The organism is Klebsiella ornithinolytica NBRC 105727 = ATCC 31898 (genome assembly GCF_001598295.1).
Taxonomy (GTDB): Bacteria; Pseudomonadota; Gammaproteobacteria; order Enterobacterales; family Enterobacteriaceae; genus Klebsiella; species Klebsiella ornithinolytica.
In genome coordinates this window covers 1-113565 of sequence record NZ_BCYR01000007.1, presented here as the reverse complement: position 1 = coordinate 113565, position 113565 = coordinate 1, and the positions used below count along the sequence as shown (strand labels likewise).

The following is a 113565-nucleotide window of genomic DNA, read 5'->3' as shown; positions in this document are numbered from 1 at the left end:
TTGTCGCGCCACATGGAATAGCCCGTAAGTGCTCAGGGTACGGCAGCCAGTCATTACCCTGCTCACGAAGCTCGCGCCTCAACTGGCAAAAATCTTCACGCTCTTTACGCAGCGTCAGCAGCATCTGCCTCAGCTCTTTATCCATAATCCCCCCGTAAATATGAATAAATCTGTATACCTCATGGGGTAAGTCCGTCTACGCAATTATCCGCTTCCCTTGCTGGAACCTTATCAATCCTTATCACCTCAAGGGGTAAGGCATCTGCGCGGTTTGCAGCATTCACGGCATTGGACGCACAGCTTACCATGGGGAAACAGCCTAAAGAAAAGGGATATAGCTCGACCAGAACCTTAAGAAACAGAGCCTACTTGTCAGAAAACCGGGAAATGAATTTCCGAAATCATTAGGAAATCTTAGGGGGTCAGGTTGACACTTTTCCTCAAATACCTGGCATTTCTAAGCATCAGGTTGACACTTTCGCAATGAGGTAAAAATCGAGCAAATCCAGTAACGGCGGTGCTTGCAGCAACATTCACTGAGGCAAGTGTGAAGCTATCGGTTTCGTGTCTGACGGTTTTTCGATAAAAGTGTCAACCTGTCGGGTTTCGTTTCCCGGTTTTGTTCGTTGCTAGTTGACACTTTACAGCTATCACTTCCGCCAAAGAGACAGTGCCTTTATCCCTTCGGGACTCCAATCGGCTATCTCATCAGGGCATTCGGTAGCGGTATAGAAAAGTTCGCGCCTTAACGTCAGCAGTAGTTGTTCGGCATTCTCCTTAAGATCATAACGTTGGAAGTAAAATTCCGCATCCTGTGTATCAAGGAAAATACCGCCTTCTTCGAGAAACTCTACATCATATCCCAACTCATCAGCCGCGGCAGAAACGGCTTCCATTAGGTCATCATCATTATCTGGGGCAGGAAATTTACCGTCCCCCGATGTTATTTCGTTCCAGCATTCCGACCAAGTTAGCTCCCGTGTTCGATGCGGCCATGGGTCTGTAATGGGCGCCTCGTTTTTGGGGACTGAGTGCTGTTGCTGCTGGCATTCCGTCGCGTCTACATCGATTTTAGTACCCGACAACACAACCTCACCTTTCGCCACCCAGTCATATACAGTCTGACGGCTTACCCCGCGATGACGCGCATACTCGGCTTTACTCATTAACATAGATATCTCCATAAGGCCGCTGGTGGGCTTTAATTGAAAGGTTAAAATCGAGCACTCAGCACCGGGAAAAATGTCACTACTACCGGGCACCAAGCTGGGCTGCTGCCACTATCGCATTACCACCTGTATTGTTGTAAATCTGGATAACTGCGCTCTCTGTCACCCTGTTGCCGGCACCTTCTTTAGACGCCATCGCCGAAATAAGTTTTGCCAGTACTTTCGGGTCGTTAAGGTTAAGCTGCTGATGTTCATTAAACCCGGAGGTTCTTACGACATGACGAATATATTCCTGCGTGTCGTTCTCCTTTGACGGAGCCCAGCGCCTAGAAATTTCATCAATCGTATTGATGCCGCGGGCACCATAAATCTGAAGCTGCTTAGTCGCCGCTAACACACCCTCATCCAGCGTAGGGAACACGGCAAACTTACCGCTTTTGGTGTTATGGGTATCGTACCCATAAGCCGAGCGCAAATTACCGGGATTATTGAAACGATCGGCGATAGTGCGAGACTTATCAGAGATGTCGGCAGGAGCTGAAAAAATGGGGTTTAATTGTCCAGAAACAAACACCGATTTAATCGTGCTCCATGACGGAGCTAAGAACTCTTTCATCGCTGGGCCAACACTTCTCGGATCAAATCCAGTCTTATCCTTTACCCATTCGGCAGCGGAGTTTGCACTATCCTCCGATTTATTCATCCAGTCATTAAAGGTTTCACCCTTAAGAAACTTAATGACGTTATCGACAGTTACGCCCATTTCCTTGATATTTGTCATAAACTGGTTAACATCGTTAGTGAAATCCGGGGATGCGAGATAATTACTGAACTTCTCAATACCACCAGCAAGCCCATCAATCCACTTCCCGAGATCCGGTGACCTAAGAACAGTATCGATCGCGCCGGATAACGCATCTGACAATTTACTCAGTTGCGGCGCCATAGGACCAAGGCCGATTACGAATGTCCTGTTAATGCTTCTTTCGCTTAGCTCAATCTGATTAATGAACTCCGTCCATTTTCTGTTTTGCTCATCAGTGATGTTTAATCTTTCAGCATCCTTCTTCGCCCTTCGCTCCATCGCATCAATTTCTTCATTGCTCATATTTTTGAAGCGATTAAGGTCTTCAAGACTGAAGAAATTGGTCAGGCCATGCGCCTGCGCACCCTGCAGCGTGCTGCCGTTCTGCACGAAGATATCGCGCGCATTACGGATCATCTGCGGGAGCAGTTTTGCCGGGTCCTGGTCGGGATTGTTAATCCCCATCGCCTGAAACGTCCAGCGCTTCGACAGGTCCATCTGGGAATCGCGAATAGCGCCCAGCGTACCTGCAGGATTTCCAATTGCCCTCCTGTAGTTGGCTTCTATAGCACTCAGTCTCCCTGCCGACGTACCGATCCCCAGGGACATAAATCTCTGCTGAGCTGCCCCCGCCCCCAGAGTATTGATACCAAACAGACTACCTACGCCGAGAGCGCCGGTAAACAAGCCAACAATGCTACCCCATGACAGGAGACTGGCTGTCGCTTCACTGATGTGCCCTGCCAGTGATTTAGCGTCTTTCGTCGCATCGCTGATGAAGCCCTTAGCAGAGCGGGCGCTTTTGTTGAATTCGTCCTGCTTTTTCTTCGAGTCTTCCAGGTTGGTATTGAGCCGATCGATACCGCTGTTGATGGTCAGAATGGCCTCGGCCACGGCATTAAACTCCGCTCCTAACTCCTTCGCCTCACCTTTGGCTTTTTCGGTCTGCTTGCTGCTTTCACCAATACCAACGGCAGCCACTCGCCAGGCTTCCGGTAAATCATCCAGCGCGCTCTGGTACTCGCGAAACCTTTCCATAAACGCGACAAACTTGTCGTCATTTACGTCAATGTCGACGATCGACTTAGCTCCCATTAAATTCACCTCAATTCAGTAATGAGAAAGATTAAGAACAAACGCCGCCAGGCATGCACCCATCAGAAAGGGACGCTAGTGCTTTATCCACCAGCCCCCTTGCGATTTCATGGATAGTTGGCGCAACGCCGATACCTGATTGCTCGCCCTGTTTTTCCTGAATTTTTCTGATTGCCTGAATCTGTGCCTCACTGAGCAAGACAGGTTTGACAGACTGTTTCGACATGGCCACCCCCTGATATTTATACAGCCATTATAATTTCACATAATGAAATGATCACTTATTATATTGCAATTAATGAAAGAATAATTTCGATCGTTAGCAGAAGGAGAATTGATTGTTTTATAGACTATCGATGAGTGTTTGCGAAGATTGCGTAATGACTTGCTGTTGCTGAGCCTGAACCTGGAGCTTATCTCAATAGGACTTTATCCCAGATGATTTCAGTACCCGACGAAAGCGATTCATCCAGCTATGAGTCCTATCGACGACCTAACGATGGGATTTGAAACCCTTGTGTCCCTCATTACGGGAGTGGATATATTGCTCGACGCGGCGACTAAACCGGCCTGCTTCGTAATCTTTTTCCGGGCAGAGTCTGAGTTTTTGTCCTGTATGACCCGTCCGGAGGGTTTTGAATGTATCCGCAACCAGTTTGATGTCATGCGTGTTCGCTGCGGCGACGACCAGCGACAGAGGAAGCCCGTTGGCATCTGTAATCAAACTGCGCTTTAGTTACCCTTATACATAAGTAACTATTTATGAAAAAGTTACTAATGAAGGGATAGGGAGCGCAGTGAATTCATTAGTATTTTTTTTGGAAAAAGTTACTAATGATGCGTTAGTCCCATTAGTAACTTTTCTTAGAGAAGTTACTAATGGGACTAAAAGCCTATCCCAACAAGATTTTATTCCAGACAATAATTGCTGCAGAAAACTTTGATGCCAATCCGTCCGACCTCATCTACTGGCCTAATGAATGGTTCCAGGATTAAGACATGCTTCATGTTGATTTGACGCCTAAAGAAATCGCCGGATACCTTATGGCAAGATCTGGCCGGCTTCTAAACGATACGCCATAAATCGAGTTCAAATACCCGATTCCGTCAAATTCTACAAGCTAAAGCCATGGACCGCTAAGTCCAACTTATTGACTTTTACTCAACGCTGGAATTTGCCCTGAAAGCCATGCTAAACCACCTGATAGAAAAGAAGAAGTACTGTGCACTGCCGTACCATACTGCCAGGCTGCAAAGGCTAGAAAAGCGACGCTAACGATGATAATAACGCGCAAAATCTTTCGGTCAGAATGTAGCAGTATTGCTGCTAAAGTCAGGAGCAGAATCAAGGATACTGGCCAGCAGGAAACGACCGCAACATAAGTCATAAACAGGTAGCCCATTATCATGGCTTCACCTCATCTATATAAATGTTGCCATCGGTTCACTGAGTATAAAGTGGGCTTCCCCGGGCAAAACATTACTGATAAAGATGTGGAAGTCCCACGTCGTATCAAGCGTTAATGTGATGCCAGGTAGGTTAACTAGCCCAAACTGGTTAATAACAAGATTAAACGTCTTTTTAGTGGCTTTGAAAATACGATCGATTCTGATTTACACATTTGTCATCAAACCGAAGCGCTATCTTCACGTCTCTGAGTTTATAACAACTTACAATGCTGGCTGCCTTTCCAGGTCTCGCCGGCGTTCTGTCTCCTCTGCAGACCTATAACAAAGCACAGCCTCTGAGGATAATTAACAAAAGGTACAGGTATTTAGAGGCAGAACACACCACTTCTGCCATACATAGCCAGAACACGTCACTTCTGCCTATAAATAAGATATGGGCATTTTCATAGGGCGGTATGGTTTTACATGTAGCGTTCAAACTGCCACGCAGCGATTGCCACCAGCATGAACAGAACGACGAGGACTACCCCAGCACCCTACGCCTCATATAGAATGCCACTCCTGCAGAGAGACCAAGTAACGCCAGTGTGGCTGGCCAGGCTGCAATAGCTGTAAGGTAGGCTACGATCAGGTAGTCCTTTATCACGGAGATCTCCTCTCGTTTGTTTTCTTCCCGTTATAGGGTGATCGAAACGCTAATCCATAGAGTGGGGATAACTACCCCACCTTTTTTAGTAGGTATGCTAATGGGAAAAACTGAAGAGTCGCAGAAAAGCGTTGTTCGGTGGGTTGCCACGAAAGCCCTGATAAATACCCAGGTATACCTGTTCCTTTTTCCGATCTAAGATTTCAATGGTTTGGTCGATAAGAAACACTAACTCAATGGAATTGAGACTATTTAACAAACTTTAGTGGAAAACTGACACCGCAGCTAATAAATAAGGTGATAAATGGAAGGAAGAGCGAATTATTTAATTGACCCCATTGAAGAAATAGGTAACGGTGGGTATGGTGTTGTTGAAAAAATAAAGTTATTCAACACATCACATCATCTATGCGGACTTTATGCAAGAAAACTACTAACTTCTGGGAATAGTGATAAGGATGTATATCAAAGATTTATAAGGGAAATAAAAGCTCAATGCGATTGTCTACATAATAATATTGTTCAAATTTTCATAACCAACCTCGAAGCACAGAAACCTTGGTTTATTATGGAGCTAGCAAAGCACAGTCTAGACGATGAAATAAAATCAGGCACAATGACTACAGAAGACAAAATTAAGGTCCTCAAAGATGTTTTAAATGGTTTATTATTTATCCATAATAAAGGTTATTTACATCGGGACATAAAACCACAAAATATATTAAAATTTAACGATGGGACATACAAACTATCAGATTTCGGGTTGGCAAAAAGTATGACACCATCAAAAAGCCAGTTTGTAACAAGAGTTGGTGAATTCTACGGCTCCCCTGAATTTTTTGACTATGGCGTAATGGCACATGGCTACTCTAAACAATCAGACATTTATTCAATTGGAGTGCTCATTGAACATTTAAACATTGACGAAACCGAAAGTATAATAATAAAATGCAAACATAAACAGCTTAACAAACGGTATATAAATGTTGAGCAAGTCATAAGCCAAATTTCTTTGCTTGAGGAAGGATTATAATGACAACTATTTATTCATGTTCATCATTCTCTTTTCCCAAGAGCTTAGATACCATCAGCCAGGATAGCATCCTGCTTCCCAAGAAGCTAGATGGTGGATATATTTTCTCTGTTGCTGATGGAGTTGGTGGATACAATGGAGGAAAAGAAGCATCCAATCTAGCCATCAAAGAAATATCAAAACTACAACATAAAGTAAAACCATCTGATATTGATCGCATTTTTAACTCCATCAAGGACTCGATATCAGCTTTTTCGGAAAACAATGAAGAATATTCATCAGCCGCTACGACACTTACCTTTGGTTATGTTAGTGATGAAGGTTTATTGATAGGCCATTCTGGAGATTGCCGTTTATATATAAAAGAAGGTTCAAAACTTAAACAGTATACAAAAGATCACACTCAGCACCAGATACTTATTGACAAAGGTCTATTTACAGCTCGACAACTCAGAAAACTTCAAGGGGGAAATGTCCTGACTACCGCAATATCATCAAAAGTTACTCTGGAATTTCAGTCAATATTTATAAAAAAAGAAGACCTACCTATAGAAAATAATTTATTAACAATATACCTTATGTCTGATGGTGCACATTATTACTGGGAAGACCGCCCTAGATTTTCCTTAAATACGCTAAATAACGTCAATCGTTTTTCTGCTAGCTTAATGAGGAGAATAGAGAGTAAAGGTCCACATGATGATTATTCATTAATTGGATTAAATATCCATTTTGAAAATGAGAGCACTATTAGTCCTGATGCTCATTAGAAATCATAGAAATGAGTTGGATTCTGGACTCACTTTTCATATTGCCTGGTGAGCTATTGTTTGCGATGGACTCTGCGCAGGGCGTCAGTAGCTGTCTCTGCTGCCCTGTTCACCAGTTGTCGGCCAACACTTATAGCCCTGCTGTGCGGTGCCATCCTGCTCCGTCCACTGGTTGAGCTGCATATTGCCCGCCACACTGACCAGGTCGCCTTTACGGTGTTTGGCCACCGCATTGTATAGGTGGTCCATAGCCTTGCAAGTACCGCTTGTTCGTGGTTCTGATTTGAGGATCGGACACCAGCCGGCATATGCTGAAATTTGAGCTGTCATAGCTGGAATTCTCTATGATGTTCTGTCTCTGATTTAGCCATTTCATTGATTCCGGGTATAAAAACACCCGCGGACGCGGGCGTTTTTGAAGAATTAATAAGTATTATGATACCGCCGATAATTCTTTATCGTTCGCTATTTCTTCGCCAATTTCTAGTGAGCGGTAATATTGTAAGGCCGCAGGGTCCGCAACATATTCAACCTTGCCGTGATGTTCCTCCACACATTGGATTATCTTACTCAAGTCTGTCTTAAAGAATTCTTTGCGCAGATTCACTTTATTCATGCGTTCACTGCTAAGTTTGTTATGCAAAGCGTACTCAAGAGCTGGCGCATCATCACAGCTAATCATTGCATGCACATCGAACTCAAACGGCACGCTTGCACCGCTCAATTCGCTAACACGATCTAGCGGTTCAAGTCGGCGAGTCATACCTATCTTATAGACATTTTCACCAAATGAACCAATGTTAGAAATAACATAAACATGCCCCTGCTTGGTCATCTGTGCCATTGATTTTGCCCGTTCATACTGCTTATGGACATCTTCAATCTCTTGCTCTAACTGACGGCGGGTTTCTTCAAGCTCCTGGCGATGCTCTTCATCTGCGGCCAACAGGGCCTCTTCGACGGCTTTTCGCCGAGCCTCGAGCTCTTGTTCTTTGGCTTCAGCCTCTTGCTGTTGCCTTTCCAGTTCTTCTGCGCGCTGGCGTTCTTCACGCATTTGTCGTTTTATTTCATTCTGAGCATCGCGCTCATCCTGAGCGGCTTGAAGCTCCAGCACTTTATCTCGAAATTCTTTTTCCACTTCCTTCCAGTCAGAACGATCGCGCAATTGGAAAAAATCATATTTAGCTATCAGTGTCTGATATATCTCTTTTTCTCTTCTGATATCTTCAAGCTTTTTCTCAAAATTCTTCAGCGTCACAGAAGCAAGAAGAGTCTTACGCTTATAGCGATAGGTATCATCGAGAACCTTCTGTATTTCCTCCTCAGCTGATTGATGTTGCTCACGAAATATGGTCTCAAAATCAAAAGCAAAATCAACGGCTTTACCGAGGATTTCTTTACTTTTCATTCTATTTAATTCGATAATCTGTCTGAGCTCCTTTTTCAGATTATCGTGTTCAATTTCACGAGCAATATCTTTATTTTTATACTTTTCAATCGCACCTTCTTTTTCCTCAATCTCAGCCGCAAGAGATTTCTGACTTCTCAACTCAAGATACTCAACAACTTTTTTATGCTTATTAATCAAATACCTATATGTTATATAAGCACCAATGGCGCCCCCCACACCTAAGACGATCAATATTGGATATAGCGCTTCCATCTCCCTTCCCCCCCCCAGAGCCAGCAATTAGAATAATCTGAAATATACAAGATCTCGAATCCGAAGTTCCACATCAACCACCCATTTGCAGTAAATTTGCAATCTGGGTAGATGGAAGGAGCAATCACCTCATAAACCAAGCTCCAGGACATCTAAAAACTGTCTCAGTGTCGGTTCAAAATGCCAGTTTGTTGCCTCAGCGTTGGTTCATTCTTCAAACATGAAACCTTATTAAACAGATAGATATAACTACTGAGGCAACTGAACCAACTGAACCAACACCTAAACTACACACATGGAAGAATGCTTTTACTCTGGCTGGTCGTCGTCCGGCAGATACTGCAGGACATAAACCCGAATCTGTCGCCCATCAATGCGTGGCGACTTTCTCTGGAATCCCCGGCCTGAAGTCGGTGGCGCCAGCATGCCAGCTTTCTTCAATACCTCCGCAAACTGACGGGAGTTAAAGCCGCGGGCGATCTCCCCTTCGAAGGCTGCCGGGAAGGTGTAGAACACTATCGGGTCAGTCTCGTGCCCGCCTTTCTGCCGGTATCCCGCCATGTTGGAGATAGGGAGGCTAGTCGGGTCATATGGGAACGGTGCAAAACGGCTCATCCCGTAGGCGTTCAGGAATGCCTCTGTCTGCTCGATAATTTGCTGGTGTTCTTTATTGCCGGTACCAAACTCGCGCAGCCAGGCGTTATAGCTGTACTGAATGGCATCCCGACACGTCTGTTCATCCCAACCGGTTATCACCTTACCCAAAAGCAATGCGGCTTCCAGAATTGCGAACCGGGCACCGACACGATGGACCTGCTCCCCGTAATCTGATGGGATCAGGCTACGCCAGCGTTCTTCCGCGGCCCTGACAGCGCTAACCGCCTCGTGCTGGTGGTCAGCAAGCCATTTCACCCACTCACGCCCGGACACTCCGTGGTTATGCTGGTATGCATCTTTGAGAGCATCGGCATGGTGTTTGCCGTTGGCATGCTCATGGAAACGAACAGCCCGGCGCATCGGGATATTCAGCAGGCGAACCAGCTGGCCTGCTTTAGCCTTGCGACCGGCGCTCGCGATGAAGGTTTCCAGATCCATCTCACCGGTACTGATGGCCACAGTACGCCAGCGCTTCAGGTCACGGTTTCCGCCTTCCTTCGCTCCCTGCAGCTTACCCGTGCCGTTAAACAGTGCGTATGCCGATTTGTAGACCTCCACCGGGTCAGCACCCTGGCCAATTTCGTCAAGCGGCATCAGCGCATCGTTATGTGCGGCGGCTTCGTTCGCCAGCCCCAGCGCAGTACCGTACCAGGTGAGGCGTAGCACATCCGGATTGCCATAGAGACTGGAGGCCACATTGGCAGTGGTGGTCTTACCCGCGCTCGACTGCTCATAGAGATGGATACCAAAACCATCAGCGCCGGCAAGGCCAATCAAAGGAGCTGCCAGCGCTGCGGCCACGCCAGTCATCATCGAGTAGTTGCCAAAGGCCAGACGTCCAACACTCTCTCGCCAGCTCTCAACAGTACCGCTGGTGGTATAACCGGATGCGGCAGAACTTCGTCCGCTAAACAGCACCGGTTGATCTGGAGTACCGATGATCTCGCCATCAGGCATGATATAGGCGCCACACTGCCAGCCCGTAGCATGCGCAATGCGCCATACCTCACCATTGGCACAGCTCTGCAGCCAGTCGGCCAGCGTTGCACGTAAACCACTTTTGGTTGTGACGTTCACCCCACCAGCCTTGAGCGATCGCCAGCCTTCGCGTTCACCGATATCAGCAAACGGTATTGCCTGGACAGTATCCCCCTTCGAACCGAATGGGCGCCAGCGCAGGATCAGATACCGGGTTTTACTGTCATCTATGCCAGTACCTATGACCTCCAGAGCAGAACACAGCCAGCTTTCACGGGTAGTTATTTCCCCGGTATCTTTGTCTGATTTTGGCTCAACCCAAAAAATACCGTCAGCTCGGCTTTCAACATGTGGCTTCAGGTTATCGCCATTCACAGATTTATTGGATTTCAGAATTGATGTCGTTGTGTGCTCGCCCTGTTCTCTAAGCCTGGCCAGATATTGCCTCCAGTTTTCCGGTTTTTGGTCAGGAATTCCCTTATATAATTTCGCCTCCAGTACACCTGCCTGAGCAAGTTTTTCCCCAATGGCATTAATCATTATTGGCTCAATGCTTCCAGCCAGATAAACACGAGCACTGCGACGCCCTTTATCAATAATTTGCAGGTTCTCCAGTTCCGCCAGCTGCTTCGGTCCAAGATAAATGGGAGGTGTTCTGTCCTCAGCGACTTGTTTACCCATGCCCTCTTCCCATCCTTTTGCATGTGCATACGCATCGGTTCCAGCAAAAATAACTGCTTCAGTAAATTTTTCTTTTGGCAAATGTTTCAGGTTAGGTGCCAGTTTCATTGACGCTTCTCCCGATGTGCACGCAAGACGTAATCAGCAAGTTCTTCATCCGCCGTTTTAATCGTTTCCGGTACATCCTGGAGTAACGAGATCAGAGCACAAATTAACTGCATATCCCGTTCAGATGCTTTCGTGCCCTCTAACCATATTGAGAGCGGTGCCTGTGCTTGTTCAACACGACATTGGGCATCAATAAGCTGCATATCGCTCATACCCTGACCTCCGCATCAATTCTGGCCATATCGACAATCGCCAGGACTTTATCCAGCCAGCAATGCACAATGACTGCTTGCTCAACGTCGAGGTAGGGTGATAAATCGGTCATTACATGAACCAACCCATTGCGAGCGCGGGCCATACGTTCTGCGGTACGCTCTGCCAGCGTAAAATCTTCCGGATACGGTTGCTCACGGGATAGCATCGCCTCGGCCTCAAGTTCAGCAGGATGGCGGTATATAGCGTTTATATTCATTTTCCCGCCCTCATTTTTGATTCTTTGACGCAGTCAGAACGACACACACCCGCATTCGCTGCGGTATCGTTAAGCGCCAGCACCACCTCACCAATCGTACCCAGCATTGCGCCTATTTTGCGCATGTCTCCTTTTGCGGTCTCCTCGGTGTAATTGTCATTGCCCGTGGCCCAGAACATCAGGCTTCCAATGGCACTAATGCCGAGTAACAAATCACTCACAGCCTCATCCATGCGGTTCTGAATGCCTTCCAGCTCATCAACGGTGGCGCCTTTGCCGAATTCGTGGCGAACTAAATCGTTATACAGGCTCATGCTGCCACCTCTTGTACGCGGGTAATGCGAACGTGGCAGAGACCTTCACGCTGCGCCTGAAGTACTGCGTGGGCCATTGCTGTTTTAGTGTCGCTGGATGTGAGTTGATAGCCGATGCCAACGGTTAAACCGCGCTTATTGACGGCATAGCCGCTTATGCGGAAATAACTACGCATGAGCCACCTCCAGACGGATGCGGCCGGCGAAAAAGCAGACATGATCGCGAGCCAGTGAACGGCGGGCGTCACGTTCAGACGGTGCGGTGACATGGTGAATTTGGGCTTTAATTGTCGTCATATCGCGGCGAACAGCGGCGATAATCCAGATAAACTGCGGATTTTGGGTAGGGGTAGTAGCCATGGTGGCAGCCTCCTTCAGATAGCGGGTAACGCCACCACCGGAAACGCCAATTTCACTGGTGGTAGCCCAGACAGGGTTGGCGTAACCGGCTCTGAAGGATACCGGCGCTTCCGAAGAAGCCCCCGCCTGAGCCACCATTGCTCTTGAAAGGCGCTGGATTATATACCAACGCTCAAAAAAAGGGTGAGTCAGACTAACGGCACAAAAAAAGACGCTTGGCGCGTCATGTGTCGCCTTCAGAGTTGTCAGGACGCCAATCCCGGCACCAGATTTTGCTGGTGCACAATAACCATAGACCGGGATTACGTGGAACATCAAGCCCTTTTTTATGGACTCGCAAAACTCTTTGCTGCAGGTGTGATGTCCATCGCGCGTACTGGTCGCGAATTTCCGCCAGACATTTTGTACGCCACTATCAGTGCCTCGCAATGTGACAAGTTTTGACAGGTTCACGCGGTGATATACCACCAGCAAAGCTGTAGCTTTTGCATTCATCAGGCCAGTCAGAAATGCGCAATGGGCTATACGCACGGAAACTTGGAGCCCTCGCGGTAGAGCGTCACACGGTTGTGCGCCGCCGATACAACGCTCACTACCTCCCCCGTGAGCTTTGCGATAAGTGTAATCCGGCAGGGGTAAGCTGGTGGGCTTATTCATCGTTAGCCCCCATGCGTTTAGCCAGCCAGCGCTGAGACAGGCGGGTTAATTCCGCTTTGCGCTGGTCGTAAGCCATGCCCATATCAATCAGCGTGATATTGGTGCTCTCCAGGTAACTAAGGTGTTCCAGCTGCCCGGCGCTCATGCTGTCGCGAGGCTCGCCGGCGATACCATTCACCTGCGCCCACTGCTTAGCGGTTATACCCCCCAGCACAATGCGGGCGATCATGTTGCTTTCATTGCTGTAGTGCCGGGCTTGCGTCTCTTTCCCCTGTTCTGCCCGGGCAGCATCCAGAGCGGCACACATCGGCTTGAAGAGGTTGGCGGCACCAATACGGGCCTTAAGTTGGCGGCGGTACTTCGCGACGATTTCCGGCGCACTCAGCTGTAACGCCTCCTCGCACTGGATAAAGTACCTGCGCACAGCTCGCCCCTGCTCGTTACGCTCAACCATTGCCACTTCTTTAGCCATATCCAGCGATAGAAGGTAATCATGCTCGATTTGCTGGCGAAATTTTGCGCTCGCCCGTTTTGGTGAGCTCAATTTTTCAATACGAATGTAGTCAGCCCCGGCTACAAATCCGTACTGGTCGATGCGGCCTTTAATCCAGTTGGTAAAGTCACGCCCCACCCCCAGCGCCTTATGCAGAGCTCTGGCGCTCGCAATATTGGTTTCACGCCCACCAATCTGGCCGGAAGTAACAGGGACAATAGCGGCAAAGTCGTTACCGTTAATTACGCCATGGTGAACGTTGGGTTGAGGGGCGGCCTCAGAATTGAATCTGCTTTTTTCGATTTTCATTTTGTCGGCTCCTTTATGCGGCGGTAAGGTTGTCCGGGTAAAGGCTAAGGATTTCGGCTATTTCCTGCGTAGAAAGGCCATAATAGCCACCAGCTGTAGCATTGTTGTTTACAAGTTGAATAACTTTTAGAACATCGCTGCGCCCGGTAAAGCGATAGCGCAAATGTGACCCGATGCCGTCAGGATTCTTTTCGTCGATACGCTCTAACTGAATATCAAGTCGACGCTCAATTTCACTAGCGTAGTTCCTGCCAGACGAAAGACGGCAGTAACGCAGAATATCGTTTTCTGTCCATCCCTCAAAGCCGGTACGCAACATATAAACGCGGGCACGATGCTTTTTTGGAGTACGTTTAGGTACTTGTACAGGGCTGGTGGTAGGCGTAATATCAGAGGTGCGAATATCTGAGTTAGCCGCCTGCTGTACGGGGCGGTTTTTCTTTTTCATTACACTACCTCACCACGAGATTCAGTAATGCGCTGATTAATCCAATCGTCAATTTCACTTTCAATAAAGGCGATCGAACGGGAGCCAATTTTAATTGCGGCGGGAAAACGCTGTTCATTCATAAGACGATACAACCATGCCTTACTGTAGCCAGTGCGCTTCTGAACCTCAGAGAATCGGATTAATGATTTGGACATATTTACCTCGTAAAGTCTATTGCGGTTTACGTGGCATATGATTACACGAATAAATGCTATTTTTTCATACCATTAGGCCTAATGGCTAGTGAGGAATGAATAACCCTAAGGGTAAGGGTTATTAAAGGTAAACTAGCAGTTAGCTTACCCTGAGGGTAGCTATATTAAGCCCTTAGGGTAAGACTTTTCGACTAGATACAACCCTAAGGGTTGGGGTGATTAGCCACGCTTGATGGGGCATGCAACCATTTCTATTGCTTTTGCTTGGGCATTGGAAAACCCTTTACCTTCAAGGTCTTGAATAATTGCCACCTGATTCCCTCTGGTAGCTCTGTCATTATCAGGATCGTACATGTTCCATTCAGTGTTTCTTATCTGTATCGCCAGAAGGAGGGGATCATCTTTTCTGTATTCGCCCAAAAGAGTAGGTCTTTCACTATTTAACTTTTTGATTTTCTCTTTTAAGAGAGAAATCTCGCTTCTGAGGACGCTTATATCCTCTTCCGAAAATGTTTCTGGCTTCCTATTATCTCCTGATGTAACAATATCCTCGATTGGAATATCAAGATTAACCCCTAATTTGTCAGCAATAGCCTTTAAGTCAGAACGACGAAAACCATATTTATCAAATTGAGTTGCTGACCAGTGTTCTTCTTTACTTTGCCCCCATCCACTCATTATCCGCTCTCCTATTGTTTATATTTATCAAAAAGGAATATCATCATCAAAATCCATAGGTGCTTCCGATGGAACAATCTTAGTCACGGCGGACGAAGTAAGCGCTGGAGGTAAAACCTCAGGCATCTCATCAAACTCATGAATTACATTCAAAAGGGAATGTAATGATGTATCAGATTCCATGTGGTTATCATCAACCCAAGTAGTTTCTATTGAACCAGCAACTCCCTTTTTAACCCACTCAGGCAGTGCTCCATTGGAGTCCTCAATATAAAGGAAATCGGCAATGTCCTTAAGGCTAACATGAGGCTGATAGAGATGAATTCTTGTTATGAACTCTCGAAGACTGATAAATTCTTTTTTCCGAGCCTTTAGCAACTCAGCAATGTCCAGCATTCCGCCACCTCGCGCCCCCTGATTTTGGCGGCTATGCCAGCCCGCAGAGGTGTACGGGTTTTCGGGGATCAGCCTAGACATAGCCTATTCTTTGTTCGTCTACTGAAGTCTACTATCGTCAATATGCACTGTCCACATTAACTGTATTTATATACAGTTATGCAAGTTTTCCGAACGAGCCATGCACCACATTTTCACCATTCTCAAGAGCCGCCATATAGTCGGCATACCACTGGAGCATTTCCCGGCGGCCATCCAGATACTGAGCGTGGTTGTATGTCCCGCGGATAGAGTTCTTATCGACGTGCGCCAGTTGGGTTTCAATCCAGGCGGTGTTATAGCCTTGCTCGTGGAGGATAGTGCTCATGGTGTGGCGGAAGCCGTGACCGGTCGCTTTACCGTCGTAACCAATACGCTTAATCACCTGGTTAATACTGGCCTCGCTCATTGGCTTGCCGGCGTCATTCCGCCCGGGGAAAACATACTTCCCTCGCCCGGTAAGCTGGTGGATCTCTTCCAACAACTCGCGAACCTGGCTCGAGAGAGGAACGAGATGTGGGCGCCGCATCTTCATTCGCTCAGCGGGGATGTTCCAGACTCCTTTGTCAAAGTCGATATCAATCCATTCAGAAGCACGGAGCTCAATTGTCCTGAGCCCGGTAAGCATTAACAGTCGGGTGGCGTTGCGGGTGATTGTGCTGCCGCTATATTCACTTAGCGCACGGAGAAAATCCGGGATTTGGTCAACTAAAAGGTGTGGGTAGTGCTGCTGCTTTGGCGACTTCAGCGCGCCTGCCAGATCTGAAACAGGGTTGTGCTCAGCCCGGCCAGTAATAATGGCGTAGGTAAATATCTGTCGGCAGGCCTGACGGGTTTTTTTGAGTTTATCCAGAACTCCGCGTTGTTCCATCTTTCGCAGGACGTTAAGCATTTCGACCTGGCTGATATCCGTGATAGCCTTTTGCCCGATGAAGGGGAAGATATCCTTCTTCAGGTACATCAGGAGATGCTCGGCATAGCCTTCTGACCACGATGTGCTTTTATGGGAATGCCATTCCATCGCCAGGCGCTCAAAACTGTTTGCCACAGCCTGCTCTTTCGCTTGTTTCTCTTCCTGCTTCTCCTGCCCCGGATCACCACCAGCAGCGAGAACCTTTTTTGCATCCGCGCGTTTCTGTCTGGCTTCCGCCAGAGTGATATCAGGATATACCCCCAACGCCAGAAGCTTCTCTTTACCAGCGATGCGGTACTTAAGGCGCCAGTACCGCGAGCCATTGGGGCTCACCAACAGGTAAAGACCGCCGCCATCAGACAGCTTATAGGGTTTGTCCTTGGGCTTGGATGTGTCGACCTGGCGGGCTGTGAGCTTCATTTTGGGGGTATCTCATTTCATTGAACAGGAATCTACCCCCAAATGTACCCCCACATGAATGTGGATTTCAATAGACCATAGTAGACGTTGAGATAATGAGATATTGGCGGATGCCGCGTGTATACTGGATTTAGTAGACTTCAGGAGACGTTAAGAGAAGTGAAAATGGTACGCCCTACAGGGTTCGAACCTGTGACCTACGGCTTAGAAGGCCGTTGCTCTATCCAGCTGAGCTAAGGGCGCACTGAAATGCGGATGCTTCGACGAGTGAAACCGCCTGGAATTATACGGTCAACGCTCAGTGAGTCAATGCATTTTGCCATCAAACTGCGGCAGCATAACTAACTTGCCTACATATAAAACAAAGGTTGTGCAAAGATCGCCCGGCGCCGGTTTTCAGTACTGATACATCGGCGATAACAATAAAGAGTCCTAACGCCCCCAAAATGCCCCCAATAGCCCTTTAAACAGCGGTGTTTTTAGCCCTGAGTTTGCTCAAAGAGGGATAAAAACTCAAACGAGGACTGACAGCGAGGCTGGCTTCTGACAAAATATCCGCATCCCCCTTTCGATACGATACAGATGGAATCCTCTCTCTGATGGCAGCAAAAATTATTGACGGTAAAACGATTGCGCAGCAGGTACGCTCTGAGGTTGCGGAAAAAGTGAAGGCCCGCACTGCGGCCGGAAAACGCGCCCCAGGGTTAGCCGTTGTACTGGTCGGCAGTAACCCGGCGTCGCAGATTTATGTCGGCAGCAAGCGCAAAGCGTGTGAAGAGGTGGGATTTGTCTCCCGCTCATACGATCTCCCGGAAACCACCAGCGAGGCGGAATTACTGGAGCTTATTGATACGCTGAATGCCGATACCACTATCGACGGTATTCTGGTACAGCTGCCGCTGCCTGCCGGAATTGATAACGTGAAAGTACTGGAGCGTATCGCCCCGGACAAAGATGTTGACGGTTTCCACCCCTACAACGTCGGCCGCCTGTGCCAGCGCGCCCCGCGTCTGCGCCCGTGCACACCGCGCGGAATCGTCACTCTGCTTGAGCGTTACAATATCGACACCTATGGCCTGAACGCCGTGGTGATTGGCGCATCGAACATCGTCGGCCGTCCGATGAGCATGGAACTGCTGCTGGCGGGCTGCACGACTACCGTGACCCACCGCTTCACCCGGAATTTACGTCAGCATGTCGAAAATGCTGACCTGCTGATTGTTGCGGTCGGTAAACCGGGCTTTATTCCGGGCGAGTGGATCAAAGAAGGCGCCATCGTTGTGGATGTCGGTATTAACCGTCTGGAAAGCGGCAAAGTGGTCGGAGACGTCGTCTTTGAAGATGCCGCAGAACGCGCGTCATACATTACGCCAGTCCCGGGCGGCGTTGGCCCGATGACCGTTGCTACACTGATTCAAAACACGCTACAGGCGTGCGAAGAATATCACGACATTCAGGAGGCCTGAGATGGCGAATTTTTCTCTGGGCAAACACCCACACGTTGAACTGTGCGATCTGCTGAAGCTGGAAGGCTGGAGTGAGAGCGGCGCGCAGGCAAAAATAGCGATTGCCGATGGCCTGGTGAAGGTGGATGGCGCGGTAGAAACCCGTAAACGCTGCAAAATCGTCGCCGGTCAGACGGTGAGTTTTGAAGGCCAGAGCGTCACCGTTACCGCCTGATCCTGCTTAATGAACGATCGCCACCTCCACAGGAGGTGGTTTAAGATTGATCATAAAAACGCCCGGCAAGCCGGGCGTTATTTTATTGCTTACTTCCGGCGCCAGGTGGTTCCCTGCGGGCCGTCCTCCAGCACGATCCCCATCTCATTGAGACGGTCACGCGCCGCATCCGCAGCGGCCCAGTCTTTCGCTTTACGCGCATCCAGACGCTGCTGAATCAGCCGCTCGATTTCCGCAACTTCACCGTCGTCAGCCTGCGCACCGCTTTGCAGGAAGACATCCGGCTCCTGCTCAAGCAGCCCCAGCACGCCGGAGAGCTTGCGCATATGTGCGGCCATGGCGTTAGCCGCGGCGACATCTTCCGTCTTCAGGCGGTTGACTTCACGCGCCATATCGAACAGCACGGAATAGGCTTCCGGGGTGTTGAAATCGTCATCCATCGCTTCAATAAAGCGCGCTTCGAAGGCGTCGCCGCCGGCCGGCTCTACCGATTTGTCGGTACCGCGCAGCGCGGTATACAGACGCTCCAGCGCAGAACGAGCCTGCTTGAGGTTTTCTTCGCTGTAGTTCAGCTGGCTACGATAGTGGCCGGACATCAGGAAATAGCGAATGGTCTCCGCATCGTAGTACTTCAGCACGTCGCGTACGGTAAAGAAATTGCCCAGCGATTTTGACATTTTCTCGCGGTCAACCATCACCATCCCGGAGTGCATCCAGTAGTTAACGTATTCCCCGTCGTGAGCACAGGTGGACTGGGCTATTTCGTTTTCATGATGCGGGAACATCAGATCCGAACCGCCGCCATGGATATCAAAATGGTTGCCCAGCTGTTTGCAGTTCATCGCCGAACATTCAATGTGCCAGCCAGGACGACCGTTGCCCCACGGCGACGGCCAGCTTGGCTCGCCCTCTTTCGACATTTTCCACAGCACGAAGTCCATCGGGTTACGCTTGACGTCAACGACATCCACGCGGGCGCCGGCCTGCAGCTGGTCCAGATCCTGGCGCGACAGCTGCCCGTAATTCGGATCGGTCGGTACCGAGAACATCACATCCCCGTTGTCCGCCACGTACGCATGACCGCGGGCGATCAGTTGTTCAGTGATTTCAATGATCTCGGGAATATGATGGGTGGCGCGAGGCTCCATATCCGGACGCAGAATATTCAGCGCATCGAAATCATTGTGCATTTCGGCAATCATGCGATCGACCAGCGCGACAAAGCTTTCGCCGTTCTCATTAGCACGCTTAATGATTTTATCGTCGATATCGGTAATGTTGCGCACGTACTTCAGCTTATAGCCGAGAAAACGCAGGTAGCGGGCAACCACGTCAAAAGAGACGAAAGTACGGCCATGGCCGATGTGACAGAGATCGTAAACGGTAATTCCACACACGTACATGCCCACTTCCCCGGCATGGATAGGCTTAAACTCTTCTTTTTGGCGCGTCAGTGTATTAAAAATTTTTAACATCGAAGATTCCGTGTAGACGTGTGTGAATATCAGGTCGCGTATTCTAACCTTAATTCAACCCCGAAGCAGCACACAATGCAAGGTGATCGAACCCGGCGGTTATGCTATAACAGCCCCCTATGTCACGCCCAACTTTGGGTTTAAGCACCACAATCATCGGAACAGGATGCAAAAATGGTTACTTTCCACACTAATCATGGCGATATCGTCATCAAAACCTTTGACGACAAAGCGCCGGAAACAGTTAAAAACTTCCTGGATTACTGCCGCGAAGGTTTCTACAACAACACCATTTTCCACCGTGTTATCAACGGTTTCATGATCCAGGGCGGCGGCTTTGAGCCAGGCATGGAGCAGAAAACCACCAAATCCCCGATCCAGAACGAAGCCAACAACGGTCTGAAAAACACCCGCGGTACTCTGGCCATGGCCCGTACTCAGGCACCTCACTCCGCCACCGCGCAGTTCTTCATTAACGTTGTCGATAACGACTTCCTGAACTTCTCCGGTGAAAACCTGCAGGGTTGGGGCTACTGCGTATTTGCCGAAGTGGTTGAAGGTATGGACGTGGTCGACAAAATCAAAGCGGTGGCTACCGGCCGCAGCGGCATGCATCAGGATGTGCCGAAAGAAGATGTGGTGATCAAAAGCGTCACCGTCAGCGAGTAATTCGTGGCGACACTTTTTATTGCGGATTTGCATCTGCAAACAGAAGAACCGGCGATCACCGCCGGTTTTCTACGCTTTTTAGCCGGCGAAGCCCGCGAGGCGGACGCGCTGTATATCCTTGGCGATCTGTTTGAAGCCTGGATTGGCGATGACGATCCGAACCCGCTGCATCAGCAAATCGCCTCGGCAATCAACGCATTAACTCAATCCGGCGTGCCCTGCTATTTTGTTCACGGCAACCGCGACTTTCTCGTGGGCCAGCGGTTCGCACGCGCCTGCGGGATGCGGCTGCTGGCGGAAGAAAACGTGCTCGATCTGTATGGCCGTCGGGTCCTGATCATGCACGGCGATACGCTGTGCACCGACGATCCGGGCTATCTGGCTTTTCGTGCCAAAGTCCATACACCGTGGATTCAGCGTCTGTTCCTTGCCCTGCCGCTGTTTATTCGCCGCCGTATCGCCGCCAGAATGCGCGCCGACAGCAAAGCGGCCAACAGCAGCAAGTCGCTGGAAATCATGGATGTCAATCCGCAGGCCGTGGTCGACGCGCTGGAAAGACATCAGGTGCAGTGGCTGATTCACGGTCACACGCATCGCCCTGCCGTCCACCCGCTAGAGGCCAACGGCAAACCGGCATTTCGCGTCGTCCTCGGCGCCTGGCACAGCGAAGGGTCGATGGTCAAAGTCAGCAAAGACGACGTTGAGCTGATCGCATTCCCGTTTTAATTTCCAGCGCATTTTCACCCCATCACCGGTGACGCAACCGTTTTCCTTGCCGAAAGATCATGTTATTCTCTGTGGCCTCTAAAGCAGTGTGAAGCACACCCACAGGAGTTTTAAGACGCATGTCTTCCCGCAATAATTCGGCGCGTATCGCCATCGTGATGGGGTCCAAAAGCGACTGGGCTACCATGCAGTTTACCGCAGAAATCCTTGATGCCCTGAACGTTCCGTACCATGTTGAAGTGGTCTCCGCACACCGGACGCCCGATAAGCTGTTTAGCTTTGCCGAAGACGCGGAAAGCAACGGTTATCAGGTGATTATTGCCGGCGCGGGCGGCGCGGCGCATCTGCCGGGCATGATTGCGGCGAAAACTCTGGTGCCGGTATTAGGTGTGCCGGTGCAAAGCGCGGCGTTAAGCGGCGTAGACAGTCTCTACTCTATTGTTCAGATGCCGCGCGGAATTCCCGTCGGCACGCTGGCCATCGGCAAAGCCGGTGCCGCCAATGCGGCCCTGCTGGCGGCGCAGATTCTGGCGGTGCACGATGCCGAACTGCATCAGCGCCTGAGCGCCTGGCGCCAGGCCCAGACCGATGAGGTGCTGGAGAATCCGGATCCGCGGGGTGCGGCATGAAGCAGGTTTGCATCCTTGGCAACGGCCAGCTAGGCCGGATGCTGCGCCAGGCCGGTGAACCGCTGGGTATCGCCGTCTGGCCAGTCGGTCTGGAAGCCGATCCTGAAGCGGTGCCGTTTCAGCAAAGCGTGATCACTGCCGAAATCGAACGTTGGCCGGAAACGGCGCTCACGCGTGAACTGGCGCGCCACCCGGCGTTTGTTAACCGCGATGTGTTCCCGATCATTGCCGACCGTCTGACGCAAAAACAGCTGTTTGATAAGCTGGAGCTCGCCACCGCGCCGTGGCAGCTGCTGGCTGATAAAAGCGAGTGGCCGGCGGTATTCGCACGTCTGGGCGAACTGGCCATCGTTAAGCGTCGCGTGGGCGGTTACGATGGTCGCGGCCAATGGCGACTGCGCGAAAACGACATTGCGCAGCTGCCGGATGAAAACTATGGCGAATGTATTGTTGAGCAAGGCATCAACTTTTCCGCCGAAGTGTCGCTGGTTGGCGCCCGCGCGCAGGATGGCAGCACGGTGTTCTACCCGCTTACCCGCAACCTGCACCAGGAGGGCATTCTGCGTACCAGCGTCGCCTTCCCGCAGGCCAATGCCCGCCAGCAGGACCAGGCGGAAAGCATGCTTACCGCCATTATGAACGAGCTGAACTACGTGGGCGTGATGGCGATGGAGTGTTTTGTCACCGCTGACGGCCTGCTGATTAACGAGCTGGCGCCACGCGTGCACAACAGCGGTCACTGGACCCAGAACGGGGCCTCGATCAGCCAGTTCGAACTGCATCTGCGGGCGATTACCGGCCTGCCGCTGCCGCCGCCGGTAGTGAACAGCCCTTCGGTGATGATCAACCTGATCGGTAGCGATCTGAACTACGACTGGCTGAAGCTGCCGCTGGTGCATCTGCACTGGTACGACAAAGAAGTGCGTCCGGGGCGCAAAGTGGGTCACCTTAACCTGACCGACAGCGATACCGACCGCCTGAGCGCCACGCTGGAAGCCTTAAAACCTATTCTGCCGCCGGAGTACGCCAGCGGTATCTTCTGGGCGCAATCCCAGCTGGCTTAACCCTCCTGACACATTCTGGCGCCCGGCGCATCCGCCGCCTGTGCGCCCGAATGAAAACGGCTATTTGCCGGGGAATTGATCTTCGCCCTTCCCCGGCAGACATTCAGGCGCGTAGAATCCCCTCCTTGCTTTAAAGATTTTCTTATTTTAAAGACGCTTTCAGTTTGACTTCAGAAGGATGACCCATGAAAAATGGGACGGATTACCGCACCATTCTCACGGCGGACACGCCAATCATTGACGTCCGCGCCCCGATCGAATTCCGCCAAAGCGCACTTCCTGCGGCACTGAATCTGCCGCTGATGGACGACGCCGAACGCGCCGCCGTCGGCACCTGCTATAAACGACACGGCGCGGACGCGGCATTAGCGCTGGGCCATCAGTTAGTCAACGGCGAGGTGCGGGAAAAGCGTCTCGCCGCATGGCGTGATGCCTGTTTACGTTATCCGCAGGGCTATCTGTGCTGCGCCCGCGGTGGCCAGCGTTCGCACATCGTGCAACAGTGGCTACATGAGGCCGGCATCGAGTACCCGCTGATCGTCGGCGGCTATAAGGCGCTGCGCCAGGCCGCTATCCAGTTCACCGAAGAGCTGGTCCAACGCCCGATAGTGCTGATCGGCGGCTGTACCGGCAACGGCAAGACCCAGCTGGTCTGCTCCCGACCCGAGGGTATCGATCTGGAGGGACTCGCCCACCATCGCGGCTCATCGTTCGGCCGCACGTTGCATGACCAGCACGCCCAGGCAACATTTGAAAACCATCTGGCGGTGGCGATGTTGAAAAAAGCCGGGCAGCATCGTCGCTGGGTGCTGGAAGATGAAGGACATATGATCGGCGCGAACCACCTGCCGGAATGCATGCGTGAGCGCATGGCGCAATCGCCGCTGGCGGTAGTGGAAGACCCGTTTGAGATCCGCCTGGAGCGCCTGCGGGAAGAGTATTTTGACCGTATGCACCGTGATTTTATTGATGCTTACGGCGAAGAGAAAGGCTGGCAGGAGTACAGCGAATACCTGCATCACGGTCTGTTTGCCATTCGCCGTCGCCTGGGACTACAGCGTTTTGCCCAGCTCACCGCCCTGCTTGACGAGGCGCTGGCTTCGCAGCAGCGAGATGCTACGACCGATGCCCATTTTGCCTGGCTGGTGCCGCTGTTGAAAGAGTACTACGACCCGATGTATCGCTATCAGCTGAGCAAAAAAGCGGAAAAAATTATCTTTCGCGGCAGCTGGAATGACGTCGCCTCCTGGTTGACGAAGTAATCAAATTCCCTACAGCCCCGGCTAAGGCGTCGACGCCTTAGCCGGGGCCATGGGTGAGCCTGTAACCCCGGTAAGCGCTGCGCCACCGGGGAGTCGCAGCCGCTTAGAAGTCGTAGCGCAGACGCACCAGGTTCATATCGCCCAGGTTGTCGGTGCTGGACGTAAAGACGTGCTCATAATCAACGCGGAAACCGTAATCCAGCTGGAAGCTGATCCCCAGCCCGTTATCAATTCGCTGATAGTTACGGCCGTTGACGTACTCCAGGCGATCGCCCATAAAGTACGGCTGAATCGTTTTCACCGCGTACTGACCAATCGGGAAGGTATAACCGGCGAAGTACTCAATCCCCCAGGCATCCCCGGCGAAATAGTCGTAAACATCGGTTTTCTTCGTGGTCATAAAGTTCTGATACCAGCCGCCACCGAAGGAGAAGGTCCAGTTATCCGGTTTCCAGCTCAGCGCCGTACCGAGGATATTCTGATCATAGGTTTTGTTGTCTGCTGTTGACGGGTCGCGCATCTCGGCACGGGTGTAGTTCCACGCGGTCCCCCAGGTCAGGTCCTTAGTGATGTGATAATCCACGCCCACGGAACCGCCGCCTTTACGTTTATAGCGCAGGCCATTGCCCGGCAGATATTCATTATCTTCAAACAAATAAGAAGCATAGAGGTCAACGTCACCCGCCGTTTTCTTATATTTCAGCATATTACGGGAACGATACGAACCATCGTAGTCGCCGTTAATGCCGTTACCCGGCGCCTGGGCGATCATGTCGTAATCCCAGATATCGGTTTTCGCCCCAACCACATCGTAGTAAATACTGTTTTGCTGACCGTAGGTTAGTGTCCCCCAGGTGTCGCTCTTCAGCCCGGTGTACAACATACGGCGGCTCGTATTATTGGCGCCTTCCGCATAGTGGTTATCCCAGTCAAACAACGCCGGAATATTGACCCCCAGCTCGTAATAGCTGATCCAGCTAATATCATCAAACAGATAATAATCAGCGGCGAAGCGGAAACGGGTCCCGCCATCAAAACCATTACGTTTATAAGACCCTTTATCGCCGTCGCCGGACATCATGTTGAACTGCGGACGAATACTCCCGCCGACGGTAAAGTTGAGGCGGCTCAGCGGATCTCCGGCCTGCGGGTCCTGTTTCAGTAGCGTAATCTCAGCCTGGGATGCGAAAGAGGTTAACGCCAGTGCTGCGCCGATCGTCACCGCCAGCGCTTTTATTTTATGTGCCATGCTTTTTCCTTGAGTAATAAGCAACCTTATAGTTTCCAGCTGAATATTAACCGTGATTTGGCATGACGTGTTGTTGGGTTTTTAATGTTTAGTGCTGTTAAAAATCAGTGAGTTATCATTTTGTGCGTTTAAAAAGTCAGCGATTATCATTTCATCGTTCTGTCATTAAAATGAAGTACTACCGCTCAAACATTATCCATGGAGGAAGCATGTCGAAAAAACTACTGCAGCTGCACTTTGCCTTTAACGGCCCCTTCGGCAGCGAGATGTCCCGCCAGCTCGTGGAGCTGGCCGAGTCCATCAATCAGGAGCCGGGGTTTATCTGGAAGGTCTGGACTGAAAGCGAAAAGAACCACGAAGCGGGCGGGATCTATCTTTTCGAGGATGAAGAGACCGCCCTCGCTTATCTCAATAAGCATACCGCGCGCCTGAAATCACTCGGCGTTGATGAGGTTATCGGCAAAGTTTTCGACGTCAATGAACCGCTCACCGCGCTGAACCACGGTCATCTGCAATAGCGTTTATTTCGCGATAGCGCGCGTATTTTGCCGGGCGGCGGCTGACGCCTGACCCGGTCTACGGTTCCAATATATCAACAGGCTCTATTTTCCCGTCGGTTCGGGCAAGCGCAGCGTCGCCAGGCGCTTGCCCGATGAGGTCTCCCTCCAGTCACTGGCTGAACTGGCGAAACAAGGCTTTGCCTTTTAACAGACGCAACCCCAGCCAGCCGCCGCATAACGACAGCAGGAGCGCGCCGCACAGCGGTAACATCACCCACAGTCGCCAGTCCGGCGACCACGGAAAATCAAACACTTTGGTTTGTAGCATCGCCAAAGCCACCTCCGCGCCGATGGCCGCCACTATTCCGGAAACCACCCCCAGCAGCGCAAACTCCGCCCACAGCGTGGTACGCAACAGCGACTTTCCGGCCCCCAGCGTGCGCCAGACCACCAGCTCCTGATAGCGCTGGCGCATACCGACCTGAACCTGCGCCAGCAGCAGCAAAATGCCGCACGCGGTCACCAGCACCACCATCACCTCCAGCGCCCGACTGACCTGCGTCAACACCTGACCCACCTGACGGAGAATCGCGCCAATATCCAGCAGGCTGACGGTGGGGAATTCGCGGTTAAGCTGCGTCAACAGCGTATTGCCGTTATCCCAGCGGAAGCTGGTCAGCCAGCTCTGCGGCTGCTCGTCAAGCGCATTCGGCGGGAAGATAAAGAAGAAGTTTGGCCGCAGACTTTCCCAGTCAACTTTGCGTACGCTGGTGACCGTCGCGCTGAACTCCTGAGTATCGCCGGTAAAGGTCACGCTATCGCCAGGTTTGATCGCCAGCCGCTGCGCCAGTCCTTCCTCGATTGACACCTCTCCGGCTTTGGGCGGCCAGCTGCCGGCCACCAGCGGATTATGATCCGGCCGCTCGCTGCGCCAGGTCAAATTCAGCTCACGGTTCAACGCTTCGTCTTTATTGCTCTCCGCCGCCTGGCCGTTAATTTGCGTCAGGCGGGCGCGCACGATCGGGTAAAATTCGGTCGCCGTAACATGGTGTCCGGCGAGGAACGTTTTCACCGCAGCGACCTGCTCCGGCGCAATATTGATCAAGAAGTAATTGGGGCTTTCCGGCGGCAGCTGCTGCTGCCAGCGATCCAGCAGATCGCCGCGCAGCACCAGCAGCAGCGCCAGTAACATAAACGACAGCGAGAATGCCGCCAGCTGACTCAGGGTTGACCACGGCTGGCGCAGCAGACGGTTCACCGCCAGACGCAGCGGCAGCGCTTTCAGCGTCAACCGCTTCAGCATCCACAGCAGCCCCCAGCCCAACGCGCCGCACAGCAGCGCCAGCACCACGGCCCCGGCCAGTACCGCCCATAGCAGCGGGCTTCCGCCCATCAGCCAGGCCAGCAGAAGCACCACCACCGCACACACCAGCGGAATATAGAATTTCAGCGGCCAGACGTTGGCAACGATATCCTGACGCAGAACCCGCAGCGGCAGCGTTGCCAGCAGCAGGCGATAAGGTCGTAACCCCACCAGCAGCGAAATCACCACCATCGCGCCGATCGCCCACAGCCACGGCCAGCCGCTGGCCGGCGGTAAGGCCACCGGTAGCACCGGTTTTAGCATCAGCAGCAGAATCTGCTCTAGCCCCGCCCCCATCGCGCCGCCGGCCACCGCCGCCAGCGCCAGTAGCAGCAGCCACTGGCCGACAATAAGCTTACGCAGCTGCGCGCGTCCGGCGCCCAGGGTTTTCAGGATCGCCACCAGATCATAGCGGCTGCGGCAGTAATGGCTCATTGCCACTGCCACCGCGGCCACCGCCAGTAACAGAGTCAGCAGCGCGGACAGCAGCAAAAACTGCTGCGAGCGTTCCAGCGATTTGCCTAAGGCGCTGTCGTCCTGCTGCAGGCCGATCCAGCGATGTTCAGGCCCCAGCTTCGGCAGGAGCCACTTTTCATAGTCCGCCAATTGCTGCGGGGTTCCGGCGTACTTATAGCGCCAGGAGACGCGGCTGCCGGGCTGTACCGCGCCGGTTTTCGCCACATCGGCGGTGTTCATCATCAGCCGCGGCGCCATCTGGAAAGGGTTGAAGCCGGCATCCGGCTCTTGTATCACCTCGCCAGCAATACGCAGCGTGGCATCGCCGACATCGAGTGTATCGCCGATTTTTAAGTTCAGCAGCGCCATCAGGCGCGGAGCCAGCAGCACGCTTCCGGCCTGGGGTTTCAGGCCCGGCGGCTGCGTCTCCAGCTGACCGTAGAGCGGATAGGTATCGTCGACCGCCTTCACGTCCGCCAGCTGCGGCGTATCGCCGGCAAAGGTCATGGTGGCGAAGCTCAGCTGCTCTCCGACGGTGAGCCCGAGCCTGCGCGCCTCGTCAATCCACTCCGCAGGCACCTCGCGCGAGCTGCGCAGCGTCCGGTCCCCGGCCATAAATTCGCGGCTCTGCTGGCTGAGCCCCTTTTCCATTCGGTCGCCGATCGACCCCAGCGCCAGTACGCAGGCCACCGCCAGGCTCAGCGCCAGCCAGACTATCAGCAGCGAGGGCGAGCGCCATTCGCGCCAGAACCAACGGGCAATCATGCTTCCTCCCGCAGCTGGCCGTCCACCAGACGCAGCCGCCGATCGCAGCGCGCCGCCAGCAGCGGATCGTGGGTCACCAGAATCAGCGTGGTACCATGCTCTCGATTAAGGGAGAACAGCAGATCGGCAATTTTGTCGCCGGTATGGCGGTCAAGATTGCCGGTAGGCTCATCGGCAAACAGCAGCTCAGGCCGGCCGTTAAATGCGCGGGCGAGCGCCACCCGCTGCTGTTCGCCGCCGGAAAGCTGCGCCGGCAGATGATGGAGACGTTTCCCCAGCCCCAGCTGCTCCAGCAAAGCCCGGGCGCTGCCACGGCTTTGGTTATCGGTCTCACCGCGAAGCAGCGCCGGAAGCTCGACATTTTCCAGAGCATTAAGGGTTGGAATCAGCATAAATGACTGAAAGACAAAGCCGACATGTTTAGCACGCAGCCGCGCCCTCGCCTCTTCATCCATCGTATGCAGCGGCTGGCCGAGTAAGGAGACCTCGCCGCTGCTGCCGTCATCCAGCCCGGCAAGGATCGCCAGCAGGGTCGATTTCCCCGAACCCGACTCGCCAATCAGGGCGATGGTCTGCGCCGGTTTGACAACCAGCTCAACTCCGGTAAGGATGGAAAGCTGATGCTCTCCCTGACCGACGGACTTCTTAAGATGATGAACTTCAAGTATGTTTTCCGCTGGCATTTGCCTTTCCTGTTTCTGATTTTTTTTGCCTGCCGCGCCATGGCCGCAGACAAGCTATTGGTTCTTGGCGATAGCCTGAGCGCCGGTTATCGCATGGCCGCCAGCGCCGCCTGGCCTGCGCTACTCAACGATAAGTGGCAGACCACAACGCCGGTCATCAACGCCAGCATCAGCGGCGACACCTCGCAGCAAGGACTGGCAAGACTCCCGGCGCTGCTCAAACAGCATCAGCCGCGCTGGGTGCTGGTCGAGTTGGGGGGCAACGACGGGCTGCGCGGCTTCCCGCCCCAGCAAACCGAGCAGACTCTGCGGACGGTGATTCAGGATATCAAAGCCGCCAACGCTCAGCCGTTGTTGATGCAAATTCGCCTGCCCGCGAACTATGGCCGTCGTTATAATGAAGCCTTCAGCGCCCTGTACCCGGCCCTGGCCAAAGAGTTTGATATTCCTCTGCTGCCCTTTTTTATGGAAGAGGTCTATCTGAAACCCCAGTGGATGCAGGATGATGGCATCCATCCCAATCGCGATGCCCAGCCTTTTATTGCCGACTGGATGGCAACCCGGCTGGCCCCCTTAGTTAATCATGACTCCTGATCTTCAGGCGTCGCTTGCAGGTAAAGTTATGCAAAAATCGGTTTTAGTTACAGGCTGTTCCAGCGGTATTGGTCTTGAAAGCGCCCTCGATTTAAAACGCCAGGGCTTTAACGTCCTGGCCGCCTGCCGTAAAGCGGATGACGTGGCGCGGATGCAGGAGCTCGGGCTGACCGGTATTTTGCTGGACCTCGACGACCCGCAAAGCGTTGAACGCGCCGCTGCGGAGGTCATCGCCTTGACCAATAATCGCCTGTACGGGCTGTTTAATAATGCCGGATACGGCGTCTATGGCCCGCTCGCCACCATTAGCCGTCAACAGATGGAGGCGCAGTTTTCCGCCAACTTTTTTGGCGCACACCAGCTGACGATGTTACTTCTGCCGGCAATGGAGCCGCACGGCGAAGGGCGTATCGTCATGACCTCCTCGGTCATGGGGATCATCTCCAGCCCCGGTCGCGGCGCCTACGCGGCCAGCAAATATGCGCTGGAAGCCTGGTCCGATGCGCTGCGTATGGAGCTGCGCTATAGCGGCATTAAGGTCAGCCTGATTGAGCCCGGTCCTATCACCACCCGTTTTACCACCAACGTCAACCAAACCCAGCGCGATAAGCCGGTGGAGAATCCGGGTATCGCCGCACGCTTTACCCTCGGCCCGGAAGCGGTGGTGGAAAAAGTGCGCCATGCTTTTACCAGCGACAAACCGCAATTGCGCTATCCGGTGACCCTTGTCACCCACGCCGTGGCGCTGCTCAAACGCCTGCTGCCGACGCGACTGATGGACAAAATTATCCAGGGCTGAGTTGAAGCTCCGGCTGTCGCCCCCATGTATACCCAAAATCGACTAAAGAGATGCGCTCATGTCAGTACAGAATGTTATCAATATTACCGAAGCTAACCTGCACCAGACGCTGGAGCAATCCGTTACTGCGCCGGTGCTGTTTTATTTCTGGTCAGCGCGCAGCCAGCACTGCGAGCAGCTGACGCCGGTTCTGGAAGGGCTGGCTGCGCAATACAACGGGCAGTTCACGCTGGCGAAAGTGGACTGCGACGCTGAGCAGATGCTTGCCTCACAGTTTGGCCTGCGCTCAATCCCGACGGTTTATCTGTTCCAGAACGGCCAGCCGGTAGACGGTTTCGAAGGCCCGCAGCCGGAATCAGCCATCCGCGCGCTGCTGGATAAAGTCCTGCCCCGCGAAGAGGAGCTGAAAGCTCAGCAGGCGCTGGCGCTGATGCAGGAAGAAAAATATCTTGAGGCTCTGCCGCTGCTGAAAGACGCGTGGCAGATGTCGAACCAGGACAGCCAGATTGGCCTGCTGCTGGCGGAAACGCTGATCGCGCTGCAGCGTTCCGACGAAGCCGAAGCGGTGCTGAAAACCGTTCCGCTGCAGGATCAGGATACCCGCTATCAGGGGCTGGTCGCGCAGATTGAGCTGCTGAAACAGGCGGCCGATACGCCGGAAATTCAACAGCTGCAGCAGCAGGTTGAACAGCATCCAGAAGACGCCGCGCTGGCCGCTCAGCTCGCGCTGCAGCTGCATCAGGTTGGCCGTAACGAAGAAGCGCTGGCGCTGCTGTTCAGCCATTTGCAGAAGGATTTAGGCGCCGGAGATGGCCAGGTCCGCAAGATGTTGCAGGAGATCCTTGCCGCACTGGGTACCGGCGATGCCTTAGCGGCGAAGTACCGTCGCCAGCTCTATTCGCTGCTGTACTAATCCATCCGCCTCAATCCCCCGGTCGCGCAGCGCTCTGACCGGGGCCGAGGGCGGTACTGTCAGATAGCCCGGAGAAGGCGCACGCGCCGCCATCCGGGGAACTATCTCGTTTATGCGTGCTTTTTCAACTGCGTCACCACCAGCTGATGGCGGGCGTTAAAGAACTTCCGGTAGGTCAGATAGCCGGCGATAATCGTCGACAGACTGGCGGTGGAGAGCAGCATAAACGTCACCATTATCTGATACTTAATGGCCTTCACCGGATCAATCCCGGCAAAAATCAGCCCTGACATCATGCCGGGCAAACTCACCAGCCCCACCGTTTTAGCCGAATCAATGGTCGGGATCAGCGACGCGCGAATACTGTCGCGAATTAGCCCGGCAGCCGCCATTTTCGGCGTGGCGCCCAGACTGAGCTTCTCCTGAATTTGCTGCTGCTCGCTGTTAAAGCGCTGTCCCATATTGTTGTAGCACAGCCCGACCGCCACCATCGCGTTTCCGGCCACCATCCCGGCGATCGGAATCACCTGCATCGGCACAAAAGCAATGGAGCCGGAGAAGACCAGCACCGCCAGGGTCAGCCCTGCGCCGGTGGTAATGGCGATAAACGATGAGATGAAGGCCTTATCGATATATTTGCTGCGCTTTTGCGCGTTCCACGCCGCGTTAAAGCAAATAAACAGCACCATAAGCAGCGTCAGCAGCGCGTGGTTAACGTTGAAGATATATTTCAGGACGTAGCCGACAATAATCAGCTGCACCACCGCCCGGCAGATACTCCAGACGATATCTTTTTCCAGCGCCAGTTTTTCCCGGTAGCTTACAATAATCGCCACCAGTACCAGCACCATCGAAAGCGCCAGTGATTCGTTAGTAATATTATGCCCGTTCATGAGACACCTCCTGAGCGTTGCCGCCGGCGGGCTGCAACGTAATCACCTCATCAGCATGGGCAATTTCATTACGATCGTGGGTGACCCACAGCACCGCAATATTTTTTTCCGTCACATAACGATGAATAATATCGTTGACGTTGTGTTTATTACTTTCGTCCAGCGCGCTGGTAATTTCATCGAGCAACAATACCTGGGGCAAAAATTGCAAATTACGGATCAGCGAAACCCGCTGTTTTTCTCCCCCAGAAAGCTCATTGATTGATTTTTCCAGCGTATTTTCCGCAAGACCAAAGCGTTGTAAATCAGCAATCAGCGCTTTAGGATCCGGCTGCTGACGGCGAATCTGCCAGGGAAAAATCAGATTGTCATAGACCGAGTCACCAAACAGCGCCGGGGTCTGCGCGCAGTAGGAGACCTGCTGGCGGTAGGTTTCCGGCGACAGCGTCGTAATATCGCGTTCGGCAAAAAAAATCTGCCCGGAGGTGGGGCTCAGCAGCGAGGCGATAATTTTCAGCAAGGTGCTTTTTCCGCAGCCGGAAGGCCCGGTAATCAGCTTAAATTCTCCGGCCCGCAGCTGGAGGTTTATATTATTAAGTATGACCGTCTCGTCGACCTGAAAGCCAACATGCTCAAGACGCAAAATAGCGTTATTTTCCTTCATTATTGTTCCACTTTTTTCCCACAACCCAGCTAGTTTACTCCAGTTTCCTTTCGCCTGGATGAGGAGAAAGATATACTCAATTTAAACCTGCGTCATTTTTTCTGGCGCCTCATCAGGCAATAAAACAGGAGGTTTTTTGATGCTGATCTTTATCCCCGTACTCATTTTCGTCGCGCTGGTTGTCGTTATGGCGGGCGTTAAAATCGTCCCCCAGGGCTTCCAGTGGACCGTTGAGCGTTTCGGCCGCTACACCATGACGCTGCAGCCGGGTTTAAGCCTGGTGGTACCATTTATGGATCGCATTGGCCGTAAGATTAATATGATGGAGCAGGTGCTTGATATTCCCTCCCAGGAGGTTATTTCACGCGATAACGCCAACGTGACGATTGATGCAGTGTGCTTTATTCAGGTCATTGATGCGCCAAAAGCGGCTTATGAGGTCAGCAATTTACAGCAGGCGATCGTTAACCTGACGATGACCAACATTCGTACCGTTCTTGGCTCGATGGAACTTGACGAAATGCTCTCTCAGCGCGACAGCATTAACACCCGCCTGCTGCATATTGTCGACGAAGCAACGAACCCGTGGGGCGTCAAAATTACCCGCGTTGAAATTCGCGACGTGCGCCCGCCGGCTGAACTTATTGCCTCGATGAACGCCCAGATGAAAGCCGAACGAACCAAACGCGCCTATATTCTTGAAGCCGAAGGGATACGCCAGGCCGAAATTCTCAAAGCCGAAGGGGAAAAGCAGTCGCAGATCCTGAAAGCGGAAGGGGAACGCCAGTCGGCATTCTTACAGGCTGAGGCCCGCGAACGTTCTGCGGAAGCGGAAGCTCGCGCAACGCAGATGGTCTCGTCCGCTATCGCCTCCGGCGATATTCAGGCGATTAACTACTTTGTCGCCCAGAAATACACCGATGCGCTGCAGAAAATTGGTTCCGCTAATAACAGCAAAGTGGTGATGATGCCGCTCGATGCCAGCAGCCTGATGGGCTCCATCGCCGGTATCAGCGAGCTTATCAAAGAAGGTTCTGGCGAACGGAAAAAATCATGATCGCGCTCATTCTCGCCCATCCGCATATTTTCTGGCTGAGCCTCGGCGGGCTACTGCTGGCCGCTGAAATGCTGGGCGGCAACGGCTATCTGCTGTGGAGCGGCATCGCCGGCGTGGTCACCGGACTCCTCTCCTGGGCTCTGCCCTTCGGCTGGGAGTGGCAGGGCACGCTGTTCGCCGCGCTGACTTTGCTGGCCGCCTGGCTGTGGTCACACTGGCTGCGCAGACAGGTCGCGCGCCAGAAACCGGCCGACGCGCAGCTCAACCAGCGCGGCAAGCAGCTGGTCGGCCGCGTCTTCATGCTGGAAAGCCCGCTGATCAACGGCCATGGTCACGTGCGCGTCGGCGACAGCTCGTGGCCGGTGGTGGCCGATGAGGACCTTGCCGCAGGCAGCCACGTAGAGGTACTGGCCGTCGAAGGTATTACGCTGCGCGTGCGGGCCACCGCGCCACGCCGCTAAGCCTGCGTCTTGCGGTGACAGCAGCCGGAAAGGTTGTCGATAATTGGGCAATCGGCGCCGTCATCGCCGGGACAGGATTCCGCCAGCGCCAGCAGATGCCTGCGCATATTTTGCAATTCACTGATATGGCGCTCAATATCCGCAACTTTATCCAGCGTTCTGCGCTTAACGTCCGCACTGTGCCGCGACGGATCGTTAAACAGAAAGATCAGTTCGCGGCACTCCTCAAGATTAAAGCCGACCTGCCGCGCCTGGCGCAGTAAGGTCAGTTCATCCAGGTGTCGTTGACTGTAGCTGCGATAGCCGTTCTCACTACGCAGCGGCGGCGTGACCAGTCCCTTCTCTTCATAAAAGCGAATCGCTTTACTGGTTAAGCCGGTTTTTTTTGCCACATCGCTGATATTCACGAGTCCTCCGTCGATTGGCGCCTACAGAGCATCATTATAACCCACTTCCCTTCATCGCCTACCGGCGACGCCTCAGGAAACTCTCTTCCTTGCAGCGTAGCGCGTCCGGGGAATCATTTTCTGTAACAATTGCCTGTTATAAGTGATCGCTTTCGCAATCCTGACTCTTTCATCTTTTAATTCTACGCGGGTAGATCTATTAATTTACCGAAGAAATATAATATCTACGCGAGTAGAACATGAAGCGTTAAAACCTGCGGCTTTTGTCGACAGCTTACTTCAAGGAGTTCTTATGAACACGCATTCATCCTCTGTTCCCCTGACTGACGGCCAGCAGGCTGCCCAGGAGCGCATGGAAACCCCCGAAGGGCGCCGCGAATTCTGGCGAGCGACGTTTTCCTGCTGGTTAGGCACCACGATGGAATATGCCGATTTTGCCCTCTACGGGCTTGCCGCCGGCATTATCTTTGGCGATGTCTTTTTTCCGCAGGCTACCCCTGTCATGGCGCTTCTCTCCAGCTTTGCCGCCTATTCCGTTGGTTTTATTGCGCGCCCCATCGGCGCGCTGTTGTTTGGCTGGATAGGCGACCGGCACGGGCGGAAAATTGTCATGGTGATCACCATCGGCCTGATGGGATTCTCAACCATGCTAATCGGCTTAATTCCCAGCTACGCCCAGATTGGCGTATGGGCGCCGGTGTGCCTGGTTATTCTGCGATTCTCTCAAGGGCTGGGGGCCGGAGCAGAACTCTCAGGCGGCACCGTGATGCTCGGAGAATACGCCCCCGTGAAGCGCCGCGGGCTGGTCTCTTCCATTATCGCTCTCGGCTCCAACAGCGGCACTTTACTCGCCTCTCTGGTGTGGCTCGTCGTCTTACAAATGGACAAAGATGCGTTGCTCAGTTGGGGATGGCGCATCCCTTTCCTCAGCAGCATTCTCATCGCCGCGACGGCGCTGTTCATTCGCCGCCATATCCGTGAAACGCCGGTCTTTGAACGGCAAAAAGCGCTGCTCAAGGCCGAACGTGAAAAATCGCTGCGCCGCGGCCAGGTAATGAAACAACACGACACCCGTAGCTTCTGGCGACGCACCCGTGCGTTCTGGACGATGGTCGGCTTACGCATCGGCGAAAATGGCCCTTCCTACCTCGCCCAGGGCTTTATCATTGGCTATGTCGCCAAGGTTCTGATGGTTGATAAATCGGTCCCGACGGTGGCGGTGTTTATCGCCTCGATTCTGGGATTCGCCATTATTCCGCTGGCGGGCTGGCTTTCCGATCGCTTCGGTCGACGCATCATCTATCGTTGGTTCTGCCTGTTACTGATCCTGTACGCATTTCCGGCTTTTATGCTGCTCGACTCCCGTGAGCCGTGGATTGTTATCCCTACCATTATTACCGGCATGGGGCTCGCTTCGCTGGGTATTTTCGGTGTCCAGGCGGCCTGGGGCGTTGAGCTGTTTGGCGTGACTAACCGCTATACCAAAATGGCCTTCGCCAAAGAGCTGGGCTCGATTATGTCGGGCGGTACCGCGCCGCTGGTGGCCTCGGCGCTGCTCTCGTTCTACGGGCACTGGTGGCCTATCGCCGTCTATTTCTCGCTGATGGCCGCCATCGGTCTGGTGACCACCTTTTTCGCTCCGGAGACGCGCGGGCGCGATCTCAATTTACCTGAGGACGCGATTTGAGTACGGAGAACGGCGAGTGCGCGTGCGTTACCAAAGATTTTTGGCTGACAACACCTTATGCTGTGCGGAAAAGAGAATGCTCTGAACTCAACCAGGTAGGTGCCCCGTGACCCAATCACATTCACAGCGCGTAACACGTTCCGATGTCGCAAAGGAGGCGGGAACATCTGTCGCGGTCGTGAGTTACGTTATTAATAACGGTCCTCGCCCCGTTGCTGAAGCGACCCGACAGCGCGTGCTGCAGGCGATTAAAAAAACCGGTTACCGGCCCAATGGTATCGCCCGCGCGCTGGCCTCGGGGAGCACGCAGACATACGGGCTTGTGGCCCCGGATATCTCAAACCCGTTTATTGCCTCCATGGCGCACGCCCTGCAGCGCGAAGCGTTTGCTGACGGTAAGGTGCTCCTGCTGGGGGATGCGGGAGATAACAGCGGACGAGAGCGTGAACTGATCAACAACATGCTCAATCGCCAGGTCGACGGCCTGATTTATACCAGCGTTGACCGGCATCCGTATATTGAGTTGATTGCAGAGAGCGGCACGCCCTGCGTGATGTTGGATCGCGTCGATGCCGGATTAAACGTCAGCGTTATTCAGGTGGATGAACAGCTGGCGGCCTGGCAGGTGACGAAACATCTTATCGATCACGGCTACCGCGATATCGGCATCATCTGTGGTCCGCGTGAAATGCTCAACACCCAGGATCGTATTCGGGGATGGCAGTTAGCGCTGGAAGAAGCGTCGCTTGCGGTCACCCCTGGCTGGATTTTTTCGACCAATTACACACGGGCAGGAGGCTATGAGGCGACAAAACGTATGCTGCAGGGTAAGCCGCCGCGCGCGCTGTTTGCCACCAATGAACAGCAGGCGCTGGGCTGCTTACGCGCATTGGCAGAGCACGGGCTGCGTGTGCCCCAGGATGTGGCGCTGGTCTGCTTTAACGCTACACAAGAATCGGCTTACAACGTCCCTTCCTTAACGGCCGTCCGCCAGCCCGTCGACAAAATGGCCCGGGCGGCGATCGACATGCTGAAAAACTGGGACGGCAAGGTTCGCCGCGTTGAATTTGAGTTTTATTTACGAGTGGGAGAGTCGTGTGGCTGCCAGGGACATGAAGTACAACCTGAGACAAGATGAAAATGAATCCATGCGCGTGATTATCGACTGCGACCCGGGGAACGGCGTTCCGGGCGCCAATATCGATGACGGCCTGGCGCTGGCGCTGGCGATTGCCGCCCCGCAAATCACCCTGGAAATGATCGCCACCGTGGCAGGCAATACGCCGGTAGAAACCGGCTATGCCGTCGCCAAAGCCCTCGTCCGACAGTTGGATATCCCCGTTCCGGTCTACCGCGGCGCCGCCCGCGCCCTCAGAGAAGACCCGCAGCCCTGGCGCGAAAAACTCGATCGTGGCGTCGATCGCGCTGGCTTACGTCAGCTATGGTCGGACGTCCCTGCGCCGCCAACGTGTCAGGCCGCGCAGCCTTTGGCACCGCAGGCCATCGGTGAGATGATCTGCAGCCATCCCGGCGAGATAACGCTGATTGCCACCGGGCCACTCACCAACGTGGCGATAGCGCTGCAACTCTATCCCGAAATCGTTCATACGGTTAAAAACATCGTGATCATGGGCGGGGTGTTCAACGTTGCCGGCTATATCAAAGACACCAATTTTGGTTTGGATCCTGAAGCGGCACACGCCGTACTCACCAGCGGCGCGCCTGTCACGCTGGTGCCGATGGATGTCACCACGAAAACGCAAATGCTTCATCGCGATCTGGATCGTCTGACTTCGGTAAAAAACGGGCTTAGCCGTTACCTGGCCCAGACTGTTCGCCCGTGGATCGCCTACTCGATGCAGACTCGCAACCTGCCCGGATGCTGGATCCATGATGTTGTAACCGTTGCCTGGTTGCTCGATCCGACGATGGCGACGACGACAGAAGATTACCTCGACGTCTCTCTGGAAGGCATCACTCGCGGTATGACCTGCCGCTACGGCCGCGACGGCCTGCGCCTGGACGTAGGGGTTCCCGAGCCGCAAGGCGCGACAGTACGCATCCTCGAAAGTATCGATAACACCCATCTTCTGGCGCTGCTCGAACACTATATTCACCGTTACCGCGCCTAACATTCCGGCACTAGCAAGAGGAATACCATGCCTTCGCGGGCAGGGTTTTGCGGAGGAAAAATGAATACGTTGGCGGTCATTTTATCTGGCGAGGGAGAATCTGTTTTCATTACGCTATGCAAAATTGGCGTGGCTTTTATTCTCGGCGGCATCATCGGTCTGGAGAGAGAATCAAAAGGTAAACCGGTTGGCTTTAAAACCTGCGTGATTATTTCCGTAGCCAGCTGCGTCCTGACGATTGTCTCGATCCAGTCAGCGGAGTATTACGCTGAGATCTCCGCCAATATCCGCAGCGATCCGATGCGCCTGGCGGCGCAGATCATCAGCGGCGTCGGGTTTCTCGGTGCGGGCGTGATCCTCCACCGCCATGACGATGCGATTTCCGGGCTGACGACAGCGGCAATCGTATGGGCTTCCGCAGGGGTAGGCATTACCAGCGGCGCCGGTTTTTATCTGCATGCTCTTCTCGCCACCGGATTATTTCTGCTGGCGATCAAGCTCAGCTATTGCGTCATTTTTTTACAAACTAAAAATCAGTCACCCGGTAAAGTAAAAATCCGCATTATTCTTGATGAAAAATCCGGCTTAGAAACGCTAATAGCGAGTATTACGCAGCAAAAAAATATTATCGAAACCATCACCATTCGTGATTTAAAAAAGGGAAAAATAGAGGTCAACCTCAAGATGGTGGTGAGAAAAAAAATGACCCTACCCGAACTGTACAGCAGCCTTTCCTCTCTGGAACATGTCTGCGCGATTGCGCTGGAACACTAAACACGCCGTCGCAAATAAACACCTTGACCTTCCCCTTGCTGGAAGGTTTAACCTTTATCACAGTCAGTCATCCCTGTCATAAAGGAGTGTGTTATGTCTCAAACCATCGACCTGGCCCTGGACGGTTTGTCCTGCGGTCACTGCGTCAAACGCGTAAAAGAAAGCCTCGAACAGCGCCCGGACGTTGAGCTGGCTGAAGTCACCGTCACCGAAGCACACGTGACCGGTAGCGCCAGTGCAGAAGCGCTTATCGAAACGATCAAGCAGGCCGGTTACGGCGCAGAGTTAAGCCACCCAAAGGCTAAACCGCTGGCGGAGTCATCAATCCCGTCGGAAGCGCTGACAGCGGTCTCTTCTGAGCTTCCGGCAGCGACGGCTGATGATGAAAGCCAACAGCTGCTGTTAAGCGGCATGAGCTGCGCCAGCTGTGTTTCCCGGGTACAAAACGCGCTGCAAAGCGTACCGGGCGTCACGCAGGCACGGGTAAATCTCGCGGAACGCACTGCGCTGGTTATGGGCAGCGCGTCCGCCGCAGAATTAGTTCAGGCGGTGGAGAAGGCAGGCTACGGTGCCGAAGCGATCGAAGATGATCTGCAACGCCGCGAACGCCAGCAGGAAACCGCTATCGCCACCATGAAACGCTTCCGCTGGCAGGCGATTGTTGCCCTGCTGGTGGGGGTGCCGGTCATGGTCTGGGGAATGATCGGTGACAATATGATGGTCAGCGATGATAACCGTTCCCTGTGGCTGGTTATCGGGCTTGTCACCCTCGCGGTGATGGTCTTCGCCGGCGGCCATTTCTATCGCAGCGCATGGAAAAGCCTGAAAAACGGTACCGCCACCATGGATACGCTGGTGGCGCTGGGAACCGGCGTAGCATGGCTCTATTCCATGAGCGTCAACCTGTGGCCGCAGTGGTTCCCGATGGAAGCTCGCCATCTCTACTATGAAGCCAGCGCAATGATTATCGGCTTAATTAACCTCGGCCATATGCTGGAAGCCCGCGCCCGTCAGCGCTCCTCAAAAGCGCTGGAAAAACTGCTCGATCTGACGCCGCCCTCGGCGCGAGTGGTCAGCGAAGAGGGGGAAAAAAGCGTGCCGCTGGCCGACGTTCAGCCGGGGATGACCCTGCGCCTGACTACCGGCGACCGGGTTCCGGTTGACGGCGTTATAAGCCAGGGCGAAGCCTGGCTGGATGAGGCGATGCTGACCGGCGAACCTATTCCCCAACAAAAAACGGATGGCGACACGCTGCATGCCGGCACCGTGGTCCAGGACGGCAGCGTTCTGTTTACCGCCAGCGCCGTCGGCAGCCAGACGACGCTTGCTCGTATCATCCGCATGGTGCGCCAGGCGCAAAGCAGCAAACCGGAAATCGGCCAGCTGGCGGATAAAATCTCCGCCGTATTCGTGCCGGCCGTGGTGGTTATCGCCCTGTTCAGTGCGGCAATCTGGTACTTCTTCGGGCCGGCGCCGCAAATTGTCTATACCCTGGTGATCGCCACCACGGTGCTGATTATCGCCTGTCCCTGTGCGCTGGGTCTGGCGACGCCGATGTCGATTATCTCCGGCGTGGGTCGCGCGGCGGAATATGGCGTGCTGGTTCGCGATGCGGATGCGCTGCAGCGCGCCAGCCAGCTCGATACCATCGTCTTTGATAAAACGGGCACCCTGACCGAAGGTAAACCGCAGGTTGTGGCGGTAAAAACCTTTGCCGATGTTGATGAGTCCACCGCGCTACGTCTTGCGGCGGCACTGGAGCAAGGCTCCAGTCACCCGCTGGCGCGGGCGATCATCGAGAAAGCCGCCGATAGCCAGCTGCCGGTAGTCAACAACTTCCGCACCCTGCGCGGGCTCGGCGTCAGCGGCGAGGCCGAAGGCCATACTCTGCTGCTCGGTAACCAGGCGCTGCTCAATGAGCAAAAGATTGCCACCGCCGCCGTCGAAAACGAGATCGCCGCCCAGGCATCACAAGGGACAACGCCGGTGCTGCTGGCGATCGATGGCCAGGTCGCGGCACTGTTCGCTATTCGCGACCCGCTGCGTAGCGATAGCGTCGCGGCGCTGGCTCGCCTGCACCGCCAGGGTTATCGTCTGGTGATGCTGACCGGGGATAACCCCACGACCGCCAACGCGATTGCCAAAGAAGCAGGCATCGACGAAGTGATCGCCGGCGTGCTGCCGGACGGTAAAGCTGACGCTATCAAGCGCCTGCAAAGCCAGGGGCATCAGGTGGCGATGGTCGGTGACGGCATCAACGACGCGCCGGCGCTGGCCCAGGCCGACGTCGGGATTGCGATGGGCGGTGGGAACGATGTAGCCATTGAGACGGCAGCCATCACCCTGATGCGTCATAGTCTGAACGGCGTGGCGGATGCGCTGGCAATTTCAAAAGCCACGCTGCGCAACATGAAACAGAACCTGCTGGGGGCCTTTGTGTACAACTCGCTGGGGATCCCCATCGCCGCCGGGATCTTATGGCCGCTGACCGGAACGTTGCTTAACCCGGTGGTAGCCGGGGCCGCAATGGCGCTCTCTTCCATTACCGTGGTCAGCAACGCAAACCGGCTGCTGCGCTTTAAACCGAAAGACTAGATGTTATGACCCATACGCGCTAGCATGAAGGCTTCACACTACGGAGCGCGTATGGGCCTGTTAAACCGAATAAAAATGCTGTGGCGTGCCGCCGTCGGCGCGTCTTATTCCTGGCCCGCATTGGATATTACCCTTCCCGGAGAGCGCTATTTGCATCTGGTCGGCAGTATTCATATGGGCACCCGCGACATGTCCCCTCCTCCCGCCAGGCTGCTGAAAAAAATTCGTCAGGCCGACGCCCTCATCGTTGAGGCGGATATCACCGGGAACGAAACGCCCTTTGCAGACCTCCCCCCCTGTCCGCCGCTGGCCGAGCGTTTAAACCCGCAGCAGCTCGTCGAGCTGGAGAGCCGGGCCGCGGAACTCGGGCTGTCGACGGCGTTGTTTGACAGTCAGCCGCTCTGGCAGGTCGCCATGGTGTTACAGGCGACGCAGGCCCAGAAGCTGGGTCTGCGTGCGGATTACGGTATTGACTACCAGCTGCTGATGGCGGCGCGCGAGAGCAACGTGCGGGTAATGGAGCTGGAAGGCACCGACAGCCAGATAGCGCTGCTGCGCAATCTGCCGGACGGCGGGCTGGCGCTGCTGGAGGATACGTTGACCCACTGGCGCACAAACGCCCGTCTTTTGCAGGTGATGATCGGCTGGTGGCTGGAGCAGCCGCCCGCCAAAGGCGTCACCACGCTGCCGACAACCTTTAGCCAGTCGCTGTACGATGTGTTGATGCATCAGCGCAATCAGGCGTGGCGCGAGACGCTGCTGGCGCTGCCGCCGGGGCGCTATGTTGTCGCCGTCGGTGCGCTGCATTTATATGGTGAAGGGAATCTGCCCGATATGCTGACGTAAAAAAAAATGGCCAATATTTCTATTGGCCCGTCAAAGAGGAATTTCATCATTATTATTATCCCGGAATTTGCATTCCGGATCGTTCGATTGTCGCTCAAAGTGACCATCACTGCCAATACTATTGCGCAAGATGGTACTATTTTTTACACATTCAACAGGCGTATGCTGACAGCACGTGAGATCGGTTGGTAAGAAGGATAAGTATGACTCCCGCCGTTAAGTTACTCGAAAAAAACAAAATTGCTTTTAAGATCCACAGCTACGATCACGACCCCAATGAAACCAACTTCGGCGACGAAGTGGTGCGCAAACTGGGGCTGAACGCAGACCAGGTTTATAAGACGCTGCTGGTCGCGGTCAACGGCGATATGAAACATCTGGCCGTGGCGGTGACGCCGGTGGCCGGGCAGCTGGATTTGAAAAAAGTGGCCAAAGCCCTGGGCGCGAAGAAGGTGGACATGGCAGATCCCATGGTCGCCCAGCGTACGACGGGCTATCTGGTCGGCGGCATCAGCCCGCTCGGGCAGAAGAAACGGCTACCGACGCTGATTGATGCCCCGGCCCAGGCGTTTAACGCCATTTATATTTCTGGCGGCAAGCGCGGGCTGGATATCGAACTGGCGGCCAGCGATTTAGCGAAGATTCTCGACGCCAAATTCGCCGATATCGCTCGCCGCGATTAATTGCGCCTCGGCGCACAGGGACTTGTAAACCGGAACTATCCCGAAGGCGGCGCGTCGCGCCTGACCAGGCTACTCATCCACCAGATCGTGGCGAACCCGTAGCCCGGTCAGCGCAGCGCCACCGGGCTCATCCTCACGCGTTACTGCCAGCTCACCTCGCCTTTCGGCTCATAGGCGGCCGCGTCCAGCGGTGAGTTTTTCTGGATATACTCTTTCAGCACTTCGGCATCGATAAAACCGGTATTCACATAACCCGGCTTAGTGTCGATATGCGGATAGCCGTCACCGCCGGTCCCGTTAAAGCTCAACGTCGCCATCCGGTAGGTCTTCGTCGGATCGACCGGTTCGCCTTTGATTTTCAGATCGTTCAGCTTGCCGTCTTTCGCCACGAAGCTGACGTTGGCGAACTGCGGATAGGCGCCGGAGTCAGGTTTCATCTGCGCCACGGCGGTCAGATATTCCGTCACTTCCTTACCGCTCATATCGACATACACCAGCACGTTACCGAACGGCTGCACTTTCATGACATCTTTATAGGTAATATCCCCGGCTTCGATGGAGTCACGAATACCGCCGCCGCTCATCACGGCAAAATCGGCATTGCTACGCGCCATTTGTGCCGCCAGCAGCAGGCGTCCCATATTAGTCTGCACAAAACGTACCTTGCTGCGATCGCCTTCAAGATGCCCATTCACGCTGCCAATTTTGACCTGAAGCTGCGCTTTGCCTTTATTCTGGAATGGCGTCAGCAGCGACAGCATCTGCGGGTTTTCCGGGATTTGCGGCGTATAGAGCACGCGTTCGCTCTGACCGTTATCATAGGTCACCTTCTTCTTCAGATTGACCGGGATCAGCTGATAATGCACCAGCTTCATCTCGCCGTTGCGGAACTCAAAATCCGCGCGACCGACATATTTCCCCCACTCGTGCGCCTGAACGATCCAGATCCCGTTCTGTCTGTCCGGCGCACACGGCGTGCCCGGTACATAATCGACCTGTTTTTTATTCTCCGAGGCCATACAGACCGGATCCTGCGAATGACCGCCGACGATCATCGCCAGCGATCCTGCCGGCAGGCTGCGCGCCATTTCGACATCGCCAGGGGCATTAGAACCATGATTTCCGTTGTCATAATGGCCCATATGGGTGGTCGCCAGAATCACATCCGGTTTTTCATTCAGCTGCAGTTCCTGGATAACCAGTTTGGCCTCGTCCGCCGGTTTGCGGAATTCAATGTCGGTGAAATATTCCGGGTTACCTATCTTCGCCGTGTCATCGGTAGTCAGGCCAATGACCGCGATTTTTAATCCCCCGCGTTTAAACAGCGCCCAGGGTTTAAACAGACGCTCGCCGGTGCTTTTTTGGTAGATATTGGCGGAGAGGAACGGAAACTTTGACCACTTTTCCTGCTGGCGTAGCACGCTGAGCGGATTATCAAACTCGTGGTTGCCCACTGCCATCGCATCATAGCCAATCAGGTTCATACCGCGAAAATCTGGCTCTGCATCCTGTAAATCCGACTCCGGCACACCGGTATTAATATCGCCGCCGGACAACAGCAGAACGCTGCCGCCCTCAGCGGCGACCTCTTTGCGGATCCCGTCGACCAACGTCTTTTGCGCCGCCAGACCATATTCACCGTAATCATTACGCCAGAAGTGACCGTGGTGATCGTTGGTATGCAGGATGGTGATTTTATAGGTTTTATCCTGCTCATATGCCTGTGCGGATAAGCTTCCCAGAGACAGCGCGGTAAATAGCCCCAGCGCCACCGCCCGTTTTAAAAAATGCATATTTCTCTCCCTGACTTAATAAACAAGTGCCGAAAGTATAGCGAGTTACGTCGACAGACAAATATGTTTTCCGAATTGAGACTTCCTTCAAACCTTAGTGGCAGGTATGTTAGTCAGATAATAATTCCACCTGCATCCACAATAACACGCTCAAAGTGAACCTATGGCGACGAATCAGACCGTTCAACCCTTATCCGGCCCCGCTGCTGCGCCGCAAAAAGCACGCACCTCGTTTGGTATTCTGGGCGCAATCAGCCTTTCCCATTTACTGAACGATATGATCCAGTCGCTGATTCTGGCGATTTACCCGCTGCTTCAGTCGGAGTTCTCCCTGACCTTCGTGCAAATCGGGATGATCACGCTGACCTTCCAGCTGGCCTCCTCGCTGCTTCAGCCGGTGGTCGGCTACTGGACCGATAAACACTCGATGCCATGGTCGCTGCCGATCGGCATGTGTTTTACGCTCTGCGGCCTGGTTTTACTGGCGCTGGCGGGGAGCTTTGGCACGGTCCTGCTTGCCGCCGCGCTGGTGGGTACCGGTTCTTCGGTATTCCATCCGGAATCGTCGCGCGTGGCGCGGATGGCCTCCGGCGGCCGTCACGGACTGGCGCAGTCGCTATTCCAGGTTGGCGGTAACTTTGGCAGTTCTCTGGGCCCGCTGCTGGCGGCGGTAATTATCGCGCCATATGGCAAAGGTAACGTCGCATGGTTCGTCCTGGCCGCGCTGTTGGCCATCGTCGTGCTGTCGCAAATCAGCCGCTGGTATGCCGCACAGCATCGAATGAATAAAGGTAAACCGAAGGCCGTCGTCGCCAGTCCGCTGCCGAAAAACAAAGTTATTCTTGCGGTCGGCATCCTGTTGATGCTGATTTTCTCGAAATATTTCTATATGGCGAGCATCAGCAGCTATTACACCTTTTATTTGATGCATAAATTCGGATTATCGATCCAGAATGCGCAGGTTCATCTGTTTATTTTCCTGTTTGCCGTTGCCGCAGGAACGGTGATTGGCGGGCCAGTTGGCGATAAAATTGGGCGTAAATATGTAATTTGGGGCTCGATCCTCGGCGTGGCTCCCTTTACCCTTGTTTTACCCTACGCGACGCTGGAGTGGACGGGAATTTTGACCATGATTATTGGATTTATCCTCGCATCGGCATTTTCGGCTATCCTGGTCTACGCCCAGGAGCTGTTACCGGGGCGTATCGGCATGGTTTCCGGTCTGTTTTTCGGCTTCGCATTTGGTATGGGTGGCCTCGGAGCCGCCGTTCTGGGGCTGTTAGCGGACCACACCAGTATCGAGCTGGTTTATAAAATCTGTGCTTTCCTGCCACTTCTCGGCATATTGACGATATTCCTTCCTGACAACCGCCAAAAACCCTGATTATCTGGCGGCTAAAGTGAAACTTTGGCCGCCGTAATCCCTTATGCTGACAGCACTCCCGCTCATTAGCTGCCGTAGTTTTCCGATCTGTGCCTTTTTGCGGGTTAATTCCATTTTTCTGCATAATTCAACAATTATTCATAAACAAAACAGCAAAAACTGTCATAAACTATTACTCGGTTTTTTAGGTTTAGACACAGCCTCCTCCGGGTTGCCGCAAAGTAGCGCGAGTGACTGCCTGGAGCAGGGATGATTCGGTGAATGCGCGAAGCTAACGCAGAAGCAGCCTGAAGGATGGCGTGTTTAATACTGAAAATGGATTGGCTCACCACATACAAGGAGACGGAATGCACCACGCAACACCGCTTATCACCACCATTGTCGGTGGGCTCGTACTCGCTTTTATCTTCGGCATGATTGCCAATAAGCTGCGCATTTCGCCACTGGTGGGCTATCTATTAGCAGGCGTGTTATCCGGCCCCTTTACCCCTGGCTTCGTTGCCGATACCAAACTGGCGCCGGAGCTGGCTGAGCTGGGCGTCATATTGCTGATGTTTGGCGTCGGGCTGCACTTCTCCTTAAAGGATTTGATGGCGGTAAAGTCGATCGCCATTCCCGGCGCGATTGCCCAGATAGCCGTGGCAACGCTGCTGGGTATGGCGCTTTCTGCCGTGTTGGGCTGGTCGCTGATGACCGGCATCGTATTTGGCCTGTGTCTCTCTACCGCCAGTACCGTGGTGCTGCTGCGCGCGTTGGAGGAACGGCAGCTTATTGATAGCCAGCGAGGGCAGATTGCCATCGGCTGGCTCATCGTCGAAGATTTAGTGATGGTTCTGACGCTGGTTCTGCTGCCGGCCGTCGCCGGTATGGCGGAGAAAGGCGATGTTGGCCTGGCGTCGCTGGCCGTCGATATGGGGATCACCATCGGCAAAGTGATCGCCTTTATCGCCATTATGATGCTGGTGGGTCGTCGTCTGGTACCGTGGATTATGTCCCGCAGCGCCGCAACCGGCTCCCGCGAACTGTTTACCCTGTCGGTTCTGGCCCTCGCTCTCGGGATCGCCTTCGGTGCGGTTGAGCTGTTTGACGTCTCCTTTGCGCTTGGCGCATTTTTCGCCGGAATGGTACTGAACGAATCCGAACTCAGCCACCGCGCCGCGCACGACACGCTGCCGCTGCGCGATGCGTTCGCGGTGCTGTTCTTTGTCTCCGTGGGAATGCTGTTTGATCCGATGATCCTGCTGGAGCAACCGCTGGCGGTGCTGGCTACGCTGGCGATCATTATCTTCGGCAAGTCGGTGGTCGCCTTTTTCCTCGTGCGGATGTTCGGCCACTCGCCGCGCACCGCGCTGACCATCGCCGCCAGCCTCGCGCAAATCGGTGAGTTCGCCTTTATTCTTGCCGGGCTTGGCATGGCGCTGAATCTGCTGCCGCAGGCCGGACAAAATCTGGTACTGGCCGGGGCGATTATCTCTATCATGCTTAACCCGGTGCTCTTCGCAGTGCTGGAAAAATACCTCGATAAAACCGAAACGCTGGATGAACAGACCTTCGAAGAAGTGCTCGAAGAAGAGAAGCAGATTCCGGTCGATATTTGCAACCACGCGCTGCTGGTGGGCTTTGGCCGCGTCGGCAGCCTGCTGGGCGAAAAGCTGATGGCCCAGGGTATTCCGCTGGTGGTTATTGAGACGTCGCGTACCCGCGTCGATGAGCTGCGCGCGCGCGGTATTCGCGCGGTGCTGGGCAATGCGGCGAATGAAGAGATCATGAATCTGGCGCATCTGGACTGCGCCCGCTGGCTGCTGCTGACCATTCCTAACGGCTATGAGGCTGGGGAAATCGTCGCTGCCGCCCGCGAGAAATGCCCGAATATCGAGATTATCGCCCGGGCGCATTATGACGATGAAGTGGATTACATTACCGAACGCGGCGCGAATCAGGTGGTGATGGGCGAGCGAGAAATCGCACGCGCTATGTTGCTCCTGCTGGAGACGCCGCCGGCGGGTGAAGTCGTTACCGGATAATCCCCTACCATGGCGCCTCCCGGACAAGCGAGAGGCGCTCAGCCAGCCTTTGCTACTGTTGCGTTCTCCCCCCGCAGCGCAAGAGGAGAAACGGGCTTAACGCTCCCAGTATGCCTCTTCCAGACTATCTTCTCGCTCCGGCAGGCCGCGGGTTAAACGCGGGGAGTGCTGGTTCAATACCTGATAGCTGACGCGGTTGGCATATTTGCACACCTGCGCCAGTGACGAGTAGGTCAGCCACTTGCACTTGTGTTTGCTGGAGTTCGGAACGTTATTGCGGTGGTAGTTATTGGCGGTGATATCATGCAGCAGCGCCGCCAGCGCCCCGTCACCGGCACCGTTGGTATTCATGATTTTCTCAGGCCCACCCATGTACGGCGCAATATGCGAGTAAATCCGTAAGGGGTTCACGCAATCCTGATGACGCATTGCGCGGCTAAACTCATACTGGTTGAATTCGGCAATCGCCCCCGGCAGCAGCGGATGCTGAGTTTTACGTTTGGCTTCGTCTTCCGTAAAGCTGGCCATATACAGCCCCGCAGGTCCGGCGGTACACAGTACCAGGTCCACCCACTCCAGCGCCTTATCCGAAGCCAGCAGCGGATCGGACAGCCCGGTCAGCGCTTCGGCTTCTTCTTCATTCATCGCCAGAATAGAGACGTTCTCCTTGAGGAACTGCTGCCACCATTCCGGGTTATCGGCAATGACATACTTCGTTCCCAGCGTCAGCACCACCGGCACATCATGCTTTTTGGCATACTCGATGGCTTTCATCGTCGCATCCGGCATCGGCTCGCCGGGTTTGCAGCGCACCAGATACGAGGTCAGCACCAGCGCAGAGGCGCCGGCAATCACCTCTTCCGGAATGCTTTCCGGACGCAGCTTATTCATGTGGCCCGGACTGATGGCAAAGGTTCGTTCGCCCGCGTCGCTAATCAGGGTAAAGCAGCGACCGATGGCTCCGTCCACTCCTTGCAGATAGTTCAGGTCAGTCCGGCTGGAGGTGTTGCACAGATAGCGATAGGCGTAGCCGCCGATTTCGATATTGCTGCACATGACCCCCAGCAATACCGAGCGGTCATCTGCCAGCACCGAATAATTGTGCATGGTATTGCCGATCGTTCCGCCGGCAAACTGGTGGGTAATTAAATGATTCCGTACCAGCTCCTGGTAGAGCGTTTCGGCGACATCATCTTCGATGACCAGCGAATGGCCGGCGCTGAGGCCGTAGCGCACGATAAACGCCTCATCTACTTTGGCTTCGATATCAACCAGCGTTTGATCGATACCGACCACCCACGCGACGTTGGCTTCATTTTCCGGCTGCGTTTGCTGCAGCAGCGGATCGCGGGCATTAACGGGAAAGTAGTGTTTGGATTTGCGTTTACCGGGAAATTTCATAGTGGCGATTTAATGGCAGTGAACAAGCGGGGAATAATAGCATATTCCCCCTGCCACACGCGATTAGCGATACGGCGCCGTCAGGTTCACCATCATTTCGATATGCGCCCTGTCCGCATTAAGCGCCGGGATATATTCATATTTCTGCCCGCCGGCTTCGAGGAAGACTTCCCGGTTCTGCACCGCAATCTCCTCCAGCGTTTCCAGACAATCTGCCGCAAAGCCCGGGCAGATGACCTGAATATGCTTCACCCCCTTCTCGCCCAACATTTTCAATGTTTCGTCGGTGTAAGGCGTCAGCCACGGCTCGCGGCCAAAGCGCGACTGGAAGGTCATCATGGCGCGATCCGGCGAAAGTCCCAGCGCAGAGACCAGTTCGCGGGTGGTATCGCGGCAGCGCTGCGGGTAATCATCGCCTTCGTGGGCAAAGCGTTGCGGTATGCCGTGATAAGAAAGCAGCAGCACATCCGGTTCGCCGTGCACGGCAAACGATGCGCGAACGCTGGCGGCCAGCGCATCGATATAGCTGGCATCATCGGCATAATCACGAATAAAAGAGATCCCGGGGATGGCCCGTTTTTTAGCCAGGATTCGCGCCAGCTCATCCCATACTGCCGCCACGGTGGAACAGGAGTATTGCGGATACAGCGGCAACACCACGATATGGTCAACATCCTGAGCCAGCAGTTCATCCACCGCGCTTTCCAGCGCAGGTGAGCCGTAGCTCATGCCTAAGGCAACCGGGGTATCGGGGAGACGCGCGGCCAGAGCCTGCTGCTGTCGACGGCTGTAAACCATCAGCGGCGAGCCTTCCTCCATCCACACGGACTGATAAAGTTTCGCGACCCGCGGCGCGCGCAGGGGCAGTATCACGCCGCGCAGAAGCGGCCACCACAGCAGACGGGGCGTATCAACCACCCGCTTGTCGCTGAGAAATTGTCGCAGATAGCGCTTCACCGCATCGGGCGTGGGCGCATCGGGAGTGCCTAAGTTGGCTAACAAGATACCTGTTTTCGTCTGATGCATTACCGCCTCTTAACCATTTGAATCGCAGCCAATTGTAGCTGAAATGGCGCTAAACGGAACCAATCAGAGAAAAAGGTAGAATGAGAGATGTTCTCATCCCGCCGCGGCAGGATGAGAACCAACGGGATTAACCGAGGATTTTTTCCAGTTCAGCGCGGACGTCGGAAACGGCTTTCGTACCGTCAACCTTCGCGTAGCGGGTGTTGCCTGCTTCAGCTTCTTTCTGATAGTAACCGATCAGCGGCGCCGTCATCTGATGGTATTCCACCAGACGCTTACGTACGGTCTCTTCCTGGTCATCTTTACGGGTGGTCAGCTCTTCGCCGGTCACGTCATCTTTGCCTTCAACCTTCGGCGGGTTGAATTTGATGTGGTACACGCGACCGGAAGCGGCGTGTACGCGACGACCAATGATACGGTCAACGATCAGTTCGTCCGGTACATCAAATTCCAGAACGTAATCAACGGCGATGCCCGCTTCTTTCATGGCGTCAGCCTGCGGAATGGTGCGCGGGAAGCCGTCGAGCAGGAAACCGTTACGGCAATCTTCCTGGGTGATACGCTCTTTAACCAGCGCAATCACCAGTTCGTCGGTCACCAGCTTGCCGGCATCCATAATATCTTTTGCCTGTTTGCCCAGCTCGGAGCCAGATTTCACCGCAGCGCGCAGCATGTCACCGGTAGAGATTTGCGGAATTCCGTATTTCTCCATGATGAACTGAGCCTGAGTTCCTTTACCCGCGCCCGGAGCGCCAAGCAGAATAATACGCATTACGAAAATCCCCTCAAAAGTCGATTCAATTTTTCAAAAACGCTAAACCATACCACCAGAATGCAGATGGCTCAAGGAAGGCGGAGCGGCTGAAACGGTTAATGGAAGGTTTATTTTGCTTGAAAGGCGGATTTTACGCCATCAGAGGGGCGTCCACCCCGGCCCGCGCGTAAGGTGCGCAGGCCGGGGTGGACCAACAGCGAAGCGATCAGGAAGCCAGCAGCTGGTTCATGCGGCGAATAAACTGGTTAGGATCTTCCAGGGTACCGCGTTCAGCCAGCAGGGCCTGATCGAGCAGCAGCTCGACCCATTCGCTAAACCGGGCCTCATCCTGCGTGTCCGCCGTGCGTTTCACCAGCGGGTGAGCCGGGTTGAGTTCGAAAATGTACTTCACTTCCGGTGCAGACTGGCCCGCAGCGGCAAACAGTTTCGCCATCTGGGTGCTCATTTCGTCCGCGTCGGTGGTGACGATAGCCGGCGTATCGGTCAGGCGGTGCGTCAGTCGAACCTCCTTCACCCGCTCGCCCAGCAGCGTTTTCACGCGCTCAACGAACGGTTCCAGCGCCTTTTCGGCCTCTTTGGTGCTTTCGTCGACTTCATCCGCCAGCTTATCCAGCGATTCGTCGGCTTTCGCGACCGACTGGAACGCCTTGCCGTCGAACTCGGTCAGGTAGCTCATCATCCACTCGTCGATGCGGTCAGAGAGCAGCAGAACTTCGATACCTTTCTTACGCAGCAGCTCGAGGTGCGGACTGCTCTTCGCCGCGGCATAGCTGTCCGCAGTGATGTAGTAGATCTTCTCCTGCCCTTCTTTCATACGAGAGACATACTCTTCCAGCGACACGGTCTGCGCGGCGGAATCGGTATGGGTAGAGGCGAAACGCAGCAGCTTAGCAATCGTCTGCTGATTCGCGCTGTCCTCCGCCGGGCCTTCTTTCAGCACCAGGCCAAACTGCTGCCAGAAGGTCTGATATTTTTCCGCATCGTCTTTGGCCAGTTTTTCCAGCATCTGCAGCGCGCGTTTGCTCAGCGCGGTGCGCAGGTTGCGGGTAACGCTGCTGTCCTGCAGAATTTCACGCGACACGTTCAGCGGCAGATCGTTGGAGTCGACGAGGCCGCGGACAAAGCGCAGATAGTTCGGCATGAACTGCTCGGCGTCATCCATGATAAACACGCGCTGCACGTACAGCTTCAGGCCATGCTTGTGATCGCGGTTCCACATATCCCACGGCGCCTGCGACGGGATATACAGCAGGCTGGTGTACTCCTGCTTGCCTTCCACGCGGTTGTGGCTCCAGGTCAGCGGGTCGCTGTAGTCGTGGGCAATGTGTTTATAGAATTCGTTATATTCGTCGTCTTTGATTTCCGACTTATTACGGGCCCACAGCGCCTGGGCCTTGTTGATTTTCTCCCAGGAGATCACCGTTTCACCGTCAACCTCTTCGCGCTTTTCAATCTCTACCGGCAGCGCGATATGATCGGAATATTTGCTGATAATCGAACGCACGCGCCAGTCGTTGAGGAAGTCATCTTCACCTTCGCGCAGGTGCAGGGTAATTTCAGTACCGCGATCGGCTTTGGTGATATCGGCAATGGTGTAGTCGCCTTCGCCGGCAGATTCCCAGAACACGCCGTTTTCCGCGCTATCGCCCGCCGCGCGGGTACGCACGGTGACTTTATCGGCCACGATAAACGCTGAGTAGAAGCCGACACCAAACTGACCAATCAGCTGGCTGTCTTTTGCCTGATCGGAACCCATTGATTCGAGGAAAGATTTTGTCCCGGATTTGGCAATCGTGCCGAGATGGTCGATCGCTTCCTCACGGTTCATCCCGATACCATTATCGGCGATGGTCAGCGTGCGGTTGTCTTTGTCAAAAGAGACGCGCACGCGCAGCTCGCCGTCGCCTTCATACAGGTCCGGCTGGGACAGCGCGCGGAAACGCAGCTTGTCGGCCGCATCGGAGGCGTTGGAAATCAGTTCACGCAGGAAAATTTCTTTATTGGAATAAAGAGAATGGATCATCAGGTGCAGAAGCTGTTTAACCTCTGACTGAAAACCACGAGTTTCTTGTCCTTTCATCTAAATCAACCTCAACAATGCCATTGTTAATGGTAAAAAAACCGTTGAAGGGGAGATGGGGACTGGAGGGGAAATTTTCAAGCGGAGGCGCCAAAAAGCGCCTCCGTTTGATTAAAAACGAATCTTGTGCCGGCCGGCAAGGGAGTGCGACAGCGTGGTGCCGTCAACCATCTCCAGCTCGCCGCCTACCGGTACGCCGTGGGCGATACGGCTGGCTTCTACGCCATACTGCGCGCAGAGTTCGGCAATGTAGTTGGCGGTCGCCTCGCCTTCCACCGTCGGGTTGGTGGCGAGGATCACTTCCTGCATTGATTCGTCGCGCAGACGCTGCTCCAGACGATCGAGCCCGATATCATCCGGCCCGATGCCATCAAGCGGCGACAGGTGGCCCATCAGGACAAAGTAGCGCCCGGAAAACTGCCCGGTTTGCTCAATGGCGTAGATGTCCGCGGGGCTTTCCACCACGCAAATCTGACCATTTTCACGACGGCGCGGATTGCTGCAAATATTGCACACCTCCTGCTCGGTGAAGGTGCGGCAATCGGCGCAGTGGCCGATTTCCGACATCGCGCGCGTCAATGACTGCGCCAGACGCATCCCGCCGCTACGATCGCGCTGAAGTAGCGTAAACGCCATGCGCTGCGCTGACTTCGGGCCAACGCCCGGCAGACAGCGCAATGCTTCCATAAGCTGAGTTAACAGCGGGCTGGTTTGCATCAGAACGGCATCTTAAAGCCAGGCGGCAGCTGCATGCCGGAAGAGACGGAAGCCATCTTCTCTTTCTGGGTCTCTTCAATACGGCGCGCCGCATCGTTGAACGCCGCAGCGACGAGATCTTCCAGCATATCTTTGTCGTCTTCCAGAAGGCTCGGATCAATCTCCACGCGACGGCAGTTATGCGCACCGTTGATGGTCACTTTAACCAGACCTGCGCCAGATTCGCCGGTCACTTCCAGCTGCGCGATCTCTTCCTGCATTTTCTGCATTTTGTCTTGCATCTGCTGGGCCTGCTTCATCAGGTTACCCAGGCCGCCTTTTCCACCAAACATAGGCTTCTCTCTCAGTAAGTCATCGTTAAGGATGCTGACCGCAAGTCAAACTTGCAATCAAATGGGGCGAATACTCTCTTCATCCAGATCCGCATCGAAGAACCGGCGCAGCGTCTGAATGTTGTTATCCGCAATAATCGCTTCGCGCGCTTGCGCGAGCTTCTCTTCATAAATTGCCTGCCGCCACTCCAGCGGCGTGCGCATCGCAGGATTATCGTCTTCCACGATGGTCAATTCAACCGGTGAACCGTACAACACGCCGAGCGCTTCGGCCAACTTTTGCTGCGCGCCGGCGGAATTAAGATGCCGCTGGCTCGGGCGCAGATGCAGACAGATACGGTTACCGTCCTGCTCTTTCCACGCATTCAGCGCCACCTGCTCTACCAGCTTCGGCACCGCCAGCTGATTAACCTCTGCCGCCCAGCCGTCGCGTTCGACCGCTTCCAGCGCCAGTTTTGCCGCCAGCTCCGGCGTTTTTTCATGCTCCAGCGCTTTCTTCAGCGCCTTCGGCGTCGCGACCTCTTCTTTCACCGTTTCGACCATCGTCGTCGCTTTCCAGCGATAGGCTTCTTTTTTGGCCGGAACCTTTTCCTGCACCGCAGCGACGGCCGGGCGAGCCTGCACGCGCTCGGTTATTGAACTCAGTCGCTCCAGCGCAGCGTTATTCACCGGCCGCGCGCGGGATGCGGCTGCCGGTTCACTCTTTTTTGGGGTGGGTGCTCCCTGGCTACGCTGCAGCTGGCTGCGTGCCGCCAGTACCTGACTGGTGGTTTGCGGCAGATTCTGCGGCGGCGGCACCGGCGAAGCGGATACAGGCGCCGCCTGTACAGGCGCGGCCAGCGTTGCCGGTTGCGGCTTCACCTCCGGTTCCGGCAGCGGCGCTTGCGGATGGAATGCCAGCGCACGCAGCAGCGTCATTTCCACACCCATGCGCCGATCCGGCGCATACGGCAGCTCTTTGCGGCCAATCAGGAGCGTCTGATAGTACAATTGTATATCGGTGGGCGGCACGGTGCGCGCAAGTTCACGCATACGCAGCTCTACCGCGGCCATATCGGCGCCCAGCGCCGAAGGAGAGAGCTGGACCATCGCAATCCGGTGCAGCAGACTCTGCATTTCAACCAGCAGCGCTTCCCACTCAACGCCGCGGGAGGCCGCTTCGTTAACGCCCGCCATGACACGTTCGCCATCGGCTGCCACCAGCGCCTCAATCAATGACAGCGCCTGATCGTCGTCGAGCGTGCCGAGCATGGTACTGACCGACTCCGCCGTCAAACGACCATCGCCGCTGGCAATCGCCTGATCGGTCAGGCTTAAGGCATCGCGCAGGCTGCCGTCCGCCGCGCGCGACAGCAGCTGCAGCGCGCGGGATTCAAAGGTAATCTGCTCTTCGCCGAGAATATGCTCAAGCTGATGGCGGATCTGTTCGACATCCAGCGCCTTGAGATGGAACTGCAGACAGCGCGACAGGATCGTCACCGGCAGCTTCTGCGGATCGGTGGTCGCCAGCAGGAATTTGACGTGCGCAGGCGGCTCCTCCAGCGTTTTTAACAACGCGTTGAAGCTATGGCGTGACAGCATGTGGACTTCATCGATCAGATAGACCTTAAAGCGGCCACGGGCCGGCGCGTACTGGACGTTGTCCAGCAGGTCGCGGGTGTCTTCGACTTTGGTACGGGAAGCGGCATCAATCTCAATCAGATCGACAAAGCGCCCCTGCTCTATTTCGCGGCAGTTATCACACACGCCGCACGGCGTGGCGGTAATACCGGTTTCACAGTTCAACCCTTTTGCGAGCAAACGTGCGATGGAGGTTTTCCCCACGCCGCGGGTGCCGGAAAAGAGATAAGCGTGATGAATGCGCCCTAACGATAAGCCGTTCGCCAGTGCGGTCAGCACATGTTCCTGGCCGACGACGTCAGCAAAGGTTTGTGGGCGCCATTTACGGGCTAAGACCTGATAACTCATGGGCTGGCTCTGAAACGCTGGAAGGTGAAATCACGAGGGGGTCATGCTATCACAGCCCCGCTCAATCAGCGAGGCTATGTGGAGGGATTTGCTTAGTGACCCGGGAAAGGGACCAGGCTAAAGCAGTTGATTCCCAGTTTTTCCAGACGCTGCTCGCCGCCCAGATCAAACAGATTGATCACAAAGGCGGCATCGTGCACTTCGCCGCCCAGACGGCGAATCAGCTTCACGGTTGCATCGATGGTGCCGCCGGTCGCCAGCAGATCGTCAACGACGAGAACTTTATCGCCTTCTTTGATCGCATCGACATGAATTTCCAGCTGATCGGTACCGTATTCCAGCTCGTAGCTCTCGGCAATGGTTTCACGCGGGAGCTTGCGCGGTTTACGTACCGGCACAAAACCCACGCCCAGCGCCAGCGCAACCGGTGCGCCAAACAGAAAACCACGCGCCTCGGTGCCCACCACTTTAGTGATGCCGGCGTTTTTATAACGCTCGGTCAGCAGCTCAATGCTCAACGCATAGGCTTTCGGGTCTTCGAGCATGCTGGTGACATCGCGGAAAAGAATACCCGGTTTCGGATAGTCCTGAATGCTTTGGATGCTGTTCTTTAGATATTCAAGCTGCTGTGCAGTTGCGGTCATAAGTTTATGCCTGATAAAAACGGTGTTACTCACGGGCAGGCCAAACGGGTCAAAGAAACATTTGATTAACCTTTGACCAGGCGTACCCGCGCTCGAAAACGCTCGAATTTACTGTCTGTAAGCGACAATTGCAACACTCATTATGGCGCATCAGTGCTTTTGTTGCGTCGCGTCAACAACCGGAATACGCCACATAAATATCAACAGACAGGCCAGAATCACCAGCAGCATGATGCGAACCCACGTAAGCTTAACCAGCCACAGCGACACGGCGAAGGTCAGCAGAATCATCACAATCGCCCGCGGCTTGGCGCCGGGCGGCATCGCACGATATTGCTGCCAGTGACGAAGATAGCCGCCGAACCAGGAACGATACAGCAGCCAGTGGTGAAAACGCGGTGAAGAACGGGCAAAACACCAGGCCGCCAACAGAATAAACGGGGTGGTCGGCAATAAAGGCAAAAAGACGCCCAGCGTCCCCAGCGCTACCGCCAGCCAGCCTATGATGATTAAAATGATACGTGGCATAATGCGAATCGTTATCAAGCAGATATGGCTACTGTAGCACAGTTGCCTATCAGACCAGGGAGGAGTTATTTGAAAACAACGCGGCTTTTACAAACGCTGGAAAATCAGTTGGCCCAGCTGGCCGCGCAGGTTGCGCCGCTGGCGCATCATGCCACGCTCAGCGCCCGCTTCGATCGCCAGCTGTTCCGTACTCGTAGCACCCTGATGCAGGACTGTCTCGAGGAGGCGCAGCAGCACTTTACTGAACTGCGGCAGGCCGTTGAACAGCAGCAGCTTCCGCAGGTCGCCTGGCTGGCGGAGCGGCTGGTCGCGCAAATCGCCGCCCTCAGCCGGGAGGCGGCGACCTGGTCGCTGCGTAGTTGGGACAGCGCCTCCCCCGCAATAAACCGCTGGCAGCGGCGGCGACTTCAGCATCAGGAGTACGAACGACGACTGCTGGCGATGCGAAACGATCGCCAGCGCCAGCTGGCGCTGGCGACGACGCTTGAGGAACAGCAGCGGCTGGCGAAAGAGGTCGAGGCCTGCGCCGGACGTTTAGCACGCTGTCGCGATGCGCTGGAAAAAATAGAGGGCGTGCTGGCACGCCTAACGCGCTAACAGAAGGAGTCACTATGTCGCTGGAAAACGCCCCGGATGAGGTCAAACTGGCCGTTGATTTGATTATGCTGCTGGAAGAGAACCAGGTGTCAGCGCAAACCGTCCTCGGGGCGCTGGAGATCATTAAACGTGACTATGAAAACAAACTCAACCGCAGCGGGCAGACGTCAGATGAAGCGGATACACGCTAACCGACGGCCCGTCGGAAACGGGGCGGCGCACTGGCCGCCCCTGCTGAGTCTTATCCAATAGCCGGAGACGGATCGTCTCCTTTGACCTCACGTTTGAGCTCCGTCACTTCATCCCCTTTTTCGTTACGCAGATGGACTTCCAGCTGGTTGAAGGCGATGTTGATGTCGTTTTCACGGCACAGGCGATCGATCGCCCGGTTCAGTTCATCGACGGTATAGCTGCGATCGCGCAGTTCGCGCACATATAAACGCAGCTCATGATCCAGCGTGCTGGCGCCGAAGGTGGTGAAGAAGACCGACGGCGCAGGCTCCTGCATCACTTTCGGATGCTCATGTGCCGCCTGCAGCAGAACCTCCTTGACCTTATCCAGATCGGAACCGTACGCCACGCCGATGCGGATCACCACGCGGGTCACGGTGTCGGACAGCGACCAGTTGATCAAACGCTCGGTCACAAACGCTTTGTTCGGGATGATCACCTCTTTACGGTCAAAGTCGGTAATGGTGGTGGCACGAATGCGGATCTTGCTGACGGTACCGGAGAAGGTCCCGATCGTCACCGTATCGCCGATGCGCACCGGGCGTTCGAAGAGGATAATCAGGCCGGAAACGAAGTTCCCGAAAATCTCCTGCAGGCCAAAGCCCAGCCCCACCGACAATGCGGCCGCCAGCCACTGCAGCTTGTCCCACGAGACGCCCAGCGCGCCAAATACCGTCATCGCACCGATCGCGATAATCGCGTAGTTGAGGATCGAGGTAATGGCGTAGGACGTCCCCTGGCGCATGTTGAGCCGAGAGAGGATCAGCACTTCCAGCAGCCCCGGTAGGTTGCGGATCAACGCCCAGGCGACCATGGAGGCGACAATCGCAAACAGCAGGCTTCCCATCGTCACGCTTCTTACTACGCTGGCTCCAGCTTCGGTGCCGTTGTAGTGCCACAAGGTGATACTGTCGAGATAGGCGAAGACGGTGATGAGATCGGACCAAATCGCCCAGAACACAACGCCAAACAAGGCGACCATCACCAGCATGGTAATGCGCAGCGTTTGTTGGTTGACCTGCTCCAGGGCGATGGTCGGCTCTTCCTGCGGTTCAGCCCCTTCTGCCCCCTCTTTGACCATATGCTGGCGACGGGCCAGCGCACGCCGCCAGGCGATACGCCGTGCGGCAACGCTCAGGCCGCGCAAAACGGTCTGGTACAGCAGATTCCACAGCATCACCAGATAGACGGTTTCAATCCAGCGGCCGGCAAGACGCAGGGTGGTATAGAAGTAGCCGGTAGCCGTCAGCACCATCAGCGCGACAGGCACAATCGAGAGCACGGTGACGGTAAGAAGACGCAGGCTGTGCGACTCTTTATCACGCCAGCTCTCGCGACACATCGGCCACACCAGTACCGCGATCAGCAGCAGATTGAGGAAGATAACGAACTGCCCCAGCACATCATCCATCAAATTCAGCGGCGACAGTTCAGAGACCACCGACCAGAAATTCAGCGGCAGCAGCGCAAGACTGACGCGCACAATTTGCCGACGCCAGTGGCTGGTCAGCTGCGGTGGCATATTAAAGTGGCTTACCGCCACGCCGTCTTTTTCCAGCACCTTCCAGCACAGGCCAAACACCAGCCAGAACAGCGCCAGTTTTTTACTGTATGCCCACAGCAGTTCGCTGATGTTCAGCTGCATCGTCAGCAGAATCAAACCTACCGCCAGAATCAGCAGCACGACAGGCAGTGCGCGGATCAGGTCGATCAGAATCGCTTTGGGCGTATGGAGCTGCGTGTCGTTACGCAGCTGACCGACCTGCGAGGCCAGCCGGGCCTGGTAATTACGCAACCACTGCAGGCGCCAGCGGATCAGGCCAGCAATCAGCAGCAGCGGCAGACCGGCAAGGAAGGCAACAAACACCGCCGGCCACGCTTTCTCCCAGTTTACGGTGATTTTCATCGCCTTAAACTGCCCTTTCAACGCTTCCGGGAAGGATTTAATCCAGTCCCAGTCCATCGGTTTGTTGCTATTCACCCAGAAAATCTGCTGGGTCAGGATGGCTTTCAGATTGCTTGAGACGCTCATTAACTGCTGCTGGTTGATCTGCAGGTTAATGGCCATCATCAGCTGATTGCCGAGCTGCTTGTTAAACTGATCGAGCAGTTCGCGGCGCATATCCACGACGTCCAGCAGAGCATTATGTACGTCAGGGGTCACTTCATTGCTGTGCCCTTCTTCCAGTTTGGCGACGAACGCATCGCTCTGGAACAGCGCATCACGCTGCTGGTTGACCTCAAACTGTTCAAGACGCAGATCGGCAATACGGTTGGTCATATCTTCCAGCTCGTCCGCCGACGGGAGCGTCTGCTGCTGCTGGTATAGGATGCGCGACAGTAACAGGCTCCCTTTGAGGACTGAAATCTGCTCTTTGATATCACGTTCAGATTGCAGCGCCCGATCGAGCCAGTTTTTCACTTTAATGTTGCGCTGCACCAGCTGGTTGCCGTTCTCAGTCGCCGCGATGAGCTTCTGACTCAGCTGATGGTTAATATCCAGCTCTTGTTTGACCAGCGGGTTGGACTGGATACGCGCCGTCTCATCCGGCGTGACCGCTTCCTGAGCGGTTTTTTCCGTTAGCGTCAGGCGTTTGCTGTTAACCGCTTCCTGCAGCAGCTGCAGCTGATGTTCGAGACGATTACTGTTGGCGCTGACGTAATCACGTTGCTTTTGCAGCGTATCCTGCAACACGGTGTTACCTTCGAGGCTCTTGCGCTGCTGCTCAATTTGCGCGTTAAGCAGCGCCTGCTGCGCCAGCAGTAATCCCTGCTGGCTCGGGCGCAGGGCTTCGTCGCCCGTGGTGGTGGTGCCGTTCAGACGGTTGCGTATCTGCTGTAGCTGCTGGGAAGCCGCGTACATCGCATTTTGCACGCGTTCCGGCTGGGTTTGCAGGGAGACCAGCTGACTGTTGTAGGTCGCCAGATCGTTTTGCGCGGTTTGCAGATCGTCCAGCGTCTGGGAGAGACGAGATTCCAGCTGTCGCAAAGAGAGCGTGCTGAGCGTTTTCCGCGTCGCCTCATCATCAGGCACCTCGCTTAAGGCGTTGAGGCTATCGACCGCCTGACGCATCTTCGCTGGCGCCTGCTCAACCTGTTGCCGCAGCTGAGTCGTTTCCGACTTAATCCGCTCGATTTTATCGAGTGCTTCCAGGGTCTGCACCAGGTCTTGCTGAACCAGCTTATCCTGTGGCGTCAGTTCCTTTTGCTTATTTAGCGTATTGAGTTGATTCTGAATATCAGATCGGTCAGGGACATCGGCAGCCAGAGCCTGATTAATGCTAAGACAGCCGACAAATAACAACAGTACAATTACAAAAGCGGAAGTGGCATTTCGCCAACGGATAGTATGCAGCATAGTGTTAACATGAGTGGTTGCAATAGCCGGAGAATACCGGGGGTCGTCGCAGCCCGCAGAATAGCACTTCTGCAATCGCACGAATAGCCGCGACCATCAGCAAATACTCACCTTTTTTATTTTGCCAGTACGTTAATTCTTAGCTTCCGAGGGAGCCCGGAGCGTAGGGCAAAACTGATACATTTCAAGAAGAATGGCAACATAGTCGCGCGCTTCTTTTTCAAGATCGAAGGAGTCCGGTGCAAAGAGCCAGTTTTCCATCAGCCCGGAGAGGTAGCTGCGCATTAAAACCGCCGCCCGGCGGGTTAACAAATTGGCCGGCAGCATGTTGGCCGCAATGCACTCTTTTAGCGTGTGTTCGATACGTTCATAGCTCTCAAGACATAAGCTGCGCTGGGCTTTCTGCACCACCGCCATCTCACCGACAAACTCACATTTATGGAAGATAATTTCCATCATCAGCCGCCGCCGCTCTTCTGTCACGGTGGCTTCAAGAACATGGACTAAGATCCCCCTGACAACTGACAGTGGATCGTTGGGGAATTTTGCCCGATACTCAACTTCAAGATCGCTAATACTTGCGTCCGACAACACCCATATTTCATTAAATAAATCTGATTTATTCTTGAAATGCCAGTAGATAGCCCCCCTCGTTACCCCGGCAGCTTTTGCAATTGCTGCCAACGAGGTAGATGATACGCCTTGCTGCGAAAACAAACGCAGAGCAACATCCAGAATGTGTTGCCGGGTTTCAAGTGCCTGTTGTTTGGTTTTTCGTGCCATAGGTCGATGAGTTTACAGAGGTTACGTTTACATACATTTATGAATGTATGTACCATAGCATGACCATAATAGAAACACAGTAGTGGGTTTGTGGTCGTTTGAGCCACTGAACAATTTGAAATTGGACACTCGAGGTTTACATATGAACAAAAACAGAGGGTTAACGCCTCTGGCGGTCGTTCTGATGCTCTCAGGCAGCTTAGCGCTAACAGGATGTGACGACAAACCGGCTCAGCAAGGAGCCCAGCATATGCCGGAAGTCGGTATTGTGACGCTCAAATCCGCACCTCTGCAAATCACCACCGAGCTACCGGGCCGCACCAGCGCCTACCGTATTGCAGAAGTCCGTCCTCAGGTAAGTGGCATTATTCTGAAACGTAACTTTACGGAAGGTAGTGACATCCAGGCTGGCGTGTCCCTTTATCAGATCGATCCGGCAACTTACCAGGCCAGCTACGAAAGCGCAAAAGGCGATTTAGCCAAAGCACAGGCCGCGGCCAATATCGCGCAGCTGACGGTTAAACGTTATCAGAAACTGCTCGGCACCAAATACATCAGTCAACAGGATTATGATACTGCCGTCGCCGACGCTCAGCAGAGCAACGCCGCCGTTGTAGCCGCGAAAGCCGCTGTGGAAACGGCGCGTATTAACCTGGCTTATACCAAAGTGACTTCGCCTATCAGCGGACGAATTGGTAAATCCGCCGTGACCGAAGGCGCACTGGTGCAGAATGGTCAGGCTACTGCGCTGGCCACCGTTCAGCAGCTGGACCCTATCTATGTTGATGTGACCCAGTCGAGCAACGATTTCCTGCGTCTGAAACAAGAGCTGGCAAACGGAACGCTGAAACAAGAAAACGGCAAAGCCAAAGTCGAACTGGTTACCAACGACGGGCTGAAGTATCCGCAGGGCGGTACGCTGGAGTTTTCTGATGTCACCGTTGATCAGACCACCGGTTCTATCACTTTACGCGCTATCTTCCCGAACCCGGATCACACCCTGTTACCAGGGATGTTCGTCCGCGCTCGTCTGCAGGAAGGGACCAACCCGGATGCACTGCTGGTTCCACAGCAGGGCGTAACCCGCACGCCGCGTGGTGATGCCAGCGTTATGGTTGTCGGTGAAGGTGATAAGGTCGAAGTTCGTCAGGTTACTGCAACGCAGGCGATTGGCGATAAATGGCTGGTCACCAGCGGAGTGAAATCCGGCGATCGCGTGATTGTTACCGGACTGCAAAAAGTCAAACCAGGCGTGCAGGTTAAAGCGCAGGAAGTAGCCTCTGACGATCAACAGCAAGTTGCCAGCAACGCTCAGTCAGAACAAACCAAGTCTTAACTTAAACAGGAGCCGTTAAGACATGCCTAATTTCTTTATCGATCGCCCCATATTCGCATGGGTGATCGCCATAATCATCATGCTTGCCGGGGGACTTGCGATCCTGAAGCTGCCTGTTGCGCAATATCCAACGATTGCGCCGCCGGCGGTCTCGATCACCGCAACCTACCCGGGTGCTGATGCGAAAACGGTGCAGGATACCGTGACGCAGGTTATCGAACAGAACATGAACGGTATCGATAACCTGATGTACATGTCCTCCAACAGTGACTCAACCGGTACGGTACAGATTACCCTGACCTTCCAGTCTGGTACGGATGCGGACATCGCGCAGGTACAGGTGCAGAACAAACTGCAGCTCGCCATGCCGCTGCTGCCGCAGGAAGTACAGCAACAGGGCGTGAGCGTGGAGAAATCCTCCAGCAGCTTCCTGATGGTTGTCGGCGTTATCAACACCAACGGCACCATGACGCAGGAGGATATCTCCGACTACGTTGGCGCCAACATGAAAGATGCGATCAGCCGTACGTCCGGCGTGGGTGACGTTCAGCTGTTTGGTTCCCAGTACGCGATGCGTATCTGGATGGATCCGAACAAACTGAACAACTTCCAGCTGACGCCGGTCGATGTGATCAGCGCGATTAAAGCCCAGAACGCCCAGGTAGCGGCCGGTCAGTTAGGCGGTACGCCGCCGGTGAAAGGCCAGCAGCTGAACGCCTCTATCATCGCGCAGACCCGTCTGAAATCCGCTGACGAATTCAGCAATATTCTGCTGAAAGTGAACCAGGACGGTTCGCAGGTTCGTCTGCGTGACGTAGCGAAAGTTGAGCTTGGCGGTGAAAACTATGACATCGTCGCGAAGTTTAATAACCAACCGGCTTCCGGTCTGGGTATCAAACTGGCGACCGGCGCCAACGCCCTGGATACCGCCAACGCCATTCGCGCTGAACTGGCGAAAATGGAGCCGTACTTCCCGTCAGGCCTGAAGATTGTTTACCCGTATGACACCACGCCGTTCGTGAAAATCTCGATTCATGAAGTGGTTAAAACGCTGGTCGAAGCGATCATCCTGGTCTTCCTGGTTATGTATCTGTTCCTGCAGAACTTCCGCGCCACGTTGATTCCAACCATCGCGGTACCGGTCGTCTTGCTGGGTACTTTCGCCATCCTGGCCATTTTTGGCTTCTCGATAAACACCCTGACCATGTTTGGTATGGTGCTTGCGATAGGTCTGCTCGTCGATGACGCCATCGTGGTGGTGGAAAACGTCGAGCGTGTCATGGCGGAAGAAGGCCTGCCGCCGAAGGAAGCAACCCGTAAATCCATGGGCCAGATTCAGGGCGCACTGGTCGGTATCGCGATGGTGCTTTCTGCGGTATTTATCCCGATGGCCTTCTTCGGTGGTTCAACGGGTGCGATTTATCGTCAGTTCTCCATCACCATCGTTTCGGCGATGGCGCTGTCGGTGCTGGTTGCATTAATCCTGACCCCGGCGCTGTGCGCCACGATGCTGAAACCTATCGCTAAAGGCGGTCATGGCGAGCACAAAGGCTTCTTTGGCTGGTTTAACCGCATGTTCGATAAGAGCACGCACCATTACACCGATAGCGTAGGTAACATTCTGCGCAGCACCGGTCGTTACCTGGTGCTGTATCTGATTATCGTCGTCGGAATGGCCTGGCTGTTCGTCCGTCTGCCGAGCTCGTTCCTGCCAGATGAAGATCAGGGCGTATTCCTGAGCATGGCGCAGCTTCCTGCCGGCGCTACGCAGGAACGTACGCAGAAAGTGCTGGATGAGATGACGGACTACTACCTCACGAAAGAGAAAGCCAACGTCGAATCTGTGTTCGCCGTTAACGGCTTTGGCTTCGCGGGTCGTGGTCAGAACACCGGTATTGCGTTCGTTTCACTGAAAGACTGGAGCGAACGTCCGGGCAGCGAGAACAAGGTTGAAGCGATTACCGGTCGTGCGATGGCCCGTTTCTCGCAGATTAAAGATGCGATGGTCTTCGCCTTTAACCTGCCGGCTATCGTCGAACTGGGTACCGCAACCGGCTTTGACTTCCAGCTGATCGACCAGGGCGGCTTAGGTCACGAAAAACTGACTCAGGCACGTAACCAGCTGTTTGGTGAAGTGGCGAAGCACCCTGACCTGCTGGTCGGCGTTCGTCCTAACGGCCTGGAAGATACGCCGCAGTTCAAGGTGGATATTGACCAGGAGAAAGCGCAGGCGTTGGGCGTTTCTATCAGCGACATCAATACCACGCTGGGCGCAGCCTGGGGCGGTAGCTACGTCAATGACTTCATCGACCGCGGTCGCGTGAAGAAAGTGTACGTCATGTCCGAAGCGAAATACCGTATGCTGCCGGAAGATATTGGCAACTGGTACGTTCGCGGTAGCGATGGACAGATGGTGCCGTTCTCAGCCTTCTCCACCTCACACTGGGAGTATGGTTCACCGCGTCTGGAACGCTATAACGGTCTGCCGTCGATGGAAATCCTCGGTCAGGCGGCTCCGGGCAGAAGTACCGGTGAAGCGATGACGATGATGGAAGAGCTGGCCAAAAAACTGCCTTCGGGTATTGGTTATGACTGGACCGGTATGTCCTATCAGGAACGTCTGTCCGGTAACCAGGCGCCGGCGCTGTATGCCATCTCGCTGATCGTGGTATTCCTGTGTCTGGCGGCGCTGTATGAAAGCTGGTCGATACCGTTCTCCGTTATGCTGGTTGTCCCACTGGGGGTTATCGGTGCACTGCTGGCGGCAACGTTCCGTGGTCTGACGAACGACGTTTACTTCCAGGTAGGCCTGCTGACCACCATTGGTCTGTCGGCGAAGAACGCGATACTTATCGTAGAATTCGCCAAAGATCTGATGGATAAAGAAGGCAAGGGTCTGATTGAAGCGACCCTGGAAGCGGTACGTATGCGTCTGCGTCCAATCCTGATGACCTCACTGGCGTTTATCCTCGGGGTTATGCCGCTGGTCATTAGCTCCGGCGCAGGTTCCGGCGCACAGAACGCCGTAGGTACCGGCGTAATGGGCGGGATGGTGACGGCAACGGTTCTGGCTATCTTCTTTGTTCCGGTCTTCTTTGTGGTGGTTCGCCGCCGCTTCAGCAAGAAATCGGAAGACATTGAGCACAGCCATCCGACTGAGCATCATTAATCTCTCCACTGAGGGCCGCACCAGCGGCCCTTTTTTTCGCCTGTGCCCCTGCTCGCTTCGGGATTCGTTGAGGAAATTTTTCGGATAGCGTATATTGAAACGCACGCATTGCTACGGTTTACTTTGTATCCTGATATACAATTTCCGGCGATAAGCTTTTACTTTGTTTTTATCAGATTATTCTTTTGCCGCTTTACCCTTATCTTAACTAAGAATATTCTTAACCCAGTGTTATCTGGGGGGTGAGAACTGGTGCCAAAGAAAAGTGCCTGCTAAATCAATGATCCATAAGCTTTGCTTTCGCAGAATCACCACATTGATTGCCGTGGCATAATAAGTTCAGATATTTTTAAGATAAATTAACGGCGATAATTGTAATTTTTCGTAATAGCACGGTGAAATCTTTTTAAGAGTGGATTATAGTTAAAACAACAGGATTACAATGTATGTGTCAGGTCTGTTAGTCGTGTTCATCCCACAACGGTGCTTGTTAGTCGTCGTTTAAACCACTAAAAAGGGGATGCGTTATGGACGAATACTCGCCAAAAAGACATGATATCGCGCAGCTTCGATTTCTTTGCGAAACCCTGTATCATGACTGCCTTGCAAACCTGGAAGAGAGTAACCACGGGTGGGTGAATGATCCAACGTCGGCTATCAATCTTCAACTTAATGAATTGATCGAACACATAGCCACGTTCGCGCTTAATTATAAAATTAAGTATGCTGAGGATAATAAACTGATCGCTCAGCTGGACGAATACCTGGATGACACTTTTATGTTGTTCAGCAGTTATGGCATTAACACGGCCGATCTACAGAAATGGCGCAAATCGGGAAATCGGTTATTCCGATGTTTTGTCAACGCCAGTCGGGAAAATCCGGCAAGTCTTTCTTGTTAGTATTATTACAATCAAAAGGTGAAGTTATGTCTGGTGAACCATTAACCAAAACAGACTATTTGATGCGCTTACGTCGCTGTCAGACAATTGATACGCTGGAACGCGTAATTGAAAAAAACAAATATGAACTTTCAGATAACGAACTGGCTGTATTTTACTCAGCGGCCGACCACCGTCTTGCTGAATTGACCATGAATAAGCTCTACGACAAAATCCCGACATCGGTGTGGAAGTTCATTCGCTAATTCATTTCACATCTCAGTCAGACGGTTAACCGGGTCCTCCCCTACTCTGGGTATAATTGTGATATTACTCGCATAAGTCACTAAAGCGCGCTCATGAAACCGGTTTCTTTTTTATACTGTGACGCCTACCTACCTTAATCAGGAAAGCATCATGAGTGAAGAGAAACGTAAAATGATCGCCGGTGAACTGTATCAGGCTGGTGATGCCACGCTACGGGCAGACCGCCTGCGCGCCAGGCAATTGCTGCATCGCTACAACCATTCGGCTCCGGACGAGCGGGAATGGCGGAAAATATGTCTGACTGAACTGTTTGGCCGGGCAAGCGATGCTTATATTGAACCCACTTTCCGCTGTGATTATGGTTACAATATTTTCCTCGGCACCAATTTCTACGCAAACTTTGATTGCGTGATGCTTGATGTCTGTCCGATTCACATCGGTGATAATTGCATGCTGGCGCCCGGCGTCCACATCTATACCGCCACGCATCCCTTAGATGCCGCCGAACGCAACAGCGGTAAAGAGTACGGTAAACCCGTTACTATCGGCCATAATGTGTGGATTGGCGGTCGGGCGGTCATTAATCCCGGGATGACTATCGGCGATAATGCCGTCATTGCATCCGGTGCCGTGGTCGTGAAAGATGTTCCGGCCAATGCCGTGGTCGGCGGCAACCCGGCGCAAATCATTAAGATGCTGACAGCGGAAAAAGCGTAACTGTTATGCTTTTCTGCAACTGATCTGTTACTTTCCCGAGAGATTCCCGCAACATAAAATAGCCTTCAGGCTGAGCCTTAGCAGAATTCGGGGACCAAGATGACAGAAATACAGCAACTGCTGACAAACACGATTGATGAGCTCAATGTGAAAGAGAAGCGCGACAACCGTCCGCGCTTTAGTATCAGTTTTATTCGCAATCATCCGTGGCTGTTCGTCGCAATGTACGCCGCGTTCCTCGCGACGTTCGTGGTCATGCTGACATCGGAAACGCTGGCCGATTCAGTTTGGCTACTGGTGGTTCTGTTCGCCCTGTTAAACGGCTTCTTCTTTTTTGACGTCTACCCGCGCTACCGCTACGAAGATATCGATGTCCTGGATTTTCGCGTTTGCTACAACGGGGAGTGGTACAACACGCGATATGTCCCTCAGCAGCTGATCGAACGCATTATGCAGTCACCCCGGGTGGCCGGCGAGCAGAAAACCCAGCTACAAAAAATGGTGGCGACGAAAGGTGAACTCTCGTTCTACGATATCTTCAGCCTCACCCGCGTCGATACCGCTCAATAAGACGATTCAACGTCCGCACCGCAGGGCCAAAATGCGAGGCGGACGTATTGCCATATCCCAGCACCAGCCCGCTTCGCGCGCGTTGTGTATCAAGGTAAAACCGGCTTAATGCCGCCGGTGCTTGTTGATACAGCCGCGCCTGTTCCACCACCGCTCCATCGTCTATCCCGTCAATGGCTACCGCCAGGTGCAGTCCGCCCTCGCCACCGAGAAGAGCAAAAGGTTGCGTCAGCTCCGCTGCCAGCACCTCACGGAGCTGCAGCTGTCGCCGGCGATACAAGCGCCGCATCGCCGCCAGATGACGCGCGTAATGCCCCTCTTCGATAAACAACGCCAGCGCTCGCTGTTCAGCCCGGTGACCACCGCGCAGCAGCGATCCCACGAATCCCTGAGCGGCTTGCGCCAGGGCGGGAGGCATCACCACGAAACCAATGCGCAGCGCCGGAAACAACGTCTTGCTGAAGGTGCCAATATAGACCACCGGCGCCTGTTTCATCATCCCTGACATGGCCGGAACAGGTTCCCCGCTATAGCGAAACTCGCTGTCGTAATCATCTTCAACAATCCATGCATCATGCTGGCGGGCATATTCCAGCAGCGCCAGACGCCTGCCTGCGCTCATCACCGCGCCACAGGGATATTGATGCGAAGGCGAGGTAAAAATCAGCCGCGGCGGCAGGTTCTCGTCCATGTCCGGACACATCCCTTCACTGTCTACCGGCATCCCTTTTACCTGTAACCCGGCCTTCATAAATACGCTCTTCGCGCCGGGATATCCCGGCTCTTCAACCCATGCGGTGTCACCCGCTTCGCTCAGCAGATGGGTACAGAGGTTGACGCCTTCGAGCGCGCCTTCGGTAATCACGATTTGCCGGGCGTCGCAGCGGATCCCGCGAGATAGCGCCAGATGACGGACAATCGCTTCCCGCAGCGCGGGTTCCCCTGCCGCCTCTCCGTAACCCAGCAGCGCGCGGCCCTCATCACGCAGCACCTTGTCGAGCAGCCGCCGCCAGAGCGGTAAAGGAAAATAGTTAATCGCCGGCGTGCCGGGAGTAAATATCAGCGTCGGCGAATCGCGACGGGTGCCGGGAGGTAGCGCGATCAGCCGCTCCGGCAACGCAATGGTCAGCGGTAGCCCTTCCCGCTCACCGGAGGCGGTCAGCGTCGCCACATACGTCCCCTGGCGGCTGCGCTGCAGGTAGCCTTCCATGGTCAGCTGCTCCAGCGCCCCGTTAATCGTATTACGCGACAAATTGAGCCGCGTCGCGATAGCACGTGAACCCGGCAGCCGACTACCGCCTGCCAGCGCTCCCTGTAAAATCGCCTCGCGCAGCGCACGATACAGCGTGCGCTGAAGGGTTTCATGACCTCGCCGGGACAAGGTGTGTTCCAGTAGGGTGAAGAAGGCATCATCAGGAATATTCATCTCGGCTCCTCGTGGCACCATCAAAACATACTCTGATGGATCTTTTTATGGAACCAGTAAAACTTTAGTCTCACGCTATTCCCCCGCAGATAAGGAGCCCCCCATGCAGCAACATAATTCGTTCGGACAACCCGTTGGCCAGGCCCTGCCCGACTGGCAGCCGCGCCCGTTTCCGCAACGTCAAATTCTCCAGGGACGTTATTGCCGCCTGGAGCCGCTGACTGCCGCTCACGCCAGCGCGCTCTTTGCCGCACATCAGCTGGCCCCGGATACCCGAAGCTGGACGTGGTTATTGCGCGAACCGGACAACTGCGTAGAGACGTTCAGCGCCTGGATAACCAGCGTGGAAAAGCTCAGCGATCCTCTCCATTTCGCCGTCGTGGATGAACGCACCCGACAGCCCGTCGGCTCCCTGGCGCTGATGCGTATTGATGCCCAAAATGGCGTGATCGAAGTCGGACACGTGCACTTCTCGCCGCTGCTCAGTCGGACCGCAATGGCGACGGAAGCCCAGTGGCTTCTGATGCGCTACGTCTTCGATACGCTCGGCTATCGCCGCTATGAGTGGAAATGTAATAGCCTGAACGAACCCTCGCGCCGGGCGGCGCAACGATTGGGGTTTCACTTTGAGGGACGTTTTCGCCAGGCGTTAGTGATAAAGGGCCACAACCGCGATACCGACTGGTTTTCGATAATCGACAGCGAGTGGCCACTGATAGATAAGGCGATGCAGCGATGGCTGGCCAGCGGAAACTTTAGCCCCGATGGTCAGCAGCGCGCCACGCTGGAGAGCTTCCGTGCATCAGGAGATTAGCGTCTCTTCTTACGTCCCTGCACGGCTTTAAAACGAGGATTGCTTTTACAAATAACGTACAGCCGCCCTTTGCGTTTCACAATCTGACAATCGGGGTGGCGCTGTTTCGCACTGCGCAACGAGTTGAGTACCTGCATCCTTAGTTCCTTTTAGCATCAATAAAGCCGCCGAAACGCTGGCGGAAACGTGCAGTGCTGCCTTCGCTGTTGAGGGCTTTCTGCTTACCGGTGTAATACGGGTGCGATTTGGACGACACATCGAGGGTGACATAAGGATAGGTCTCCCCATCCAGTTCAATTACGCGCTCGGTCTTGATTGTCGATCCCACTTTAAAATATTCATTCACGCTGGTGTCATGGAACACAACGGTACGGTAATGCGGATGGATATTGTCTTTCATGATAACCTCAACAGATATGTTATAACATAACAATAAGGTTACGCCGCAAAAAGACAAAGATCAACCATGAGAAGCTCAGGGATGTAAAATCGAGCGGCGCGAACCGCCCGTGAGAGATTAAGGATTCAGTTGATGTGCAAGCGCACGCAGCTGTTCTGCAATGGCCTGTAGGTCTTTACCCTGCTCCGTTTTTGGCCCGGTAGAATGACGCACGACCAGCCGGGCAGGCAGGATTGAAGAGGTATGCGACGTTTCGCCATCGCCGCTAGCAAGAATACGGCGTACGGCCTCTTTACCCTGCAAATCCAGATCCAGCGACACGGTGGTCAGCGCCGGATAGAAGAATGAGCTTTCATACGTATCATCATAGCCAATCACCGACTTCTCACCGGGAATCGGCACCTGATGCTGATGAAATGCGCTCAGTACCCCCAGCGCCATCTGGTCATTCCCCACCAGCACCGCCGTAAATTTCGGCGTCTCACGCAACATCTGCAGCGCGCCCGCATAGCCGCTCTGCGCGTCCCAGTTCCCGCGAATCACCGTCACCGGCTGTAGCCCATAGCCAGCCAGCGTCTCTATCCAGCTCTTCAGACGCAATTTTGCCGAGACGGAGCTTTCCGGCCCGGCCAGCAGCGCAATATCCCGATGACCCATTTCATACAGATATTTGACGCTCGCGCGGGTGCCGTCAGCCGGGTTAAACGAAACGTTAAACACGGAGCTATAGGGATCGACGTCGAGGAAGAGACAAACGATATCATCATTGTCAGCCGCGATTTTCTGGGCTTGTTCGGTCTCCAGAGGCACGTTGATGATCACCTTATCAACCAGCTGGGACTTCAGCTCATTGATGGATTCCTGAATACTTTGATTGACGCTCTCATCAATCATAGAAATGAGCACCTGATAACCTTCCACATTCGCATAGCGTTTTACCGCTGCGGCAACCTGAGAAGGCGCGTGCAACGACAGTGAAATTGTCACCAGACCGACGGTCCGACTTTGCTTGCCCACCAGCTGTTGAGCCAGGCGGTTAGGGACATACCGCAATAGCTCAATGGATTTCTCCACCTTACGACGCGTGGCCTCGGATACATTAGCAGATTTATTGAGCACCCTGGACACGGTCTGATAGGAGACGCCTGCATGACGCGCGACATCTTCTAAGGTTGCGCTTTTCGACTTCATGGTCCGGTTCCTTATGTTGTTATCCCTGGATTGTAACAGGGGCCATCTAAAAAAACGCGCCCTGCAACGTTCCCATGCTAAAAAATGACAATAAAAGTATTACGCTCACAATACATCAAATTGTGAATGGACTCACTGACCGTAACAAATTACGCCATTTTATTTGCACTTAATCACACTATCACGATCATTAAATTGCCTGAAGTTACGTTTAGGCATTTCATGACACCGTTAATGTGAACGTAATACAAAACAATAAGAGGATAGACATGAACACTACGCTGCGCACAGTCTCTGTTGCGTTGGCCGCCGCGCTGATTTCACCATCCGTGCTCGCGGCTTCCGCCTCTGTTCCTGGAATCGATTTTCATGGTTATATGCGTGCCGGGGTTGGGGTCTCCGGGGATGGCAGTCTGGCCGAATGGCAAAAAAACAAAATTGGTCGTCTGGGTAACGAATCTGATACCTATGGCGAGCTGGAGTTGGGTTCTGAGGTGTATAAGAAGGATGACGTCAGCTTCTATCTCGATAGCATGGTCAGCATGGTCTCTGACGGTTCTAACGATAACGAAACCACCCTCAATGACGATGCGCAGTTTGGCCTGCGTCAGCTGAACCTGCAAATTAAAGGCCTGATCCCCGGCGATCCTAACGCGGTCATTTGGGGCGGCAAGCGCTACTATCAGCGCCACGATCTGCACATCATCGATACCAAATACTGGAACATCTCCGGTTCCGGTGCCGGGATCGAAAACTATACCTTAGGCCCAGGCGCCGTTTCACTTGCCTGGATCCGCGGTGATGCAAACGACGTCGATTACCGCGTCGACGGCGACAGCAACGTCAATATCAACTATGTCGATCTGCGCTATGCGGGCTGGAAACCGTGGTCCGGCGCCTGGACCGAATTTGGTATCGACTACGCGATGCCCAACACCACCAAAAAACAGGATAGCTACGGCGGGCTGTACGATGCCGATAACGGCGTGATGCTGACCGGCGAAATCAGCCAGGATATGCTGGGCGGCTACAACAAGCTGGTTCTGCAGTATGCAAATAAAGGGCTGGCGCAGAACATGGTCTCCCAGGGCGGCGGTTGGTACGACATGTGGAACTATGTCAACGATGCCACCGGCTATCGCGTGATCAACACCGGTCTGATTCCGATTACCGACAAATTCTCGATTAACCATGTGCTGACCTGGGGCTCCGCCGACGACATCACCGATTACACCAATAAAACGCGTTTACTCTCTCTGGTCGCACGCGGACAGTATCAGTTCACCGAGTATGTCCGTCTGATTGGCGAAGTCGGCGGTTTCTACCAGAAAGACAGCTATAAGAACAATACCGACTACAAACAAGCCGGCGAGAAATACACCATTGCGCTGGGTCTGGCCGATGGCCCGGACTTTATGTCACGCCCTGAATTACGTATTTTTGCCTCCTATCTCAATGATTCCGAGAATGGTAAACCGTTTGAAGATCAAACCGCCAGCAATACGTGGAACTTCGGCGTCCAGGTCGAAGCCTGGTGGTAAACGTATTTTTGTTATCTGAAGCTTTTTATCTCCAGCTGTAAGGTCGTAATTACCCTCCGGTAATGATTATTGCCATTGTTTTCTTTGTCTTGTTTTGGGGATAACTCTATATTGAGTTATCCCTTTTTATTTATGAATTTTATTTACGGCTGGTAAAATGCTCATCTAATAGTTGACGTAAGGTATCAGACTGCTTGCCAAAAATAGCGTGCACCTGTTGCCCGATAATAATTACACCCAGCGCCCCTTGCTGCTGTAGCGCCTGAGAATCGACAATAGCCAGATTATTCACCGTGACCCGTAAACGCGTAATACAGGCGTCGACATTAACAATATTTCCCTCCCCACCAAACGCCTGAATTAAATCCTGTAGCTGTTGCTTTTCAACATCACTTAACGGCACCGGTTGGCGAGGCTGGGCGAAATAATGCAGAAAGGATTTTAAACTTACCATCATGCACTCCTGATAATATCAAGGTAAAAAAAAGCCTGCTCGCAGGAGCAGGCTCGGATAACGCAGTGATTACGCTTTACGACTGAGAATACGGCAGTCCCATGCGGTTAAGGTCAACGGCGCGCTAATGGCCGCACCGGAGAGACTGTCCTGATAGCCCTGCGGCAGACTTACGCTGTGCTGCTGAGCGCTGTAGTTCTGCAAGAAAACATAGGTCGTTTCGCCATCGGTGCGGGCCGTGGCGACCACGCCCGGCGGAAGCTCACTCTCGATCGCCCGCGGTAAGGCCAGCTCCCGGCTGATAACCGCGAAGAAATCGCGCTGGAAAGCCAGGTCGTTGCGTGAGGCGACATGCCAGGCCTTCCCCTTGCCGAAATGATTCACGGTCACCGCCGGGCGGCCGGCGTAGAAATCATCACGATAGGTTGCCAGCGGCCGGGCGCTTTCGGCATGAATCAGCTCGCACAGATGGCGCACCTGATACGGCCCCTGTAACCCGCCTTCGTTGCCTGCCAGCCCCTGAACCAGGTTGCGCTCGCCGTCATTCAGGCAATCAATCTCCTCCGCCCAAATCCCCAGCAGGTTGCGCAGCGGTCCCGGGAAACCACCAAGGTGGCAAAGATCGGATTCATTAACGATCCCCGTCCAGTAAGTGGTCACCAGATGGCCTCCGTCGGCGACAAACGCTTCGGCGCGCGCGGCAAACCCATCGCGAACCATATACAGCATTGGGGCGATAACCAGCTGGTAGGCGCTCAGGTCGCCATCGGCATCGATGATATCGACCGCAATACCCTGCTCCCAGAATGGCCGGTAGTGTTCATTAACGGTATTTTCATACTCCATCCCGAGATTACGCGGGCCCTGCGCATCATCCAGCGCCCAGCGGTTTTGCTGGTCAAAGATAATCGCCACTTTCGCATCGGTGCGACAGCCCACCACGCCAGGCAGACGACTGAGCATATCACCCAGCCGGCTGACTTCGCGGCCGACGCGGGTATCCAGATGACCAACGTGGTCAATGACCGCGCCGTGGAATTTCTCCACCGAGCCACGGCTCTTACGCCACTGGAAATACTGAACTGAGTCTGCCCCGTGGGCGACAGCCTGCATGGAGGAGAGAATATGCATCCCCGGTTTTTTCAACTTACTGGTCGGCTGCCAGTTGGTGGCGCTCGGCGTTGATTCCATCAGCACGAACGGCTTGCCGCCCTTCAGACTGCGCATCATGTCATGGTACATCGCGGTATAGCAGGCCAGCGTGGTTTCATCTTTGTCGCGATGCCACATCGGATAGCTATCCCAGGAGATGAAATCCAGCGCCTGCGCCAGCTGCCAGTAGTCGTAATCGTAGAAGTACTCCATGAAGTTGGTGGTCACCGGCAGGTCGGCATTCGCCGCCTTCAGCGGGGCAATCTCATGGCGGCAGAAGTCCGTGACCTGCGCCGTGTTAAAGCGACGCCAGTCAAGGTTCAGCCCGTGAATGGACACTTCCCCCTGCGGTGCCGGCGACTCAATCTGCGACCAGTCGCTGTAGGTATGGCTCCAGAAAGTGCTCCACCAGGCGTGATTGAGATTATCCAGCGTTTGATAACGCGCTTTCAGCCAGTCGCGGAACCGCGCCTGACAGCGTTCACAATGGCAATCTCCGCCATATTCATTGGAAATATGCCAGCCGAGAACCGCCGGATGCTGTGCGTAGCGTTCCGCGAGCAGGCTGTTGATTTTAAAAATCTTCTCCCGATAAACCGGTGACGTCATACAGTGGTTATGCCGTCCGCCGTGCAGCGCCGGTACCCGGTCGCGCCCCACTCGCAGCACCTGCGGATAGGCCTGCGACATCCAGGCCGGGCGCGCGCCGCTTGGCGTAGCCAGAAATACGTGAATACCGGCGGCGTACAGCTTATCCAGAATGCTGTCCAGCCAGCCAAATTCAAATACGCCTTCCTGAGGTTCAAGTTTGGCCCAGCTGAAAATCCCCACCGACATGACATTGCATTTAGCCTGCTGCATCATGGCAATATCTTGATCGATAATACCGGGATAATTTTCCCACTGTTCCGGGTTATAGTCAGCGCCATGCAATAGCGCATTGACCTTCGGACTCAAAGGCGCAAATTTATTCATAATAAACATCCTGAAGTGTAAAACTTAACGATTAATTAAAGACTTTTGCTGAAGGTAATACTTTTCCCTGGCAATCAAACAGCGCCTGATTTTCCCGGGCATTACCCTGCTTCCATTCATCGTGGATATATTTCATTCCCGCCGGTGTAGCCCAGGTATTTCCCGGCACGGCGATCCAGGTCGGTTCCCAATAAAAAATACCTTTCCCGCGCTGGTCGGGAACATCGGCAACGGCCTGCATTAAATCGTGGATATAATTATATTGTCCCTGTACCGTGGCCGGATAACCGCCCTCTTTTTCTTCTTTGGCCTGGAAACTGTTTTCCGCGTTATCGCAATTTTCCAGGGTATAGGCATAGGCGGCTTCCACGACGATCACATCTTTGTTATAGCGCCTGCTGATATCATCCATATTCGCTTTCAGCGCACTAATCGGGCCGTTCCAGTAGGTGTACATCGACAGACCGATGATGTCGTACGGTACGTTGCGCTTACTGATTTCATCAAACCACCAGCGGAAGGTATCGTTCTTAGTGCCTTCAGCCAGATGAAGCATGATTTTCACCTGCTCGCCATTCTGCAGATTCTCTTTCAGGCCGTCGATTGCCGCATTCAGCAGGCCAGCCAGACGGTCAAATTCACCGCCGCCCTGCCCCCAGCTTTTGCCTTCCGGCCACAGCATGCCGCCATTTATCTCATTGCCAATCTGCACCATATCCGGCAGAACGCCTTCCTGTTTAAAGCGGGCGATGGTGTCACGGGTGTAGTCGTGAATGGTCGTTTTCAGCTGCGGATAATCCATTTTTTCCCAGGCTTTCGGTTTGAATTGTTTACCCGGGTCGGTCCAGAAATCGCTGTAGTGGAAATCCAGCAGCAGCTTCATACCCTGCGCTTTTGCCCGCTTCGCCAGCGCCAGCGTCGCCGCCAGATCGTTATCACCGCCGCCGTAGCCCTGACCCTGCGCATCTTTCGGGTCAACCCACAGGCGCAGGCGGACATAGTTCACGCCATCGGCCTTCAAAATGGCGATCGGATCCTGCTGCTGGTTGTTGTGGTTATAAAACTTTGCCCCGTGCTTTTCCGCATCCAGCAGCGTAGAGATATCAGCGCCTTTAATAAAATCCGCAGGCAGCGCGCGAAATGCGCGCGTTTGCAGCGCCTCGGCGGCCAGTGCAGCGGGGGAAAAACTGCATGCCAGACAAACAGCAAGCAACGCGGGTGTTAATCTTTTCATGGGGTTATCCTTTTGTACTGCCAGAGGTCAGGCCGGAAACAAAGTATTTTTGTAATGCCAGGTAGAGAATCGCGACCGGAACGGCAATCAGCACCGCTCCTGCTGCGTAAGTGGTGTAGCTGGCGCCCATTTTTTGCGCCACCAGGTTGTACAGGCCAATCGGCAGCGTGTATTTGTCCGGCGTACGCAGGATGGTGCTCGACAAAATAAAATCGCCCAGCGGACCGGTGAATGAAAACAGCGCCACCACCGCGAGAATCGGTTTTGACAGCGGCATAATGATCTCAAAGAAAATACGGAAGCTGCTGGCACCGTCCATTCTTGCCGACTCATCCAGATCTTTCGGGATCGCGTCGAGATAGCCCTTCATCAGCCAGGTATTCATCGGGATCATGCCGCCAACGTAGATCAGCACCAGCGCCAGATGGCTGTTGATCAGTCCCAGCAACTGCGAGAGCACGAAGATCGCAATCAGCGCAGAAAACTGCGGGATCATCTGCAGCAGCAGGAACAACATCAGTCCATTCTGCCGCCCTTTAAAACGAAAGCGGGAAAAGGCGTAGGCGGTAAAACTGACGCTGATTAAGGTCAGCACCATGGTCATGAAGCTGATTTTCATCGAATTCCAGTACCAGGTGAGGTAGTTCACATTGCCGTTGAACAGGTCGGCATAGTGCTGGAATGACAGGTTCTCCGGAATAATCGAGGTGCTGAGCAGGCTGTTTCCGGCATTCAGCGACGCGCCGACGGTCCAGACCAGCGGATAGATAATCACCACCGAGACCAGGATAACAATCAGCCAGGTGAGTGACAGGCGAATCCACTTTTCGCGTTTAATACTGGGTGATTTAGCCATGTTGCTTCCCTTACGCCATGTCATCGTTTTTGAAGGATTTTGTGGCGCGGAACTGCCACAGTGCCAGGCCGACGACAAATATCGACAGCAGGATAGTAATGGTCGCCGCAATGGCATATTGCGAAGACGACATCGTCAGTTTGTAGATCCACGACACCAGAATGTCCGTCCCGCCGGCGTTCGAACCGGCGACCGCTGGACCGCCGTTGTTGAACAGGTAAATGATGTTGAAGTTGTTAAAGTTGAAGGTGTACTGGGTGATAATGATCGGCGCGATCGAGTACAGAACCAGCGGTAACGTAATGGTCCGCAGGCGGGTAAAGGCGCTGGCGCCGTCCATGGTCGCAGCTTCATAAAGATCGTCAGGAATCGCCTGCAGCACGCCGGTGGTCATGGCAAAGACAAACGGAAAACCCAGCCAGGTTTGCATCATGATCAGCGCGGTCTTCGTCCAGAACGGATCGGTCAGCCACGCCTTCGGGCCAATGCCAAAGAACGACAGAATCGCGTTGTTGATCACCCCAAACGAGTCGTTAAACATCCCCGCAAACACCAGGATCGTGACAAACCCCGGAACCGCCCACGGCAGGATAAAAATAGTGCGAATCATCGGTTTAAAGCGCAGATCTTTCTGGTTCACGAGGATTGCCAGCAGCACACCGACGGTGCATTGCAGAGTCGTTGCCAGCAGCGTCCACACCACCGTCCACTGCAGCACGTCAAAGAAGGTCGAGCGCCAGATAGAGAGCGTGAAAATATTGATAAAGTTTTTAAAACCCACCCAATCCACCAGCTTCGCCGGCGGCGTGTGGTAGAGGTTGTAGTTAGTGAACGCGATGGCAAAGCCAAAAAGAATCGGGAAGATGACAACGAACACCAGCAAAATAAAGCCGGGGCTGATCATCAGATAGGGAAACCCCTGGTTCAACAGCATCTGATACTGTTTGCGCACGCTGTTCAGCGCCACGCCTTCATCGCGCTTTCTGCCGTTAACCCAGGCGTCGCGCAACGAAAGAGAGTAAATGAGCAGGCCAAAAGCGACGATCAGCACGCTGATGATCCCTTCCGCCAACAGGAAAATGGAGTTATCCCTCGGGACTTCCTCGCCCAGGGTGTAGAGCCCCCACAGGCCTTCCTGCAGGAAGTCATAAAAAACCCCCATGAAACTGCTCAGCAGGACCAGGAAGACAAGCCCCTTCAGCCACTGGCGATGATAAAACTGGCCAAAACCCGGCACGACAGCCAGCAGCAGGCCGCACCACGCATGACGTCCTGCGCCGCGCGACTCGGCAATATTTTCGCTGGGATTGATAATCACACACCACTCCTTCTGAAAACGGGAGGTCCTCCTCCCGCTTCTTTACATCTATGCCCTGATAATCCGGGTAACAGGTCAGCGGCCAACGCGCCTGTCACCTTAAAATGACGGACATCACGATTACTGGTTGCTGGCCTGCATAGCCTCGATCTGCATCTTGATCTGTTTCTCGGCATTATCGAGCGCCGCCTGCGGCGGCTGTTTGCCGGTCAGGCTGAGCTCCAGCGCCGCGTTCGCCGGCCCCCACACTTCGCCCATTTCCGGGATACCCGGCATCGCCGTGGCGCGAGCAGATTGCACCGCCACCGCGCTGGCTTTCTCGTCATTCTTGATAAGCGGATCGTCAATCATTGCTTTCAGCGCCGGGATCTCGCCGGTTGCCACATAGCGCGCCTTCACGTACTGAGGCTGGTTGATAAACTCAATAAACTGCTGTGCCAGCGCTTTGTCTTTGCTCCAGGTCGACACCACGTACCCTTTTACGCCAAGGAACGAGCTCATCGGTTTGCCGTCTGGCAGCATCGGCAGCGGCGCAACGCCGTAGTTAATCCCCGCCGCTTCGTACGGCTGGAACGCCCATGGACCGTTGATCACCGCCGCCGCTTTCTTCTCCGTGAATAACGAATCGATAGCATTCAGCCCGTTATCTCCGAGGATCCCCGCCGGGAAGACCTTGTCGCTATAGAATTTTTTCAGGAAGGTAACGGCTTCGACCGCGCCGGGTTTATTCAAACCGACGTCCTGCGGATTAAAACCGCCCTTCTCGTTTTTGCCGAAGATATAGCCGCCCATCGGGCCAATCGCCCCCCAGCTGTAATAGATCTGATCGAACTTGGCCAGCAGGCCATATTTGTTCTGCGCCCGCTGCGCTTTCGAATAGTCAAACCACGCCTGCAGGCTATCCAGCGGTTTGTCGATCAGCTCTTTGTTGTAAATCAGCACCAGGGTTTCCACCGCTTTCGGCACGCCATACAGCACGTTATCCAGCCGGAAGGCATTAATTGACGCCGGGGTGAATACCTCCTGCTTCGCCTGATCCAGCGTCAGCGGCGACAGCAGCCCCTGCACAACCGCCCCCCCGAGCTGGTCATTCGGGATCACCAGCACATCCGGGCCAATCCCGGCCGGACCATCAAGGCGCAGCTTTTCCAGCTGCTGTGCATAAGGCATCTCCTGCACGTTGACCTTAACGTCGTACTGTTTTTCAAAATCGCCGATCGCGGCTTTAATCCCGTCGGATTTCTTGATGTCTTCCCAGACGTTCAGCTGACCGGCGGCGTGCGCCTGCAGGCTGACAAGCTGCCCGGCAGCCAGAGTCGTGAGGATAAGTGCAGCAAGGATGTTCTTTTTCATTATCAACCTCATGTGAAGGTATAACAATTTATTGGTTTTTATTTGATGAATTCATTTATCGCTGTGTTTGAATCAACTGATAAATGGCGACTTACAACGCTAAATCCAGATTTTCCTGATTTGTTATACGCTACGCTTTGAAGGCGTATAAAACTACACCAGACTACCAGTTGTGTGATCGTGATTGCAGAAATGAAACATCGATGTAGGGCTCAAAAATACTGGAAGTTATAGTCATCCCATGATTTCAGCGCTGTTGAGCATTGTTCAGCCTGGTTGTTACACGTAATACAAAAAACCACTGCAACCCTAATCCCAACGGCAAATAACGATTACTAACCCCGGGGAATGTTGATGTCCAATATACGACTGAGGAATGTCACCAAACGGTTTGGTACTACCGTGACGCTGCACCAGGTCAATCTTGATATCGAAGACGGTGAATTTGCGGTCTTTGTCGGGCCATCCGGCTGCGGGAAATCGACCCTGCTGCGGATGATCGCCGGACTTGAGGAGGTCAGCGATGGCGAGGTGCTGATCGGTGATGAGGTGATGAATGATGTGGTGCCCGCCCACCGCGGGGTGGCCATGGTTTTCCAGTCCTATGCGCTCTATCCGCACATGACGGTGGCGGAAAATATGGGCTATGGCCTGAAAGTCAATAAAGTGCCAAAGGACGAGATTCGTCGTCAGGTCGAAATGGTGGCTAAAACGCTACAGCTGACCCATCTGCTGGACCGCAAACCGAAACAGCTCTCCGGTGGCCAGCGCCAGCGTGTGGCAATCGGCCGCGCCATCGTACGTAACCCGCGGGTGTTTATGTTTGATGAACCGCTCTCGAACCTGGATGCGGAGCTGCGCGTCGAGATGCGTCTGCACATCGCCAAACTGCACCATGAGCTAAAAACCACGATGGTGTATGTCACCCACGATCAGGTGGAAGCGATGACCCTGGCCGATAAAATCGTGGTGATGAACTACGGGAAAGTCGAGCAGATGGGGTCGCCGATGGCGCTGTACTACAACCCGGTCAACCGGTTCGTCGCCGGTTTTATCGGCTCACCGAAAATGAACTTCCTGCCCGCCACGGTCAGTGCCTGGCAGCCGGGGCAGCTCACCGTACAGATGGCGCAGCATCATAGCCTGACGCTGAATATCACCACCTCGCCGCTGCAACCCGGTGATGCGGTGACGCTGGGGATTCGCCCGGAACACCTGTCGACCGACGTTCGCAGCGGCACGGTCGTGGAGTTTCAATGTGAAGTGGTTGAACGCCTGGGGAACAACACCTACCTGTTCGGCCAGTGCTATGGACATGACAACGTAAAAATTCTGCTGCCCGGCGATGTTCACTTCCGCCCGTGGCAGAAAATCGACGTCGCCTTCGACGACCGCTTCTGTATGGTTTTCGATGAAAACGATCTGCGGATCAGCGCCGATATTACTGCGCCGGATGCTCATTAAAAAACATCTGGCTGTCATGATTACGCGGTAAACTGAACCCGGATGCTGATAACGCAAGCTATCGGCATCCAGCTCCAGCCCTCGTTTTAATTCGCACCGCTCATTGCCTCGACCGCTGCGGATCATCCACTGTTAGCCCGATATCCGCGCCATGTCGTGATTCGGGCATTTTTTAAATCCAATAATAATTGTCGCTCGTCTGCGACCTTTCTCCGCTATCGGATATACTCATCAAAACCCCAATAACATAAGGACATGCGCATGACGACCAGGAATCTGGTGAGTCTGGTGACCGGGGTATTGATACTCGCCGTTATTGTACCGATTGCCTTAAGCATCTGGCTGGCGACCAGCCAGGCAACAATACTGTTTTATTCCGAACTGGATAACTACTCTTCCCGCGTGCTGATGCGCATTCAGCAGGTGGCGAGCCAGGCAAGAGAAGCGCTGCAGGAAGCCGATGCCCACAGCGCTGCCGCCTGCAGCCCACAGCATCTGCTCGCGATGCGCCGAATCGCCTATACCCATCGCTATGTGCAGGAGGTACTTTGGCTCAAAGGTTCGGTACCGCAATGTTCTTCTCTTGAAGATCGCAGTACCCCGGTCTCCTTTCCAGCCCCCGACCACCTCACCACCGACGGCTATCGGGCCTGGCTCACTACGGTCAACGATCTCGGTCTGAAGCACAAAATGACGGCGTTAGGCAGTCAGAATCATGTCGTGATGATCGATCCCGCCTCATTTATCGATATCATCTCGCCCGGCCATGAAAATATTCACGCCATTCTGTTTGGCATGAAAGAAAAGCAGGTCATTACCAGCAGCGAACCTCTCGACCCGGTGGTCTGGGAGCAAATCAAGCACCTGGATGGCCAGACGCTCACCGTCGATAACACGGTTTATCGCCTCCATCGTATTCCTGAACTGGGGCTGGCTATCGCCACCTGGTCATCCACGCTACCGCTGCAGGAAAAATTCCGCCATCAGCTGGTGCTGTGGCTTCCCCTCGGACTGTTTATCAGTCTGCTGACCTCATTTTTGCTACTGCGACTGCGCCGCACCTTACGCTCGCCGCGTTATGGGATGCTGGATGCGCTGCACTCCGACGCGATTCGGGTCCATTACCAGCCCATCGTCTCGCTGAAAGATGGCAAAATCGTCGGCGCCGAGGCCCTGGCGCGCTGGCAGCAGCCCGACGGCAGCTTTTTATCGCCGGATATTTTTATTCCGCTTGCCGAAGAGACCGGGCTCATTACCCATTTAACCGAAGATATTGTGCGGAAAATTTTCGCCGAACTCGGCCGGTGGCTGCACATGCATCCGGAACTCCACATTTCGATTAATCTGTCGGTCGACGATCTGCGCTCGCCTACCCTGCCAGCCCTTCTGGCCGATCTGTTGCGGCAGTGGGAGATCGCGCCGGCGCAAATTACGCTTGAGCTGACGGAGCGCGGTTTCGTCGATCCCGAGACCACTCTGCCGGTGATCGCCCGCTATCGTCAGGTGGGGCACAGTATTTCAATCGATGATTTCGGGACCGGCTATTCCAGCCTCAGCTACCTGCAAAAACTGGATGTCGATATCCTGAAAATTGACAAATCCTTCGTCGATACCCTCGAATATAAGCCGCTGACGCCGCATATCATCAAAATGACAAAAGCGCTCCATCTGGCCACCATTGCCGAAGGCGTCGAAACAGCAGAACAGCGCGACTGGCTGTGTCAGCACGATGTGCTCTACGCCCAGGGCTGGCTATACAGCCCGGCCTTGCCGAAAGAGCAGTTTATTCTGTGGGCGGAAAATAACCTTAAAGCGCATTGCGCTACGCTTAAGGTAAATCCATGAAGGGAGACGTCCCAGATGCAAAAATATCCCTGGCCTTTACACGATGTGCGCCACTGGCTGGAACCCGGCGCCGTCGTCTTAATCAGCAGCCGCTGGCAGGATCGAAATAATATCATGACCCTTGGCTGGTATACGGTGCTGGAGTTTTCCCCCTCGCTGGTAGGTTGCATGATTTCCGCCGGCAATATCAGTTTCGACATGATTCGCCGCAGCGGGGAGTGCGTTATCAACCTGCCAGATGCCGCAATGGCGGAGACGGTCGCCAGAATCGGGAACTGTGACGGTGACGCGGTGGACAAGTTTGCCGCCTTCCGGCTCACCACGGAAGCCAGTGAACAGGTCTCCGCGCCGTCCATTGCCGAATGCCACGCCAGCTTTGAATGCCGGCTCTTCGACGATGCGCTGGTGGACAGCTATAACTTCTTTATTTTTGAAGTGGTGGCGGCACGCGTAAAACCGCAGCCCAGGTGGCCGCAGACCCTGCACTATAGCGGCGGCGGTCTGTTTCGTACCGACGGCGAGGTGCGCGATTATCGCCATCTGTTTACCAAAGTATCCTGACCCCGCCCCTGCCGTCCCCTTGCACAGGAAAGGGACGGCGGGACAGATTATTCATCCAGTAATGGCAGGAAGCCGCCGAAAATCATTCGTTTACCATCAAACGGCATGCTATCGCCGAACGCTTTCATCCTTGGGTCGGCCATCATGGTGGCATTCGCCGCGTCGCGCACCTCTTTTGACGGATATTCTATCCAGCTGAACACGACCTCTTCGTCGCTCTCGGCTTTCACCGCCATGCGAAAATCGGTGAGCTTACCGTCCGGCACATCGTCCGCCCAGCACTCCACCACCCGTAGCGCACCAAACTCTTTAAACAGCGGCGCGGCCTTTGCTGCCAGCTCGCGATAGGCCTCCTTATTTTTCGCGGGCACGGCAACGACAAAACCATCAACGTACTTCATGAGTATGATCTCCGAAGTGAACAGCGCGACCGGCGAACCCGGCCGCATCTGTAAGGCTAAGTTTAGCCCTCATCCCTGGTCACGGGATAAAATCAGGAGACGACCTCACCGGTAGCGTTGACCGCTTTACGCACCGTCGGCTGGCGAAACCAGGGTAAACACAGCTGGATGAGCGGCCCAATCGTCAGCGCATAAAGCACGGTGCCGACGCCAACGGTACCGCCCAGCGCCCAGCCGATCGCCAGGACCGATAGCTCAATGACGGTGCGGATCCCCCGCAAAGACCATCCGGTACGGGCATGCAAACCGGTCATCAGCCCGTCACGCGGTCCGGGGCCAAAACCGGCGCCAATATACATCCCCGTGGCCAGAGCATTCAGCACGATAGCGCCGATCAGCATCAGACCGCGCAACACCAGCGACTCCATCGGCGGCAGAACGGCCAGCGTGGCGTTTGCCGCCAGCCCCAGCACGATCACATTGCTGACCGTTCCCAGACCCGGCATTTGACGCAGCGGGATCCACAACAGCAGTACCGCAGCCCCGGTCAGAATAATCACCGTGCCAAAATCGAGGCCAAACTGCTTACCCACGCCAAGATGAAAAACATCCCACGGATCGGCACCCAGATTGGCATGAACAAACAACGCGGTCGACACGCCGTACAGAACAAGACCGATATAGAGCTGCACTAATCGACGTAACATTTTTTATTTTACCTCTGGATGATTGCGGACCTCGCCATCATCAGCAAAAATGGATTGATAATTAATGGCCAGTTTTTTAAAAGTGGATCGCTATGGTTTCTCGTCGCTTCGGTACGCAATCGCTGGTACGCCTGCTGGGCCACTGGCAAGAGTCTTCGACCCGAACGCCGCTCTGGCGCCAGCTGGCGGACGCCCTGCGTCTGCTGATTCTCGATGGTCGCCTGACGCTGGAGACGCGCCTCCCGGGCGAACGGGAGCTGGCCGCGGCCCTGAACGTCAGCCGCACCACTATCGCCAGCGCGCTCGGCCAGCTGCGTGAAGAGGGATATCTTTACAGTCGTCAGGGAAGCGGTTCGCGTATCGCGCTGCCGGAACGAGCGGACACGGTGACAAAAGTGGACTTCCGTCCCTCATCGGTCAATCTGGCCACCGCCGCTCTGAGCGCCGGACCTGAGATTCACCAGGCCTATCATCAGGCCCTGACAATGCTGCCGCAGCATCTGTCCAATACCGGTTACGATCAGCACGGTCTGCCGGTATTGCGGGAGGCGATAGCCCGCCGCTACTGCGAACGAGGTCTTCCAACCCGCAGCGAGGAAGTGATGATTGTGAACGGCGCACTGAGCGCATTTTCGCTGGTGCTTCGCCTGCTAACCGGGCCAGGCGACCGGGTAGTGATTGATGCGCCATCCTATCCCATGGCGATCAGCGCCATTCAGGGCGCCTCCTGCCGGCCGGTCGGCGTCGCCCTGCCGCAGCATGGCTGGGACTGCGACGGACTGGCGGCAACCATTGCGCAAACCGCGCCGCGGCTGGCATGGCTGATGCCTGATTTTCATAACCCGACCGGTCGCTGTATGGATAGCGCCACCCGTCAGCGGGTGGCCGATATGGCGGCACAAACGCGTACGACGCTGGTGGTCGATGAGACAATGGTGGACTTATGGTACAACGCTCCGCCACCGCCGCCGCTGGCGACCTTCAATCCCGAGGCGCCGGTGATCACGATTGGCTCGGCCGGAAAAAGTTTCTGGGGGGGATTGCGTATCGGCTGGATCCGCGCCTCCTCACGTACCATTGCCTCGTTAGTTCAGGCCCGGGATTCACTCGACCTGGGCACCCCGCTGCTTGAACAGCTGGCCTGCAGCTGGCTGCTCGAAAACGATCGCACCTGGCTCCCGGCGCGTCGAGCAATGTTGGCCGCGCGCCGCGATATGTGTGGCGCGCTCATGACGGAATACTTTCCCCACTGGCGCTTCACATCGCCTGAAGGCGGACTGTCGTTTTGGGTAGAATTACCGGGCATGCTGGCGACGATCTTCTCAGCAAGAGCGGAGAGTCTTGGGATTCATATTGGTACCGGGACACGCTTCGGTCTGGCTGGCGCCTTTGACCGCTACTTGCGTTTACCTTTCACCCTCGACGATGAGGAGTTGCGCAATGCGTTTACAACCCTGCAGCCAGTGTGGGCGGGTCTGACGCAACAGAGTGAAAATACGCGAATGCGTAAAATAATATAATAAAATATCGACGGGCTGGGTTCAGCCCGTCAAAAGTCATCATCCATGACGCATATGAGATGTTTTTTATAAATTGCACTTCATGATGTCATTGCTATATGTCAGCCCGATGACATCAATGAATAAATTTCATTAATGCTGGCGTGGGATAGGAAAGCTTTTTAACGAGATAATAAAACCATCTTCATCTTTTTTTATTTTCGCCCCGGTATCACACCAGTCGGAGGCAATGCGAAAGAACTCATCACTACCGATATTCCAGTTGAGGCGAACATGCTTAACATACCCTGAACGTAACAAGTCGCAGGCTTCGCTATAGTTGCTGGCTGTAGAGAGTTGTTGTTTCATTTTTTCTTCTTCAGAATTTTTCTTAATGCTTTGATTTCTTTAGGGGTTAATGGAGAAGCTTCCTCTTCGGTATGCTGGCTATCGATATCCTCTTCCGAAACCCCCGCCTCACCTGCTGAATCTGCTATTTGAAATGCCAGCAGCAGCAGTTTCTCCGTTGCAGTACCCAGATTCTCGTTATTTACTTCCGCATAATGACGCAGCTTTTCTTTTAACTCCGCATCAATTTTTACGTTCAAAACTACTGTAGTCATCGTCATGCTTCCCGTGCAATAAATTTATCATAATTAATACACGAAGTTAACAAACTGATCCAGACATATATTTTCAGCTGCCGATCGGGCAATAAATTCCCAGAGATAATCTGCCAGTTATTTGTGACATGAAAATGACATTAATATTTCATTATTATTTCAGATTTATGACATATATTTTTAAAGCATAAACCGAGGGGGTTTTTAGAGGCGGTACTGGCAGGCACGATGATCCGCAAACTTTCCGCTACTTCTCGTGCTGGCACGATTCGGGAGCACAATAATCAGGGAAAAACAGTCCAACATGCAGAGTGCGAAAGCGGGTCTTTTTGCTGTACGCTGGAGCATGGGAAAAACAAGGAAAGAGACAGGGATCCCCAGAATTGGGTGGGGGCCCTGCCATCAGCCATTAGTACTAAATTGTGTTGGTTAATCAATTGGTTATAGTGGTAGTACTACAACAGTACTGTACCACTCTCGATAGTACCGTCCAGCACAAAATCTTGCAAGGTAACGTGCCGTCAGGGTTGGGGACATGACATGTACTTTTCGAAAGTTATAGTGTCGGAAGTGCTTTCCCGATGTGCATAAAAAAGGGGCGACAAGCCCCTTATTCAGTTACTTCTTATCCTTTGGTGGACAAGGATCGTTACCATGCGAATCTTTTTTTGCGATCCTGCCATCCTTGTTATGGATCACAAGCTCACTTTTTTGGTTTGTAGCAATCCCTCTTGCAGCGTCTACCGCAGATTGCTTTGTTGGGTGAACGGAGGTCGCTTTACTGTTTCCTGCCCCCTTAACGGCCCAACCTCCATCATGAGGAACAACATGCTGATCTTTACCCATTATCGAACCCTCTATTTCCATAGAAAAATCAGCATATAGCGTTCAAGCAAACCACTCAATACTACATATTGTGTTAAAGTTGATTTTCATCACAAACGTGAATAGATATCGAAAGGATTCGTTTACTACAAAACTGTAAGTACCCTCCCTTGACCATATACCGCTATATTCGTTAACAATCTGGCAGTACTGGCCTACTCTGCCATTTATTACCCACTATTCTTCTGTAAGAGATGAGTTTTTAGCCACCTTTGCGATAGTAGCCCTTGAACAACCGATCAAAGCCTGGATTTTGCTCCAGCTTTTACCGTCAGACAGTAGTTCTTGTACTTTATGATGTAAGCTCTCATCGACTGGACGACCACGATATTTTTTCTCTCTCTTGGCCTTTTCAATACCCTGCTTTTGTCGTCTGCGGCGATCTTCATAGTCCTTGCGACTGATTGCCGCCAACATATCGAGCATCATAGAATTCATTGATTCAAACATACGAGCGGTGAACTCATCCTGAACATGCAAAAGCTGATGGCTCGTAGGCAAATCTAACGATACAACCCTGATCCCTTTAGATTCGATTAGTCCTCGTAAGGTTTTCCAGTCCTCTGCGGTAAGTCGGCTTATACGATCTATTTGCTCACAGAGCAGAATGTCGCCACGTTCCGCGATATCTAAGAGTAAAAACAATTGAGGCCGCTGTAGGCTTGCACCTGATTCATTTTCCTTAAAGTACTTTGATATTTTCAGATCATGTGAATGAGCAAATGCCTCCAACTCTTTCAAAGCCCTATCTGCATCTTGCTCTTTCGTCGATGCTCTTAGATATGCCCATACACGCATGATACTCACCATCAGTCTGTTTTATATGGTTCATTATATACAGTCTGTTTTAGGTTGTAAAATTCATTTAATGAACCACTTTGAATGAAGATCTGTGCAGGTCTGCTTGAGGTATACTAAAAGTAAACTAATCTACTTCCGCGAACTTACCCAACGTTTTGTTAAGCTAACATCCTTATGTTAATGTCTCGCTTGAGGCAATTAACTGCAATATTATAACATATCATTCACAATCATTGACTTTTCTTGAGAATCATCTTATTGATATAATTTTGATAAGGATATTTTTATGTCAAGCATGCGATTAGTACTATTAGCAGCCTCAGCGAAACGTAAACACTATTGCCTTGCAGGAAGAAAATGGCACGAGGATGAAACCCATTTATGGATACGACCTGTTGGGAACAGTCTTCCTGACGATAACGATGCTCTAACGACAAAAGAAATTCAGTTTAAAGATTATAGAATACCTCAAGTACTTGATGTAGTTGACATTCATTTATTACGAAAAGCTAATCATCCTGTACAGGCCGAGAACTTTCTCATCGACACTTCGTTTCGATGGAAAAAAGTAGGTACTCATCCCGTCAATAAGCTCGACCAATTTGTTGAATACCCTGACACTCTTTGGTTCAATCCTCAGCAACACTATGGGGTGAATGACTGCTTTCCTTCTCAGTTAATTAATGGTCAGACTAATAGTCTGTATTTTATTATCATTGAGGATTTAGTTATTCGTGTAAGCCATTCTTCCTTCAATGGACGTAAACGCTATCATGGGTTATTTGAATACAATCAAATAAATTATAAAATTTCCATTACTGACACAATTATATATTCAACTTATGGTCAGAAAGAGGATGGAGATTACCATTATGGAAAATGTTATGCTACATTAAGCATGGCCCCTTTCAGTGAACGTAATGAATGTTATAAATTTTTAGCAGCTTTAATTAAAATACAGGATTAAATATGAAAGTATATTCAATTGGGTTTACTGAAAAAACTGCTGAAAAGTTTTTTACACTTATCCAGTCACAGCCTAGTATTAAAAACTTAGTTGATGTGCGGTTAAATAACGTTTCTCAACTATCTGGATTTGCCAAGAAGAATGATCTTAAATATTTCTTAAAAGAACTATGCAATGTTAACTATATGCATGTCCCGGAATTGGCCCCGACTAAGGAGATGTTAAATCCATACAAAAAAGGGAACATTTCATGGGAGGTTTATGAGGATAACTTCTTGAATTTAATGGCAAAAAGAAAAATTGAACGTATTGATAAATCTTTGATTGAAAATAGTTGCTTGCTTTGCAGTGAACATAAACCGCATCACTGCCACCGTCGCCTTGTGATAGAATACTTGAACAAGCATTGGGATACTGATTTTGAGGTTAAGCACTTAATATGATAAAAGTACTGATAATGTACCATCCAAACTTTGCATCTGCTGGTAAGTTTGAAAGAAAACTTACGAAGATACTTTCAACACTGGATGATTACCAAATTCTTTACTTTGATGATCCAGCAAACCTCATCAGTAATTTCTTCGATTCAAAATTATTAAAACTTCTTGGTGATAATGTACTTGATAGTGTTGTTCAAGATGAAAAACTAACTCATGCAGTTATTTTTGACTCTACATATTCTCCGAAGTTCACAACTTTTAAATCATATCTTTCGGAGGTGATACCTGTCCGATACATTCAAGATAAAATAACTTTTGTCTCAAATAAAGACAAAGGTGAGCATTTTGATACTTATATAGGTCGTGGAACTTTGTGGGGAAATCCGTATGCAATAGGTCAAGATGGTGACCGTGATGAAGTTATCCGAAAATTTGCTTATGATTTTAGCCGTAATTTTTTACGTGGTGGAGATGATTTTAATGAAAAGCTGAAACTTTTAAGAGGGCATACTTTAGGCTGTCATTGTAAACCATACGCATGCCACGGGGATGTTCTTGCTGAATATCTTAATAAGTTAGATGATGGTGAATAAATACTAAAATACTCATATTTTACACCGGTACTGACTCATAAAGCTCCCTTTGCACACTCCAAACACCCATCCCTTCTAGTACTGCAATAATTCAGTATCAAATACTCCTTATCAGATAACCCTCAAACAGTACTTTTTTTGATATTCATGATCAGTGCTGGGAATGAATCTGCGTGACCATCACGACAATCCTTCCTTCTAATGCACGGAGAGAATATCTAAAAGAGATTTTTGATCGTTCAGATTTTAGGTAATACCGGGTTAGTGGAAAGTTCGGTACTGAGATCTAAGTACACGGCGTTTGGTCGGTGAGGTTGAAGCGGATCAGGTGAACGAGATTTTAATTCAGGCGGAAAAAAACAGCCTGTACTTTTTCCTGAGTAAAAGATTACTTGAGGTTTTTTGCCAAAAATCAGGAGGCCTGGGATTTGATTATTTTTGCACTAAAGGCGAGTAACTTAGCCACATTCTTAAACACGAAGGCTGTAAAGGAGATTATGATAGAAATGCATAGGTTACCCATTTGCGATAAAATCAGTCAAGATTGCTATTCCGAGGTTTCTTATGGGTAAAATTTCTGAACGTTTGAGACATGCAAGAATTAGTGAGGGGCATTGCGTCATTTGCGGTTCATATGGTCTATTGAGTAAGGATCATGTGCCACCTCGTTGTGCAACTACTATTCAACCAATGTTTCAAAAAACAGTCTCTGAACATTATTCCTCTGATGAAATAAAACCAATAAATGCTCATGCCGGAGCGACATTTAAAACCATATGCAAGAATTGTAATGGCAACATACTTGGGAGTTTGGATCATGAGATCAAGGTTCCCATCGAGAACTTTATAAATCTAATTAGGCAATATTTAGCTGGTGTTCATTTTTACGGAAATGTTATCTCTACGCCTTTCAATGCAGTATCTTTTTTGCGTGCAATGGTTGGTCATCTGCTCGCAGCAACATCCGTAGAAGTATGCAAAAATGCTCTTATTGATAGTGAATATTACACACCATTAAGAAAATTTGTGTTAGGCGAAAATAAAAAAATAGAAGATACTCATGATTTCTATTATTGGTTTTATCCTAACAGAACACAGATAACTGCTCAGCAAACCTCGTTTTTTAACGATGGTCATCTTTGCCATTGTAGCTGTATGCACTTCTTTCCTATAGCTTTTTTAATTACATTTAAAAATGAAGGAACATATCCTGCACATGCATCAAAATTAACGGTTGATGACAAAAAACTATACTTTAATATGACTCAAGGAAATTTGGACTATGTAGCATTTCCATTCACACCACTGAAAGGGAATCAAATGATGCTGATGACAGATACTTTCACTTCAGCAAGTTATCCTCAGGAATAAGTTTCTTCTATATGAAATTTATACTATAACTACCTGATGAATTTAAAAATAATAAAGCACAAGAAAAAATACTTGTGCTTTATATGAAATTTTAAGATTAAATTTCAGGCAAAATCTTTTTTATTTCTGATTCAGCAGAATAGTGCCATCCACCACTTTCATATGCCTTAGCTGATGATACTGTATTTTTTAATTTATTCACAGCATTTTGCTTCCATTGAGGAGACCAGTAGGAGCAATGGAGCTGCTCAACAGCACTATAAAAATAGTCTTTGATGTTATAACAAAAAAGAAAATTCATACCTACAATTTTTTGCTCAAGATCATATGACTCAAAAACATAATCTGCATTTGCGTTCCAGTACTTTAGTATTCTTATTAATGGTTTGATTAAAGAATAATTATTTCTATTCTTATCTGTCAGCTTACTATTGAAATCATTAGGGTCAGTACTTATCCATGTTTCAAAGTTATTTGCTGGTGCTGGAATTTGATATCCGTAAAACACATTATATACAGCCGGAACCAATTCAAATGTAATATGATTGAGATTTAGCCTTATTGTTGGATGGCTTTGTTTACGTTCTGAAGAAGAATAATAACGTTCAACGAAATATTTCAACCGATTTAGATAAGTCTGAGGCTGATGCCCTGTATTGTTAAACACAACCATATAATCTACATCAGATTTCGGATCGTATCTTCTTGGCAGCATTGTATATCGGGTGTTAGAACCAAATGTGAAATGATTTATTACATCGGAACTATCGAAATAATATCCAAGTCTATTTTTCAGTGTACTGATAGATGTTGTGATAGTACTATCTTTCAAAATAGCATTCTTCGCTACAGAATCTAAATATGACTGAACGCTCATTCTTTTTCCTTGTCGATAGAATATTGAGTAAAGCCATCATTGACATCAGACTGTGTTTTTTCATAAGCCCATCTTGGTACAGTCGGCGAACTTATGTTTAGCTGATTTCTACGATCAGAAAAAACCTTTATTTTGTTTTTTAGCTCTTTATCTGGAGAATTGATTTCAATTAATTCAATCTCTCGAAAAAGACGTACATCGTTTTTAAGATTATTATACTCACCTGCCGCGGACTTATGATGCCCTGCTCGTTTGCTTGGATTTAAAGCGGTATTTATAGCAGTTAAACATGTAAGTAAAAATGATATTACTATTGTAATGGTAGTCATATCCTTCAGAGCACTCAAACCTGCTATAGCAGACAAAATAGCTATAGGTATCCCAATGAATAAATTGCATTTTTCCCAAGGGGAAGAAGCATTATAATGAGATTTAGAAGAATAAAGTGCATCTTCCTCAATGCGTAAGCATTCTTCTTTTATTTTTTCAATTAGTTCATTACTCATATCATACCTATGTATCTATTTTCTCAGAAGAAGCAGCCCCCCCTAAAAGAGATAGTTACACCGTGACTACCAGCGAAGTTCGGATGTCCTCCACTGACAACGTGGTGCTGCACATAACCTGATTCCTTACATAGTTACAGAGGACGCGATCCTCTATGGCTACACAGTCTTTATCCACTTTCCCCGTGCTGAGCTGTACTATGTATCTGGAATACACCATTGCAGGTTTCTTTTGGGCACCATGCCATATCGCCATTCAGGGTAATATTTCGTTCTTCGATAATCGTCGAAGAAGCGGATCCCCCCCCGCCGCTCGTGGTCTTGTCTCCAAGCCTTACCAGTGCTCTGGTCATAATCTCTCATGAATCATATTAATATCAAGGATATAATATCTAAAAAGTGACTTAGCTTAAATCAATTGGATGCAAAACCGCCAAACCTTACAAGCGACCGCATTCCGGGCATCAAGCAAATAAAAAAGGCCGCTTTCGCGACCTTGTGCCAGTACAAGCACTCATTGAGAACGATCCAGTACCATATACGCTGGCTGGCAAATGCTGCCGCGTTCCTGTAGCCAGTAGTAATCAAGATCGGCAACCCTATCATTCAGCCCTGAATCCACACGGTTGATCTGTAACCGTAGTCCTATCGTATCCTTGTACGACAAACCGGATTTAACATTGTACTTGTACTTAACCCCACCTTCTTCTTCAAATGACTTGAGATAAGTCGTCATTTGTTTCTGAATTTCTTTTAAGCAAACAACTTCATTATTAAAAGTAAATGGTTTTTCTATTTTCCCATCTGGTACAGCCGCAACTGACACACTAGAGCAACAAAATAACAGCACTGCGATAAAAGTCTTTTTCATATTAATATTCCTTATTGAAGGTTAGTACTTAATACTTCACCAGTATCAGCATTGAACGTACAGGAGTACTCTATATTTTTAAACGCACCAAACCCGTTTTGAGCCTGTGCTCTGTGCCCGTAAAGAGTGACTAATTTCCTGCTTTTGTCGTACCAGCTATACGAGGAGAATTTTGGTTCGGTAATTCCGTCAGTCCATTTAAATTGGTACTGAGCAGAATTTTCTACAGCTACCTTACAAATATAATCGCCAGCTTTATGTTTCGAAGCGTAGCAATGAGCATCATCGAGACATTTAGCTTCTTCCTCTTTTGCCTGTCTTTCTTTTTCTGCGGCAAGTACAGCATCCTGAGACGCCTTTTCTGCTGCTTTGACGCGTTGTTCTTCGGCAAATTTGGCGTAATCAGCAACATTCGTAATGTTATTTTCACGAGCAGTGGCAAACTCTTTGCCGTCTTTAAAACCAAGTTTATGTGCTCTGGCTTCATCGCTTGAAGAGCGGGCTGCATTTGCCACTAAAGCAAGCACAATGATCAGTACTGGCACGGTATAATTATTCACGAACTTATAGGGCAAGTATTTAGCTCTGAGATTACCGGTACCATAAAATGCCCATACGATCGAGGCAATACTTGCCAGTAGCTGGCACAATCCAGCGACGAAAAGCATAACGACCGACCAGAAGCCAGTACCAGCAGTGAAGAAATCACCAAACTTTCCCATTGCAGCAGCGAAAAGACAGATCCCCCAAAATCCATAAATTACCAGTTGTACAACTCTCATAGTTTTGTAACCCCGTTAGCTTCCTTCAGACCAAAAAGTACGGACTTGAAACCATCCGTGTTCAGGTACCCAAGAATAACATGCACACTCAAAAATGATCGATATAAACGATCGATAATGCATATATTGATCGTTATAAACTATCAATATCTATTAATTCAATACAAATCAATAGGTAAAATCGATCAAGTGGATTCGTAATCCGGGAAGTAGGTTATCTATCTGATTTCAATACTATGACTACTCGCGATTCCATCACACAGACGCTCTTAAAGCGTCGGTAAGGCGTTTTACGGGACTTTGTAAGTTCAGTTGTGTTAGTGATGCGAATCGAGTTAAGGGGCTTCCTGTGCGTTTTGTCCGAAACACCATCATGAAGGGGGATTGATAGGATCGGGGTCGCTTCGCTCTGTGCAGTACGGATAGTGCTTCTCCAGTACCTGAAACAGCAGATACCCCACCAAGTACACAAAGGAATTATTTGTAAAATAAGTAATGAAATAACAGGCAGTTATGTACTTACTGACAGAACAAAAAAACGCGATTGGGTTCGCTCTGCTAGTGACCGAAGGGAACGCAGCAGTAGAACCGAATCCAGCGAACAGTACACGCAACGCGGGTGCTGTTTAATTGTTTTATCTATATAAACAATGGAATAGCTATCAAGTACTCACTGCGTGAGCACTCTCACTAACTACCCGAAACAGTTCGCTTGCTTCGCCGCTCCTGCTTTCAGGTAGTTAATTCGCTTTCGCTCGTTGTCATGTCCGAAATTTATTACCTAAAGATTTTATAAGGTATTATTTTTCGGACATTCATTCGTTTTTATGATGGTGTTCTGGACTTCATTTTTAACTTTTTTTTGTACTTCATTTTCGTATTTGTCCCACATAGCCTTTATTTCTTCAGTACTGAGATTTGCGTTGGTAGAACGGGCAAGAAACTCCCTGAAATCTTCTAAATCAAGCCCTGGATTGCTGTCTTTCCAGCGGCGGAAACTCTTTGCTTTGGTATCATCAAGAGTGAAACGCTTTTCCTTGTTCATTGAGCCTTGCGGCCTGCCTCTCTGCCCTTGCTTGCCATCATCAATACCAAGATCTATGTACTCAATGTTATCTGTAAGTGATCTGGCCTGCCATTCATCAAAAACATAAACGGTCTGCGTTTCAGTACTGTCAAAATCTCTTGAAACCCCTCGTAGTACAAACTGGTGTAAACTTTCATACTCCCTCGCTACGTGAATCGCCTCACCATCAATCTCAAAGAACAATTTGCACTGTTTAGCCTCTGTCTCCGAGGGACGCATACAGGCCAGCCAGACGCACTTCATCAGGTGCTGGTACTGGTTAAATCCTCTGGCATCCGGGCTTATCTCTGTACCATTTTTTAGACTCCAAGAATCGCTTTTGTTCTTCGTCCAGTAGAAATCCTGCCCCTCAAGTTCTTTATCAATAAAAGAATATATTTTTTGTAATTTATCAGGGTTGTTCGTTTTCCATGTTCTTGATAGTTTAGATTTTTTAGAGAAGTAATACACCTTTAATCTTTTTTTAAGTTCTGTTTTACGTGTCTGTAATCCTTCAATTTCAGTACGTTCAAAGAGTTCTTTATTGCCTTTATAGATCAATGAGTTTTCGAAATTAGCCCCAAGAAAGGTAATTTTTAAGTCTTTATACTTATTGAGATTTTTCCATGCAGTAATATTAAGCTGTTCCTTTTTCGCATCGGTAAAGTACTCATTGTTCATTATAAAAAGATCATTTTCATTCAATACTGAAAGTTTATTTAAAATGCTCTTTACTACATCCCCCTGTACTTCTGGGTTTCTTTCAGCCGCAATATACATATTTCTTTCATCTAATGACTGTACTTTATAGATTAAATCATTAAGGATAACCTTTTTTATGTCAGCATTACATTCATTTATATTTTGAAAAGAGTGAAAATTAGTAACGTCGTCAATATAGACATTCCAGCCGGATAATAATCCAACTGGTATCTTGAAAAAAGTTTTATCAGTTATGAGTAATGTTCTATTACTTCCTGATGAAAGAAATTGAATGACTGAATTAATAACACTTTCATCTTTTTGTACTGTATCCGTAATGATATACTTACAGTTATTAAGTTGCTTTGCTGTCTGTTTAATAAGCTCTTGTGTATTCTGTACTAAAATATATCTTTCAGTACTGTTATTGATTATATTACATATAGCTGTTGTTTTACCTGAACCACACTCAGCAGATACGTACTTAAACTTGTTATAAATAGATGTAGAATTAATCATTTGCACGCTCCATATTGATTAATTTAGAAAGGCCGATTCGTTCCAGTGAGTCGGCCTTTCTTTGTTTTAGTTATTAGTATTTAGACGAAAAAAAATTGCACCATATCTCTCATCAATCAATGATAGTATTGATTAAATAATTCCCTAACTATCAAGTACTCACTACGTAAGTACTATCATTAACTACTCCAACCAATTCGTTTGGTTCAAGTAGTTAATCCGGTTCATTTGGATGAATCAGTTAATTCTGACGAGATTTGTTGAGAAATCATGCCCCGCAAGGGAATAAAGATAATAAAAAAAGACCCGTAAAGGTACTTGATTTAATTTTAAATATTATAGTTATCGAATTTAATGACGAGATCTATTTAGAATGTCTATTATATCACATTTTTTTGAGGTTATCCCATACAAAATAAAATTGTTATTTCTAATTTTATTTCAGAGGTGCCGTGAATGTTTTTTGTGAGATACGTTTGACTTCTATTTATACTCATATGTGTACTCATTTACTTTCACCACTTTTCCTGAGGCTAAATCGTCTTTAAGTATTTTAATGATAATTTTTTTGATAGTTTTTCCAGACCTCATATTTTACTCCTTTTCCAATATTGCTATTTGCTTATTTATCTTTCAATCCGCTGCATAACAATGGCATTAAATTATTGGATTAATACACCAGATAAAAGTTAAATTGCAAGATTTTGTGCTGGACGGTACTATCGAGAGTGGTACAGTACTGTTGTAGTACTACCACTATAACCAATTGATTAACCAACACAATTTAGTACTAATGGCTGATGGCAGGGCCCCCACCCAATTCTGGGTAAGTACTTGATAGATAATGTCTAAAGTACAGAAATCTCTCCTCCATAGCCTTAGTGGTACAAAAACTGTGTATCACCAGTAGGCTGCACGATGTCCCTTATGCTCTCCCGTCACTAAGCAGGCTCTCAGCGAAGAGGCTGCTTAGGACGAATCAAATATGTTCTAATAAATCATATAGTTGAGACACAGCGACTGACTTACCATATCTTCTGTATGTGATTGAATTATCGGCATGTCCTAAGAATGCAGCAGCATAATGCTCCACTACACCAGCATTTTTTAACTTAGTGGCAATGTAATGTCGCAGTGAATGAAACTCTGGAACCCCTAATTTTTTGCGATAACCGCTAAACCAGCGGGTGAAGTAGTGGCTGTATGAACCTTTATAGAAAGTTAACTGCGGGAACAGTCTACCCTTGTGGTTCTGTACATAGTCCAAAAATCCGATATCTATCAATTTGTTATGAATTGGTATTGTACGTTTACTGTTCTCCGTTTTGACCACCTGTCCATCATGACGATCATCAATCCTGATGCACCACCTTCCCTCATTTTTTAATATATCACCATGATATAGCTGACAAATTTCATTAGCCCTCATCCCCGTAAATCGACCAAGCAAAATAATCCATCTCTTCCAGTCAGGTAAAGCACTGATCCCATTCTCCAAACATCTGATCTGAGCAGAGGTATATGCCTCTCGCTTTTGGGAAACTGGCTCGCGATCCTTTTGGAGCAATCCCTCAAAGGGATTTTGAAAATCATAGTCAGTACGGTGTTTCAGCCATCGGAAAAAACCACTGATTTTCTTAACATATTTGTTCTTTGTAGGAATCGCGACATCCAGCCCGCTAATGAATTCAGCAGCCCTGCTACGCTTAAACACCTGATCAGTGCAGCTAAAGTACTTATCAATACAGCGTTTGATAGAAGAAACTTCCCTTTCACAAACTTCACGGCTTTTAAACTCAACGTACTGCTCAGCATGTAGTTTTAGCTCGCTAAGCGACAAGTCTGAATGAGGGGATTGGATCAAATCGATTGTAGTCGTGGCGGTTTCAGTACTCAGCCAGGGACGATCTGCAAAGCGTAAAGATCGCTTTGTCGCTTCAGTCTTTGAACGCGTACCTAACGAACGACGAAACTCGCGGCGTTTACCACAGGGTAAGACGTTAACTTTCCGGTAGTACCAAATCCCATGACGGGAGAGCATAAGGGACATCGTGCAGCCTACTGGTGATACACAGTTTTTGTACCACTAAGGCTATGGAGGAGAGATTTCTGTACTTTAGACATTATCTATCAAGTACTTACCCAGAATTGGGTGGGGGCCCTGCCAGCTACATCCCGGCACACACGTCGTCTGCTCTGGCTGCTTCCTTCCGGATCTGACCTGGTAAACAGAGTAGCGTTGCGGGAGAACCAACAGAGCCCCCATTGAGAGCGTCGTTATCCAACGCGCAGCCGCATTATCCCTACTGGACCAACGAATTGCAAGCTCACCCCAACCGGATGCTGGTTTATTGTGCAGCGACGGGCGAAAAGCTTGTCTAACCCTGGCGAGACCGGCAACGCGACGTCGCCCCGGCTGCGGTGCTCTATTCCACGGTCGGCGTCCTGCGGCGTAGTGATTTGCGCAAACTGCCCTTCGAAGCCCGCGGCCGCCTCGTCTGCCCGATTCTCTGCGGGCCACGCTGATTATCAATCCTCGTTCCCGGTACCTGAAATTTTTCGAAAGCTTGATAGCCATCGGTTCGCACGGCAACGTGCACGGGATGTCGATTTCTGGCCTCGCGCTCGATGTCACTATCGTCAACCCCGTACAGCCCCACGCTGTACAGCCACTCAGTCAGCGCTTATTCTGAGCCTTTCCCTGTTTACAGGACGCACGATGGATTCTCACGACACTTTTCCCCGGCGGGTCTGGCAAATTGTGGCCTCAATTCCGGAAGGTTACGTCGCCACCTATGGCGATATAGCACGGCTGGCGGGGTCACCCCGTGCGGCGCGCCAGGTTGGCGGGGTCCTCAAGCGCCTGCCTGAAGGCTCCACGCTTCCCTGGCACCGGGTGGTCAACCGCCACGGCGACATTTCCCTTACAGGCCCGGATCTGCAGCGCCAGCGCCAGGCGCTGCTGGCTGAAGGTGTCCAGGTGTCCGGCAGCGGCCATATCGATCTGCAGCACTATCGCTGGATTTACTGAAGGTAAAAAAATGCCCCTCGGCAGGGGCATAGATGGCTTACTGCGCGGCAGGAGCATCGCTGCTGGCGACCGGTACGGCCGTCTGCTGTACCGGCACCAGAATCAGGTCGGCCCGGTTCCCTCCCCCATTCACCACCGTCTGCACGGTATCGGTGATAAACATCATCTGACCGTTAACCGTAATGGCCGAGCTCAGCAAAATGCGGGCATTCGGTTTAATATCCGCCGGGTTGTAAGGCAGGACAAAGTTATACGGCGGCTGCTGACCTTCGGTACGAACCGTTTTCTGCGCCAGGACATGCGCCGGCGCATCGGCCAGTGACGCATCCGATAAGGTGACAGTCAGTACCGCATCCGGCGGTAGGGCGACTCTCTGCCGGATCGAGATAGTCCCTGATACATTAGGCTGCTGCTGCGAAGAAGTCAGTGACGCAATGCCATATGGATCGGGGGCAGCCGCGTTATTGGCCGTCGTGGCGCCGTGATTATTCGCGCAGGCGGTCAACGCGGTTGCAACGGCTAAAGCACTTAACATATAGGCAAATTTCATTATGTTCTCCTTTTCATCCCTTTACTTGCAGGAGTATGTCCTGCCGACTGGCGAGCAGTAACATTGGCATCGTGGATAAGTGTGGCACAGATCTCAGTTCTCTTCCTGCAAATGGCCCTTTATTCAGATTATTACACCCATCGGACCACTTGCGATTCCAGGTTATACTTGGCCTCAATACGCGCTGCGCAAGGCAGTTATCATTGATTGAGGGTAAATATGAGTCAGGCACTAACCAATCTGCTGGCATTATTGAATCTGGAAAAAATTGAAGAAGGGTTATTCCGCGGGCAGAGTGAAGATCTGGGTTTACGTCAGGTTTTTGGCGGCCAGGTCGTCGGTCAGGCGCTGTACGCGGCGAAAGAAACCGTGCCTGCCGAGCGTCTGATCCATTCATTCCACAGCTATTTCCTGCGCCCTGGCGATAGCCAGAAACCGATTATTTATGACGTCGAAGTGCTGCGCGATGGTAACAGCTTCAGCGCCCGTCGGGTCGCGGCCATTCAAAACGGGAAACCCATTTTTTATATGACCGCCTCTTTCCAGGCGCCAGAACCCGGCTATGAGCACCAGAAATCGATGCCGGCCGCCCCTGCGCCGGATGGTCTGCCTTCCGAAACCGACATCGCGCGCAAGCTGGCACACCTGCTGCCGCCGCAGGCCAGAGATAAGTTCCTCAGCGACAAACCGCTGGAAATCCGCCCGGTTGAGTTTCACAACCCGCTGAAGGGCCACGTTGCGGAGCCGACCCGTCAGGTGTGGATCCGCGCTAACGGCGCGGTGCCGGAGGATATTCGTATCCATCAATATCTGCTGGGCTACGCTTCCGATTTCAATTTCCTGCCGGTGGCGCTCCAGCCGCACGGCGTCGGGTTCCTGGAGCCGGGGATGCAGGTAGCGACGATCGACCACTCGATGTGGTTCCATCGCCCGTTCAACATTAACGACTGGCTGCTGTACAGCGTTGAGAGCACTTCTGCGTCCAGCGCCCGGGGCTTCGTTCGCGGTGAGTTTTATACTCAGGATGGCACGCTTGTGGCATCAACGGTGCAGGAAGGGGTCATGCGTAACCGTAACGCGTAAGATGTCATGGGCGAGGGATAACGCCTGATGCTGTCCCTCATGACGAAAAAAAGCCTCCCGACGGGAGGCTTTGCTGCTACTGGAGATGACTCAATTTATCAGGCGTTGTAGGCGTTTTCGCCGTGGCTGTTGACATCCAGACCTTCGCGTTCCTGCTCTTCCGGAACACGTAGACCTACGGTCATATCCGCCACTTTATAACCGATGAAGGCCACAATGCCGGACCAGACGATAGTGATGCCGATACTTTCCAGCTGTACCAGCAGCTGATGGCCCATGGTAACGCCTTCCGCATAGCCGACGCCGCCCAGAGAGGTTGCGGCAAAGATACCGGTCAGGATACAGCCCACGATACCGCAGACACCGTGTACGCCGAACACATCGCACGGGTCATCAACACGCAACCAGCGTTTCAGAACCGTTACCCCCCACAGACCCGCCAGGCCGGAGGCGAGACCCACAATCAGTGAGCCGCCTACACCGATGTAACCACATGCCGGGGTAACGCCAACCAGACCAGCAATCGCCCCGGAACAGGCACCTAACAGAGAAGGTTTACCGCGGGTCGCCCATTCGCCGAAGGTCCAGGCCAGAATAGCCGCAGCGGTCGCCACAACGGTGTTGACGAAAGCCAGCGCGGCAATTTCGTTCGCCGCACTCGCGGAACCGGCGTTAAAGCCAAACCAGCCAACATACAGGATTGCCGTCCCGGTGAAGACCATCGGCAGGTTATGCGGTTTGAACGCTTCTTTGCCAAAGCCAACGCGTTTGCCCATCATATAGGCGCCCACCAGACCGGCAACGGCGGCGTTGATATGCACTACGGTACCACCGGCGAAATCCAGCGCGCCGTGCGTCGCCAGCAGACCACCGCCCCATACCATGTGTGCAATCGGCACATAGGAGAGCGTCATCCAGACGACGACGAAAATCAGCACCGCGGAGAAGCGAATACGTTCAGCCAGCGCGCCCACGATCAGGCCAACGGTGATGCAGGCGAAGGAGCCCTGGAAAGCGACGTGGATGTACTGATAGAAGGTCCCCATCAGCGCTTTCAGCTCAATGTTTTTCAATAATACCCAGTCGAAGCTGCCGAAGAAGCTGCCGCCGGTACCAAACGCCAGGGTGTAGCCATAAACCACCCACAGCACGCATACCAGCCCAAAGGTGACGATGACCTGGGTCAGCATAGAGAGCACGTTTTTACCGCGAATCAGGCCACCATAGAACAGCGCAATGCCCGGAATGGTCATAAACAGCACCAGCGCGGTGCAAATCATCATAAAGGCGTTGTCGGCTTTATCTGCCACCGCCGGTGCGGCCATCGCCAGCCCCGGAAGCAGTGCCAGCGAACCCAGACCCGTTTTCATTGTTGCTATTTTCATTTTCTCGATCCCCATCACTGTGTGGTCTGGACGTTACAGTGCCGCTTCGTCGGCTTCGCCGGTGCGGATGCGAATAACGCGTTGCAACTCGGCGACGAAAATTTTGCCATCGCCAATTTTTCCGGTGTAGGCCGCTTTACTAATCACATCAACGACCTCATCAAGCTGATCGTCGGCAATCGCGACATCAATCTTCACCTTTGGCAGAAAATTGACGCTGTATTCGGCACCACGGTACAGCTCGGCGTGGCCTTTCTGACGGCCAAACCCTTTTACCTCAGTGACCGTCAGGCCCTGAATGCCGATGGAAGATAACGCTTCACGCACATCTTCCAGTTTGAATGGTTTGATTACCACGGTAACCAGCTTCATAAGTCCCCTCCGCTCTGAATTCGTAATGGCAGCAGCTAACACACAGGGAATAAAGCAAGGGCTATGCCAGAAATGAAAAAGGGCCGCATAGCGGCCCTTTTAACGAAGAAAACAGCACAACAGTGGCAGAAGGTAGCGGAAAAACGCCGACCACAGCCAAAAACGCACCATTTCAGTGCATCAGGCGTTGCATTTTTGCACCATGCTAAACCGCGCCAGCACGGGTGCTTGCTTATAGTGCATCAGGCGATCAGCGACTCTTCCTGCACGCTGGCAGCCAGCTCTTCGCCGGCCAGCTGCAGCTGATACATTTGCCAGTAGCGCCCTTTTGCTGCCAGCAACTGCTGATGATTGCCACGCTCAACGGCCTGCCCACGGTGGAGCACCAGAATGGTGTCGGCCTCAACAATCGTCGACAGACGATGTGCAATCACCACCAGCGTGGTGTGCTGACGAACTTTAGCCAACGCTTGCTGAATCGCCTGTTCGGTGCCGGAATCGATATTCGCCGTCGCTTCATCGAGAATCAAAATCTGCGGGGTATCCACCAGCACCCGCGCCAGCGCCAGCAGCTGCTTCTGTCCCACCGACAGATTATTCCCCTGCTCGCCCAGCTGCGTATAAATCCCCTCGCTCATTCCGCGCGCCAGTTCTGCCAGCTGCACCGACTCCAGCGCCTCCCAGACCTGCGCCTCGCTGATATCGCGACCGAGCGTGACGTTGGCATAAAAGGTATCCGCCAGCACCACCGGATCCTGCTGCACCATGGCAACGCCCTGGCGCAACGCGCTGTGGCTCAGTGAAGCGAGCGGGCGACCGTCGATACGAATTTCCCCTTTGCTCAGCGGGTAGTAGCCCATCATCAGACTGGCCAGGGTGCTTTTACCGCTGCCGGTGTGCCCCACCAGCGCCACAAAACCACGGGACGGAATATCCAGGTTAATGTCCTGCAGCACCAGACGATCGCCACGATAAGCAAAAGAGAGATTCTCAATTGACACGGTGCCGCTGCGCAGCGGCGCACTGTCCTGGCCCCACGCCTGACGCGGGCGATCCATCAGTTCGAAGACGCGCTCGCCGGCGACGACCGCCTGCTGAAGCATCGACTGCTGGGTTGTTAGCTCGATCAGCGGCTCATTCAGGCGCCCCAGGTAGCTGATAAAGGCGTACAGCACCCCGACTTCAATTGTGCCGGCCGAGCTGAATCCAAACAGCATCAGCAGCCCGCAGAGCACCAGCGTTGAGAACAGGCTCAGCAGCGGACGCAGCAGGAAACCATCGAGGCGCAGCGTTTGCATCCGCGCCAGATAGTGCGCATAGCTGGCTTCGCGCATCCGCTCGCCAAAACGCGCCTGCTGGCGGAACTGCTGGATCACACCCATCCCGTTGATGACTTCATTAAAGCCGTCGTTGATATCGGCCAGCCAGGCCCGTACCCGACGCACGATCGGCGTGCTGTAGCGTTGATAAATCATCATCACGATCAACACCGCCGGGAAAATAGTCAGCGCCACCAGCGCCATGCGCCAGTCAAGGCTGAACATCGCCACCAGCATTGCGCCTATCAGCGCCGCGCTACGCAGCACCGTCGCCACCACCGTGACGTACAGATCGCGGATCACTTCCGTGTCGTTGGTGACGCGGGAGATCAGTTGCCCGACCGGCTGGGTATCAAATTCGCTCAGCGGCTGGCGCAGCGCGGCATCCATCACATCACTGCGCAGCTGCTGCACCACGCCAACGGCGGCGCGGTTAAACAGCAGCGACTGGTTATAGTGCAGGGTCGCCGCAAGGATCTGCAGGCCGAGGTAGGCCGCGGCAAGGCCGCAGACCAGCTTCAGCGGCACCGAGTTCTTCGCCACCATATTATCGATAAAGTAGCTAATCAGCAGCGGACCACTGACCTCGGCGGCCGCGGCAATCCACATCATCACCACCGCGATAATCAGCGGTTTACGCCACGGGGAACCGTAGGCCAGCAGGCGTTTTAACGTCGGCCAGAGCTCGGAAAAACTACGCATCAGCGGCCTCCTCGTGATCCTGCGGCGCATCGTCCAGCGCCGCTTCCAGCTGTTGATAGCGATACATATCGCGATACCAGCCGGGCTGCGCCACCAGTCCATCGTGACGACCGCGCTGGACAATATGCCCGTGTTGCATCACCAGAATCTCGCTGGCCTCAGTCAGTGCCGACAGGCGATGGGCGCTGATAATAACCGTTCGCCCCTCTCCCCACTGCCGCAGATTATGCAATATCTGATGCTCGGTCCGGCCATCCACCGCCGACAGCGCATCGTCAAGAATCAGAATCTCGGCTTCCAGCAACAGCGCGCGGGCGATGGAAATGCGCTGTTTTTGCCCGCCGGACAGCATCACGCCGCGTTCGCCGACTTCCGTTTCATATCCCTGCGGCAGGCGCAGAATATCGTCGTGCACGCTGGCCAGCCGCGCAACATGCTCAATTTGCTCCGGCGTTGCATCGGGCCTGCCGAGCGCGATGTTGTTGGCGACGGTGTCGGAAAACAGAAACGGCGTCTGGTTCACTACCGCCAGCCGGGCGCGCCAGCTATCGAGCTGCAGCCGCGTCAGCGGAATATCATGGAAGCGAATATCCCCTTGCGTGACATCAAAGTGGCGCTGAATCAGCGCCAGAATCGTGCTTTTCCCTGCGCCGGTTGGCCCGCAAATGCCCAGCATTTGCCCAGGCTGGAGCACGAAGTTGACCTTCTCCAGCGAGGCCTTATTCGCCTGCGGATAGATAAATTCGCGTACGGCGACGCTCAGCGCACCGCGCCCTTCCGGGGCCAGCTCATGACCATCGTTGACGGTCGGCGCCTCCTCGAGCATCGTGCGGATCCGACTGTAGGCCGCGCTGCCGCGTTCCACGATGTTAAACATCCATGCCAGCGCCAGCATCGGCCAAATCATCAAACCGAGATACATCACAAAGCTGGTTAGCTGGCCGAGGGTCATACTGCCCTGCAGCACCATCCAGCTCCCGCCGCCGATCGCCAGCAGGTTAGCCGTGCCAATCGCGATATAGATAGTCGGATCAAAGCGCGCATCAATCCGCGCCACGCGCATGTTTTTCCTGCCGGTATCCGCCGCATCGGCAGCAAACTGCGCCGATTGCCGGTCCTCCAGGCCAAAGGCCTTAATCATGCGGATGCTGGTCAGGCTCTCCTGAGTACGATCGTTGAGGCTGGAGAATGCCGCCTGCGCGACGCGGAAGCGTTCATGGAGCGCATCACCGTTACGCTTGATAACCAGGGCCATCACCGGCATCGGCAGCAGCGCCAGCAGGGTGAGCTGCCAGCTGATTTGCGTCGACATCACGATCAATACCGCACAGCCCATTACCATCGAGTCCACCAGCGTCAGCACCCCTTCCCCCGCAGCAAAAACCACCCGATCAACATCGTTGGTGGCGCGCGCGATCAGGTCGCCGGTGCGGTGGCGCAGGTAAAAAGCCGGATGCTGACGGCTGAGCTGACGGTAAAAGTCCTCCCGTAGCTCCACGGCCAGCTGATAAGAGGCACCAAAAAGCAGCACGCGCCAGACGTAGCGCAGCAGATAGACCATCACCGCGATCAGGACCAACGCGCCGATCCACATCCACACCTTCTCCGCGGTGTAATGTTGTCTGGTGACGCCGTCAACCACGATTCCCACCACCTTTGGCGGAATCAGCTGTAAAACGGCGATAATGGCCAGCAGGGCAATAGCACCGAAATAACGGCGCCACTCCCGGCGGAAGTACCAGCTAAGTTGAGCAAATAATCGCAAGCAGTTAAATCCTGAGTGTATAAATCGTCGCGGCAAACGCCGTTAATCAATAGGTAAGGCAGTGGTGTATTTTATCTGTTCCATCGCGAAACTCGAAGTGACATCAGACAGCCCGGGGACGCTGTTCACCAACCGTTTATAAAAATCATCGTAGCGTTTCATATCCGCCACCTGCACCCGCAGCAGGTAATCATACTCTCCCGCCATACGCCAGAAACCGAGGACTTCCGCCATCTGCGTGACTTCGCTGACGAAGCGGCAGTACCAGTCGCTGCTGTGATGCTGGGTCTTAATCAGTACAAATGCCGTCAGACCGAGCCCCAGCTTTTCGGCATCCAGCAGCGCCACGCGCCCGAGCAGGATCCCCTCATCTTCCAGCCGCTTCAGCCGTTTCCAGCAGGGCGTGGTGGTCAGATTAACGGCATCAGCCAGCGCCTGCAAAGAGAGGGTGCAGTCAGTTTGCAGTAAAGAAAGCAGCTTACGGTCAATTTTATCTAGCATGAGGCACCTCCGGAGAAAAATTTTCTCCCTTCATTGTAATTGAAAGGCTAAATAGCAACAATTTTTCCTCACACTTCCGTTAAGCTGGGCACAAAATGACAAACAGGAAATGACGATGAATAGCGCCTGGGTAAAACACGCAATCAGTGAAATCAACGCCGATTATCAGCGTTCCGCCGACACGCACCTTATTCGCCTCGCGCTGCCCGGGTTCCCGGGTATTCAGATCTACCTGAAAGATGAGAGCACCCATCCTACCGGCAGCCTGAAACACCGCCTGGCGCGCTCTCTGTTCCTTTACGGCCTGTGTAACGGCTGGATTAAGGAAGGAACGACGATTATCGAAGCCTCTTCCGGCTCGACGGCGGTTTCTGAAGCCTACTTTGCGCGTCTGCTCGGTCTGCCGTTTATCGCCGTCATGCCTTCCTGTACGGCAAAACGCAAAATTGAGCAGATTGAGTTTTATGGCGGACGCTGTCACTTTGTCGAGAGCGCGTGTGAAATCTATGCCGCCTCCGAAAGACTGGCTCGCGAACTGAACGGCCATTATATGGATCAGTTTACCTTCGCTGAACGGGCGACGGACTGGCGCGGCAATAACAATATTGCCGACAGCATCTTTCGGCAGATGACCCATGAACCGCATCCGCAGCCCTCATACATCGTGATGAGTGCGGGGACCGGCGGGACTTCGGCCACGATTGGCCGCTATATCCGCAGTCAGGGCTATGATACGCAGCTGCTGGTGGTTGATCCGCAAAACTCGGTGTTCCTCGACTACTGGCAGAGCCGCGATGCCGGCCTGCGCAGCCCGGTCGGAAGCAAAATCGAAGGTATCGGTCGTCCGCGCGTCGAGCCATCATTTATTCCTGATGTCGTCGATGAGATGCTGCGGGTCCCGGACGCGGCCAGCGTCGCCACCGCCCTGTGGCTGGAAACGCTGCTTGGTCGCAAAGTCGGCGCCTCCACCGGCACCAATATGTGGGGCGTGCTTGAGCTTGCCGTGCGTATGCGCGCTGAGGGCCGTACCGGTTCTATCGTCACTCTGCTGTGCGACAGCGGCGAACGCTATCTGGAAAGCTATTACAACCCGCAGTGGGTCGCGAGCCAGATCGGCGATATCACTCCGTGGCAGGCAAAAATCGCGGAGATGGTGAACACCCAATAAAAAAAGCCAGACACCAAGGGTGCCTGGCTTGCTGGAAGGGTCTGTTTATTCGGGGGAATAAGGAAGATCGGGATTATCCAGCCAATGAGTTAAAAAATGGGAGACCGCTTCATGGCGACAGTCTCCAATAACCGGTAAATGCGGCAGTTCAGCTTTGAGCTGCGGCATTGCGTTACCCATAATGACCCCGCGCCCCACGCTACCGAGCATTTCGCGGTCGTTCATGGCGTCGCCAAACGCCATACAATCCTGCATCGACAGGCCCAGATGCTGGCTGAGTACCGCCAGCGCAGCGCCTTTATTACAACCATTCGGCAGCACTTCCAGGCAGTCGAACGCTGAAAAACAAATATGCGCGCGATCCCCGAGTGCTTCAGCCAGCTGAACGTTGAGCCGCTGGAGATCGTCGTGATCGCCGCAGAAGCAGACTTTGGTGACGTTATCCGTCGGCATCCGCCTGGGATCGTATATCTGATAGCGGAAGCCGCTGAAAATATGCGCTTTGAGCAACTCGGGCATCGCTTGCCCGGTAAACCAGCCACCGTCGTTAAAGACGTGCATACTGGCCGCCGTATCCCAGCGACGGTGGAGCACCGCTTCCGCGACGCCAGGATCAAGATCGCTACGGTGCAGTTCTTCACCATCCAGCGCGTGAATCCGCGTACCGTTGCCGGTAATTAAGTAAGCATCCAGCGAGAACTCACCGATGACGTGGCGCATTTCCAGCGCATGGCGTCCCGTGGCAAAGGTCAGGGTAATGTCACGATCGCGCAGGCGCTTCAGCGTTGAGAGCGTTGACGTTCCCAGACGATGGTCCGGCAGCAGCAGCGTGCCGTCCATATCAAAAGCAGCGAGTCTTGCCATGTGAGCTCCCAAAAGCACGGTGAGTTTTACTTGAGTTCCAGTATCACCTGAGATATACGGAAGTAATAGTGAATAGATAAATTTTATTGTTCCGGTTTTACAAACCGCGCTCGCGCAGGCTCCGAAGGGGCGAGGCCGAAGGACAGCCTGGGTAACAAGTGTGAATAAGCGCAAGCAGCGCAGAGGCAGTCTTGTCAGGTGAGATGAATATACACAGAATCATCCGGCCTGCATCAAGGCGGCAAGTACGCGAATCCCCGGGAGCTTACTCCAGTAAGTGACCGGGGTGAGCAAGCGTAGCCAACGCAGAGGC

Annotated in this window: 112 protein-coding genes, 1 tRNA gene, 1 other RNA gene, 4 pseudogenes and 1 other annotated feature (1 of these 119 only partly in view); of the genes and pseudogenes, 46 read left to right on the top strand and 72 right to left on the bottom strand. The window is 52.8% G+C overall.

Going from position 1 to position 113565, the window contains the following annotated elements:
- The 7 genes and pseudogenes from ROR01S_RS27660 to ROR01S_RS26315 form a co-directional block, all read right to left on the bottom strand.
- Positions 1–124, bottom strand: a pseudogene (locus tag ROR01S_RS27660) (HGGxSTG domain-containing protein); its annotated part reaches 89 nt to the left of the window's first position; the annotation flags it as partial.
- Between the two features lie 526 nt (positions 125–650).
- Positions 651–1172 (bottom strand): hypothetical protein, encoded by a 522-nt coding sequence (locus tag ROR01S_RS15275; protein WP_064359645.1) that lies wholly within the window; start codon positions 1170–1172, stop codon positions 651–653.
- Between the two features lie 79 nt (positions 1173–1251).
- A complete protein-coding gene (locus ROR01S_RS15270; RefSeq protein ID WP_064359644.1) occupies positions 1252–3069 on the bottom strand; it encodes a hypothetical protein in 1818 nt (605 codons plus the stop codon).
- Positions 3070–3100: 31 nt separating this feature from the next.
- The gene (locus tag ROR01S_RS15265) at positions 3101–3295 is read right to left on the bottom strand and encodes a hypothetical protein (protein WP_064359643.1); all 195 of its coding nucleotides are present in this window, start codon (positions 3293–3295) and stop codon (positions 3101–3103) included.
- Between the two features lie 270 nt (positions 3296–3565).
- Positions 3566–3805, bottom strand: a pseudogene (locus ROR01S_RS27570) (hypothetical protein); the annotation flags it as partial.
- 412 nt (positions 3806–4217) lie between these two features.
- Complete coding sequence (locus tag ROR01S_RS26320; RefSeq protein WP_139788340.1) at positions 4218–4478, bottom strand: hypothetical protein; 261 nt, start codon at positions 4476–4478, stop codon at positions 4218–4220.
- A 524-nt stretch (positions 4479–5002) separates the two neighbouring features.
- The gene (locus ROR01S_RS26315) at positions 5003–5125 is read right to left on the bottom strand and encodes a PEP-CTERM sorting domain-containing protein (protein WP_223878918.1); all 123 of its coding nucleotides are present in this window, start codon (positions 5123–5125) and stop codon (positions 5003–5005) included.
- A 304-nt stretch (positions 5126–5429) separates the two neighbouring features.
- On the opposite strand from ROR01S_RS26315, the gene ROR01S_RS15250 reads away from it, so the two are divergent.
- Together ROR01S_RS15250 and ROR01S_RS26310 are read left to right on the top strand one after the other, a co-directional pair.
- Complete coding sequence (locus tag ROR01S_RS15250) at positions 5430–6158, top strand: protein kinase domain-containing protein (protein ID WP_049088964.1); 729 nt, start codon at positions 5430–5432, stop codon at positions 6156–6158.
- On the top strand, positions 6158–6928 hold the full coding sequence (locus tag ROR01S_RS26310) for a PP2C family protein-serine/threonine phosphatase (RefSeq protein ID WP_073972308.1): 771 nt from the start codon (positions 6158–6160) through the stop codon (positions 6926–6928). The genes ROR01S_RS15250 and ROR01S_RS26310 overlap by 1 nt, the downstream gene beginning before the upstream one ends.
- 53 nt (positions 6929–6981) lie before the next feature.
- Here ROR01S_RS26310 and ROR01S_RS15245 read toward each other — a convergent pair.
- From ROR01S_RS15245 to ROR01S_RS15175, 15 genes and pseudogenes are all read right to left on the bottom strand, one after another.
- Positions 6982–7258, bottom strand: a pseudogene (locus ROR01S_RS15245) (single stranded DNA-binding domain-containing protein).
- A gap of 103 nt (positions 7259–7361) precedes the next feature.
- The gene (locus ROR01S_RS15240) at positions 7362–8591 is read right to left on the bottom strand and encodes a GIY-YIG nuclease family protein (protein WP_064359641.1); all 1230 of its coding nucleotides are present in this window, start codon (positions 8589–8591) and stop codon (positions 7362–7364) included.
- A gap of 309 nt (positions 8592–8900) precedes the next feature.
- Positions 8901–11015: a DUF927 domain-containing protein gene (locus tag ROR01S_RS15235; RefSeq protein ID WP_064359640.1), complete on the bottom strand. Its 2115-nt coding sequence runs from the start codon at positions 11013–11015 to the stop codon at positions 8901–8903.
- Positions 11012–11227, bottom strand: a complete 216-nt coding sequence (locus ROR01S_RS15230) for a hypothetical protein (RefSeq protein WP_064359639.1) — start codon at positions 11225–11227, stop codon at positions 11012–11014. The genes ROR01S_RS15235 and ROR01S_RS15230 overlap by 4 nt, the downstream gene beginning before the upstream one ends.
- Positions 11224–11487 carry a hypothetical protein gene (locus tag ROR01S_RS15225; RefSeq protein ID WP_004202353.1) on the bottom strand — a complete coding sequence of 88 codons (264 nt, stop codon included), beginning with the start codon at positions 11485–11487 and terminating at the stop codon, positions 11224–11226. Before ROR01S_RS15225 ends, ROR01S_RS15230 begins: the two co-directional genes overlap by 4 nt.
- Positions 11484–11801, bottom strand: a complete 318-nt coding sequence (locus tag ROR01S_RS15220; RefSeq protein WP_064359638.1) for a hypothetical protein — start codon at positions 11799–11801, stop codon at positions 11484–11486. Before ROR01S_RS15220 ends, ROR01S_RS15225 begins: the two co-directional genes overlap by 4 nt.
- The gene (locus tag ROR01S_RS27565; RefSeq protein WP_022064556.1) at positions 11798–11977 is read right to left on the bottom strand and encodes a hypothetical protein; all 180 of its coding nucleotides are present in this window, start codon (positions 11975–11977) and stop codon (positions 11798–11800) included. Before ROR01S_RS27565 ends, ROR01S_RS15220 begins: the two co-directional genes overlap by 4 nt.
- Positions 11970–12656, bottom strand: coding sequence for a host cell division inhibitor Icd-like protein (locus tag ROR01S_RS26305; RefSeq protein WP_255265545.1), 687 nt, complete (start codon positions 12654–12656; stop codon positions 11970–11972). Before ROR01S_RS26305 ends, ROR01S_RS27565 begins: the two co-directional genes overlap by 8 nt.
- A 154-nt stretch (positions 12657–12810) precedes the next feature.
- Positions 12811–13620 carry an antA/AntB antirepressor family protein gene (locus tag ROR01S_RS15205; protein ID WP_064359637.1) on the bottom strand — a complete coding sequence of 270 codons (810 nt, stop codon included), beginning with the start codon at positions 13618–13620 and terminating at the stop codon, positions 12811–12813.
- Between the two features lie 13 nt (positions 13621–13633).
- Positions 13634–14068, bottom strand: a complete 435-nt coding sequence (locus ROR01S_RS15200; protein WP_064188056.1) for a PM1773 family protein — start codon at positions 14066–14068, stop codon at positions 13634–13636.
- Positions 14068–14265 carry a helix-turn-helix transcriptional regulator gene (locus ROR01S_RS15195; protein ID WP_064359636.1) on the bottom strand — a complete coding sequence of 66 codons (198 nt, stop codon included), beginning with the start codon at positions 14263–14265 and terminating at the stop codon, positions 14068–14070. Before ROR01S_RS15195 ends, ROR01S_RS15200 begins: the two co-directional genes overlap by 1 nt.
- A gap of 219 nt (positions 14266–14484) precedes the next feature.
- Positions 14485–14943 carry a hypothetical protein gene (locus ROR01S_RS15190; RefSeq protein WP_064359635.1) on the bottom strand — a complete coding sequence of 153 codons (459 nt, stop codon included), beginning with the start codon at positions 14941–14943 and terminating at the stop codon, positions 14485–14487.
- 27 nt (positions 14944–14970) lie between these two features.
- Complete coding sequence (locus ROR01S_RS15185) at positions 14971–15420, bottom strand: hypothetical protein (protein WP_064359634.1); 450 nt, start codon at positions 15418–15420, stop codon at positions 14971–14973.
- A gap of 76 nt (positions 15421–15496) precedes the next feature.
- Entirely contained in the window at positions 15497–16711 is a 1215-nt protein-coding gene (locus tag ROR01S_RS15180) for a tyrosine-type recombinase/integrase (protein WP_064359633.1), read from the bottom strand.
- Positions 16712–16877: 166 nt separating this feature from the next.
- A tRNA-Arg gene (locus ROR01S_RS15175) sits at positions 16878–16954 on the bottom strand.
- A 356-nt stretch (positions 16955–17310) separates the two neighbouring features.
- Here ROR01S_RS15175 and folD point away from each other — a divergent pair.
- Both folD and ybcJ read left to right on the top strand, forming a co-directional pair.
- Positions 17311–18177, top strand: a complete 867-nt coding sequence (gene folD / locus ROR01S_RS15170; protein WP_004858880.1) for a bifunctional methylenetetrahydrofolate dehydrogenase/methenyltetrahydrofolate cyclohydrolase FolD — start codon at positions 17311–17313, stop codon at positions 18175–18177.
- A gap of 1 nt (position 18178) precedes the next feature.
- A complete protein-coding gene (ybcJ, locus tag ROR01S_RS15165) occupies positions 18179–18391 on the top strand; it encodes a ribosome-associated protein YbcJ (protein ID WP_004858878.1) in 213 nt (70 codons plus the stop codon).
- 89 nt (positions 18392–18480) lie between these two features.
- Here the strand turns inward: ybcJ and cysS are convergent, their stop codons facing one another.
- Positions 18481–19866 carry a cysteine--tRNA ligase gene (cysS, locus tag ROR01S_RS15160; protein WP_004858875.1) on the bottom strand — a complete coding sequence of 462 codons (1386 nt, stop codon included), beginning with the start codon at positions 19864–19866 and terminating at the stop codon, positions 18481–18483.
- A gap of 174 nt (positions 19867–20040) precedes the next feature.
- Here cysS and ppiB point away from each other — a divergent pair, with 174 nt between their 5' ends.
- The 5 genes from ppiB (at position 20041) to mnmH (ending at position 24216) form a co-directional block, all read left to right on the top strand.
- The gene (gene ppiB, locus ROR01S_RS15155) at positions 20041–20535 is read left to right on the top strand and encodes a peptidylprolyl isomerase B (RefSeq protein WP_004858873.1); all 495 of its coding nucleotides are present in this window, start codon (positions 20041–20043) and stop codon (positions 20533–20535) included.
- A 3-nt stretch (positions 20536–20538) separates the two neighbouring features.
- Positions 20539–21261 (top strand): UDP-2,3-diacylglucosamine diphosphatase, encoded by a 723-nt coding sequence (gene lpxH / locus ROR01S_RS15150; RefSeq protein WP_004858872.1) that lies wholly within the window; start codon positions 20539–20541, stop codon positions 21259–21261.
- 119 nt (positions 21262–21380) lie between these two features.
- On the top strand, positions 21381–21890 hold the full coding sequence (gene purE / locus ROR01S_RS15145) for a 5-(carboxyamino)imidazole ribonucleotide mutase (RefSeq protein WP_004858870.1): 510 nt from the start codon (positions 21381–21383) through the stop codon (positions 21888–21890).
- A complete protein-coding gene (gene purK / locus ROR01S_RS15140) occupies positions 21887–22954 on the top strand; it encodes a 5-(carboxyamino)imidazole ribonucleotide synthase (RefSeq protein WP_015585002.1) in 1068 nt (355 codons plus the stop codon). The genes purE and purK overlap by 4 nt, the downstream gene beginning before the upstream one ends.
- Before the next feature lie 185 nt (positions 22955–23139).
- Positions 23140–24216: a tRNA 2-selenouridine(34) synthase MnmH gene (gene mnmH, locus ROR01S_RS15135; protein WP_064359632.1), complete on the top strand. Its 1077-nt coding sequence runs from the start codon at positions 23140–23142 to the stop codon at positions 24214–24216.
- Positions 24217–24319: 103 nt separating this feature from the next.
- Here mnmH and ROR01S_RS15130 read toward each other — a convergent pair whose 3' ends face one another.
- Positions 24320–25465, bottom strand: a complete 1146-nt coding sequence (locus tag ROR01S_RS15130) for a porin (RefSeq protein WP_044346317.1) — start codon at positions 25463–25465, stop codon at positions 24320–24322.
- A 209-nt stretch (positions 25466–25674) separates the two neighbouring features.
- On the opposite strand from ROR01S_RS15130, the gene ROR01S_RS15125 reads away from it, so the two are divergent.
- Positions 25675–25983: a monooxygenase gene (locus ROR01S_RS15125; RefSeq protein ID WP_004858861.1), complete on the top strand. Its 309-nt coding sequence runs from the start codon at positions 25675–25677 to the stop codon at positions 25981–25983.
- Positions 25984–26134: 151 nt separating this feature from the next.
- Here the strand turns inward: ROR01S_RS15125 and ybbP are convergent, their stop codons facing one another.
- Both ybbP and ybbA read right to left on the bottom strand, forming a co-directional pair.
- On the bottom strand, positions 26135–28549 hold the full coding sequence (gene ybbP / locus ROR01S_RS15120; protein ID WP_064359631.1) for a putative ABC transporter permease subunit YbbP: 2415 nt from the start codon (positions 28547–28549) through the stop codon (positions 26135–26137).
- Complete coding sequence (ybbA, locus tag ROR01S_RS15115; RefSeq protein ID WP_032716774.1) at positions 28546–29232, bottom strand: putative ABC transporter ATP-binding protein YbbA; 687 nt, start codon at positions 29230–29232, stop codon at positions 28546–28548. Before ybbA ends, ybbP begins: the two co-directional genes overlap by 4 nt.
- On the opposite strand from ybbA, the gene tesA reads away from it, so the two are divergent.
- Genes tesA through ROR01S_RS15100 form a run of 3 tightly spaced genes read left to right on the top strand, consistent with a single transcriptional unit; the run spans position 29203 to position 31538 of the window.
- Positions 29203–29826, top strand: coding sequence for a multifunctional acyl-CoA thioesterase I/protease I/lysophospholipase L1 (gene tesA, locus ROR01S_RS15110; protein WP_032689237.1), 624 nt, complete (start codon positions 29203–29205; stop codon positions 29824–29826). The two genes, ybbA and tesA, sit on opposite strands and share 30 nt — an antisense overlap.
- Positions 29816–30625, top strand: coding sequence for an SDR family oxidoreductase (locus ROR01S_RS15105; protein ID WP_160873212.1), 810 nt, complete (start codon positions 29816–29818; stop codon positions 30623–30625). The genes tesA and ROR01S_RS15105 overlap by 11 nt, the downstream gene beginning before the upstream one ends.
- Before the next feature lie 58 nt (positions 30626–30683).
- Entirely contained in the window at positions 30684–31538 is an 855-nt protein-coding gene (locus ROR01S_RS15100; protein ID WP_004858849.1) for a co-chaperone YbbN, read from the top strand.
- A 110-nt stretch (positions 31539–31648) separates the two neighbouring features.
- On the opposite strand, the gene fetB is transcribed toward ROR01S_RS15100, so the two are convergent.
- Both fetB and fetA read right to left on the bottom strand, forming a co-directional pair.
- A complete protein-coding gene (fetB, locus tag ROR01S_RS15095) occupies positions 31649–32431 on the bottom strand; it encodes an iron efflux ABC transporter permease subunit FetB (protein ID WP_044346325.1) in 783 nt (260 codons plus the stop codon).
- The gene (gene fetA, locus ROR01S_RS15090; RefSeq protein WP_048022916.1) at positions 32418–33095 is read right to left on the bottom strand and encodes an iron efflux ABC transporter ATP-binding subunit FetA; all 678 of its coding nucleotides are present in this window, start codon (positions 33093–33095) and stop codon (positions 32418–32420) included. The genes fetB and fetA overlap by 14 nt, the downstream gene beginning before the upstream one ends.
- 139 nt (positions 33096–33234) lie before the next feature.
- Here fetA and ROR01S_RS15085 point away from each other — a divergent pair, with 139 nt between their 5' ends.
- The gene (locus ROR01S_RS15085; protein ID WP_004858844.1) at positions 33235–34152 is read left to right on the top strand and encodes an SPFH domain-containing protein; all 918 of its coding nucleotides are present in this window, start codon (positions 33235–33237) and stop codon (positions 34150–34152) included.
- Complete coding sequence (locus ROR01S_RS15080; RefSeq protein WP_004858842.1) at positions 34149–34613, top strand: NfeD family protein; 465 nt, start codon at positions 34149–34151, stop codon at positions 34611–34613. The genes ROR01S_RS15085 and ROR01S_RS15080 overlap by 4 nt, the downstream gene beginning before the upstream one ends.
- Here ROR01S_RS15080 and cueR read toward each other — a convergent pair.
- Entirely contained in the window at positions 34610–35020 is a 411-nt protein-coding gene (gene cueR, locus ROR01S_RS15075; protein ID WP_004858840.1) for a Cu(I)-responsive transcriptional regulator, read from the bottom strand. The two genes, ROR01S_RS15080 and cueR, sit on opposite strands and share 4 nt — an antisense overlap.
- A gap of 292 nt (positions 35021–35312) precedes the next feature.
- Between cueR and ROR01S_RS15070 the strand changes: the two genes are divergently transcribed.
- From ROR01S_RS15070 to ybaK, 7 genes are all read left to right on the top strand, one after another.
- On the top strand, positions 35313–36707 hold the full coding sequence (locus ROR01S_RS15070) for an MFS transporter (protein ID WP_004858838.1): 1395 nt from the start codon (positions 35313–35315) through the stop codon (positions 36705–36707).
- Positions 36708–36813: 106 nt separating this feature from the next.
- Complete coding sequence (locus ROR01S_RS15065) at positions 36814–37845, top strand: LacI family DNA-binding transcriptional regulator (protein WP_004858836.1); 1032 nt, start codon at positions 36814–36816, stop codon at positions 37843–37845.
- Positions 37820–38839, top strand: coding sequence for a nucleoside hydrolase (locus ROR01S_RS15060; protein ID WP_032716770.1), 1020 nt, complete (start codon positions 37820–37822; stop codon positions 38837–38839). The genes ROR01S_RS15065 and ROR01S_RS15060 overlap by 26 nt, the downstream gene beginning before the upstream one ends.
- Positions 38840–38899: 60 nt before the next feature.
- Positions 38900–39613 (top strand): MgtC/SapB family protein, encoded by a 714-nt coding sequence (locus ROR01S_RS15055; RefSeq protein WP_004858832.1) that lies wholly within the window; start codon positions 38900–38902, stop codon positions 39611–39613.
- Between the two features lie 93 nt (positions 39614–39706).
- The gene (copA, locus tag ROR01S_RS15050; protein WP_064359630.1) at positions 39707–42208 is read left to right on the top strand and encodes a copper-exporting P-type ATPase CopA; all 2502 of its coding nucleotides are present in this window, start codon (positions 39707–39709) and stop codon (positions 42206–42208) included.
- Positions 42209–42259: 51 nt separating this feature from the next.
- The gene (locus tag ROR01S_RS15045; RefSeq protein WP_004858828.1) at positions 42260–43054 is read left to right on the top strand and encodes a TraB/GumN family protein; all 795 of its coding nucleotides are present in this window, start codon (positions 42260–42262) and stop codon (positions 43052–43054) included.
- 203 nt (positions 43055–43257) lie between these two features.
- A complete protein-coding gene (ybaK, locus tag ROR01S_RS15035; protein WP_004858826.1) occupies positions 43258–43737 on the top strand; it encodes a Cys-tRNA(Pro)/Cys-tRNA(Cys) deacylase YbaK in 480 nt (159 codons plus the stop codon).
- Between the two features lie 140 nt (positions 43738–43877).
- On the opposite strand, the gene ushA is transcribed toward ybaK, so the two are convergent.
- Positions 43878–45530, bottom strand: coding sequence for a bifunctional UDP-sugar hydrolase/5'-nucleotidase UshA (ushA, locus tag ROR01S_RS15030; protein ID WP_004858825.1), 1653 nt, complete (start codon positions 45528–45530; stop codon positions 43878–43880).
- 163 nt (positions 45531–45693) lie between these two features.
- Here ushA and ROR01S_RS15025 point away from each other — a divergent pair, with 163 nt between their 5' ends.
- On the top strand, positions 45694–46914 hold the full coding sequence (locus tag ROR01S_RS15025) for an MFS transporter (protein WP_004858822.1): 1221 nt from the start codon (positions 45694–45696) through the stop codon (positions 46912–46914).
- Between the two features lie 347 nt (positions 46915–47261).
- Positions 47262–48938, top strand: coding sequence for a YbaL family putative K(+) efflux transporter (ybaL, locus tag ROR01S_RS15020; RefSeq protein WP_004858820.1), 1677 nt, complete (start codon positions 47262–47264; stop codon positions 48936–48938).
- A gap of 96 nt (positions 48939–49034) precedes the next feature.
- On the opposite strand, the gene ROR01S_RS15015 is transcribed toward ybaL, so the two are convergent.
- The 9 genes from ROR01S_RS15015 to ROR01S_RS14975 form a co-directional block, all read right to left on the bottom strand.
- Entirely contained in the window at positions 49035–50339 is a 1305-nt protein-coding gene (locus tag ROR01S_RS15015; RefSeq protein ID WP_004858819.1) for an inosine/guanosine kinase, read from the bottom strand.
- 63 nt (positions 50340–50402) lie between these two features.
- Positions 50403–51365, bottom strand: a complete 963-nt coding sequence (gene hemH / locus ROR01S_RS15010; RefSeq protein ID WP_015585010.1) for a ferrochelatase — start codon at positions 51363–51365, stop codon at positions 50403–50405.
- Positions 51366–51492: 127 nt separating this feature from the next.
- The gene (gene adk, locus ROR01S_RS15005) at positions 51493–52137 is read right to left on the bottom strand and encodes an adenylate kinase (RefSeq protein WP_004858815.1); all 645 of its coding nucleotides are present in this window, start codon (positions 52135–52137) and stop codon (positions 51493–51495) included.
- Positions 52138–52345: 208 nt separating this feature from the next.
- The gene (htpG, locus tag ROR01S_RS15000) at positions 52346–54220 is read right to left on the bottom strand and encodes a molecular chaperone HtpG (protein WP_064359629.1); all 1875 of its coding nucleotides are present in this window, start codon (positions 54218–54220) and stop codon (positions 52346–52348) included.
- Positions 54221–54331: 111 nt separating this feature from the next.
- Positions 54332–54937: a recombination mediator RecR gene (gene recR / locus ROR01S_RS14995; protein WP_004858810.1), complete on the bottom strand. Its 606-nt coding sequence runs from the start codon at positions 54935–54937 to the stop codon at positions 54332–54334.
- Complete coding sequence (locus ROR01S_RS14990; protein ID WP_004858807.1) at positions 54937–55269, bottom strand: YbaB/EbfC family nucleoid-associated protein; 333 nt, start codon at positions 55267–55269, stop codon at positions 54937–54939. Before ROR01S_RS14990 ends, recR begins: the two co-directional genes overlap by 1 nt.
- Positions 55270–55326: 57 nt before the next feature.
- Positions 55327–57237, bottom strand: coding sequence for a DNA polymerase III subunit gamma/tau (gene dnaX, locus ROR01S_RS14985; protein WP_044346343.1), 1911 nt, complete (start codon positions 57235–57237; stop codon positions 55327–55329).
- Positions 55933–55997: a sequence feature (DnaX frameshifting element), on the bottom strand. It overlaps the preceding gene by 65 nt.
- Before the next feature lie 92 nt (positions 57238–57329).
- Positions 57330–57881, bottom strand: a complete 552-nt coding sequence (gene apt / locus ROR01S_RS14980; RefSeq protein ID WP_004858802.1) for an adenine phosphoribosyltransferase — start codon at positions 57879–57881, stop codon at positions 57330–57332.
- 150 nt (positions 57882–58031) lie between these two features.
- Positions 58032–58409, bottom strand: coding sequence for a DUF454 family protein (locus ROR01S_RS14975; RefSeq protein ID WP_004858799.1), 378 nt, complete (start codon positions 58407–58409; stop codon positions 58032–58034).
- Between the two features lie 69 nt (positions 58410–58478).
- Here ROR01S_RS14975 and priC point away from each other — a divergent pair, with 69 nt between their 5' ends.
- On the top strand, positions 58479–59006 hold the full coding sequence (gene priC, locus ROR01S_RS14970) for a primosomal replication protein N'' (protein ID WP_004858796.1): 528 nt from the start codon (positions 58479–58481) through the stop codon (positions 59004–59006).
- 14 nt (positions 59007–59020) lie between these two features.
- Positions 59021–59197, top strand: a complete 177-nt coding sequence (rsmS, locus tag ROR01S_RS26290) for a pleiotropic regulatory protein RsmS (protein WP_004858795.1) — start codon at positions 59021–59023, stop codon at positions 59195–59197.
- Between the two features lie 50 nt (positions 59198–59247).
- Here rsmS and mscK read toward each other — a convergent pair whose 3' ends face one another.
- Both mscK and acrR read right to left on the bottom strand, forming a co-directional pair.
- Positions 59248–62595, bottom strand: a complete 3348-nt coding sequence (mscK, locus tag ROR01S_RS14965; RefSeq protein ID WP_004858793.1) for a mechanosensitive channel MscK — start codon at positions 62593–62595, stop codon at positions 59248–59250.
- Positions 62596–62727: 132 nt separating this feature from the next.
- Entirely contained in the window at positions 62728–63378 is a 651-nt protein-coding gene (gene acrR, locus ROR01S_RS14960) for a multidrug efflux transporter transcriptional repressor AcrR (protein WP_004858790.1), read from the bottom strand.
- A gap of 142 nt (positions 63379–63520) precedes the next feature.
- Here acrR and acrA point away from each other — a divergent pair, with 142 nt between their 5' ends.
- The 5 genes from acrA to maa all read left to right on the top strand — a co-directional run bounded on the left by acrA (position 63521) and on the right by maa (position 69748).
- A complete protein-coding gene (gene acrA, locus ROR01S_RS14955) occupies positions 63521–64714 on the top strand; it encodes a multidrug efflux RND transporter periplasmic adaptor subunit AcrA (protein WP_004858789.1) in 1194 nt (397 codons plus the stop codon).
- Positions 64715–64736: 22 nt separating this feature from the next.
- A complete protein-coding gene (gene acrB, locus ROR01S_RS14950) occupies positions 64737–67883 on the top strand; it encodes a multidrug efflux RND transporter permease subunit AcrB (protein WP_004858787.1) in 3147 nt (1048 codons plus the stop codon).
- 527 nt (positions 67884–68410) lie between these two features.
- Positions 68411–68785 (top strand): Hha toxicity modulator TomB, encoded by a 375-nt coding sequence (tomB, locus tag ROR01S_RS14945; protein ID WP_004858785.1) that lies wholly within the window; start codon positions 68411–68413, stop codon positions 68783–68785.
- 26 nt (positions 68786–68811) lie between these two features.
- Entirely contained in the window at positions 68812–69030 is a 219-nt protein-coding gene (gene hha, locus ROR01S_RS14940) for a hemolysin expression-modulating protein Hha (RefSeq protein WP_004858783.1), read from the top strand.
- Positions 69031–69181: 151 nt separating this feature from the next.
- Positions 69182–69748, top strand: coding sequence for a maltose O-acetyltransferase (gene maa, locus ROR01S_RS14935; RefSeq protein ID WP_054828907.1), 567 nt, complete (start codon positions 69182–69184; stop codon positions 69746–69748).
- On the opposite strand, the gene ROR01S_RS27560 is transcribed toward maa, so the two are convergent.
- Positions 69720–69854, bottom strand: a complete 135-nt coding sequence (locus tag ROR01S_RS27560) for a hypothetical protein (protein ID WP_223306663.1) — start codon at positions 69852–69854, stop codon at positions 69720–69722. The two genes, maa and ROR01S_RS27560, sit on opposite strands and share 29 nt — an antisense overlap.
- On the opposite strand from ROR01S_RS27560, the gene ROR01S_RS14930 reads away from it, so the two are divergent.
- Complete coding sequence (locus ROR01S_RS14930) at positions 69848–70318, top strand: YlaC family protein (protein WP_004858780.1); 471 nt, start codon at positions 69848–69850, stop codon at positions 70316–70318. The two genes, ROR01S_RS27560 and ROR01S_RS14930, sit on opposite strands and share 7 nt — an antisense overlap.
- On the opposite strand, the gene pdxR is transcribed toward ROR01S_RS14930, so the two are convergent.
- Complete coding sequence (gene pdxR / locus ROR01S_RS14925) at positions 70293–71744, bottom strand: MocR-like pyridoxine biosynthesis transcription factor PdxR (RefSeq protein WP_064359628.1); 1452 nt, start codon at positions 71742–71744, stop codon at positions 70293–70295. The genes ROR01S_RS14930 and pdxR overlap by 26 nt on opposite strands.
- 103 nt (positions 71745–71847) lie before the next feature.
- On the opposite strand from pdxR, the gene ROR01S_RS14920 reads away from it, so the two are divergent.
- Complete coding sequence (locus ROR01S_RS14920) at positions 71848–72558, top strand: GNAT family N-acetyltransferase (protein WP_004858778.1); 711 nt, start codon at positions 71848–71850, stop codon at positions 72556–72558.
- Here the strand turns inward: ROR01S_RS14920 and ykgO are convergent.
- From ykgO to ROR01S_RS14905, 3 genes are all read right to left on the bottom strand, one after another.
- On the bottom strand, positions 72555–72695 hold the full coding sequence (gene ykgO, locus ROR01S_RS14915) for a type B 50S ribosomal protein L36 (RefSeq protein ID WP_003859006.1): 141 nt from the start codon (positions 72693–72695) through the stop codon (positions 72555–72557). The two genes, ROR01S_RS14920 and ykgO, sit on opposite strands and share 4 nt — an antisense overlap.
- Positions 72696–72697: 2 nt before the next feature.
- Complete coding sequence (locus ROR01S_RS14910; protein WP_004858777.1) at positions 72698–72958, bottom strand: type B 50S ribosomal protein L31; 261 nt, start codon at positions 72956–72958, stop codon at positions 72698–72700.
- 117 nt (positions 72959–73075) lie between these two features.
- On the bottom strand, positions 73076–74149 hold the full coding sequence (locus tag ROR01S_RS14905) for a LacI family DNA-binding transcriptional regulator (protein WP_004858776.1): 1074 nt from the start codon (positions 74147–74149) through the stop codon (positions 73076–73078).
- 269 nt (positions 74150–74418) lie between these two features.
- On the opposite strand from ROR01S_RS14905, the gene ROR01S_RS14900 reads away from it, so the two are divergent.
- Entirely contained in the window at positions 74419–75690 is a 1272-nt protein-coding gene (locus ROR01S_RS14900) for a maltoporin (RefSeq protein WP_004858775.1), read from the top strand.
- Positions 75691–75829: 139 nt separating this feature from the next.
- Here ROR01S_RS14900 and ROR01S_RS14895 read toward each other — a convergent pair whose 3' ends face one another.
- From ROR01S_RS14895 to ROR01S_RS14870, 6 genes are all read right to left on the bottom strand, one after another.
- Complete coding sequence (locus ROR01S_RS14895) at positions 75830–76144, bottom strand: PTS sugar transporter subunit IIB (RefSeq protein ID WP_015585016.1); 315 nt, start codon at positions 76142–76144, stop codon at positions 75830–75832.
- A 69-nt stretch (positions 76145–76213) separates the two neighbouring features.
- Positions 76214–78271, bottom strand: a complete 2058-nt coding sequence (locus tag ROR01S_RS14890; RefSeq protein ID WP_015585017.1) for a beta-galactosidase — start codon at positions 78269–78271, stop codon at positions 76214–76216.
- A gap of 31 nt (positions 78272–78302) precedes the next feature.
- Complete coding sequence (locus ROR01S_RS14885) at positions 78303–79505, bottom strand: glycoside hydrolase family 53 protein (protein WP_004858772.1); 1203 nt, start codon at positions 79503–79505, stop codon at positions 78303–78305.
- 4 nt (positions 79506–79509) lie between these two features.
- Positions 79510–80361 (bottom strand): sugar ABC transporter permease, encoded by an 852-nt coding sequence (locus ROR01S_RS14880; RefSeq protein WP_004858771.1) that lies wholly within the window; start codon positions 80359–80361, stop codon positions 79510–79512.
- Between the two features lie 10 nt (positions 80362–80371).
- Positions 80372–81679 (bottom strand): carbohydrate ABC transporter permease, encoded by a 1308-nt coding sequence (locus tag ROR01S_RS14875; RefSeq protein ID WP_004858770.1) that lies wholly within the window; start codon positions 81677–81679, stop codon positions 80372–80374.
- Positions 81680–81799: 120 nt separating this feature from the next.
- Positions 81800–83032 (bottom strand): extracellular solute-binding protein, encoded by a 1233-nt coding sequence (locus tag ROR01S_RS14870; protein WP_015585019.1) that lies wholly within the window; start codon positions 83030–83032, stop codon positions 81800–81802.
- Positions 83033–83386: 354 nt separating this feature from the next.
- On the opposite strand from ROR01S_RS14870, the gene ROR01S_RS14865 reads away from it, so the two are divergent.
- The 3 genes from ROR01S_RS14865 to ROR01S_RS14855 all read left to right on the top strand — a co-directional run bounded on the left by ROR01S_RS14865 (position 83387) and on the right by ROR01S_RS14855 (position 86902).
- Positions 83387–84496, top strand: coding sequence for an ABC transporter ATP-binding protein (locus ROR01S_RS14865; RefSeq protein WP_004858768.1), 1110 nt, complete (start codon positions 83387–83389; stop codon positions 84494–84496).
- A 261-nt stretch (positions 84497–84757) separates the two neighbouring features.
- Positions 84758–86341: a cyclic di-3',5'-guanosine monophosphate phosphodiesterase PdeB gene (gene pdeB / locus ROR01S_RS14860; protein ID WP_064359627.1), complete on the top strand. Its 1584-nt coding sequence runs from the start codon at positions 84758–84760 to the stop codon at positions 86339–86341.
- Between the two features lie 15 nt (positions 86342–86356).
- Entirely contained in the window at positions 86357–86902 is a 546-nt protein-coding gene (locus ROR01S_RS14855) for a flavin reductase family protein (protein ID WP_004858765.1), read from the top strand.
- A 47-nt stretch (positions 86903–86949) separates the two neighbouring features.
- Here ROR01S_RS14855 and ROR01S_RS14850 read toward each other — a convergent pair whose 3' ends face one another.
- Complete coding sequence (locus tag ROR01S_RS14850; protein ID WP_004858763.1) at positions 86950–87303, bottom strand: DUF1428 domain-containing protein; 354 nt, start codon at positions 87301–87303, stop codon at positions 86950–86952.
- Positions 87304–87395: 92 nt separating this feature from the next.
- The gene (yczE, locus tag ROR01S_RS14845) at positions 87396–88010 is read right to left on the bottom strand and encodes a membrane protein YczE (protein ID WP_004858761.1); all 615 of its coding nucleotides are present in this window, start codon (positions 88008–88010) and stop codon (positions 87396–87398) included.
- 92 nt (positions 88011–88102) lie between these two features.
- On the opposite strand from yczE, the gene yczR reads away from it, so the two are divergent.
- On the top strand, positions 88103–89530 hold the full coding sequence (gene yczR / locus ROR01S_RS14840; protein ID WP_004858755.1) for a MocR-like transcription factor YczR: 1428 nt from the start codon (positions 88103–88105) through the stop codon (positions 89528–89530).
- 132 nt (positions 89531–89662) lie between these two features.
- On the opposite strand, the gene ROR01S_RS14835 is transcribed toward yczR, so the two are convergent.
- The 4 genes from ROR01S_RS14835 to ROR01S_RS14825 form a co-directional block, all read right to left on the bottom strand.
- Positions 89663–89878 (bottom strand): hypothetical protein, encoded by a 216-nt coding sequence (locus tag ROR01S_RS14835; protein WP_004858752.1) that lies wholly within the window; start codon positions 89876–89878, stop codon positions 89663–89665.
- Entirely contained in the window at positions 89875–90132 is a 258-nt protein-coding gene (locus ROR01S_RS14830) for a hypothetical protein (RefSeq protein ID WP_015585023.1), read from the bottom strand. The genes ROR01S_RS14835 and ROR01S_RS14830 overlap by 4 nt, the downstream gene beginning before the upstream one ends.
- 618 nt (positions 90133–90750) lie before the next feature.
- Positions 90751–90978 carry a DUF2188 domain-containing protein gene (locus ROR01S_RS26285; protein ID WP_032247720.1) on the bottom strand — a complete coding sequence of 76 codons (228 nt, stop codon included), beginning with the start codon at positions 90976–90978 and terminating at the stop codon, positions 90751–90753.
- A 216-nt stretch (positions 90979–91194) separates the two neighbouring features.
- A complete protein-coding gene (locus ROR01S_RS14825) occupies positions 91195–91815 on the bottom strand; it encodes a recombinase family protein (RefSeq protein WP_174539223.1) in 621 nt (206 codons plus the stop codon).
- Between the two features lie 289 nt (positions 91816–92104).
- Here ROR01S_RS14825 and ROR01S_RS14820 point away from each other — a divergent pair, with 289 nt between their 5' ends.
- From ROR01S_RS14820 to ROR01S_RS26275, 4 genes are all read left to right on the top strand, one after another.
- Entirely contained in the window at positions 92105–92785 is a 681-nt protein-coding gene (locus ROR01S_RS14820; protein ID WP_064359626.1) for a dual OB domain-containing protein, read from the top strand.
- Positions 92786–92787: 2 nt separating this feature from the next.
- On the top strand, positions 92788–93228 hold the full coding sequence (locus tag ROR01S_RS14815; RefSeq protein ID WP_021313723.1) for a DUF488 domain-containing protein: 441 nt from the start codon (positions 92788–92790) through the stop codon (positions 93226–93228).
- Positions 93225–93818 carry a DUF4326 domain-containing protein gene (locus tag ROR01S_RS26280; protein ID WP_021313722.1) on the top strand — a complete coding sequence of 198 codons (594 nt, stop codon included), beginning with the start codon at positions 93225–93227 and terminating at the stop codon, positions 93816–93818. The genes ROR01S_RS14815 and ROR01S_RS26280 overlap by 4 nt, the downstream gene beginning before the upstream one ends.
- A 564-nt stretch (positions 93819–94382) precedes the next feature.
- Positions 94383–95189: a V-type ATPase subunit gene (locus tag ROR01S_RS26275; RefSeq protein WP_071995105.1), complete on the top strand. Its 807-nt coding sequence runs from the start codon at positions 94383–94385 to the stop codon at positions 95187–95189.
- A 97-nt stretch (positions 95190–95286) separates the two neighbouring features.
- Here ROR01S_RS26275 and ROR01S_RS26270 read toward each other — a convergent pair whose 3' ends face one another.
- From ROR01S_RS26270 to ffs, 7 genes are all read right to left on the bottom strand, one after another.
- Positions 95287–96066 (bottom strand): SMODS domain-containing nucleotidyltransferase, encoded by a 780-nt coding sequence (locus ROR01S_RS26270; RefSeq protein ID WP_073972307.1) that lies wholly within the window; start codon positions 96064–96066, stop codon positions 95287–95289.
- Positions 96063–96572, bottom strand: coding sequence for an SLATT domain-containing protein (locus tag ROR01S_RS26265; RefSeq protein ID WP_071995107.1), 510 nt, complete (start codon positions 96570–96572; stop codon positions 96063–96065). The genes ROR01S_RS26270 and ROR01S_RS26265 overlap by 4 nt, the downstream gene beginning before the upstream one ends.
- Positions 96573–97086: 514 nt before the next feature.
- The gene (locus ROR01S_RS14810; protein ID WP_021313720.1) at positions 97087–97443 is read right to left on the bottom strand and encodes a hypothetical protein; all 357 of its coding nucleotides are present in this window, start codon (positions 97441–97443) and stop codon (positions 97087–97089) included.
- Positions 97444–97454: 11 nt separating this feature from the next.
- Entirely contained in the window at positions 97455–98225 is a 771-nt protein-coding gene (locus tag ROR01S_RS14805; protein ID WP_021313719.1) for a hypothetical protein, read from the bottom strand.
- Between the two features lie 790 nt (positions 98226–99015).
- Entirely contained in the window at positions 99016–100512 is a 1497-nt protein-coding gene (locus tag ROR01S_RS14800; RefSeq protein WP_064359625.1) for a DEAD/DEAH box helicase family protein, read from the bottom strand.
- A gap of 979 nt (positions 100513–101491) precedes the next feature.
- Positions 101492–102553: a site-specific integrase gene (locus ROR01S_RS14795; protein WP_225563397.1), complete on the bottom strand. Its 1062-nt coding sequence runs from the start codon at positions 102551–102553 to the stop codon at positions 101492–101494.
- Positions 102554–102671: 118 nt separating this feature from the next.
- Positions 102672–102768, bottom strand: an RNA gene (ffs, locus tag ROR01S_RS14790) — signal recognition particle sRNA small type.
- A 144-nt stretch (positions 102769–102912) separates the two neighbouring features.
- On the opposite strand from ffs, the pseudogene ROR01S_RS27700 reads away from it, so the two are divergent.
- Both ROR01S_RS27700 and ROR01S_RS14785 read left to right on the top strand, forming a co-directional pair.
- Positions 102913–103205: pseudogene (locus tag ROR01S_RS27700) on the top strand (hypothetical protein); the annotation flags it as partial.
- A 26-nt stretch (positions 103206–103231) separates the two neighbouring features.
- Positions 103232–103543: an MGMT family protein gene (locus tag ROR01S_RS14785; RefSeq protein WP_004858749.1), complete on the top strand. Its 312-nt coding sequence runs from the start codon at positions 103232–103234 to the stop codon at positions 103541–103543.
- A 37-nt stretch (positions 103544–103580) separates the two neighbouring features.
- Here the strand turns inward: ROR01S_RS14785 and ROR01S_RS14780 are convergent, their stop codons facing one another.
- Positions 103581–104093, bottom strand: coding sequence for a YbaY family lipoprotein (locus ROR01S_RS14780; RefSeq protein ID WP_004858747.1), 513 nt, complete (start codon positions 104091–104093; stop codon positions 103581–103583).
- A gap of 219 nt (positions 104094–104312) precedes the next feature.
- On the opposite strand from ROR01S_RS14780, the gene tesB reads away from it, so the two are divergent.
- The gene (gene tesB / locus ROR01S_RS14775; RefSeq protein WP_004858746.1) at positions 104313–105176 is read left to right on the top strand and encodes an acyl-CoA thioesterase II; all 864 of its coding nucleotides are present in this window, start codon (positions 104313–104315) and stop codon (positions 105174–105176) included.
- A 98-nt stretch (positions 105177–105274) separates the two neighbouring features.
- Here tesB and amtB read toward each other — a convergent pair whose 3' ends face one another.
- The 5 genes from amtB to ROR01S_RS14750 form a co-directional block, all read right to left on the bottom strand.
- Complete coding sequence (amtB, locus tag ROR01S_RS14770; RefSeq protein WP_004858745.1) at positions 105275–106561, bottom strand: ammonium transporter AmtB; 1287 nt, start codon at positions 106559–106561, stop codon at positions 105275–105277.
- Positions 106562–106594: 33 nt separating this feature from the next.
- Positions 106595–106933 (bottom strand): P-II family nitrogen regulator, encoded by a 339-nt coding sequence (gene glnK, locus ROR01S_RS14765; protein WP_004858743.1) that lies wholly within the window; start codon positions 106931–106933, stop codon positions 106595–106597.
- Positions 106934–107175: 242 nt separating this feature from the next.
- Positions 107176–108954, bottom strand: a complete 1779-nt coding sequence (locus ROR01S_RS14760; protein WP_044347652.1) for a SmdB family multidrug efflux ABC transporter permease/ATP-binding protein — start codon at positions 108952–108954, stop codon at positions 107176–107178.
- Positions 108947–110719 carry a SmdA family multidrug ABC transporter permease/ATP-binding protein gene (locus tag ROR01S_RS14755; RefSeq protein ID WP_044347650.1) on the bottom strand — a complete coding sequence of 591 codons (1773 nt, stop codon included), beginning with the start codon at positions 110717–110719 and terminating at the stop codon, positions 108947–108949. Before ROR01S_RS14755 ends, ROR01S_RS14760 begins: the two co-directional genes overlap by 8 nt.
- A 42-nt stretch (positions 110720–110761) precedes the next feature.
- Complete coding sequence (locus ROR01S_RS14750; RefSeq protein WP_004858739.1) at positions 110762–111220, bottom strand: Lrp/AsnC family transcriptional regulator; 459 nt, start codon at positions 111218–111220, stop codon at positions 110762–110764.
- A gap of 115 nt (positions 111221–111335) precedes the next feature.
- Between ROR01S_RS14750 and ROR01S_RS14745 the strand changes: the two genes are divergently transcribed.
- Complete coding sequence (locus tag ROR01S_RS14745; protein ID WP_004858737.1) at positions 111336–112388, top strand: PLP-dependent cysteine synthase family protein; 1053 nt, start codon at positions 111336–111338, stop codon at positions 112386–112388.
- Positions 112389–112433: 45 nt separating this feature from the next.
- Here the strand turns inward: ROR01S_RS14745 and cof are convergent, their stop codons facing one another.
- A complete protein-coding gene (gene cof, locus ROR01S_RS14740) occupies positions 112434–113252 on the bottom strand; it encodes an HMP-PP phosphatase (protein WP_004858732.1) in 819 nt (272 codons plus the stop codon).
- Positions 113253–113565 lie beyond the last annotated feature (313 nt).

Coding starts and splice junctions, on each gene's coding strand:
- ROR01S_RS15275 (WP_064359645.1), bottom strand. CDS start 1,172: ATGTTAATGAGTAAAGCCGAGTATGCGCGTCATCGCGGGGTAAGCCGT.
- ROR01S_RS15270 (WP_064359644.1), bottom strand. CDS start 3,069: ATGGGAGCTAAGTCGATCGTCGACATTGACGTAAATGACGACAAGTTT.
- ROR01S_RS15265 (WP_064359643.1), bottom strand. CDS start 3,295: ATGTCGAAACAGTCTGTCAAACCTGTCTTGCTCAGTGAGGCACAGATT.
- ROR01S_RS26320 (WP_139788340.1), bottom strand. CDS start 4,478: ATGATAATGGGCTACCTGTTTATGACTTATGTTGCGGTCGTTTCCTGC.
- ROR01S_RS15250 (WP_049088964.1), top strand. CDS start 5,430: ATGGAAGGAAGAGCGAATTATTTAATTGACCCCATTGAAGAAATAGGT.
- ROR01S_RS26310 (WP_073972308.1), top strand. CDS start 6,158: ATGACAACTATTTATTCATGTTCATCATTCTCTTTTCCCAAGAGCTTA.
- ROR01S_RS15240 (WP_064359641.1), bottom strand. CDS start 8,591: ATGGAAGCGCTATATCCAATATTGATCGTCTTAGGTGTGGGGGGCGCC.
- ROR01S_RS15235 (WP_064359640.1), bottom strand. CDS start 11,015: ATGAAACTGGCACCTAACCTGAAACATTTGCCAAAAGAAAAATTTACT.
- ROR01S_RS15230 (WP_064359639.1), bottom strand. CDS start 11,227: ATGAGCGATATGCAGCTTATTGATGCCCAATGTCGTGTTGAACAAGCA.
- ROR01S_RS15225 (WP_004202353.1), bottom strand. CDS start 11,487: ATGAATATAAACGCTATATACCGCCATCCTGCTGAACTTGAGGCCGAG.
- ROR01S_RS15220 (WP_064359638.1), bottom strand. CDS start 11,801: ATGAGCCTGTATAACGATTTAGTTCGCCACGAATTCGGCAAAGGCGCC.
- ROR01S_RS27565 (WP_022064556.1), bottom strand. CDS start 11,977: ATGCGTAGTTATTTCCGCATAAGCGGCTATGCCGTCAATAAGCGCGGT.
- ROR01S_RS26305 (WP_255265545.1), bottom strand. CDS start 12,656: ATGAATGCAAAAGCTACAGCTTTGCTGGTGGTATATCACCGCGTGAAC.
- ROR01S_RS15205 (WP_064359637.1), bottom strand. CDS start 13,620: ATGAAAATCGAAAAAAGCAGATTCAATTCTGAGGCCGCCCCTCAACCC.
- ROR01S_RS15200 (WP_064188056.1), bottom strand. CDS start 14,068: ATGAAAAAGAAAAACCGCCCCGTACAGCAGGCGGCTAACTCAGATATT.
- ROR01S_RS15195 (WP_064359636.1), bottom strand. CDS start 14,265: ATGTCCAAATCATTAATCCGATTCTCTGAGGTTCAGAAGCGCACTGGC.
- ROR01S_RS15190 (WP_064359635.1), bottom strand. CDS start 14,943: ATGAGTGGATGGGGGCAAAGTAAAGAAGAACACTGGTCAGCAACTCAA.
- ROR01S_RS15185 (WP_064359634.1), bottom strand. CDS start 15,420: ATGTCTAGGCTGATCCCCGAAAACCCGTACACCTCTGCGGGCTGGCAT.
- ROR01S_RS15180 (WP_064359633.1), bottom strand. CDS start 16,711: ATGAAGCTCACAGCCCGCCAGGTCGACACATCCAAGCCCAAGGACAAA.
- folD (WP_004858880.1), top strand. CDS start 17,311: ATGGCAGCAAAAATTATTGACGGTAAAACGATTGCGCAGCAGGTACGC.
- ybcJ (WP_004858878.1), top strand. CDS start 18,179: ATGGCGAATTTTTCTCTGGGCAAACACCCACACGTTGAACTGTGCGAT.
- cysS (WP_004858875.1), bottom strand. CDS start 19,866: ATGTTAAAAATTTTTAATACACTGACGCGCCAAAAAGAAGAGTTTAAG.
- ppiB (WP_004858873.1), top strand. CDS start 20,041: ATGGTTACTTTCCACACTAATCATGGCGATATCGTCATCAAAACCTTT.
- purE (WP_004858870.1), top strand. CDS start 21,381: ATGTCTTCCCGCAATAATTCGGCGCGTATCGCCATCGTGATGGGGTCC.
- purK (WP_015585002.1), top strand. CDS start 21,887: ATGAAGCAGGTTTGCATCCTTGGCAACGGCCAGCTAGGCCGGATGCTG.
- mnmH (WP_064359632.1), top strand. CDS start 23,140: ATGAAAAATGGGACGGATTACCGCACCATTCTCACGGCGGACACGCCA.
- ROR01S_RS15130 (WP_044346317.1), bottom strand. CDS start 25,465: ATGGCACATAAAATAAAAGCGCTGGCGGTGACGATCGGCGCAGCACTG.
- ROR01S_RS15125 (WP_004858861.1), top strand. CDS start 25,675: ATGTCGAAAAAACTACTGCAGCTGCACTTTGCCTTTAACGGCCCCTTC.
- ybbP (WP_064359631.1), bottom strand. CDS start 28,549: ATGATTGCCCGTTGGTTCTGGCGCGAATGGCGCTCGCCCTCGCTGCTG.
- tesA (WP_032689237.1), top strand. CDS start 29,203: ATGAACTTCAAGTATGTTTTCCGCTGGCATTTGCCTTTCCTGTTTCTG.
- ybbA (WP_032716774.1), bottom strand. CDS start 29,232: ATGCCAGCGGAAAACATACTTGAAGTTCATCATCTTAAGAAGTCCGTC.
- ROR01S_RS15105 (WP_160873212.1), top strand. CDS start 29,816: ATGACTCCTGATCTTCAGGCGTCGCTTGCAGGTAAAGTTATGCAAAAA.
- ROR01S_RS15100 (WP_004858849.1), top strand. CDS start 30,684: ATGTCAGTACAGAATGTTATCAATATTACCGAAGCTAACCTGCACCAG.
- fetB (WP_044346325.1), bottom strand. CDS start 32,431: ATGAACGGGCATAATATTACTAACGAATCACTGGCGCTTTCGATGGTG.
- fetA (WP_048022916.1), bottom strand. CDS start 33,095: ATGAAGGAAAATAACGCTATTTTGCGTCTTGAGCATGTTGGCTTTCAG.
- ROR01S_RS15085 (WP_004858844.1), top strand. CDS start 33,235: ATGCTGATCTTTATCCCCGTACTCATTTTCGTCGCGCTGGTTGTCGTT.
- ROR01S_RS15080 (WP_004858842.1), top strand. CDS start 34,149: ATGATCGCGCTCATTCTCGCCCATCCGCATATTTTCTGGCTGAGCCTC.
- ROR01S_RS15070 (WP_004858838.1), top strand. CDS start 35,313: ATGAACACGCATTCATCCTCTGTTCCCCTGACTGACGGCCAGCAGGCT.
- ROR01S_RS15060 (WP_032716770.1), top strand. CDS start 37,820: ATGAAGTACAACCTGAGACAAGATGAAAATGAATCCATGCGCGTGATT.
- ROR01S_RS15055 (WP_004858832.1), top strand. CDS start 38,900: ATGAATACGTTGGCGGTCATTTTATCTGGCGAGGGAGAATCTGTTTTC.
- copA (WP_064359630.1), top strand. CDS start 39,707: ATGTCTCAAACCATCGACCTGGCCCTGGACGGTTTGTCCTGCGGTCAC.
- ROR01S_RS15045 (WP_004858828.1), top strand. CDS start 42,260: ATGGGCCTGTTAAACCGAATAAAAATGCTGTGGCGTGCCGCCGTCGGC.
- ybaK (WP_004858826.1), top strand. CDS start 43,258: ATGACTCCCGCCGTTAAGTTACTCGAAAAAAACAAAATTGCTTTTAAG.
- ushA (WP_004858825.1), bottom strand. CDS start 45,530: ATGCATTTTTTAAAACGGGCGGTGGCGCTGGGGCTATTTACCGCGCTG.
- ROR01S_RS15025 (WP_004858822.1), top strand. CDS start 45,694: ATGGCGACGAATCAGACCGTTCAACCCTTATCCGGCCCCGCTGCTGCG.
- ybaL (WP_004858820.1), top strand. CDS start 47,262: ATGCACCACGCAACACCGCTTATCACCACCATTGTCGGTGGGCTCGTA.
- ROR01S_RS15015 (WP_004858819.1), bottom strand. CDS start 50,339: ATGAAATTTCCCGGTAAACGCAAATCCAAACACTACTTTCCCGTTAAT.
- hemH (WP_015585010.1), bottom strand. CDS start 51,365: ATGCATCAGACGAAAACAGGTATCTTGTTAGCCAACTTAGGCACTCCC.
- adk (WP_004858815.1), bottom strand. CDS start 52,137: ATGCGTATTATTCTGCTTGGCGCTCCGGGCGCGGGTAAAGGAACTCAG.
- htpG (WP_064359629.1), bottom strand. CDS start 54,220: ATGAAAGGACAAGAAACTCGTGGTTTTCAGTCAGAGGTTAAACAGCTT.
- recR (WP_004858810.1), bottom strand. CDS start 54,937: ATGCAAACCAGCCCGCTGTTAACTCAGCTTATGGAAGCATTGCGCTGT.
- ROR01S_RS14990 (WP_004858807.1), bottom strand. CDS start 55,269: ATGTTTGGTGGAAAAGGCGGCCTGGGTAACCTGATGAAGCAGGCCCAG.
- dnaX (WP_044346343.1), bottom strand. CDS start 57,237: ATGAGTTATCAGGTCTTAGCCCGTAAATGGCGCCCACAAACCTTTGCT.
- apt (WP_004858802.1), bottom strand. CDS start 57,881: ATGACCGCAACTGCACAGCAGCTTGAATATCTAAAGAACAGCATCCAA.
- ROR01S_RS14975 (WP_004858799.1), bottom strand. CDS start 58,409: ATGCCACGTATCATTTTAATCATCATAGGCTGGCTGGCGGTAGCGCTG.
- rsmS (WP_004858795.1), top strand. CDS start 59,021: ATGTCGCTGGAAAACGCCCCGGATGAGGTCAAACTGGCCGTTGATTTG.
- mscK (WP_004858793.1), bottom strand. CDS start 62,595: ATGCTGCATACTATCCGTTGGCGAAATGCCACTTCCGCTTTTGTAATT.
- acrR (WP_004858790.1), bottom strand. CDS start 63,378: ATGGCACGAAAAACCAAACAACAGGCACTTGAAACCCGGCAACACATT.
- acrA (WP_004858789.1), top strand. CDS start 63,521: ATGAACAAAAACAGAGGGTTAACGCCTCTGGCGGTCGTTCTGATGCTC.
- acrB (WP_004858787.1), top strand. CDS start 64,737: ATGCCTAATTTCTTTATCGATCGCCCCATATTCGCATGGGTGATCGCC.
- tomB (WP_004858785.1), top strand. CDS start 68,411: ATGGACGAATACTCGCCAAAAAGACATGATATCGCGCAGCTTCGATTT.
- hha (WP_004858783.1), top strand. CDS start 68,812: ATGTCTGGTGAACCATTAACCAAAACAGACTATTTGATGCGCTTACGT.
- maa (WP_054828907.1), top strand. CDS start 69,182: ATGAGTGAAGAGAAACGTAAAATGATCGCCGGTGAACTGTATCAGGCT.
- ROR01S_RS14930 (WP_004858780.1), top strand. CDS start 69,848: ATGACAGAAATACAGCAACTGCTGACAAACACGATTGATGAGCTCAAT.
- pdxR (WP_064359628.1), bottom strand. CDS start 71,744: ATGAATATTCCTGATGATGCCTTCTTCACCCTACTGGAACACACCTTG.
- ROR01S_RS14920 (WP_004858778.1), top strand. CDS start 71,848: ATGCAGCAACATAATTCGTTCGGACAACCCGTTGGCCAGGCCCTGCCC.
- ykgO (WP_003859006.1), bottom strand. CDS start 72,695: ATGCAGGTACTCAACTCGTTGCGCAGTGCGAAACAGCGCCACCCCGAT.
- ROR01S_RS14910 (WP_004858777.1), bottom strand. CDS start 72,958: ATGAAAGACAATATCCATCCGCATTACCGTACCGTTGTGTTCCATGAC.
- ROR01S_RS14905 (WP_004858776.1), bottom strand. CDS start 74,149: ATGAAGTCGAAAAGCGCAACCTTAGAAGATGTCGCGCGTCATGCAGGC.
- ROR01S_RS14900 (WP_004858775.1), top strand. CDS start 74,419: ATGAACACTACGCTGCGCACAGTCTCTGTTGCGTTGGCCGCCGCGCTG.
- ROR01S_RS14895 (WP_015585016.1), bottom strand. CDS start 76,144: ATGGTAAGTTTAAAATCCTTTCTGCATTATTTCGCCCAGCCTCGCCAA.
- ROR01S_RS14890 (WP_015585017.1), bottom strand. CDS start 78,271: ATGAATAAATTTGCGCCTTTGAGTCCGAAGGTCAATGCGCTATTGCAT.
- ROR01S_RS14885 (WP_004858772.1), bottom strand. CDS start 79,505: ATGAAAAGATTAACACCCGCGTTGCTTGCTGTTTGTCTGGCATGCAGT.
- ROR01S_RS14880 (WP_004858771.1), bottom strand. CDS start 80,361: ATGGCTAAATCACCCAGTATTAAACGCGAAAAGTGGATTCGCCTGTCA.
- ROR01S_RS14870 (WP_015585019.1), bottom strand. CDS start 83,032: ATGAAAAAGAACATCCTTGCTGCACTTATCCTCACGACTCTGGCTGCC.
- ROR01S_RS14865 (WP_004858768.1), top strand. CDS start 83,387: ATGTCCAATATACGACTGAGGAATGTCACCAAACGGTTTGGTACTACC.
- pdeB (WP_064359627.1), top strand. CDS start 84,758: ATGACGACCAGGAATCTGGTGAGTCTGGTGACCGGGGTATTGATACTC.
- ROR01S_RS14855 (WP_004858765.1), top strand. CDS start 86,357: ATGCAAAAATATCCCTGGCCTTTACACGATGTGCGCCACTGGCTGGAA.
- ROR01S_RS14850 (WP_004858763.1), bottom strand. CDS start 87,303: ATGAAGTACGTTGATGGTTTTGTCGTTGCCGTGCCCGCGAAAAATAAG.
- yczE (WP_004858761.1), bottom strand. CDS start 88,010: ATGTTACGTCGATTAGTGCAGCTCTATATCGGTCTTGTTCTGTACGGC.
- yczR (WP_004858755.1), top strand. CDS start 88,103: ATGGTTTCTCGTCGCTTCGGTACGCAATCGCTGGTACGCCTGCTGGGC.
- ROR01S_RS14835 (WP_004858752.1), bottom strand. CDS start 89,878: ATGAAACAACAACTCTCTACAGCCAGCAACTATAGCGAAGCCTGCGAC.
- ROR01S_RS14830 (WP_015585023.1), bottom strand. CDS start 90,132: ATGACTACAGTAGTTTTGAACGTAAAAATTGATGCGGAGTTAAAAGAA.
- ROR01S_RS26285 (WP_032247720.1), bottom strand. CDS start 90,978: ATGGGTAAAGATCAGCATGTTGTTCCTCATGATGGAGGTTGGGCCGTT.
- ROR01S_RS14825 (WP_174539223.1), bottom strand. CDS start 91,815: ATGCGTGTATGGGCATATCTAAGAGCATCGACGAAAGAGCAAGATGCA.
- ROR01S_RS14820 (WP_064359626.1), top strand. CDS start 92,105: ATGTCAAGCATGCGATTAGTACTATTAGCAGCCTCAGCGAAACGTAAA.
- ROR01S_RS14815 (WP_021313723.1), top strand. CDS start 92,788: ATGAAAGTATATTCAATTGGGTTTACTGAAAAAACTGCTGAAAAGTTT.
- ROR01S_RS26280 (WP_021313722.1), top strand. CDS start 93,225: ATGATAAAAGTACTGATAATGTACCATCCAAACTTTGCATCTGCTGGT.
- ROR01S_RS26275 (WP_071995105.1), top strand. CDS start 94,383: ATGGGTAAAATTTCTGAACGTTTGAGACATGCAAGAATTAGTGAGGGG.
- ROR01S_RS26270 (WP_073972307.1), bottom strand. CDS start 96,066: ATGAGCGTTCAGTCATATTTAGATTCTGTAGCGAAGAATGCTATTTTG.
- ROR01S_RS26265 (WP_071995107.1), bottom strand. CDS start 96,572: ATGAGTAATGAACTAATTGAAAAAATAAAAGAAGAATGCTTACGCATT.
- ROR01S_RS14810 (WP_021313720.1), bottom strand. CDS start 97,443: ATGAAAAAGACTTTTATCGCAGTGCTGTTATTTTGTTGCTCTAGTGTG.
- ROR01S_RS14805 (WP_021313719.1), bottom strand. CDS start 98,225: ATGAGAGTTGTACAACTGGTAATTTATGGATTTTGGGGGATCTGTCTT.
- ROR01S_RS14800 (WP_064359625.1), bottom strand. CDS start 100,512: ATGATTAATTCTACATCTATTTATAACAAGTTTAAGTACGTATCTGCT.
- ROR01S_RS14795 (WP_225563397.1), bottom strand. CDS start 102,553: ATGCTCTCCCGTCATGGGATTTGGTACTACCGGAAAGTTAACGTCTTA.
- ROR01S_RS14785 (WP_004858749.1), top strand. CDS start 103,232: ATGGATTCTCACGACACTTTTCCCCGGCGGGTCTGGCAAATTGTGGCC.
- ROR01S_RS14780 (WP_004858747.1), bottom strand. CDS start 104,093: ATGAAATTTGCCTATATGTTAAGTGCTTTAGCCGTTGCAACCGCGTTG.
- tesB (WP_004858746.1), top strand. CDS start 104,313: ATGAGTCAGGCACTAACCAATCTGCTGGCATTATTGAATCTGGAAAAA.
- amtB (WP_004858745.1), bottom strand. CDS start 106,561: ATGAAAATAGCAACAATGAAAACGGGTCTGGGTTCGCTGGCACTGCTT.
- glnK (WP_004858743.1), bottom strand. CDS start 106,933: ATGAAGCTGGTTACCGTGGTAATCAAACCATTCAAACTGGAAGATGTG.
- ROR01S_RS14760 (WP_044347652.1), bottom strand. CDS start 108,954: ATGCGTAGTTTTTCCGAGCTCTGGCCGACGTTAAAACGCCTGCTGGCC.
- ROR01S_RS14750 (WP_004858739.1), bottom strand. CDS start 111,220: ATGCTAGATAAAATTGACCGTAAGCTGCTTTCTTTACTGCAAACTGAC.
- ROR01S_RS14745 (WP_004858737.1), top strand. CDS start 111,336: ATGAATAGCGCCTGGGTAAAACACGCAATCAGTGAAATCAACGCCGAT.
- cof (WP_004858732.1), bottom strand. CDS start 113,252: ATGGCAAGACTCGCTGCTTTTGATATGGACGGCACGCTGCTGCTGCCG.